The 115343-nt window shown below is 43.8% G+C and carries 100 protein-coding genes, 1 rRNA gene and 1 other annotated feature (1 of these 102 running past the window's edge); of the genes, 63 read left to right on the forward strand and 38 right to left on the reverse strand.

Annotated elements, in window-relative coordinates; genetic code table 11:
• Positions 1-162 precede the first annotated feature (162 nt).
• The 9 genes from rrf (at position 163) to C6Y39_RS00045 (ending at position 8061) form a co-directional block, all read left to right on the forward strand.
• Positions 163-278 (forward strand): 5S ribosomal RNA (rrf, locus tag C6Y39_RS00010).
• Positions 279-540: 262 nt separating this feature from the next.
• A complete protein-coding gene (locus tag C6Y39_RS00015; RefSeq protein WP_240618768.1) occupies positions 541-1278 on the forward strand; it encodes a type 2 periplasmic-binding domain-containing protein in 738 nt (245 codons plus the stop codon).
• A 212-nt stretch (positions 1279-1490) separates the two neighbouring features.
• Entirely contained in the window at positions 1491-1859 is a 369-nt protein-coding gene (locus tag C6Y39_RS00020; RefSeq protein WP_105929284.1) for an HvfA family oxazolone/thioamide-modified RiPP metallophore, read from the forward strand.
• Positions 1860-2014: 155 nt separating this feature from the next.
• Complete coding sequence (locus tag C6Y39_RS00025) at positions 2015-2866, forward strand: HvfB family MNIO-type RiPP peptide maturase (RefSeq protein ID WP_105929285.1); 852 nt, start codon at positions 2015-2017, stop codon at positions 2864-2866.
• Positions 2863-3627 carry an HvfC family RiPP maturation protein gene (locus tag C6Y39_RS00030; RefSeq protein WP_105929286.1) on the forward strand — a complete coding sequence of 255 codons (765 nt, stop codon included), beginning with the start codon at positions 2863-2865 and terminating at the stop codon, positions 3625-3627. The genes C6Y39_RS00025 and C6Y39_RS00030 overlap by 4 nt, the downstream gene beginning before the upstream one ends.
• A gap of 232 nt (positions 3628-3859) precedes the next feature.
• Positions 3860-3982, forward strand: a complete 123-nt coding sequence (locus C6Y39_RS18925; RefSeq protein WP_256253717.1) for a hypothetical protein — start codon at positions 3860-3862, stop codon at positions 3980-3982.
• Between the two features lie 22 nt (positions 3983-4004).
• Positions 4005-4541 carry an adenine phosphoribosyltransferase gene (gene apt, locus C6Y39_RS00035; protein ID WP_105929287.1) on the forward strand — a complete coding sequence of 179 codons (537 nt, stop codon included), beginning with the start codon at positions 4005-4007 and terminating at the stop codon, positions 4539-4541.
• A gap of 41 nt (positions 4542-4582) precedes the next feature.
• Positions 4583-7696, forward strand: a complete 3114-nt coding sequence (gene dnaX / locus C6Y39_RS00040; protein WP_105929288.1) for a DNA polymerase III subunit gamma/tau — start codon at positions 4583-4585, stop codon at positions 7694-7696.
• A gap of 38 nt (positions 7697-7734) precedes the next feature.
• On the forward strand, positions 7735-8061 hold the full coding sequence (locus C6Y39_RS00045) for a YbaB/EbfC family nucleoid-associated protein (RefSeq protein ID WP_014950049.1): 327 nt from the start codon (positions 7735-7737) through the stop codon (positions 8059-8061).
• A gap of 152 nt (positions 8062-8213) precedes the next feature.
• Here C6Y39_RS00045 and C6Y39_RS00050 read toward each other — a convergent pair whose 3' ends face one another.
• Positions 8214-9002 (reverse strand): ferredoxin--NADP reductase, encoded by a 789-nt coding sequence (locus C6Y39_RS00050; protein ID WP_105929289.1) that lies wholly within the window; start codon positions 9000-9002, stop codon positions 8214-8216.
• A 250-nt stretch (positions 9003-9252) separates the two neighbouring features.
• Between C6Y39_RS00050 and C6Y39_RS00055 the strand changes: the two genes are divergently transcribed.
• The 8 genes from C6Y39_RS00055 to C6Y39_RS00090 all read left to right on the forward strand — a co-directional run bounded on the left by C6Y39_RS00055 (position 9253) and on the right by C6Y39_RS00090 (position 20847).
• Positions 9253-9963: a hypothetical protein gene (locus C6Y39_RS00055; protein WP_240618769.1), complete on the forward strand. Its 711-nt coding sequence runs from the start codon at positions 9253-9255 to the stop codon at positions 9961-9963.
• A gap of 272 nt (positions 9964-10235) precedes the next feature.
• A complete protein-coding gene (locus C6Y39_RS00060) occupies positions 10236-12797 on the forward strand; it encodes an HWE histidine kinase domain-containing protein (RefSeq protein ID WP_105929291.1) in 2562 nt (853 codons plus the stop codon).
• Positions 12798-12801: 4 nt separating this feature from the next.
• Positions 12802-15195 (forward strand): GGDEF/EAL domain-containing response regulator, encoded by a 2394-nt coding sequence (locus C6Y39_RS00065; RefSeq protein WP_146128580.1) that lies wholly within the window; start codon positions 12802-12804, stop codon positions 15193-15195.
• A gap of 362 nt (positions 15196-15557) precedes the next feature.
• Positions 15558-16544, forward strand: coding sequence for a hypothetical protein (locus C6Y39_RS00070; protein ID WP_105929293.1), 987 nt, complete (start codon positions 15558-15560; stop codon positions 16542-16544).
• Positions 16545-16549: 5 nt separating this feature from the next.
• Entirely contained in the window at positions 16550-17149 is a 600-nt protein-coding gene (recR, locus tag C6Y39_RS00075; RefSeq protein WP_105929294.1) for a recombination mediator RecR, read from the forward strand.
• Between the two features lie 235 nt (positions 17150-17384).
• Positions 17385-19307, forward strand: coding sequence for a molecular chaperone HtpG (htpG, locus tag C6Y39_RS00080; RefSeq protein WP_105929295.1), 1923 nt, complete (start codon positions 17385-17387; stop codon positions 19305-19307).
• A gap of 350 nt (positions 19308-19657) precedes the next feature.
• Positions 19658-20302, forward strand: a complete 645-nt coding sequence (gene adk, locus C6Y39_RS00085) for an adenylate kinase (RefSeq protein WP_012519076.1) — start codon at positions 19658-19660, stop codon at positions 20300-20302.
• Between the two features lie 149 nt (positions 20303-20451).
• On the forward strand, positions 20452-20847 hold the full coding sequence (locus C6Y39_RS00090) for an MAPEG family protein (RefSeq protein ID WP_105929296.1): 396 nt from the start codon (positions 20452-20454) through the stop codon (positions 20845-20847).
• A 112-nt stretch (positions 20848-20959) separates the two neighbouring features.
• Here the strand turns inward: C6Y39_RS00090 and C6Y39_RS00095 are convergent, their stop codons facing one another.
• Both C6Y39_RS00095 and lepB read right to left on the reverse strand, forming a co-directional pair.
• A complete protein-coding gene (locus tag C6Y39_RS00095) occupies positions 20960-23554 on the reverse strand; it encodes a TonB-dependent receptor (RefSeq protein ID WP_105929297.1) in 2595 nt (864 codons plus the stop codon).
• Between the two features lie 462 nt (positions 23555-24016).
• The gene (gene lepB / locus C6Y39_RS00105; protein ID WP_105929299.1) at positions 24017-24655 is read right to left on the reverse strand and encodes a signal peptidase I; all 639 of its coding nucleotides are present in this window, start codon (positions 24653-24655) and stop codon (positions 24017-24019) included.
• A 364-nt stretch (positions 24656-25019) separates the two neighbouring features.
• Between lepB and C6Y39_RS00110 the strand changes: the two genes are divergently transcribed.
• Positions 25020-27899, forward strand: a complete 2880-nt coding sequence (locus C6Y39_RS00110; protein ID WP_105929300.1) for a M16 family metallopeptidase — start codon at positions 25020-25022, stop codon at positions 27897-27899.
• A gap of 119 nt (positions 27900-28018) precedes the next feature.
• Here C6Y39_RS00110 and C6Y39_RS00115 read toward each other — a convergent pair whose 3' ends face one another.
• On the reverse strand, positions 28019-30154 hold the full coding sequence (locus C6Y39_RS00115; RefSeq protein ID WP_105929301.1) for a methyl-accepting chemotaxis protein: 2136 nt from the start codon (positions 30152-30154) through the stop codon (positions 28019-28021).
• A gap of 308 nt (positions 30155-30462) precedes the next feature.
• On the opposite strand from C6Y39_RS00115, the gene C6Y39_RS00120 reads away from it, so the two are divergent.
• On the forward strand, positions 30463-31308 hold the full coding sequence (locus C6Y39_RS00120) for a formate/nitrite transporter family protein (protein WP_105929302.1): 846 nt from the start codon (positions 30463-30465) through the stop codon (positions 31306-31308).
• 105 nt (positions 31309-31413) lie between these two features.
• Here the strand turns inward: C6Y39_RS00120 and hisIE are convergent, their stop codons facing one another.
• From hisIE to hisG, 8 genes are read right to left on the reverse strand one after another with little or no spacing between them, the layout of a single operon-like run.
• A complete protein-coding gene (gene hisIE / locus C6Y39_RS00125; protein ID WP_105929303.1) occupies positions 31414-32031 on the reverse strand; it encodes a bifunctional phosphoribosyl-AMP cyclohydrolase/phosphoribosyl-ATP diphosphatase HisIE in 618 nt (205 codons plus the stop codon).
• Positions 32028-32840 (reverse strand): imidazole glycerol phosphate synthase subunit HisF, encoded by an 813-nt coding sequence (gene hisF / locus C6Y39_RS00130; protein ID WP_105929304.1) that lies wholly within the window; start codon positions 32838-32840, stop codon positions 32028-32030. Before hisF ends, hisIE begins: the two co-directional genes overlap by 4 nt.
• A complete protein-coding gene (hisA, locus tag C6Y39_RS00135) occupies positions 32822-33559 on the reverse strand; it encodes a 1-(5-phosphoribosyl)-5-[(5-phosphoribosylamino)methylideneamino]imidazole-4-carboxamide isomerase (protein WP_105929305.1) in 738 nt (245 codons plus the stop codon). The genes hisF and hisA overlap by 19 nt, the downstream gene beginning before the upstream one ends.
• A complete protein-coding gene (gene hisH, locus C6Y39_RS00140; RefSeq protein ID WP_105929306.1) occupies positions 33559-34188 on the reverse strand; it encodes an imidazole glycerol phosphate synthase subunit HisH in 630 nt (209 codons plus the stop codon). The genes hisA and hisH overlap by 1 nt, the downstream gene beginning before the upstream one ends.
• Complete coding sequence (gene hisB / locus C6Y39_RS00145) at positions 34188-35258, reverse strand: bifunctional histidinol-phosphatase/imidazoleglycerol-phosphate dehydratase HisB (protein ID WP_014979739.1); 1071 nt, start codon at positions 35256-35258, stop codon at positions 34188-34190. The genes hisH and hisB overlap by 1 nt, the downstream gene beginning before the upstream one ends.
• Positions 35255-36334 carry a histidinol-phosphate transaminase gene (gene hisC / locus C6Y39_RS00150; protein WP_105929307.1) on the reverse strand — a complete coding sequence of 360 codons (1080 nt, stop codon included), beginning with the start codon at positions 36332-36334 and terminating at the stop codon, positions 35255-35257. The genes hisB and hisC overlap by 4 nt, the downstream gene beginning before the upstream one ends.
• Complete coding sequence (gene hisD / locus C6Y39_RS00155) at positions 36334-37638, reverse strand: histidinol dehydrogenase (RefSeq protein WP_105929308.1); 1305 nt, start codon at positions 37636-37638, stop codon at positions 36334-36336. Before hisD ends, hisC begins: the two co-directional genes overlap by 1 nt.
• A gap of 13 nt (positions 37639-37651) precedes the next feature.
• Positions 37652-38554: an ATP phosphoribosyltransferase gene (gene hisG, locus C6Y39_RS00160; RefSeq protein WP_105929309.1), complete on the reverse strand. Its 903-nt coding sequence runs from the start codon at positions 38552-38554 to the stop codon at positions 37652-37654.
• Positions 38555-38604: 50 nt separating this feature from the next.
• Positions 38605-38722, reverse strand: a sequence feature (His leader region).
• A 230-nt stretch (positions 38723-38952) separates the two neighbouring features.
• On the opposite strand from hisG, the gene C6Y39_RS00165 reads away from it, so the two are divergent.
• Positions 38953-39192, forward strand: a complete 240-nt coding sequence (locus tag C6Y39_RS00165) for a hypothetical protein (protein WP_105929310.1) — start codon at positions 38953-38955, stop codon at positions 39190-39192.
• A gap of 15 nt (positions 39193-39207) precedes the next feature.
• On the opposite strand, the gene C6Y39_RS00170 is transcribed toward C6Y39_RS00165, so the two are convergent.
• A complete protein-coding gene (locus C6Y39_RS00170) occupies positions 39208-39981 on the reverse strand; it encodes a ParA family protein (RefSeq protein WP_105929311.1) in 774 nt (257 codons plus the stop codon).
• A 208-nt stretch (positions 39982-40189) separates the two neighbouring features.
• Between C6Y39_RS00170 and C6Y39_RS00175 the strand changes: the two genes are divergently transcribed.
• Positions 40190-42100, forward strand: a complete 1911-nt coding sequence (locus C6Y39_RS00175) for a TonB-dependent receptor domain-containing protein (protein ID WP_167390594.1) — start codon at positions 40190-40192, stop codon at positions 42098-42100.
• Positions 42073-43122: an MBL fold metallo-hydrolase gene (locus tag C6Y39_RS00180; RefSeq protein WP_205664111.1), complete on the forward strand. Its 1050-nt coding sequence runs from the start codon at positions 42073-42075 to the stop codon at positions 43120-43122. Before C6Y39_RS00175 ends, C6Y39_RS00180 begins: the two co-directional genes overlap by 28 nt.
• Positions 43123-43193: 71 nt before the next feature.
• On the opposite strand, the gene C6Y39_RS00185 is transcribed toward C6Y39_RS00180, so the two are convergent.
• From C6Y39_RS00185 to C6Y39_RS00200, 4 genes are all read right to left on the reverse strand, one after another.
• Positions 43194-44183, reverse strand: a complete 990-nt coding sequence (locus C6Y39_RS00185) for a hypothetical protein (RefSeq protein ID WP_240618770.1) — start codon at positions 44181-44183, stop codon at positions 43194-43196.
• 309 nt (positions 44184-44492) lie between these two features.
• Positions 44493-45065, reverse strand: coding sequence for a lipid-binding SYLF domain-containing protein (locus C6Y39_RS00190; RefSeq protein ID WP_105929313.1), 573 nt, complete (start codon positions 45063-45065; stop codon positions 44493-44495).
• 161 nt (positions 45066-45226) lie between these two features.
• Positions 45227-45472, reverse strand: a complete 246-nt coding sequence (locus C6Y39_RS00195) for a DUF6482 family protein (protein WP_105929314.1) — start codon at positions 45470-45472, stop codon at positions 45227-45229.
• A gap of 144 nt (positions 45473-45616) precedes the next feature.
• Positions 45617-46099 carry a DUF2244 domain-containing protein gene (locus C6Y39_RS00200; RefSeq protein WP_105929315.1) on the reverse strand — a complete coding sequence of 161 codons (483 nt, stop codon included), beginning with the start codon at positions 46097-46099 and terminating at the stop codon, positions 45617-45619.
• A 149-nt stretch (positions 46100-46248) separates the two neighbouring features.
• Here C6Y39_RS00200 and C6Y39_RS00205 point away from each other — a divergent pair, with 149 nt between their 5' ends.
• The 3 genes from C6Y39_RS00205 (at position 46249) to C6Y39_RS00215 (ending at position 48989) form a co-directional block, all read left to right on the forward strand.
• Entirely contained in the window at positions 46249-47160 is a 912-nt protein-coding gene (locus C6Y39_RS00205; RefSeq protein ID WP_105929316.1) for a sulfite exporter TauE/SafE family protein, read from the forward strand.
• A gap of 102 nt (positions 47161-47262) precedes the next feature.
• The gene (locus tag C6Y39_RS00210; RefSeq protein ID WP_105929317.1) at positions 47263-48567 is read left to right on the forward strand and encodes an alpha-amylase family glycosyl hydrolase; all 1305 of its coding nucleotides are present in this window, start codon (positions 47263-47265) and stop codon (positions 48565-48567) included.
• A gap of 200 nt (positions 48568-48767) precedes the next feature.
• Positions 48768-48989, forward strand: a complete 222-nt coding sequence (locus C6Y39_RS00215) for a hypothetical protein (RefSeq protein ID WP_105929318.1) — start codon at positions 48768-48770, stop codon at positions 48987-48989.
• Positions 48990-49062: 73 nt separating this feature from the next.
• Here the strand turns inward: C6Y39_RS00215 and C6Y39_RS00220 are convergent, their stop codons facing one another.
• The 4 genes from C6Y39_RS00220 to C6Y39_RS00235 all read right to left on the reverse strand — a co-directional run bounded on the left by C6Y39_RS00220 (position 49063) and on the right by C6Y39_RS00235 (position 52417).
• Positions 49063-49539 carry a GFA family protein gene (locus C6Y39_RS00220; protein WP_452039164.1) on the reverse strand — a complete coding sequence of 159 codons (477 nt, stop codon included), beginning with the start codon at positions 49537-49539 and terminating at the stop codon, positions 49063-49065.
• Positions 49540-49712: 173 nt separating this feature from the next.
• On the reverse strand, positions 49713-50324 hold the full coding sequence (locus tag C6Y39_RS00225) for a phosphatase PAP2 family protein (protein ID WP_105929319.1): 612 nt from the start codon (positions 50322-50324) through the stop codon (positions 49713-49715).
• Positions 50325-50472: 148 nt separating this feature from the next.
• Entirely contained in the window at positions 50473-51117 is a 645-nt protein-coding gene (locus C6Y39_RS00230; RefSeq protein ID WP_105929320.1) for an EF-hand domain-containing protein, read from the reverse strand.
• Between the two features lie 241 nt (positions 51118-51358).
• A complete protein-coding gene (locus C6Y39_RS00235; protein ID WP_105929321.1) occupies positions 51359-52417 on the reverse strand; it encodes an aromatic ring-hydroxylating oxygenase subunit alpha in 1059 nt (352 codons plus the stop codon).
• A gap of 162 nt (positions 52418-52579) precedes the next feature.
• On the opposite strand from C6Y39_RS00235, the gene C6Y39_RS00240 reads away from it, so the two are divergent.
• Complete coding sequence (locus tag C6Y39_RS00240; RefSeq protein ID WP_105929322.1) at positions 52580-53500, forward strand: cation diffusion facilitator family transporter; 921 nt, start codon at positions 52580-52582, stop codon at positions 53498-53500.
• A 204-nt stretch (positions 53501-53704) separates the two neighbouring features.
• On the forward strand, positions 53705-54037 hold the full coding sequence (locus C6Y39_RS00245; protein WP_105929323.1) for a hypothetical protein: 333 nt from the start codon (positions 53705-53707) through the stop codon (positions 54035-54037).
• Positions 54038-54125: 88 nt separating this feature from the next.
• Here C6Y39_RS00245 and C6Y39_RS00250 read toward each other — a convergent pair whose 3' ends face one another.
• On the reverse strand, positions 54126-54350 hold the full coding sequence (locus C6Y39_RS00250) for a hypothetical protein (protein WP_105929324.1): 225 nt from the start codon (positions 54348-54350) through the stop codon (positions 54126-54128).
• A gap of 212 nt (positions 54351-54562) precedes the next feature.
• Here C6Y39_RS00250 and C6Y39_RS00255 point away from each other — a divergent pair, with 212 nt between their 5' ends.
• The 12 genes from C6Y39_RS00255 (at position 54563) to C6Y39_RS00310 (ending at position 66728) form a co-directional block, all read left to right on the forward strand.
• Positions 54563-56482: a DNA repair helicase YoaA gene (locus C6Y39_RS00255; protein ID WP_105929325.1), complete on the forward strand. Its 1920-nt coding sequence runs from the start codon at positions 54563-54565 to the stop codon at positions 56480-56482.
• A gap of 77 nt (positions 56483-56559) precedes the next feature.
• The gene (tsaB, locus tag C6Y39_RS00260; RefSeq protein WP_105929326.1) at positions 56560-57273 is read left to right on the forward strand and encodes a tRNA (adenosine(37)-N6)-threonylcarbamoyltransferase complex dimerization subunit type 1 TsaB; all 714 of its coding nucleotides are present in this window, start codon (positions 56560-56562) and stop codon (positions 57271-57273) included.
• A gap of 80 nt (positions 57274-57353) precedes the next feature.
• Positions 57354-57647, forward strand: coding sequence for a hypothetical protein (locus C6Y39_RS00265; protein WP_105929327.1), 294 nt, complete (start codon positions 57354-57356; stop codon positions 57645-57647).
• A 431-nt stretch (positions 57648-58078) separates the two neighbouring features.
• Positions 58079-58771 (forward strand): Slp family lipoprotein, encoded by a 693-nt coding sequence (locus C6Y39_RS00270; protein WP_105929328.1) that lies wholly within the window; start codon positions 58079-58081, stop codon positions 58769-58771.
• 94 nt (positions 58772-58865) lie between these two features.
• A complete protein-coding gene (locus C6Y39_RS00275) occupies positions 58866-59705 on the forward strand; it encodes an alpha/beta fold hydrolase (RefSeq protein ID WP_105929329.1) in 840 nt (279 codons plus the stop codon).
• 121 nt (positions 59706-59826) lie between these two features.
• Positions 59827-61479: a long-chain-fatty-acid--CoA ligase FadD gene (gene fadD, locus C6Y39_RS00280; protein ID WP_105929330.1), complete on the forward strand. Its 1653-nt coding sequence runs from the start codon at positions 59827-59829 to the stop codon at positions 61477-61479.
• A 62-nt stretch (positions 61480-61541) separates the two neighbouring features.
• Positions 61542-62699, forward strand: a complete 1158-nt coding sequence (gene rnd, locus C6Y39_RS00285; protein ID WP_105929331.1) for a ribonuclease D — start codon at positions 61542-61544, stop codon at positions 62697-62699.
• 57 nt (positions 62700-62756) lie between these two features.
• Positions 62757-63053, forward strand: coding sequence for a YcgL domain-containing protein (locus C6Y39_RS00290; RefSeq protein WP_105929332.1), 297 nt, complete (start codon positions 62757-62759; stop codon positions 63051-63053).
• Between the two features lie 48 nt (positions 63054-63101).
• Complete coding sequence (locus C6Y39_RS00295; protein ID WP_105929422.1) at positions 63102-64142, forward strand: lytic murein transglycosylase; 1041 nt, start codon at positions 63102-63104, stop codon at positions 64140-64142.
• Positions 64142-64810 carry a fumarylacetoacetate hydrolase family protein gene (locus C6Y39_RS00300; protein WP_105929333.1) on the forward strand — a complete coding sequence of 223 codons (669 nt, stop codon included), beginning with the start codon at positions 64142-64144 and terminating at the stop codon, positions 64808-64810. The genes C6Y39_RS00295 and C6Y39_RS00300 overlap by 1 nt, the downstream gene beginning before the upstream one ends.
• Positions 64807-65301, forward strand: a complete 495-nt coding sequence (locus C6Y39_RS00305; protein WP_105929334.1) for a YcgN family cysteine cluster protein — start codon at positions 64807-64809, stop codon at positions 65299-65301. Before C6Y39_RS00300 ends, C6Y39_RS00305 begins: the two co-directional genes overlap by 4 nt.
• Positions 65302-65444: 143 nt before the next feature.
• A complete protein-coding gene (locus C6Y39_RS00310; protein WP_105929335.1) occupies positions 65445-66728 on the forward strand; it encodes an alginate export family protein in 1284 nt (427 codons plus the stop codon).
• A gap of 123 nt (positions 66729-66851) precedes the next feature.
• Here the strand turns inward: C6Y39_RS00310 and C6Y39_RS00315 are convergent, their stop codons facing one another.
• The 3 genes from C6Y39_RS00315 to nhaB are packed head-to-tail and all read right to left on the reverse strand — an operon-like array spanning position 66852 to position 69502.
• Positions 66852-67400, reverse strand: a complete 549-nt coding sequence (locus C6Y39_RS00315; RefSeq protein ID WP_105929336.1) for a GNAT family N-acetyltransferase — start codon at positions 67398-67400, stop codon at positions 66852-66854.
• The gene (gene dsbB, locus C6Y39_RS00320; RefSeq protein ID WP_105929337.1) at positions 67397-67924 is read right to left on the reverse strand and encodes a disulfide bond formation protein DsbB; all 528 of its coding nucleotides are present in this window, start codon (positions 67922-67924) and stop codon (positions 67397-67399) included. The genes C6Y39_RS00315 and dsbB overlap by 4 nt, the downstream gene beginning before the upstream one ends.
• A gap of 3 nt (positions 67925-67927) precedes the next feature.
• Positions 67928-69502 (reverse strand): sodium/proton antiporter NhaB, encoded by a 1575-nt coding sequence (nhaB, locus tag C6Y39_RS00325; RefSeq protein ID WP_105929338.1) that lies wholly within the window; start codon positions 69500-69502, stop codon positions 67928-67930.
• A 431-nt stretch (positions 69503-69933) separates the two neighbouring features.
• On the opposite strand from nhaB, the gene fadR reads away from it, so the two are divergent.
• From fadR to C6Y39_RS00345, 4 genes are all read left to right on the forward strand, one after another.
• The gene (gene fadR, locus C6Y39_RS00330) at positions 69934-70644 is read left to right on the forward strand and encodes a fatty acid metabolism transcriptional regulator FadR (protein ID WP_105929339.1); all 711 of its coding nucleotides are present in this window, start codon (positions 69934-69936) and stop codon (positions 70642-70644) included.
• Positions 70645-71111: 467 nt separating this feature from the next.
• Positions 71112-73289, forward strand: a complete 2178-nt coding sequence (locus C6Y39_RS00335; protein WP_105929340.1) for a S9 family peptidase — start codon at positions 71112-71114, stop codon at positions 73287-73289.
• Between the two features lie 170 nt (positions 73290-73459).
• Positions 73460-73819, forward strand: coding sequence for a phasin-related domain-containing protein (locus C6Y39_RS00340; RefSeq protein ID WP_105929341.1), 360 nt, complete (start codon positions 73460-73462; stop codon positions 73817-73819).
• A 215-nt stretch (positions 73820-74034) separates the two neighbouring features.
• A complete protein-coding gene (locus C6Y39_RS00345) occupies positions 74035-74796 on the forward strand; it encodes a hypothetical protein (RefSeq protein WP_105929342.1) in 762 nt (253 codons plus the stop codon).
• A 76-nt stretch (positions 74797-74872) separates the two neighbouring features.
• Here the strand turns inward: C6Y39_RS00345 and C6Y39_RS00350 are convergent, their stop codons facing one another.
• Both C6Y39_RS00350 and C6Y39_RS00355 read right to left on the reverse strand, forming a co-directional pair.
• Positions 74873-76309: a hypothetical protein gene (locus tag C6Y39_RS00350; RefSeq protein WP_105929343.1), complete on the reverse strand. Its 1437-nt coding sequence runs from the start codon at positions 76307-76309 to the stop codon at positions 74873-74875.
• Positions 76310-76387: 78 nt separating this feature from the next.
• Positions 76388-77848, reverse strand: a complete 1461-nt coding sequence (locus tag C6Y39_RS00355; RefSeq protein ID WP_105929344.1) for a DUF3336 domain-containing protein — start codon at positions 77846-77848, stop codon at positions 76388-76390.
• A 422-nt stretch (positions 77849-78270) separates the two neighbouring features.
• Between C6Y39_RS00355 and C6Y39_RS00360 the strand changes: the two genes are divergently transcribed.
• The 3 genes from C6Y39_RS00360 to C6Y39_RS00370 all read left to right on the forward strand — a co-directional run bounded on the left by C6Y39_RS00360 (position 78271) and on the right by C6Y39_RS00370 (position 81668).
• Positions 78271-79479 (forward strand): DUF445 domain-containing protein, encoded by a 1209-nt coding sequence (locus tag C6Y39_RS00360; RefSeq protein WP_105929345.1) that lies wholly within the window; start codon positions 78271-78273, stop codon positions 79477-79479.
• Positions 79480-79552: 73 nt separating this feature from the next.
• The gene (locus C6Y39_RS00365; RefSeq protein WP_105929346.1) at positions 79553-80218 is read left to right on the forward strand and encodes a TetR/AcrR family transcriptional regulator; all 666 of its coding nucleotides are present in this window, start codon (positions 79553-79555) and stop codon (positions 80216-80218) included.
• 10 nt (positions 80219-80228) lie between these two features.
• Positions 80229-81668 carry a wax ester/triacylglycerol synthase domain-containing protein gene (locus tag C6Y39_RS00370; RefSeq protein ID WP_105929347.1) on the forward strand — a complete coding sequence of 480 codons (1440 nt, stop codon included), beginning with the start codon at positions 80229-80231 and terminating at the stop codon, positions 81666-81668.
• A 24-nt stretch (positions 81669-81692) separates the two neighbouring features.
• Here the strand turns inward: C6Y39_RS00370 and C6Y39_RS00375 are convergent, their stop codons facing one another.
• Entirely contained in the window at positions 81693-82418 is a 726-nt protein-coding gene (locus C6Y39_RS00375) for a DUF1439 domain-containing protein (protein ID WP_105929348.1), read from the reverse strand.
• Between the two features lie 214 nt (positions 82419-82632).
• Between C6Y39_RS00375 and C6Y39_RS00380 the strand changes: the two genes are divergently transcribed.
• Positions 82633-84285: a GMC family oxidoreductase gene (locus C6Y39_RS00380; protein ID WP_105929349.1), complete on the forward strand. Its 1653-nt coding sequence runs from the start codon at positions 82633-82635 to the stop codon at positions 84283-84285.
• Between the two features lie 203 nt (positions 84286-84488).
• Here C6Y39_RS00380 and C6Y39_RS00385 read toward each other — a convergent pair whose 3' ends face one another.
• Positions 84489-85094 carry a TetR/AcrR family transcriptional regulator gene (locus tag C6Y39_RS00385; protein WP_105929350.1) on the reverse strand — a complete coding sequence of 202 codons (606 nt, stop codon included), beginning with the start codon at positions 85092-85094 and terminating at the stop codon, positions 84489-84491.
• Positions 85095-85232: 138 nt separating this feature from the next.
• On the opposite strand from C6Y39_RS00385, the gene C6Y39_RS00390 reads away from it, so the two are divergent.
• The 3 genes from C6Y39_RS00390 (at position 85233) to C6Y39_RS00400 (ending at position 88805) form a co-directional block, all read left to right on the forward strand.
• Entirely contained in the window at positions 85233-86072 is an 840-nt protein-coding gene (locus C6Y39_RS00390) for a crotonase/enoyl-CoA hydratase family protein (RefSeq protein WP_105929351.1), read from the forward strand.
• 117 nt (positions 86073-86189) lie between these two features.
• Positions 86190-88232, forward strand: coding sequence for an NADPH-dependent 2,4-dienoyl-CoA reductase (locus tag C6Y39_RS00395; protein ID WP_105929352.1), 2043 nt, complete (start codon positions 86190-86192; stop codon positions 88230-88232).
• 210 nt (positions 88233-88442) lie between these two features.
• Positions 88443-88805: a HopJ type III effector protein gene (locus tag C6Y39_RS00400; RefSeq protein ID WP_105929353.1), complete on the forward strand. Its 363-nt coding sequence runs from the start codon at positions 88443-88445 to the stop codon at positions 88803-88805.
• 71 nt (positions 88806-88876) lie between these two features.
• On the opposite strand, the gene C6Y39_RS00405 is transcribed toward C6Y39_RS00400, so the two are convergent.
• From C6Y39_RS00405 to C6Y39_RS00420, 4 genes are all read right to left on the reverse strand, one after another.
• Positions 88877-91042 (reverse strand): ammonia-forming cytochrome c nitrite reductase subunit c552, encoded by a 2166-nt coding sequence (locus C6Y39_RS00405; protein ID WP_167390595.1) that lies wholly within the window; start codon positions 91040-91042, stop codon positions 88877-88879.
• Positions 91043-91204: 162 nt separating this feature from the next.
• Entirely contained in the window at positions 91205-92425 is a 1221-nt protein-coding gene (locus tag C6Y39_RS00410; RefSeq protein WP_105929355.1) for a retropepsin-like aspartic protease family protein, read from the reverse strand.
• Positions 92422-92871, reverse strand: a complete 450-nt coding sequence (locus tag C6Y39_RS00415) for an acyl-CoA thioesterase (protein WP_105929356.1) — start codon at positions 92869-92871, stop codon at positions 92422-92424. Before C6Y39_RS00415 ends, C6Y39_RS00410 begins: the two co-directional genes overlap by 4 nt.
• A 47-nt stretch (positions 92872-92918) precedes the next feature.
• The gene (locus C6Y39_RS00420; RefSeq protein WP_105929357.1) at positions 92919-93629 is read right to left on the reverse strand and encodes an FFLEELY motif protein; all 711 of its coding nucleotides are present in this window, start codon (positions 93627-93629) and stop codon (positions 92919-92921) included.
• A 152-nt stretch (positions 93630-93781) separates the two neighbouring features.
• Here C6Y39_RS00420 and C6Y39_RS00430 point away from each other — a divergent pair, with 152 nt between their 5' ends.
• The 3 genes from C6Y39_RS00430 to C6Y39_RS00440 all read left to right on the forward strand — a co-directional run bounded on the left by C6Y39_RS00430 (position 93782) and on the right by C6Y39_RS00440 (position 95953).
• Entirely contained in the window at positions 93782-94390 is a 609-nt protein-coding gene (locus tag C6Y39_RS00430) for an elongation factor P hydroxylase (protein WP_105929358.1), read from the forward strand.
• The gene (locus C6Y39_RS00435) at positions 94387-95535 is read left to right on the forward strand and encodes an ATP-NAD kinase family protein (protein ID WP_105929359.1); all 1149 of its coding nucleotides are present in this window, start codon (positions 94387-94389) and stop codon (positions 95533-95535) included. Before C6Y39_RS00430 ends, C6Y39_RS00435 begins: the two co-directional genes overlap by 4 nt.
• Before the next feature lie 124 nt (positions 95536-95659).
• Positions 95660-95953 (forward strand): YfcL family protein, encoded by a 294-nt coding sequence (locus C6Y39_RS00440; RefSeq protein WP_105929360.1) that lies wholly within the window; start codon positions 95660-95662, stop codon positions 95951-95953.
• Between the two features lie 214 nt (positions 95954-96167).
• On the opposite strand, the gene C6Y39_RS00445 is transcribed toward C6Y39_RS00440, so the two are convergent.
• The gene (locus C6Y39_RS00445) at positions 96168-96509 is read right to left on the reverse strand and encodes a carboxymuconolactone decarboxylase family protein (RefSeq protein WP_105929361.1); all 342 of its coding nucleotides are present in this window, start codon (positions 96507-96509) and stop codon (positions 96168-96170) included.
• A gap of 204 nt (positions 96510-96713) precedes the next feature.
• Here C6Y39_RS00445 and C6Y39_RS00450 point away from each other — a divergent pair, with 204 nt between their 5' ends.
• The 3 genes from C6Y39_RS00450 to C6Y39_RS00460 all read left to right on the forward strand — a co-directional run bounded on the left by C6Y39_RS00450 (position 96714) and on the right by C6Y39_RS00460 (position 102991).
• Complete coding sequence (locus C6Y39_RS00450; RefSeq protein WP_240618771.1) at positions 96714-100946, forward strand: hybrid sensor histidine kinase/response regulator; 4233 nt, start codon at positions 96714-96716, stop codon at positions 100944-100946.
• Between the two features lie 71 nt (positions 100947-101017).
• Positions 101018-102325 (forward strand): short-chain fatty acid transporter, encoded by a 1308-nt coding sequence (locus C6Y39_RS00455; RefSeq protein ID WP_105929362.1) that lies wholly within the window; start codon positions 101018-101020, stop codon positions 102323-102325.
• A 108-nt stretch (positions 102326-102433) separates the two neighbouring features.
• Positions 102434-102991, forward strand: a complete 558-nt coding sequence (locus C6Y39_RS00460; protein ID WP_105929363.1) for an isochorismatase family protein — start codon at positions 102434-102436, stop codon at positions 102989-102991.
• An 81-nt stretch (positions 102992-103072) separates the two neighbouring features.
• Here C6Y39_RS00460 and C6Y39_RS00465 read toward each other — a convergent pair whose 3' ends face one another.
• The gene (locus C6Y39_RS00465) at positions 103073-104599 is read right to left on the reverse strand and encodes an ATP-binding cassette domain-containing protein (RefSeq protein WP_105929364.1); all 1527 of its coding nucleotides are present in this window, start codon (positions 104597-104599) and stop codon (positions 103073-103075) included.
• A gap of 329 nt (positions 104600-104928) precedes the next feature.
• Between C6Y39_RS00465 and C6Y39_RS00470 the strand changes: the two genes are divergently transcribed.
• The 3 genes from C6Y39_RS00470 (at position 104929) to C6Y39_RS00480 (ending at position 108739) form a co-directional block, all read left to right on the forward strand.
• Complete coding sequence (locus tag C6Y39_RS00470) at positions 104929-106317, forward strand: L,D-transpeptidase family protein (RefSeq protein WP_105929365.1); 1389 nt, start codon at positions 104929-104931, stop codon at positions 106315-106317.
• Between the two features lie 17 nt (positions 106318-106334).
• Complete coding sequence (locus tag C6Y39_RS00475) at positions 106335-107429, forward strand: YcbK family protein (RefSeq protein ID WP_240618773.1); 1095 nt, start codon at positions 106335-106337, stop codon at positions 107427-107429.
• A gap of 131 nt (positions 107430-107560) precedes the next feature.
• Positions 107561-108739: an alcohol dehydrogenase family protein gene (locus C6Y39_RS00480; RefSeq protein ID WP_105929366.1), complete on the forward strand. Its 1179-nt coding sequence runs from the start codon at positions 107561-107563 to the stop codon at positions 108737-108739.
• Positions 108740-108825: 86 nt separating this feature from the next.
• On the opposite strand, the gene C6Y39_RS00485 is transcribed toward C6Y39_RS00480, so the two are convergent.
• Positions 108826-109437 carry a chalcone isomerase family protein gene (locus C6Y39_RS00485; RefSeq protein WP_105929367.1) on the reverse strand — a complete coding sequence of 204 codons (612 nt, stop codon included), beginning with the start codon at positions 109435-109437 and terminating at the stop codon, positions 108826-108828.
• 136 nt (positions 109438-109573) lie between these two features.
• Here C6Y39_RS00485 and C6Y39_RS00490 point away from each other — a divergent pair, with 136 nt between their 5' ends.
• The 4 genes from C6Y39_RS00490 to C6Y39_RS00505 all read left to right on the forward strand — a co-directional run bounded on the left by C6Y39_RS00490 (position 109574) and on the right by C6Y39_RS00505 (position 113018).
• A complete protein-coding gene (locus tag C6Y39_RS00490) occupies positions 109574-110302 on the forward strand; it encodes a hypothetical protein (protein WP_240618774.1) in 729 nt (242 codons plus the stop codon).
• Between the two features lie 555 nt (positions 110303-110857).
• Positions 110858-111514, forward strand: coding sequence for a FlgO family outer membrane protein (locus C6Y39_RS00495; protein WP_167390597.1), 657 nt, complete (start codon positions 110858-110860; stop codon positions 111512-111514).
• Between the two features lie 4 nt (positions 111515-111518).
• Positions 111519-112283: a FlgO family outer membrane protein gene (locus C6Y39_RS00500; RefSeq protein ID WP_105929370.1), complete on the forward strand. Its 765-nt coding sequence runs from the start codon at positions 111519-111521 to the stop codon at positions 112281-112283.
• A 9-nt stretch (positions 112284-112292) separates the two neighbouring features.
• A complete protein-coding gene (locus tag C6Y39_RS00505) occupies positions 112293-113018 on the forward strand; it encodes a FlgO family outer membrane protein (protein WP_105929371.1) in 726 nt (241 codons plus the stop codon).
• Between the two features lie 126 nt (positions 113019-113144).
• Here the strand turns inward: C6Y39_RS00505 and mnmC are convergent, their stop codons facing one another.
• Positions 113145-115205, reverse strand: coding sequence for a bifunctional tRNA (5-methylaminomethyl-2-thiouridine)(34)-methyltransferase MnmC2/FAD-dependent 5-carboxymethylaminomethyl-2-thiouridine(34) oxidoreductase MnmC1 (mnmC, locus tag C6Y39_RS00510; RefSeq protein WP_105929372.1), 2061 nt, complete (start codon positions 115203-115205; stop codon positions 113145-113147).
• Positions 115206-115208: 3 nt separating this feature from the next.
• Positions 115209-115343: the 3' portion of a Kelch repeat-containing protein gene (locus tag C6Y39_RS00515; protein WP_105929373.1), read on the reverse strand. 1155 nt of this gene lie beyond the right edge of the window; 135 of the gene's 1290 nt are visible here — the last part of the coding sequence; its start codon lies beyond the right edge, outside the window; its stop codon occupies positions 115209-115211.

The following is a 115343-nucleotide window of genomic DNA, read 5'->3' on the forward strand; positions in this document are numbered from 1 at the left end:
CTAACCTGTACTAATTGCCCGAGAGGCTTAACCATACAACGCCCAAGAAGCTTTAGGCTTTTGGAAGTGTTGTAGACAAGCTAAGTAAGCAAGTAAGAGTAAAAAGTAGTTACTCACTGATTGTATTAATATCAAACTTTCCCAAATTGTTATCAGTTTTTTCCTGGCAGCCATAGCGATACGGTACCACCTGACTCCATTCCGAACTCAGAAGTGAAACGTATTAGCGCCGATGGTAGTGTGGGGTCTCCCCATGTGAGAGTAGGACACTGCCAGGTCCCATTAAAAGAAACCCGCCTAACGGCGGGTTTTTTGCTTTCTGCAGCAGAAAAAAATGGGGTCAGAGTATATTAATTCTCCGGCCATTCTCCAATAACACATCCCAGCATTCAGTCGCTCCAATGGGCAAGTGTAAACTAATTCATACTCATTATTTTGAAATGTAATTTGATCAAAAAATTTTATTCCACTAGATTCGAAAGGCGCGAGTAAATTTGTTTAATAAGATGTTTACCACATCTACAAAGAGGAGAGCTGCATTTGAGATTCTTTGTTATTGTAATCTTAACGCTACTCTATACACCATTGTATGCCCAGCCATCAGAACTGCCTAGAGAGAAGAAAAAGGTGGTTCTTGGCGTTGTTGAGTTTCCTCCTCTTGTTATAAAAAATATTGATAGCCCTGGCTGCCACGGCGATGCAGTCACTATTTCAAGAACTATACTTGAGTTGGTTGGATACAAAGTAGAAGTTGAATGTCCACCACCTGCTCGATTATTTGAGAGAATAAGGAAAGGGCAGGTTGATATTACGATGAACGTTAAAGGAACAAAAGCTTTAGCAAATACCGTAACTTTTATCGAAAAACCATTCAGCTACTTATCTATTGTATTAATGACTAATTCAAAGGTCGAAAACAACAAGACTGTTGCGGCTATCAGAGGTTACGACTACGTAGGCCTTAGGCAAGAACTCGAAAATAAAGGCTATACATTTTTTGATATGGCCAACAGCTCTGATGCTATTCAGCTTTTTCAGTTTGGACGAACGTCTCATCTAGCGACCTACGAAGCACCTTATCTCTACCATATAAAACGTAACTCAAACAATATTGATGACCTTATCGTCTCTATGAGGAAAGATATCCCGACTTTTCTAGCAATTTCCAACGCCAGTGCGAAAAAAGAGGAGCTTGAAAGTAAGCTTTCAAGGTTATTGGCGCTGTCTGATAGTCAAACAGTTATAGAACAAGTGCAGACACAAAATAATGAGAACTAATGAATTGTAATTACTCTATTCAACATTCTGTAGACGTATTCGCTTCCATTAGCGTTAAATTATTATTTTATAAATATTCTAAAATTCAAATGCTTACTATTTAGGTTTAAAAAAAGTTAATTTTTTTGAAATATCCTTTGACCGCACAGGGTCTTTTTCATTACACGTACACACTGTGCGTCAAACATGTCTATTTTATTGAGGATACACCAATGAAACAAATCAAAAAATCATCAGTAGCAACAGCCTTAGGAGCAGTTGTAATTGGCTCTTTGGCGTCAACAGTAGCGGTTGCAGACGTAAATCCATTTGGTATGCAAGCGCTAGAGTCTGGCTACAGCCAGTTTGCAGCTGAAGGTAAGTGCGGCGAAGGCAAATGTGGCGGTGATAAGAAAGCTGAAAAAGAAGGCAAGTGCGGCGAAGGCAAATGCGGCGGCGATAAAAAGGCTGAAAAAGAAGGTAAGTGCGGCGGCGATAAAAAGGCTGAAAAAGAAGGCAAGTGTGGCGAAGGCAAATGCGGCGGCGATAAGAAAGCTGAAAAAGAGGGAAAATGCGGTGAAGGTAAGTGCGGGAGCATGTAACACGCACGAAAAAGATGATGTAGCGTTCCCTAGTGAAATATTAGGAGAAATGTACGCAGTCAATATTTATCGAGAGATGGTCGTCAGCTGATGGCCATTTTTGTTTAAAAATTTACGTCCTGAATGAAATCCCATGTGGTTAAAAGAGGGAATATATGAAGAATATTAAAGGTGCCGGTCTCGGTTTTCGTCGTGAAATGCTGAAAGATCTGTTGCCTGTGTTACCTTCTGAAGTTGATTTTTGGGAAGTCGCACCAGAAAACTGGATCCCACTTGGTGGAAAGTACGAAGCGCAATTTCAGCAGGCTTCTAAACAAGCACCTTTTACCACTCACGGCTTGTCTCTCTCTATTGGAAGTAGCGATAAATTGGATGTCGAGTTTGTTAAAACCGTAAAACGATTTTTGGATGTAAACGACATATCGCTATATAGCGAACATCTAAGTTTCTGTTCTGGTAATGGTCACATGTACGACCTTATGCCAATTCCTTTTACCGAGGGCGCAATAAATCATGTAGTTTCGCGTATAACCCAAGTGCAAGATATTATTGAAAGACCATTGGTTCTAGAGAATGTATCTTATTATATCGCGCCCGGACAGGAGATGGACGAGCTAGAATTTACCTCGCGTATCTTGAAGGAATCGGGCTGCCTTATGCTTCTCGATGTAAATAATGTTTACGTGAACAGCATCAATCATAAATATGACGCTGAGGCCTTCATCAACGGCTTGCCGTCAGACAAGATTGTTTACGGGCATATTGCTGGTCATTATGATGAAGCTGCTGACTTAAAAATAGACACTCACGGGGCTGATGTCATTGAACCGGTTTGGAATCTTCTTGAGCACGCCTATCGCACACATGGAATTTTTCCGACTCTTCTTGAACGGGATTTTAATATTCCGCCGTTAAATGAACTGCTTGCAGAAGTACAGAAGATTAAACAGATTCAAGCTCGATGTGAAAAGACACATCGGTTAGATGCTGAAGGAAGCGTGGCGTGACACAATCATTTAAAACAACGCAAAATGCGCTCGTAAACGCAATAAAAGACCCGCGAACATTCAGCGATATAAACGAAGATAGCGCTCGCCGAATAAAAGTCTATCAGTCATTATTTTTCAATAATATTGATAATTTTATAAGTACAGGATTTCCAGTATTAAAATCAATAGTACTTACACAATTTGGTGAAAGTGCATGGAAGAGTATTGTTCGTCAGTTCTTTATTGAGCATGAATGTCGTTCACCCTATTTTGCAGAGATCAGTAAAGAGTTTGTAGAGTATCTTTCAACTGAGACTGCCTTCGACATTTCACTACCTGCTTTTGCAGCTGAACTAGCGCATTATGAATGGCTTGAACTCGATGTAAGTATAAGAAAAAATGAAGAAGGCCTAGAGTTTTTTACCGAAGGCCAAATCATCAACGCTGTGCGCGTGTCTCCCTATGCCTCTCTGGCGGCATACCAGTATGAAGTGCATTTAATAGGTAAAGACTATATTCCAGTGCAGCCTGCGCAAGAGCAGCAATTCTACGTGGTGTACAGAGACCGTAATTTTGATGTGCAGTTTGTTCATGTAAATCCGGTCACTGCAATATTAGTGAATACATTAGAGCAAAGTGAGAATGGGTTGAGTACAGACCAACTTGCTCAGTCTTTAATTCACCAAATTCCTCAAATACCCGCTGATGTACTGATCAATGGTATGAATCAAACCCTTTCAGATATGCTAACGAAAGGAATTTTAGTTCCTCTTAGTTAAGTACTACCTTAATTAGATGGGTTAGCTTGTTGCCCACGTAGACTGGTTAAAACCTTTCGTTAAAGCAAGCCGCCAATAACGTTTCAGTATTATTTCTTCTGCTTATATTAAACTTTCGCTAGGATCTGTATTGAAAGTGAGCGATCAGTCACATTAGCGCTGTCAATCACGCGTGCTTTCGATTAACATTTAGCACCATTTTTTTGTTCACAAAATTGTTTAGGTAGTGCAAATGGCTGACAATTCAGATTTCAAAGAAGTCTATAACAAGTGGTACTTTCTAGCATCGCTAGTAACTCTAATCGCGTTCCCGTTGATGCATATCATCGCCGGCTGGTTCACCTTCTGGTTATAACGCAGACATTCAAGGCATAATTGTGACTGCAGAATATATTAAATCAGTTGTGAAAACCGTACCTGACTATCCAAAGCCAGGTATATTATTTAGAGATGTGACCAGCGTTTTAGAAGATCACAAAGCTTTCAGTAGCTGTATCTCGTTACTTGTAGAAAAGTATCAGGGTATGGGATTTACCAAGATTGCAGGTACTGAGGCGCGTGGGTTCCTTTTTGGTGCGCCATTGGCCATCGAAATGGGCATTGGTTTTGTTCCAGTGAGAAAACCCAACAAACTTCCTCGTGAAGTTGTAAGTGAAAGCTACGAGCTTGAATACGGCATGGATACTTTGGAAATCCATAAAGATGCCATTGAACCAGGCGATAAAGTACTTCTTATCGATGATTTACTTGCAACTGGCGGAACCATTGCCGCTTCGGCTAAGCTAATCCGTTCGCTGGGTGGTGAAATTAACCATGCAGGTTTCGTGATTAATTTGCCTGATTTAGGTGGTGAGAAAAAATTGAGTACGCTTGATATCGAAAGCTATTCTATTTGTGAGTTTGAAGGCGAATAATCGTCTTAAAGCGTAACTAGCAAAAGGCGAAATACGTAATAATGAGTTATCAGGTACTAGCAAGGAAGTGGCGACCAGGCAAGTTCAGTGAACTTGTAGGTCAAGAACATGTCGTCTCTGCCATTTCAAATGCTTTGGATAACGATCGCCTACACCACGCATACCTTTTTACAGGTACGCGAGGCGTAGGTAAAACCACCATTGCGCGTATTTTTTCTAAAAGCCTTAACTGCGAAGAGGGGCAAGGCGCTAACCCTTGCGGAGTATGTAATACCTGTAAAGAAATAGAGCAGGGCAATTACGTCGACTTGTTAGAGATTGATGCTGCATCAAGAACGAAAGTCGAGGACACTCGTGAGCTTCTTGACAATGTTCAGTACAGACCCACTCGCGGCCGCTACAAAGTGTACCTTATCGATGAGGTACACATGCTCTCTAAGCACAGTTTCAATGCGCTGCTAAAAACGCTTGAAGAGCCACCTCCTCATGTAAAGTTTTTGCTCGCGACGACAGATCCTCAGAAGCTCCCTATAACGATTTTATCACGATGTTTGCAGTTCAATTTGAAGGCAATGTCGCGGGAACAAATTGTTGGGCAGCTACAGCATATACTTCAACAAGAGCAACTGCCGTTTGAGCAACCTGCCTTAGCGCTGCTTGCTCGTGCGGCGCAAGGAAGCATGCGCGACGCGCTTAGCCTGACTGACCAAGCTATTGCGCAAGGTGGAAATCAGGTTCTGGCATCTGTCGTAACTGACATGCTCGGGCTGATGGATAAAAATCAGCTGCTTAAGGTGGTTCATGCTGTCGTTAGTAAAAGTCCTGCAGATGTACTTCAGCTAGTCAATGATATTGCAGAACAGGCGCCTGATTATGATAACGTGCATGGTGAACTTGCCAGTTTGTTACATCAAATTGCGTTGACGCAATGGGTGCCCGAAGCATGTAAGCTGGAAACTACATCCGCGAAAGCAATATTTCAGTTAGCCAAAACTATTCCCGCTGAACAAGTACAATTACTCTATCAGATTGCATTGCAGGGAAGAAGAGACCTACCGTTCGCTGCTGATGGTAAGAGCGCCTTTGAAATGACGCTGATGCGCATGATGTCATTCGCGCCGAACGTACCTATTGCTGATACTTCTAGCGAAATTGAAAACGGGAGGAGCGAGCATAGTTTACCCGTAGATCATGCTTCTTCCAGTGGTGGCCCGGGAAACGTCGGTAAGCAGGAGGAAGCGCCAAATAGCGAAACTCCTGCAGCAGTAGCGCAGGATTATACGACCTCTGAAACAGCAACAGAAAGCGCACTGGCAGAGCAAGCTGAAAGTTTGCAATCAGACAGTAAATCTGACGACACAAAAGCTATTAGCCAAGACGCGGCTGAACTTCATAGTGATGGTGACGGTTCCTCTATAATTGCTATTGAACATGCCCCTCATCAACCTGTTGTCTCTGAAAATACTCTTTCGCAAAGCACAATAGCCGATAGCAAAGAGCAAAGCTTCCCTGACGTTGTATCAAAACAACCAATCGCACATGAAGAAGGCGTCAGTGCAACTAATTCTTACAGTGCTCCTGTTTCAAAACCAGAACATGCCTTTGATGATATTAACGCACAAACTGAAAACAAAAGTACTCTCGATGAGCCGCCTCTAGATGCCTACATGGATGAGATGCCACCGCAGTCGGAAGACGACGGTTTTTATGGCGCTAGCGATAGCTTTCTTGACAATGAGTCCTTTGAAAACCAGTCGGCTAGCATGGGGACTACTGGTGAATTTGAGTCGGGAGCGCAAAACACAGGTGGTGAGCTAAGGGATAATGAAACACAACCGTCTTTATCTGCCGAAGAGCAGCTTACGTCGACGGCTGATATGCTTGCCCTGCGTCAAAAACTTAAGCAAAAAAAGGCGCAGGACGCTGACGCTCAGAACAACAAATCTGCTAATGATAAAAGCGAGAGTGCAAGTGATATTCAAGCTCGTTTTGCAAGGAGCAAAGCCGAGGCATCAAGTAATCAGTTTTCAGATAGTGCTATTAGCAATACCCCAAACGCTCACTCGTTGTCAGGCGCTACGGAAACGAATAATATCTCAACGCAATTGCACAGCCTAGAAAGTGAAAACAGCCCTGAGCATGAGAACAGCGTTGAGCGAGGGAGCAGCCCGGAGCAAAATAGCGTTCCTGAGCAAGAGAATAATCCTACGCTAAATAACAGCCACGAGCCAAAGAAGTCCCCTGAGTCAAGAGGCAATCAAGAGCAAAATTTCAATACTCAAGATGCGATTCACAATCGGGCACAGAATGAGAGCGGTGAATTTCAAGCGAGCGCTATAATTGAAGAGCGCGGTAACAATGAATACATTGAGCGCTCCGGGGAGCGCACCGGGCACACACATAATGACCTATCCCCACCTGTAGATGGTGAACGTCAAAGTGCTACTACCGAAACAGACGACTTTTCACTTGATGATTTCGAAGAAGACATGCCTTTTTCGAAAGATGAAGTCAGTGCACAACCGAACATTGAGCATCAGCTTCAAGACGCACCGCCGTGGGCAACTGATTTTGATAACGCACCGTCACAGCATTTCGACGATGCAGCAGCCTTGGTAGATAACAATACGAGCCCAAATAGACCGCTTCCCGAGCAACGGGAAGACGTAGGTGATCGTTCTTTTGTGCGTGATGCACTGGATTTTGATACGCCCCTCAGCAGCACTTACAGTGGCAAATTAAATGCTTACTTAAACGATGGAAGTAAGTTGATTCACGCGAGTCAAATAGATGAGTGGAGTAGTCTTGTTGAGCAAATGCCAGTTGCTGGATTACTAAAGCAATTAGTTCTGCACGCATCATTTTCTCGAGATGGTAATCAAGTATCCCTTGAAATTGACCATAGTCAGACGCACTTACTTAATGACAGTACGAAAAAACAGTTAGTTGACGCAATACATCATGGACTAGGTGAAAACGTAGAGGTGAATATCACCTTAGGTGAACCATCCTCGACGCCTTTTGCGTTACAACAAGAGATTCATGCCATGCGCCACGCGCATGCGCATACGGTTATTAAAACCGATGAAACAATTCAAGCATTGCTATCGACTTTCGATGCGTCAGTGCTAACCGATTCGGTTAAAGCGCGATAGCAGAATTATTAACACCAAAACGAAGCGAGACAAAAATTATGTTTAAAGGTGGAATGGGCAATATCATGAAGCAGGCGCAGCAGATGCAAGAGCGCATGCAAAAAGCACAAGATGACCTAGCTAAAATCGAAGTAACCGGTGAAGCTGGTGCAGGCATGGTTAAAGTAACCATGACATGTAACCACAACGTTCGTCGCGTGGACATCGACGAGTCATTGATGGACGATGACAAAGACATGGTTGAAGATCTGGTTGCTGCAGCATTTAACGATGCAGTTCGCCGCGTTCAAGAAACAAGTAAAGAGAAAATGGGTGATGTGACTGGCGGAATGCCACTACCTCCTGGCTTCAAAATGCCGTTTTAAGTAAAAATCCCCGTATTCATTGGTCTCTGGCTTTTTAAAAAGTTAGGGGGACAAATAGGGGAAAAGGTTTTAAAAGCTCTGGATCACCCAGAGCTTTTTTGTTTTTGTGGAAAATAAAACTTGGCACTTCAGCTTTTCAAGCTATGCAATAGTCATTTTTCAATAAACGCCTGCTCAATTACATAGTGCCCCATTCGTCGAGAATTAGCCTTTGAGAAACCTCTTTCGTTTAGCATGGTCATGAGGTCCTGCAACATATTGTCATTTCCACAAAGCATGAAGCGATCGTGATCTGGATTTAAGGAAGGCATTGATGTATCAGCAAGGAGTTTGCCGTTTTCTATAAGGTCTGTGATGCGTCCTTCATGGCGCACACCTTTATACTCATAGTCTTCTCGTGTTACAGAGGGGTAATAAATCAATTTTTCACGTACCTGTTCACCAAAATAAGGATTATTCGGCAGCACATTTTCAATCTCGCTTTGATAGGCTAACTCCGAGCGCCATCTCGTGCCGTGAACTAAAACTATTTTTTCAAATTTTTCATAAATAAAAGGGTCGCGAATTATACTCATAAAGGGCGCTAACCCTGTGCCTGTGCTAAGCAGGTAGAGATGCTTCCCAGGCAATAAGAAACCGGGTACTAGCGTACCCGCTGGTCTAACGGAAAGCATTATCTCATCGCCAATTGCAATATTTTGCAATCGTGATGTGAGAGCGCCATCGGGCACTTTGATACTAAAAAACTCCAGCTCCTCTTCGTAATTCGGGCTAGCGATGCTGTATGCGCGCATCAGTGGTTTTCCGTCAACTTCCAACCCAATCATCACAAACTGACCACTTTCGAAACGAAATGATGACTCCCGGGTAGTTTTAAAGCTGAACAACGTCTCGTTCCAATGGTGAACATCAGTAACCGTCGCACTGATCAGATTTCGCATCCGCTCTCCTTATCAACTCATAATATTGTGAAGTGTTAAACCAACTTACATGAGGGTATTTCTCAATAATATTGAAAGTACTATTTTGGGTACGAACGAACCATTTTTTACGTTTATCACCAAGTAGAAATTAAACTTTAAAAGTGGCGTAAGCTACATTAAGAAGTGTTTAGAATAGTTTGCAATACTTGCACAATACCCCAGCTAGCGAGTACAAAAGACGAAGATATGAGTTGAAAAGGCTTCTATTTTGCTCGCTAAAATATTCAAACATTTTAAAGCCCGTGATGCGGAGATAGCACCTTCCAACACGCATACTGGTGATGCGGTTTCTATTTGGCGCGATACGGGGCAGGTGTATTACCTAGAAAACACGTTAAAACTCACTTATCAGTCTAACTCAGGTGCGATTACGATTGAAAAAGTATCTCTTGAATCTCTTCCACGCGTCCTTAAAGAACTTCAAAATTTAGACGTTAATTCACCGCTCGCTCGTCAAGAGGTCGCTAATCAAACAGATGCATTTTACGTTAGCGTTTGTGGTGTAACATGGCAGCGCTCTTCTGATGGAAATTATCTTCGTATTAAAGCGCTTCCCGAAGCTGCTGTGTTGAGAAGCCCAACAGCATGTTTTACAAAATCGCAGGCGGTGTTTAAACATGCGTTTATGTTGGAGCATGACGATTTATTGTCACCGACGTCGTCTTCAAGCAAACCTGGCATTTACACATATAATCGAATTTCAATCGCAGATTTTACTACACAGTTAAAGCGTTCAAATGCACAGATAGCGCCCTCTCATAAAGCAAAAGTAGGCATTCAATATGAGAACTTCAAAAGTGCATTTACTGAGCATGAGCAGGCGATTATTGACCAGTGCCTTGAAACGGAGTTTTTCGAAAATGTCGATGACGACGATGGGGAAATGAACCTGCTATCAAACGACGATAAGGGGAAATAGCGAAGTCGCAGTGTTCTTGCCTGAATTCATAACGCTCAGGTAAAACTTGGTTTATGCGTGTAATAGCAAAGCCTCTCAGCTATATTAATATATTCGCATAAAAGTATCTTTATCTCGGAGAGTGGGCTATACCTTTATCAGCATCAGGTTAAAAACAATTCCAAAATCCTTTTTTACACAGACTTATCAGTAAACAGAAAACTAATGATGTGATGCTCCCTCAAACTAGAGATGTATAGCAAGCAAACGAGTAAACAACTAAATGGCGTTTTATGAGCAGCGACACTAAAGAACTATCTTCACTAATTACGCAGTGTGACAAAGAGCCTATACACCTGTTAGGAAAAATTCAGAATCATGGATTTATGGTTATTCTTGATAGGTCCGGAACGATTAAATTTTTATCAGAGAATGCCTCTGCATTTATAAATAAGAGTACAGATGAGTTAATCGGTGCTTCTTTTTGGAATCTCTTAGACCGAAGTTTAGTTCATTCAATCAAAGGCGCACAAAGCCAAGCGATTATTCTTGGTAAAGCGTCCTATCTCTACTCGGTTTCTGTTCCTTTCTCCAACAATACGTTTGATTTATGTGTTCATCAAAGCGATGGATATCTTGTTCTTGAGTTTGAATATAGTGAGTCCTCGCGAAAATTTGAAAGTGTCATTGAGGCGTTGATGATTCAGATGACAATGTTTTCGGAACTCGATGAGCTTTATTCTGGTCTTGCTCAAAGCGTTCGTATTGCAACGGGCTTTGATAGAGTGATGGTGTATCAGTTTCTTGCCGATGGCTCTGGTGAAGTAATCGCTGAGTCAACATCAGGCGAAATGACCCCATTTCTAGGGTTAAGGTACCCCGCATCAGATATTCCTCGTCAGGCTCGGCAGCTGTACAAGAAAAACCTCATAAGAACTATATCTGACGTTCACGGTGAAACACATGAACTTTTAGGGAGAGATGAGAACAAAGCTCGGCATGTTGATCTATCGCTGTCTCGTCTGAGAGCTGTGTCTGAAGTGCATATACAATATCTGAAAAACATGGGTGTTGGGGCATCCATGTCTATATCGCTTATTGTTGAGGGTGAGCTCTGGGGGTTAATTGCATGCCACCACAATAGCCCAAAAGTAGTGCCCAGTAGGCTCGTATCGCAATTAGAGTTATTCGCTGAAATGTTCTCGCTTGAGCTTTCTCGACGGCTAGTTACAGAACGGATCAGAGTGAGTGAACAAGCAAACTCAACCTTTGCGCGAGTTTTAAGTAATTTTTCCCACGGAGGTTCAATTACTAACGCGATTGTTGAGCAGTTGGCCCTATTAAAAACCCTTATTGATATAGATGGTGTAGGCTGTATTTTTAGCGGCGAATATACCAGAGCAGGCTCTGCTCTCGATGAGGAGAGTATTCTGCGCCTTACCGCTATCTTAAAGCGGCTTCCGGAAGAAGAAATACACCAATTTGATAGTTTGGCTGACTGTGGCGGTGATTTTTCTGGTGGAAAGGTTGCCGGTGTACTCGCGCTTAAGATATCAAGCCAACCTATGGATTACATATTCCTTTTCAGAAACTCAGTTGTAGAGCAGGTTACATGGGCAGGTAATCCAGAAAAGCGAGTTGAACAAAAAGGGGAAGAGAAAATCCTTACCCCAAGAGCAAGTTTTGACAAGTGGATTGAATATAATGAATTTAAGTCGATTCCGTGGACGACGTTAGATATAGAACGGGCTAAATCCATTCGCCTTGGGGTTATGGAGCTGACAATCCGCCATCTCCATGAGAAAGAAGCGTTACAGCGAGAGGCTAAAAAAAGGCTGGAACTGCTAATAGGGGAGCTTAACCATCGCGTTAGAAATATCTTAAACTTAGTTAGCGCTATTATCGGACAAACGTCTCAGCATAAAAAAGATATCAATGAATTTGTAAGCTCTCTGTCGTCCCGTATTTCAGCATTAGCTTTGGGTCATGATCAACTTACTCACGCTTCATACAACAGTATTCATTTTAGGCAATTGCTCAATAACGAGTTGAAAGCGTACATGGTCAACGAATCATCGTTCCATATTGAAGGCCCTGAAATCAAGCTAAAGCCATATGCAGTAACGCCTATTGTCCTTGTTTTCCATGAAATGATCACGAATGCTGCAAAGTACGGTGCGTTAAGCGCAACAAGCAATGACGGCAGGGTGTCAATCACTTGGGAGCTTAATAATAAGGGCTGCAAGATATTCTGGGAAGAACTTGGCGGCCCTCCTTTACATAGTCTAGGGGAAGATAGTTTTGGAATGACGGTTATCAAATCTGTTATTCCACATGAGCTAAAAGGCCGAGCTGAAATTAAGCCAACGATAACGGGCCTCACCGCAGAATTTTTTATACCCAGCAAGTATATAGAGCTCGAGGACGTTTACCTAATTGATGAACAGAATGAAGGTAACAACAGAACTATTAAAGCTAATAACATTGAAGCTCCTAAGCCACTTTCTAGCGCCTTTATTGTTGAAGATAACTTGCTCATTTCTCTAGATTTGAAGAAGCACCTTAAAAAAATGGGGCTCGAGCAAATTGAAATTTTTGGCGATATTGCCAGTGTCCGAGCTGCTTTGGCGAAAAGTCGACCTTCAATGATGTTTTTAGACGTACATTTGGGGCATGAAAATACCTTCCAGTTGGGAGGGGAGATAGCGAAGCTATCTATCCCATTTATATTTATAACCGGTTACGGCGCAGCCATTGTGTTACCCGATGAGCTTAAAGATGTGACTGTGTTAACGAAACCTGTTGATACAGATCTTTTAAAACAATCAATAGAAGCCTTCGGCTTTGAGGTGTGACGTAGTGACAAAAAGAATGACTCCGTCAGTAGTCATAGTCGAAGACAGTCTCGTCGAGATTATGAATATCCAAAACATACTCGTGGAATCTGAAATACGGGTCTTAGGCACTGCGATAAATGCCGAACAACTTTTTGCGTTAATAGAAAAAGAAAGCCCTGATTTGATCCTCATGGATATAAACCTAGGTGCAGGTGAATCGGGTATCGATATTGCAAAGTTAGTTGCTGAACAGTTCGCTATTCCTATTGTTTTTACTACTTCATATTGTGACGACACCACCATCTCTAATGCCTTAAAAGTGTCGCCCTATGGTTATCTCGTTAAACCCTATGGCGCATTGTCATTAACAACGACAATATTGGTCGCCCTCGAGAGAAAAAGAATTGAGCATGAACTCGCCTCGTCGAACCGCCGTTTTGCCATGGCGTCAGAGATAGCGAAACTAGGCGTGCTAGAAATTGATAGCGCCTCTCGCTCTATAGTTATTGAGAGTGTAGATAACCTTTTTGATTTTCCTAGAAAGCTGACCGTAGAGAATTTCCTTTCTTTGTTTACTGACGAGCAGCGCTTGGAAGTGGCAGAAGCAATAAGGCTCAAGACCAATTATTTAACAACGCTGCAGTTAAAAATTGCTGGAAGAGAAACTCGTTGGTACCAGGTTGTCCTATCCGATGTAGTGTGGAAAAAGGAATATGTGCAAATTGGTGCTATTCAGGATATTTCAATTCTGCAACATGCTCAGTCTAACCTGACCATAGCAGATCGGGTTGTTAGTGAAATTAAAGAAGGGGTGCTGGTTTGTGATGCGAACGGGTCAATAGTCAAGGCTAACAAAGCGTTGTGCGAAATGCTTGGCTGCGAGCCGAGCGAGCTTATCTCACAAGATATAAATAAAATTTTCCCCAAAGAGCGCAAACACGACCCCCGTCCAAATTACCTAATTGATGGGTTAAGAACAGATCTCACCATCGTAAATGAAGGGCGTAGGTATCATTTGGTTATGTCAGTCACGTCTTTCGATAACGGTAGTGGAGAAACTCACTTTGTTGCTATCTTGACGGATGTCTCAGACCTCAAGTCATCAGAAGACCAATTAAAGCTTTTAGCGTTTACCGACGCACTCACTGGGGCTGGTAACAGAAACCATTTAAATAATGTAGTTGAAAGGTTCAGTGAGTCCTGCGAACCATTTTCAATTATTTTTATTGATATTGATGAGTTTAAACTCATTAACGACACCCATGGTCATGAGGTAGGAGATGAAATCCTCAGAACTTGTGCCAGCCGTTTTAAAGCAGCAATTCGCCAAGATGACTCTGTCTTCAGGTTCGGTGGTGATGAGTTTGTCGTTGTTACTGGTACTACATGTGAAAAGCATCTAAGTAACGTGACTTTCAGGCTGTCTAAGTGTTTTAGCAAATCTTTCAAAACATCATCCGGCAGCTTTAATATCTCGGCAAGTATAGGTGTGGCGACCTCGACAGGTAACATCCCTGCTGTTGATTTATTAAAAAATGCTGACATAGCTATGTTCTCAGCTAAACAAAACGGAAAAAATAGCACAGTCGTATTCAGTGAAGACTTATCTAAAAACATAGAGTACCGACTGTTTATCCAGCAAGGGCTAAAAAGCGCAATTCAGGATAAACAAATCACCGCCTACTATCAGCCTATTATCGGGGCTAAAGGAGAAATAATAGCCATTGAAGCGCTTGCCAGATGGTATATTCCTAGCCACGGCCCGGTTAGCCCAGATAAGTTTATTCCCATTGCAGAGCGCTCAAATCATATCCATGACATCGGTCTATTAATGTTGGATGAGGTTTGCTTTGCAATTAAAACCATCGATCGCTGGGGTTTCTCAAACGTAAGATTTAATTTAAATATGTCAGCTGTACAGCTTCAAAATTCAGGGGTAATTGATCTGTTTGCGGAACGCTTCGCTTTTCACAATATTTCTGCAAAACGAATTGTTATAGAAATCACTGAATCAACCTTACAAAGTGAGAAAGCACGGGAGGTGCTAACAGCTATAAAGCAGCTAGGTGTTACCATTTCAATCGATGATTTTGGCACTGGCTTCTCATGTATCTCAGAACTTGCAGACGAGGCCTATGATTCGATTAAAATAGACCGTTCATTGCTGCCAGATTTTCCTCTTGAGACAAGAGGAGGGCTTCGAAGATCGCTCATTATCGAAAATGTAGTCTCAATGTGCGAAAAACTTGGAATGCCTTGCACTCTAGAGGGATTAGAAACTGCTGAACAGGTCAACTTTGCGAAGAAAATTGGAGCTCGTGCTATGCAAGGATTTTACTTCAGCAAACCCCTTAACTTGGAAGGCCTAATGGAGTTTCTGCAGGCCGAATTTGCAACGAAAACCGTAAATGTCTAGCGCGACTAGTCTTTAGAAATAAACCAAGCTAGTAATGCCCGGTATTTAAGGAGTGCGAGAAGTCAACGTTGGTACTTCGATATTCTTCCTTTGAGTTTTACATGAATACCAATCTCATATACGTTTTTGAGTATGTAGATAATTCCACTATACTGCTCAGCAAATTCAGACGGTTTCAATCAGTACAACATTCCGCAGACATTGCGGATTGGTATTAGATGTGAGATTGGTCTTATTTCTTATATTATTCGTTATATTACTGTCGCCATCATTCCCAAACTGCGTAATGCTGTTTCTTACGAACCAAATTCAGGAAAATGATGTGTCGGCACACTTTTACCTAAGATAGAGGGTTTTTAGTAGTGCTAAGGAAAGGCTTAGTTATCACCACGGTTATTCTTCTTCCTATTGCCGCCGTGGCATTTTTTATGAGTGTGCATGAACTGTTTAAAATGAAAACAGTGACAGTCGATCCAAAACTTAAAGAAATATCAGGCATTGAATTCGATAAGTACAAAAGACTTTGGGCTATCAATGACAGTGGTGACGGACCCATTCTCTACATGCTCAATAAAGATGGTACGATAGAAAGAGAAGTTACGGTTACCAATGCAAAAAATGTCGATTGGGAAGATATGACTCAAAATAGTTTTGGTCATTTCTTTTTAGGCGACTTTGGGAATAATGACAACAAGCGCCGTTGGCTTACGATCTATAAAATCGAAAACCCCATTGATATAAAAACAGATACTACCGAAGCTGAAATTATAAAATTTACTTATCCTGAAATGGGAAAAGGCAAAGTTAAACCCCAGGATAAGAATTACGACTTAGAAGCCTTTGTTGAATATAAACGAAATCTTTATTTATTTACCAAAAATAGAACCCAGCCTTTTGATGGTATAACGAAGCTTTACAAGGTAGGTGATCATGCCGCCAACTTTGATGCACAGCTTATTGGTGAGTTTAAAACCTGTACCACGCTTGAAAAATTATGCTGGATAACCTCTGCTGCAATTAGTCCAGACAGAACAAAACTCGTATTACTAGACTCTACCAGTTTATGGCTGTTTGAAAATTTCGAAGGTGATAACTTCTTCAATGGAGACGTGTCTCGCATAGACCTAGGCGTAGTCACACAAAAAGAGGCAGTTACTTTCTACGATAACAATACGCTGGTTTTTACAGATGAAGAGTATAAAGGGTTATTTGGTGGCAACGTGTATGAAGTTAAACTCGACCAAGCCAAGCGTAACGTGATTAAATACCGCGATAGACTAAAACAAGATAGCGAAGGCGCAGAACAAAAGCGCGAATCCTCTCAACTAGAAAAAGCACCGAAGCAATAGATACTATGAAGTTCAGTCCCTTACTTTCAGAATTAATACAGGCCCTAACTTGCTTACCCGGTGTTGGTAATAAAAGCGCGCAACGAATGGCATTCCACCTTCTAGAACGAAATCGCACGGGGGCTATCGATTTAAGCAATGTGCTTCATAATGCCATGGAGCATATTCATCACTGCAAGCGCTGCAGAACCTTCACAGAAGACGAATTATGTGACATATGCCGTCATCCCGAGCGAGAAGCAAGCGGCCTTCTGTGCATTGTAGAGAGCCCTCAAGATGTTTTAGCAATTGAGCAAACGTTAAGTTACAAAGGCCAATACTTTGTGCTTATGGGGCACTTATCACCTATTGACGGCGTTGGGCCCGAAGAAATAGGGTTAACAGAATTAGAAGCACGCCTTGGTGCGGGTGGAATTAATGAGGTGATCCTTGCTACCAATCCGACGGTGGAAGGGGAGGCGACGGCGCATTACATAGCACAACTTTGTGCAAGCCACAGTGTTGATGCTTCTCGTATTGCCCATGGGGTGCCAGTTGGAGGAGAGCTCGAGTATATTGACGGCAATACGCTAACCCATGCGTTTTCAGGCCGCCGTAAGCTCTAGTTTTAAAGCAGCGCGTTTTTCTTTGAGTAAAGCAAAACGCGATTTTCTTCCTATTCGGCCATTGCTTTTTGGGCGACTCCCTCTTAATCGTTTGTAAAACAGCCTACGCCACTCGTTCTTATTAAAAAATCTCCCAATTGAAGATAAATTTTCGTTCTAAACGTTGAAAAGTACGTTGAGCGACCTTACCTGTTTAACATCAAACGTGATCCATTCAACGAGGAGATATTGGATTATGGCTGAAGCAGCCCAAAAAGAAACCCACGGTTTTCAAACAGAAGTAAAACAGCTTCTTCAACTGATGATTCACTCTTTGTATTCAAACAAAGAAATTTTTCTACGCGAGCTGGTCTCAAACGCGGCAGATGCTGCAGATAAACTGCGCTTTCGTGCGCTAGAAAATGATAGCCTGTATGAAAACGATGGTGAATTAAACGTAAAGCTGAGCGTCGATAAAGAGGCGAACACGGTAACGATTACCGATAACGGTATTGGGATGACTCGCGATGAAGTCATCGCGAATTTAGGCACCATCGCTAAATCTGGCACTAAAGACTTCTTTAGCAAGCTTTCTGGCGATAGCGCGAAAGACTCGCAGCTTATTGGTCAGTTCGGTGTAGGCTTCTACTCAGCGTTTATCGTTGCAGATAAAGTGACGGTTCGTACTCGTGCAGCTGGCGCTGATGCCTCTACCGGTGTTGAATGGGTTTCAGACGGTGAAGGTGAATTCACCATCGCTGAAATCAACAAGCCTACTCGCGGTACAGAAATTACGCTTCATTTACGTGAAGACGAAAAAGAATTTGCCGACACATGGCGCCTTCGCTCTATCGTAAGCAAATATTCTGACCACATTAGCATTCCTGTGCAAATGTGGAAGGACGAAGTGCCAGAGAGGGAAGGTCCGGACGGCGAGAAAATCGAAGCTCAGCCTGGTGAGTGGGAAGTGGTTAACAAAGCCACCGCGCTTTGGACTCGTGAAAAGTCTGATATTACTGACGAAGAATACAACGAGTTCTACAAGCATATTTCTCATGACTTCGCTGATCCGCTAGCATGGGCACACAACAAAGTAGAAGGTAAAACAGAGTACACTAGCCTGCTTTACATACCTTCTAAAGCGCCGTTCGACATGTGGAACCGCGACCAAAACCATGGTCTTAAGCTTTACGTTCAACGCGTTTTCATCATGGATGACGCAGAGCAGTTTATGCCGACCTATCTGCGCTTTGTGAAAGGTTTGCTAGATAGTAACGATCTACCGCTAAACGTGTCTCGTGAAATTCTTCAAGACAACAAGATTACTCAAGCACTGCGCCAAGGCTGTACAAAGCGCGTTTTACAAATGCTTGAGAAAATGGCGAAGAACGACAGCGACAAGTACCAGTCGTTCTGGAACGAATTTGGTAACGTGTTGAAAGAAGGGCCTGCAGAAGACTTTAGTAATCGCGAGAAGATTGCCGGCCTATTGCGCTTTGCGTCTACCCATGGTGAATCAGACGCACAAACAGTTTCATTAGCTGATTATATTGAGCGCATGAAAGAAGGTCAGGACAAGATTTACTACGTGACTGCAGATAGCTTGCAAGCAGCGAAGTCTAGCCCACACCTTGAGATCTTCCGTAAGAAGGGAATCGAAGTACTGCTAATGGGCGAACGCATTGACGAATGGTTAATGTCTCACCTAACTGAGTTTAATGAGAAGCAGTTTGTTTCTATCGCGAAAGGAAACTTAGATTTAGGTGACTTAGAAGACGAAGAATCTAAGAAAGCTCAGGAAGAAGCAGAAAAAGAAGTTGAAGGTGTACTTGAAAGAGCAAAAGCTGCGCTTGGTGATAAGGTAGTAGACGTTAAGTTTACACATCGTCTTACTGACTCACCAGCAGTGATCGTTGCTGACGATAACGGTATGACTACGCAAATGATGAAGCTGATGCAGGCGGCTGGCCAGACAGTGCCAGACGTGAAGTATCACTTCGAACTAAACCCTGAGCATAGCTTGGTTAAACTGCTTGCTGACACGCAAGATGAAGAGCTATTTAATCAGTGGGTAGGTGTGTTGTTCGACCAAGCTGCGTTATCAGAACAGGGCAGCTTGAAAGACCCTTCTAGTTTTGTTCAGAACTTAAACACTTTATTAATGAAGTTGGCCAAATAGGCAAGTGAGTTAGAATATTTACGTAAAAAACGGGCGCCATGCCCGTTTTTTTATTGTAACGTCCTATAAAATTAAGTTTGACCGTTTTACTGTGCTATATTTTGGCAGTTAAAAATGTCAAGTTAATCGCTATGCGCGTTAAGTAATTCAGCTTCAGCAGGGGATGAGTTGTTTGGTAATTTCCTCATCAACATAAGTGTAAACCTATAAAAGCGCCAATAAGCTGAACATATATTCGCCATTAGTCTTAAGATTAACATTACGGTACTCCTTACACTTGTCACCCCTGTGTTGAATGTGTAAAGTGCCCGAAGTAAAAAGTTTAAAAATCATAAGCGGAGAACGCACTCATGCGAATCATTCTTCTCGGCGCTCCTGGCGCGGGTAAGGGCACACAAGCTCAGTTCTTGATGGGCAAATATGGCATTCCACAAATTTCAACGGGCGATATGCTTCGTGCTGCTATTAAAGCGGGTACTGAGCTTGGTCTTGAAGCGAAGCGTGTAATGGATGAAGGTAAGCTTGTTTCTGATGAAATAATCATTGGTCTAGTTAAAGAGCGTATCGCTCAAGACGACTGTAAAGATGGGTTCTTGCTAGATGGTTTCCCTCGCACTATTCCACAAGCTGATGCAATGAAAGAAGCTGGTGTTTCTGTTGACCATTGCATTGAGTTTGACGTTCCAGACGATGTAATTGTAGAGCGCATGGGCGGCCGTCGTGTTCACCCTGCATCGGGCCGCGTATACCACGTGGTATATAACCCACCGAAGGTGGAAGGTAAGGATAACGAGACCGGTGATGACCTCATTGTTCGTGATGACGATAAGGAAGAAACGGTACGCAAGCGCCTTGCAATTTACCATGAGCAAACCAAGCCGCTTGTAAATTACTACAGCGCAGAAGCCGAAGCTGGAAACTGTGAGTACCATAAGCTAGACGGTACTCGCCCAGTTGAAGAAGTAAGTGCTGAACTTGCTGAGCGTTTAGGCTAATCGTCGACAACGTTTACAAAAGGTCGCTTATGCGGCCTTTTTTGTTGCTTGTAACTTACTAGCAGATAACGTTTAATGACGTTCATGATAATGAGAACGTAATTGCCGACCATTTCATCGCGATATAACTATAACATGTGGAGTTAACCATGGTTTTGCCAATCACGGCGTTTTACGCCAGCTTATTAGGTATTTGTTACCTGTACTTGTCCTTTCTAGTTATTGGTGCCAGACGTCGACATCAGGTTGGTATTGGCGATGGTGGTCATGAAGATCTTATTCGACTTTCTAGAGCCCATGGCAACTTTAGCGAGTATGTTCCCATTACGCTTATAATGATTGCGTGCTTCGAAGCTAATACGGGTCAAGTGTGGGCGGTTCACGCGCTAGGAAGTGCACTATTATTTGGTCGTGTGCTGCATGCCTATGGCCTAGGACGCCACTCTGGCGTTAGCTGGCAGCGCTTCGCCGGTATGATCCTAACCTTCCTCGCTATGCTTTGTGCTGCGGTGGGTAACTTAGTACTTATTCATTTCGGTATGTAGGTTAAATATATAACTCAAGTTCCTTCAAACTGAATAGCTCGCTCGTTTGGTGGAATAAAAAAGCGCTCGGTGCAGATAAAATGCATCGAGCGCTTTGTCTTTTTAGATCCTTTTAGAAGCGGTAAGTTACTTTAGAGTAAACAAAGCGGCCACGAGGGTTGTGTACACCGCCTACGTAACCATAAAGATCACCATCACCATCACCAATTGCAAACGGCGGCTCTTCATCTAGCAGGTTGTTTGAACCAATGACTAAGCGAAGGTTATCGCTGTAATTGTAACCAAATTGCAAGTCTACCAGCATTTGAGAATCAACGGTTCTAGACGTATTTTCCTCGAAATCTAATACACCGTCGAAATCAATATCTGGGGTGTCTTCAAACTCACCAATAAAGCTAATGTTTAGGTTGGCATCAAACGCGCCTTTTGACCAAGTAGTGCCGAACAACCAGCGGTGTTCTGGATAACCGTATTCGCCCGTATATTCTAAACCGTCTTTTTCAAACTTATTCATGTAAGACCAATCTAGGTTGAAGCGCAGGTTACCGTATTCTTGCAATTCCATGCTGTAATTAGTACTGAAATCAACACCTGATGCTTCTTGTGATGATACGTTCTGATAGGTGTTGAAAATTTTCTGAATAACACCTAGTGACTCACCTTGCTGAGGGTCTAAACGAACACAGATTGTACTGTCTTGATTATTACATTCTGCATCGTAAACAAGACCGAACTGCTGCTCGTCGATTTTGTTATCTTGGGTAATACTCCATACATCAATGCTCAAACCGAGTTCTTGAATAGGTGCGTAGATCACACCAACGTTCCATGACTCTGACTCTTCTGCATCAAGATTAGGGTTACCCGCAAACTCGATATTGTAGTCTAGCGATTCACAGTCTTGGCCCGTTGCCTCACAGCGATATTGGTCTACGAAGAATACGCTTTTCTGCGATGGACCAAGGCCAACTTGTGCGAGAGAGGGCGCTCTAAACCCTTGTGCCCATGAGCCGCGAACTGTGACTTCATCACTTGGTGCCCAACGTAATGCGATTTTAGGATTGGTTGTGCTGCCAAAATCACTGTAATGATCGTAACGGCCAGCGAGTTGAAGCTCTAGTTGATCAGCCAATGGTATTGATAGCTCTAGATATGCTGCGTACTGGTCCCGTTCTGCTGAAGCTGAAACCGATTCAGTACCAAAAATAAGTCCTCGTTGGAACTGCACATCAGGTACATCAGATACTTGCTCTTCGCGATACTCGACACCTGCAGCCATCATCACAACGTCGTCACCAAAGCTAAACGCTTCACCAGTGATATGTGCATCAACACTTGTCATACGAGACTCACCGCGGCGCACAAGGCTTGTAGTTATTTCGTCAATCACACTTTGTGGGTTAGTTACGCCGCCGAAAGGGTTATAGTTACCAAGATCGATTTGTTCTTGTAGCCAGTCAACACGCACCCAACCTTGTGATTGATCACCGCTTTGCTCCGAACGGCTTCGCCCTTTTTGTACTGATGCTTCCCAGTCGTAATCGTTGAATGTACCGCGTAAGCCCGCAACTAAACGAAGGGTATCGGACTCAATATCCCAACGGCGCGCGCCTGCATCAACAGGGCGGTAGCGACCAATTTCAATGTCTTGACCAAATGGGTTGTTGGGGTGAGTCCCCGGAACGGTTAAGCCCGCATCTTCATCCAAGGGCGTTGCTGCACCGCCTGCTTCCGATGTGTTGTGCTGCATAGCAACTTCCATAAACGCTGTGGTCTCATCGCCAATTTTGTAATCGAATTGGCCAATAAAGCCCACGCGCTCAGAGGCTGGAATTGTTAATCCAAACGGGCCGTAATCGAATAAGCAACTGCCAGAAGCCGTAGCGCTATCTGCAGGGCAGTCTGGATCGATTGTTTTAACGCCATCTACATAGAAGTAGCCTGGATAACCCCGTGATGAACGAAAATCCATACCGCCATACGGTGACTGGTTGGCGGTACCAAAACGGCCCATTTCATCAGCACCCAGCGTGCTGTTATTGAAATAGTCAATAATAACGGTTGCGCTGCTTTTTTCGCTTTGAGAGCCCCATAGAATACTTGCAGTGGTCTCGTCATAGCTAGGGCCAGTCGTGCCGCCATAGCCAGCGTTAATTTCAAGACCTTCATAGTCTTTCTTAAGTACAACGTTAACTACACCTGCTACCGCATCGGAACCATAAATCGCAGATGCGCCGTCTTTTAGAATATCAATGCGCTCGATGGCAGATACGGGTATCGAGTTAATATCTACAAATGAGTTGGTGATACTTTCGGCAAAGGCGCTGATGGCGACGCGGCGGCCGTTAATGAGAACTAGTGTTGCATCTGGTCCCATTCCTCTGAGTGATACTGCTGCTGCGCCATTAGCGGTAGAGTCTTGGCTGTTGTTGCGAGTTGAAAAAGTACCGGCACCCGTGGCTGGCATTCTTTCTAAAAGCTGCTGTAAGTTTTCATAGCCCATGCCTTCAATCATTGTTGCGTCAATAGACTGAATAGGAGAGGGGCCTTCCATATCTGTGCGTTTAATGCGTGAACCGGTGACTGCAATTCGCTCAAGGTTCGCTGCTTCTTCATCAGCTTGCTGCGCATGTACAGGACTTAGTGAGGTAATTCCTGCAAGTGCCAATCCCACTGCTATAGCACTTATTTTACGACCTTGTTTCATTGTTATTTCCTTATTATCCATTTACTTGTTGTGTGTTGCTGCAACATAAGTATGTTACGAACTCATGAATAGCATTTCTAATACTAAAGTTGCAATAGTTGTAATGGCGAAATTTGTGACACTTGGTTACAAGGTGTGTAAAGCAGGTATTCCTTTTTTACTTGATAAAGGCGGTGTTATGAAATTTTATGGAGAGGAAAAAGCCACGTTCCCATTGAGATGGAAAGCAAATTTAACATTGAGAAATAGATGAGAGTGTACGGTGAAATAGGTTAATGCGTTTAATATTTGTACATAAATTAGGGGGTTTCAGCTCTCAGAAATATTTGGAGGTGCTCGCATCACCTCTAATACGCTCTGCAATTTGCTTCCCTTTCAAGCGAAAAATAATTAGACGCTGGTAAAGGTCGCTTAAGAATACCTCTTCACGTTATCTGATGAAGAGGAGTCTCGATGGTAGTTCTATTCTAACGCGGTGAAAAATCTTTCCTTTCTAGGCAGATACGTATCTTCAGTATCGAGTGAAAACGCAACATAATTTGCTTTTCCCTGTATTTCTTCAACAGGAATAAAACCGTAATAGCGAGAGTCTACGCTATTATTTCTGTTGTCACCTAGTGCGAGCACATGACCTTTAGGCACGGTGACAGAATTAAAGCTTTTCGCTGGGCTAGGTAGCGGATTAAGCGCAATTGTACGGGTATGCCCTAATATGTTTTCTAGGAAAAGAGAGCTACCCTTTGCTTCAACTGATGCTTTCTCACCATTAATGGATAGCCGATTTTCCTCGAGTCGTACCGTATCACCTTCTACTGCAACAACTCGCTTTATAAGTCTGGTATCAGCCGCGTGGCTATTGATAATAACAATGTCTCCGCGATTGACAGCGCCGGTTTTCGCAAGGACAACGTCTGTAAATGGAATTTCTAGCGTGTATGCAGATTTATCAACAATAACTCTGTCTCCAACATAAATAGTGGGTTCCATCGAACCAGTTGGTACATAGTACCAATCTGCTACACTGCTTCGAAAAGAGAAAAGTAACACCACAAATAAAATAAACGGTAAGTTGCTTCTAACACTTTGCTTAATGTTAATCACTATGGAGTCCTTTAATTAACTTTGCTCTTTTAATCTAATCACATTGGTGAGCCTTCACTTCATTAGTTCGCTCGTAGGTGTAGATTATTCCCTCGTTAAATTGTTCCGTTTTGGCCGTGTGAAAATGTAACCAACTGTGTCAGAAGCTTAGTGATAGCGCGGTGAATTGACACAAATGAAATTTGAACGGTAAAGGCTTATATTTAATTTTTATTCTACATATCAGTTGTTTAGGTTTGCTTTTGTTATGGGTTTTGAACGTCCTCAGTATTGATAGCGCATTTTTCCAGCAAAAGGAATATCATGGCGCTAACAGTGGGCCTGTGTTAATTATTATGGTTTTGATAGTCGAAGAAGTTACAGCATGCTCAATTCCTTTAAACGAACCAGGCTATATACAGCGGTCGCGGTTGTTGCATTAAGCACATTATCAATCGGATGCACGAACAATAATCCCCCGGCCAGTAGCCAAACTGCTGTCGAAAATGCCAACTCATTCAATGTAAATTATGAACGCTTCACGCTTGATAACGGGTTAACTGTTATTTTGCACGTAGATAGATCTGACCCTGTAGCGGCGGTCGCGTTAACTGCGCATGTGGGGTCTGCAAGAGAAAAAGAGGGGAGAACGGGATTTGCTCATCTCTTTGAGCATTTATTGTTTCTAGAGTCTGAAAACCTCGGTAAAGGTGGCTTAGATAAGCTAAGCGCCAGAATTGGGGGCTCAGGGGCGAACGGATCTACTAGTCGAGACAGCACCAACTATTATCAAACGGTGCCTATTGATGCGCTTGAAAAAATGATTTGGGCAGAGGCTGATAAATTAGGTTATTTCATTAACACAGTAACAGACCCTGTGCTCGCTAAAGAAAAGCAGGTGGTAAAAAATGAAAAGCGTCAAAGTGTTGATAATCGCCCTTACGGTCATAACCAATATGTAATTGATAAAAACCTATACCCAGAGGGCCATCCCTACAGTTGGCAAGTCATTGGTTCGCTGGAAGATTTGCAAAATGCCACGCTGGCGGATGTTAAAGAGTTTTTTAATAAATGGTATGTACCCAATAATGTGGTACTAACCATTGCAGGTGATATTGACGTTGCCCAAACGAAAGCATGGGTTAGAAAATATTTCGATGAAATTCCGTCTGGCGAACCTATAGAAAAACTTACGCCTCAACCCGCAAAATTAGAGAACACGGTGAAACGCTATCACATAGATAATTTTGCACAAGCGCCACTGTTAACTATGGTGTGGCCTACTGTGCCTGAATATCACCGCGATTACTACGCGCTTCAAGTACTTTCCCAATATTTAAGCCAAGGGAAGAATGCACCGCTTAATCAAGTTCTCATCGACGAGAAAAAATTCACCAGTAATGTTTATTTATACGGTTACGACGCGGAAATTGCGGGACAGCTTCAGCTACAGATAATGGCGTTTAATGGTGTCGATTTAAATCAAGTTTTAGACGGTGTTAATGAAGCATTTGCCCGTTTTGAGAAAGACGGAATTTCATCAGAGGATTTAGCGCGTATTAAAGCAGGACAGGAAACGGAGTTCTATAAAGGTCTGTCGAGTGTTCTAGGGAAAGGCTTCCAGCTTGCGCAATACGAAATTTTTGCTGGCGGCGCCGGGTTTACTAGCCAGGACGTGGAAAAAATACTAGGCGTTAGCCAACAAGACGTTATGCGGGTGTACAACGCCTACATCAAAGATAAGCCATATGTCGCTACCAGCTTTGTACCTAAGGGCGAGCAAAGCTTAGTGCTTAAGGGGTCGACAGCGGCGCAGGTGGTCGAAGAGCAGATAGTTGCTGGTGCTGAAGAAAGTTTTGATGCGTCGGTCGTTGCCGATTATAAGCGCACGCCGTCCTCGTTCGATCGAACGAGAGAGCCTAGCTATGGCGACAGCGTAACCATTACGCCTCCAGAAGTTTGGCAAACTGACTTGTCTTCAGGGCTTCGCATTGCTGGTATTTCTAATGATGAAGTACCGCTAGTAATGTTTGAACTGAAACTTGATGGCGGAATGCTTTTCGACCAAGAGGATAAGAGAGGTACCGCAAACTTGCTGGCGGCAACGTTGCTTAAAGGAACCGCGAACAAATCGCCACAGGAGCTAGAGCTGGAACTAGAGCTACTTGGCGCATCTATTGAAGCCAATGCATCTGAAACGGATATCACAATAAGCGGAACGGTACTCTCTAAGCATTTCGATGCACTTATGCAGTTGGTGTCGGAAATTGTGCTTTCTCCTCGATTCGATGAAAAAGAATTTGAGTTGGCTAAAAACGATACTATCAATCAAATTGAACAAATTAGAGCCAATCCAAATGCAATTGCAGCTGTGGAATTCAAAGCACTGCTTTACGGGCAAGATCATCCATTTGCAAACACGGCATTAGGGGATATGCAAAGCGTATCTTCTATTACCATTGAGGACGTTAAAGCTTATTACGAGAAAAATTTCTCACCTTCTCTGACGAAGTTACATGTTGCTGGCGATATTGAGCAAAAGGCTGTTACTAAGGCCATATCAAACCTTAATACGCGGTGGGCCCAAAAAGACGTGACGTTACCAGCGGTATCAGAGCCAAAATTACCTGACGATGCCCAGTTATTTTTCTATGACGTGCCAAACGCAAAGCAGTCGGTCTTGTATTTTGGTCACGCGGCACCAAAAGTTACCCATCCAGACGCATACAAGGCGAGCGTAATGAACTATCGGTTGGGCGGCGGCGGTTTTGCGTCACAGCTCATGCAGGAGCTGCGAGAAAATAAGGGCTATACCTATGGTATTCGCTCTTCGTTTTCTAGCGACCAATATACGGGTGAATTTACAATAAGAAGTGCTGTACGTACTAACGTCACACTAGAAGCCACCCAAGCCATCAAAGATATTTTGTCTTCGTTCCAGTCTGATTTTTCAAGTGAAGACTTAGCGGTTACCAAAGGTTTTACCCTTAAATCGGGGGCGCGCGCTTTCGAAACGCTGGGGGCTAAACTGAATATGGTAACTGAAATAAGTGACTTTGGGCTTGCCGACGACTACGTTCTGCAACAACAGACTGAAGTTGAAAACCTGACCGTGAATGACGTCAAACAATTGTACGCCAACTACATTCACCCAGATAAAATGATTTACCTAATTGTAGGCGATAAAGCCTCTCAATTTGAACGTTTGGAGGCACTGGGCCTTGGCACGCCTGTCTTGCTCAATCCCTCTGATCAGCAGGACTAGTTGTTCGTTTTTAAGCAAAAAGTAACGCAAGTGTTCAACACCAACATACAGGGTAAATAACATTAAAAGGCTCGAATGAATTACATTCTTACGAGCCTTTTTTCCATTCGTTGAACGGCTTAATGAGTTTTTAGTTTGGCCAACAACTCCCTAAGCGTGCTTACAGCACTGAAGATAGCTTTAGAGCTTTCTGCTGATGCATTAGAGTTAGTGGAAACATCAGACGTTGCATTACCAATAACCACCATATTTCTATTCAGTTCTTCACTCACTTGGCTTTGTTCTTCTGCTGCAGCTGCCATTTGCGTCATACGTTCACTGATCTCTCCAATTTGCATTACTGTGGTCTGCATTTTTCCTAACGCGGATTGCGAGAGTTGAGCCGCATCTTCAGCTTTTCGACTGCCCGAGTGAATAGTGTTTACTGTATGATCAACTTCACTTTGTAATGCTGTAATAACTTTGCCAATTTCACCCACTGACTCTGCGGTCTTAGAGGCGAGAGAGCGAACTTCATCAGCAACAACACTAAATCCTCTGCCATTTTCACCCGCGCGTGCAGCCTCAATGGCAGCGTTTAGGGCCAATAGATTAGTTTGGTCGGCTATCGCACCAATAACATCAAGGATCTTTTTGATGTCAGCACTTCGCTGAGACACCGCTTGAACCGCGTCCGATGCGTTTTGCATCTCTTTAGATAGCTCTGTCACTGAATGTGTCGATTCTGAAATCTCGCTTTCCGTTTGTTTCACTGAGTTGGTAGCGTTATCTGCATTATCGGCTGCATCGGCAGCCGTTCTCGCCACCTCTTGCGCGGTTTGAGACATTTCAGTGATAGCGGTAACGACACTGTCTATTTCAGCCTGCTGTACTTGGATAAGTGAGTTTGTACTTTCGGTGTGGCGCTGCGTTTCGCCACTTTGCTCAATGACCTGAGCACACGACTGTTTGGCTTGATCAAGAAGCTCCCGCACGCGCTCCTTAAAGAGATTGAACGCTTCACTTAGCTGAATGAGTTCCGCGTGCGAATGCACGTGAATATTTTGCGTTAAATCTCCGCCCTGTCCAGCGAGTTCTTCCATTCGCTCAGCGACTTGACGTACGGGTTGGATAATACTTTTTGTAAATACAAAAACGAGGGCAAGTGCAACAGCTGTGCATATTATCGCTACGATAAGTTGTGTCGATAGCAGTGACGTCACTGCTGAAGAAATCATCGATTCGAGCGAAGTAACCGGCGCCATCGCATGTGTTTTACTCACACCAACAATCATTTTCCATTTCACATCTGCAAGGGGGAGTGATATGTCTTGAGTGACATACAACATGCCATCGTTTTCAATAAGTCCAGACTGTTGTTTTGCACTTAACAGCATGTTTGATTTGGCTTTATCACTAAAAACCTCAGTAAATGGTCTAGCCAGTTTGTCCTTTGCATCGGTTGCAGCAACAACTAAACCGTTTTGACTGACAACATAAACCTCAGCATTGCCGTTATAGAGCGAAGCTTTGAGACCTTCAGCTCGCTTTTGAATAATAGGAAGGTTTAGATCGGTTCCAACTACGCCGCGGAATTGGTTATTTGCGATAACAGGAACAGTTAGGCTAGTCATTAACTCAGTATAGCCTTCGCGAATTTCGTATTGGTAAGGGTTAGAAACGCAGGGCTTGCGTGTTTCTTCATTACACAGATACCATTCAGCTGCTCTAAACCCGAATTCATCAAGCGTTGTATCATGCTTTAACTCAGGATCAGTAATTGCTATCTGCTCAGCAGCGCCGTTTGCTCCCCGAATAAAATAAACCTCGAAGCTACCTGTTCCTGGCGTTGAATGAGACTTACCACTTATGTTTTCAGAAGCTTTACCGTCAAACCTGTTTGTTTCAAACTGCGCATAAACGCTTGAGGTTAAATTCGTATCCAACATACTTTCAACTAAGCGCTCGGTCTGTTCGCGGCTCAATGACAGCGAATCATTCGCCTCTATGCTTTTAGTAAGTTGAGCCGCTAACGCGTTCGGCAAAATATGTGCACTGTTAATAAGTGCTTCCGTTTGCGCTGCATATTGAGATGCCTTGGCAGATACAGTCTTTTGTATCTGGTCTACAATTTCTTGATTAACATGCTGGTCTATTTCTTTTTCTGTCCGGTCAAGTAAGAGATAACTTACGCAAATAAACACTGCGGCGAGAAGTATAAAAAGCATGCCAACAACAGACATAAGCTTGGAAGAAAGAGAATGACTTTTTTTCATTTATAAAAACAACTTTGGTTAAAAAGAGACCAGTACTGAACATAGTACATTTTTGCGATTTTTAGCGGGACAATCCGAATAATTTTGTAGGTATTACGCGATTAAAGTATCAGTTCGCATTGTACATAATTCGTTCTAAAACATCAGTTGTCTATTCATCTTTGTTGATTTGGTTTTTATACCTTTGTATTGGCCCTTATACGTTAATGCATGAAGAGGTGTTTTGACCAAAAACAAGCGTGCCTTACGTATTATCTCTATCTGCGTATACAAATGACGTAAACAAATGAGAAAAACTGGAGAGGTTGATGGCTAAAGATGCTAAGGATTCGGGCGACAGACAGCAAGATGTGGCGTTGAGCCATACCGAAGAAAAGGATGTAAGAGATAACCAAAGCTTAAATTCTGTTTCTTTGTACGCCATCGTACATAGGGAAGGGCTTGAGGAACTTCAGCGCCCTATGATGTCGTTATGGTGGTCAGGGGTTGCAGCAGGTATTGGTATATCGATTTCAATCCTAGCCGAAGGAATTCTGCATCATCTCTTTTCCGGTTCTCCTAATCAGTTTGTGATAGAGAATTTAGGTTACACCGTGGGGTTCGTGTTGGTTATCGTTGGTCGACTGCAGCTTTTCACCGAAAATACGCTTTCGGTCATTCTTCCGTTGTTGAGCAAGCCATCGTTAAATATGGGCTTTTGTATTGCGCGTCTGTGGTCTATTGTCTTCGCCGCTAATATGTTCGGCACCTTTCTAGCTGCATTATTTAGCTATACCCTGCAAGCTGTGCCTCCGGAGCTGGTAGAAGGAATGACTGCTATATCTGAGCATTATGCCAAGTTATCACCATCAGACGCTTTTTCTTACGGTATTACGTCTGGATTTATTATCGCCGCTATCGTGTGGATGAAGCCTTCGGTCAAGCATTCCCAAATATTGATGATTGTGATTTTTACCTATTTGATTGCTGTAGGTAATTTTACGCACGTGATAGCCGGTTCAACAGAGCTCTTCTTGTTGGCACTGCAAGATAAGATAAGTATTATCGAAACCGTTTCTCTTATCGGCGCTACATTGCTTGGGAATATCGTTGGCGGAACAGGGTTGTTCGCACTGCTGGCTTATGGGCAAGTGGTAAGGGAAATAGAGAAATAGAGAAATAGGGAAACAGAGAAGTAGAGAAATAATTAGCGTATAAAAATGCCCTTCGCGTAGAAAACGAGAAGGGCATTTTGGATAAGATCTTTAATTGCTAGTAGATTACTTATGACGCTCACGCAACACGTTAAGTGCATCATTAAGCGACATGTCGCTAGCTTGAAGTAACACTGTTAGGTGATACAGCAAATCAGCGGCTTCGTTTTTAAGCTCTTCTTTGTCGTGGACAGTAGCTGCTAGCGCGGTTTCTACACCTTCTTCACCCACCTTCTGTGCTATGCGCTTAATACCTTTGTTGTATAGGCTTGCAGTATAGCTGCTTTTTGGGTCAGCATCTTTACGCGCTGCCAAGACACGTTCTAAGTCTGCAAGAAAGGTAAATGCGGGTGTGTTGCCGTCAAACCAACAGCTCTCAACGCCGGTGTGGCATGTTGGGCCGTTAGGGTTGGCAAGTACCAACAGTGAATCTTGGTCGCAGTCGCAGGCAACGCTCACTAAATCTAGCGTGTTACCAGATGTTTCACCCTTGGTCCAAAGACGTTGCTTTGAGCGGCTGAAAAAGGTTACTTTACCAGTATCAAGGGTTTTCGCTAGGGCATCTTGGTCCATGTAACCCTGCATTAATACCTTGCCTGATAATGCGTCTTGCACAATGGCAGGCAGCAAGTTGTCCATTTTGTCCCAAGCCAGTTTATTGCTATTTTCATTGGTAATGATCACGGGTTTACTCCTTCTGCTTGCGCCGTTAATCCGTGACGCTTACGCATGGCAATGCCATTGCTGGTTAATTCTGCTTTAAGCTCGTCAATGTTGATGATGCCTTTGTGAAATACCGAGGCTGCAAGTGCGCCATCTACATCAGCTTGCTGGAACACATCAGTAAAGTGAGCAATTTCGCCTGCACCACCTGATGCAATTAGCGGCACTTCACATACATCGCGCACGGCTTTAAGCTGCTTCACATCATAGCCTTTACGCACGCCGTCTTGGTTCATACAGTTAAGTACAATTTCACCTGCACCACGTGCCTGTACTTCTTTGATCCAGTCGATGGTTTGCCACTGACTTTTCTGCGTGCGGCTTTCATCACCGGTGAATTTATACACTTCATATTGGTCGGTTGCTTCGTTATAGAAACTGTCGATACCAATTACGACGCACTGTTGTCCATAAACGTCGTGAAGCTGATTGATAAGGTCTGGGTTGTTAAGGGCAGGGGAGTTAATTGAAATCTTATCTGCACCCATTTCCAAAATGCGCCCAGCGTCCTCAATGCTTTTAATGCCGCCAGCTACGCAAAATGGGATATCAATAACCTGTGCAATTCGGCTTACCCAGCTTTTGTCTACCACGCGGGCGTCAGAGCTCGCAGTAATATCGTAAAACACCAACTCGTCGGCGCCAGCTTTTGCGTATTGCTCGGCAAGTGGCACGATGTCACCAATAATTTCGTGGTTTCTAAACTGAACGCCCTTAACAACTTTGCCGTCGCGTACATCCAAACAGGGAATTATGCGCTTTGCCAGCATGCGATAGCCTCCTTAACCGTAAACTTACCTTCAAGTAGTGCGCGACCTAGAATAACGCCCCCAACGTTTGTGGGTTTTAGCGCTTCAATATCAGCAATACTGCCAATACCGCCTGACGCTTGCCAGCTAACATGTGGGAAACGGGCTGCCATTTCTTGATAGAGTTCGGTGTTAGCGCCTTGCAGTGTACCGTCGCGGCTAATGTCGGTGCATAGCACGTGCTTAGCGCCTACCGTAGCGAAATCTTCTAACAAGCCTTCAAGGGCTACGCCAGAGTTTTCTTGCCAGCCGTGGGTGGCAATAAGCTTTTCACCGCTGTCGCTAATATTGATATCAAGGGCCAGTACAATGTGCTCTGGGCCGTATTTTTCTACCCAAGACTTTACCAGCTCGGGTTGTTTTACAGCCAAAGAACCAATTACTACGCGGCTTACGCCAGTTTCAAGTAACTGCGCTACTTCTTCTTCGCTACGAATGCCGCCGCCCGCTTGAAACTTCATTCGCTTAGTGTCGACCATAGACTTGATAAGCGAAAGCTGACGCTTGCTGGTGTCTTTGGCGCCGGTAAGGTCAACTATATGTAGCCAAGTTGCGCCTTGGTCGGCATAGTCGTGAACCACGTCTACTGGGTCCAGTTCGTATTGGGTTTTCTGCTCGTAGTCGCCCTGATATAAGCGCACTACGTGTCCGTCAATAAGATCAATCGCTGGAATAATCATTATAGGTTCACAAAGTTGGTCAGTAATTGTGCTCCGGCCTCGCCAGAACGCTCTGGGTGAAATTGCACCCCGTAAAAATTGTCTTTATTAATGGCGGCTGAAAATGCATTGCCATAAGTACAGCTGGCAAGCGTATGCTCGTATTCAGGCACGGCAAAACTGTGCACAAAGTAAAAGTAGGTATCTTGTGGAATGCCTTTAAACAGACTTTCGTTGTTGTGTGAGACAGTGTTCCAGCCCATATGAGGTAAGCGCACGCCCTTTGACTCCATGCGCGCCACGTGACCTGGCATAAGGTTCAAGCAGTCGATGTTGCCTGTGCCTTTAAAACCACCTTCAGCACTGGTTTCAACCATAAGCTGCATGCCTAAACATACGCCAAGCACAGGTTGTGTAAGCGACTGAAGGGTTTCCACTAGCGTTTTTTGCTTAATGCTTGCCATAGCCGCTGCTGCTGTACCTACACCGGGTAAAAAGACTTTGTCAGCGCTTTTAATCACGTTTACGTTGTCAGATACGTCTACTTCAACGCCCAAGCGCTCAAGGGCAAAACGTACCGATGAAATGTTCGCGCAGCCGGTATTTACTATGACTATTTTTTGTCGCTGGCTGGGGTTTACCACTGACATTACAGTGCTCCTTTACTGCTTGGTAGTGCATCGCCTTGACGAGTAATAGCTTGACGTAGCGCACGGCCAAATACTTTAAACAAGCTCTCTACTTGGTGGTGGGCATTACCTTCGCTGGTGGAAAGGTGTAATGATAACCCCATGCTTTGCGCAAGCGAGTAGAAGAAGTGTGGCACCATTTCAGTGGCCATTTCACCTACTTGGTCGCGGCTAAATTCAGCCTCAAACTTAAGGTGAGGGCGGTTAGAAATATCCATGATACATTCCGCACGACACTCATCCATTGGCAACGCAAAACCAAAACGGCCAATGCCGCGTTTGTCGCCCAGCGCTTTTTTAAGGGCTTCGCCAAGGGCTAGGGCGGTATCTTCTACACTGTGGTGATCGTCAATGTGCAAATCACCATTAGTAGTTAGGTTTAATTCGAAGCCACCGTGGGTCGCAATTTGGTCAAGCATGTGATCAAAAAAGCCCATGCCGGTTTGAATTGTCGACTTAGCTTGCGAGTCTAAATCTACGCGAACGCGAATGTCGGTTTCAGAGGTTGTGCGTACCACTTCTGCTATACGTGAAGATGCAAGCAAGCTTTTCTGAATATCATTCCAGTTTAAGCTCTCGCGGTTGTACTGAAAGCTGCGAATACCCATGTTTTCGGCAAGCTGCACATCGGTAATTCTGTCACCAATCACAAACGAGCGGGTGAAATCCACTTTGCCTTGCTGCAGGTATTCTTGAACTAAACCGAGCTTTGGCTTGCGGCATGTGCAGTTATCAGCATCGAAGTGCGGGCAAATAAGCACGTCATCGAATACCACGCCTTGGCTTTCGAAAATGGCCATCATGGCATTGTGTGGCTTGTCGAAATCTTCTTGAGGAAAGCTGTCTGTGCCTAAACCATCTTGGTTACTTACCATTACGAGTTTATAACCAGCTGCTTTTAGTTTAAGTAGCACAGGAATAACGTTTGGCTCGAAAACCAGCTTCTCTAGACTATCTAATTGCTTATCTACTGGCGGCTCTTCAACAAGTGTACCGTCGCGGTCGATAAATAAAATGGCTTGCTGACTCATGCCGCGTCCTCATTATTTTTAAATTCGTTAATTAGCTGCATTAAACGCTGATTTTGCTCTTCAGTGCCGATGCTTACCCGTAAACAGTTTTGTAAGTTAAGCTGTTTTGATTGATCGCGAATTAGCATGCCTTGGCTTACCAAGTACTGCATTAGGGCTTGCGCTTTTGCGTAGCGGAATAAGATAAAGTTTGCCCGTCTATCACCCACTAACTCAAAGCCTTCAACTGCTTCTAACGCTTCGGCTAAGGCCTCTTTTTCGCGATTGATGGTTGCCACTTGAAGCTCAAGTAGCGTTAGCGATTCTGCCGACAATGCTTGTGCGGCAATCTGCGCCACTGGCTCTGGAATAGGATAAGGCGCTATTACTTTAAGCAGAGCTTGGATCACCGGTGCTTGGGCAAGTGTAAAACCACAGCGAAGACCGGCAAGTGCAAACGCTTTAGACAGCGTACGAAGTACCACTAAATTCGGGTAGTTGTTAATCTCATTCGCCCATGTATTATCGGCATCAAACTCAATGTACGCTTCATCTACCACTACCAATGCCTTATCAGCAAAGTGATTGAGCACGGTTTTAATGTCTTCGCGGGCAACCGGCGTACCGGTTGGATTATTTGGCGCACAAATGAAGATCACGTTAACGTCATCTTCAGCGCATACAGCATTCACGTTAAGGCTAAAGTCGTCGTTAAGCGGCACTTTCTTAATGCCCACATCACAGGTTTCAGCACTGATGGCATACATACCGTAGGTAGGCGGGCAAATCAGAATGCTGTCTTTACCCGGCGTACAGAACGTACGAATAAGCAGTTCAATGCCCTCATCTGCACCGCGAGTAACGATAAGCTGCGATTTGTCGAGCCCTGCGTAGTTTGCGTAACCACTCACTACCGCTTCAGGCTGACACGATGGATAGCGGTTAAAGTTACCGCTATCTACACTGTATTCGTTGGCATAAGGTGACTCGTTAGCGTTAAGCCAGTCTTGACCACCTGAAAACAAGCGACGCGCCGATTCATAAGGCTTTAGCGGCACTAAGTTTTCATTAATTAAATTATCGATAAGCGTCGACATTAGGCGTCTCCCTGCTTAAGTGCCTGCATACGAAGTGCAACGGCTTGCTCGTGCGCATCTAACCCTTCTGCTGCCGCTAGTGCCATAATCGCAGGGCCTAAATTACGCATGCCATCTTCACTTAGTTCTTGAATTGTGTAGCGACGCATAAAGTCTAAAAGACCAAGACTAGAGTAGTTCTTTGCATAGCCGTATGTGGGAAGCACGTGGTTCGTACCTGACGCATAATCACCAGCTGATTCTGGTGACCACGGACCTAAGAAAATAGAGCCGGCGTATTTAATTTTTGGCAAATAATCACGGGCATTCTCTATTTGTACAATTAAGTGCTCAGCCGCGTAGGCGTTACTTGCTTCAATGGCTTGCTCAATGGAATCAGCCAAAATATAACGCGCATTTTCCATAGCAGGGCGTGCAATCTCAGCACGAGATAGCGTAGCTAATTGACGCTCAACCGCGGCTTTTGCTTCTTCAATAAGCGAAGCGCTGTTAGATACCAAAATAGCTTGGGAATCTGGGCCGTGCTCGGCTTGAGAAAGTAGATCTGCAGCTACAAACTCAGGGTTTGCGAATTCATCGGCTAGCACCAATACCTCTGACGGACCCGCCGGCATATCAATAGCAGCACCATCAGCACGTTGGCTAACTTGCTGTTTAGCTTCGGTAACAAAGCTATTGCCAGGGCCGAAGATTTTATCGACCTGAGGAATCGTTTCAGTACCCAATGCCATGGCTGCAACCGCTTGAGCGCCACCACACAAGAAGATTTTATCAATGCCGCATTTTCTTGCCGCATAGGCAATTTCGGGCGCAATAAGTTGTTCTTTGTTTGGCGGTGTGCAAAGCAGTTTATTTTCACAGCCTGCCACCAATGCAGGCACGCCCAGCATTAACACAGTTGATGGAAGCGGTGCGCTGCCGCCTGGAATATAAAGGCCTACTGCGTCAAGCGCGGTAAAGCGAAGCTCGCACTGAACTCCTGGCGTGGTGGTAATAGCGATATCACTTGGCACTTGTGCTTCGTGAAAGGTCTTTATATTGTTAAACGCTGTGTCGATAGCATTTGCGACTTCAGGTGTTACCTTAGCTGCTAGGGCATCGATATTCTCTTGCGAAAGCACAAGGCTTTTTAGGTCTGGGCAGTCAAACTTACGTGTGTAATCAAGTACTGCCCCATCACCTTCTGCTTCAACGCGGGCGATAATCTCGCCCACGGTTTGCTTTAACTGTTGGCTATTGGCCATAGCCGGGCGAGCTAGCGCCTGTTTTTTCTCATTTTCTGAAAGAGATGACCAAGTAATCATAATTGCCTGCCTTTTAGCCCATCATTTTTTCGATTGGCATTACAAGAATAGAGCTACAACCAAGGACTTTGAGCTTTTCCATGGTTTCCCAGAATAAGGTTTCTGTAGAAACAACGTGGATAGCTACTTGCTCTTCGTTTCCAGCAAGTGGAAGTACCGTTGGATTTTCAGCACCTGGAAGTAGGCTTTTAACTTGCTCTAAATAAGCTTTTGGCGCGTGTAGCATGATGTACTTACTTTCTTTTGCCAGTAATACACCATCAACACGTGGCATTAGACGGTTAACCAGTGTTTCTTTCTCGTCGCTAAGTTCGCCGTCTGCGCGCTTAATAAGTACTGCTTTGCTGCGGAAGATAACGTCTTTTTCCACAAGGCCATTCGCTTCAAGTGTTGCGCCTGTAGAAACCAAGTCACAAATAGCGTCAGCGACACCCGCGCGCGGTGCAACTTCCACGGAACCTTGAAGCATTACGGCTTTTGCGTTGATGCCTTGGTCCTTGAAATAACGCTCAAGAAGGTAAGGGTAGGTGGTCGCTACCTTCTTGCCCTCTAGAGACTGAATGCCGTCATATTTCATTTCGTTAGGTACGGCAATGGACAAGCGGCAGCCGCCATAGTCTAGACGACGTAACACTTCATATTCAAACGGCTTACCCGCAGCTTTTCGCTCAAGCATTTTTTCTTCAAGCTCGTTTTCGCCGATAAAGCCAAGGTCACATACGCCATCCATAACAAGGCCTGGAATATCGTCGTCACGTACGCGAAGCAAATCAATAGGCTGGTTCGTTGAATGCGCAATCAGCAGGCGATCACGAATGTTCAGTTTTATGCCGATTGCTTTTAGAAGTGCGATGCTGTCATCACTTAAGCGACCTGATTTCTGTACGGCAATTCGAAGTCTGTTGCTGTTACTCATTGAAACGTTCCTTACACGTTGTGTTTTAACTTTTGATTGCGCCTAAAACGAAAAACCCCCGGAAGTTTCCTTCCGAGGGTCGAGAATTTTTCTATCTGCGCCGTTGGAAGGAAATATAGACCTTCCAGCACGAACCTGAAAGGTTATGCTTTGTGGTGATGGTGGTGTTTCGCCGCGCAGTTAATCATTTTGGTTAATCTAATTCCTAATTTCGAACGGCTGAAACATTAGCGGTTTGAGCCTCGATTTGCAAGGCAAAAGTGAACTCTTTTCCTACATTAACTCTAAATTAATATACATATAATAAAACTATTCGTTATGAATGAGTTGTGAACCATAATTTTGAGCACCATTCGGCCGATAAATTCTATAAACCCATACACATTTTAGGAGGGCGTATGAGCAACGATCTACTGTTTCCCATTTTGCCTCGTAATACCAAAGTGCCGATTGAACCCGATGAGCGGGTGAAAAAAGTGCAGAAAACAAAGAAGTCTGAGTACATTAGTGAAGAAGACCGCGACAATTTCCAAGACATAAAGCGTACCGAGGTAATTGATGCATCAGCTGAGAACTCGAAAGACAAAGAACGAGACAATAAGAGCGGCGGGCTTAAGCACATTGATATTGATGTTTAATATATCTTGTTAGCATTAGGTTTTATCTGCGTTTAGCTCTGCAAATAAGGCGGCGATCTGTCCCGTCGCTTTATGTTTAGGCAAATAGAAGGGAAGTGGAATACGCTTGGAATGGGACTCTTTCACCTTTACCGTGGCGCTGATATAGCTATCTAATACTGGTAAACCCTCCGACTTGAGTGAGTTCACCAATTCTCCAGGAAGCTTCGCCTGACTATTAAATTGATTAACTACAATACCCAATAAACGCAGCTCAGGATTGTGATCCTCTTTAAGCTCCATAGCATTGTCGAGCAACCGCAAAATAGCCTGTGCGGAAAAATCATCGCAATCAAAAGGAACGCAAAACCCATCTGCAGCAATAAGTGCCGCTTTAGAGTAAAAGTTGAAATTAGGTGGTGTGTCGATAAAAATGTTATCGAATTCGCCCTTTAATTCTTTTAGTGCGTCTTTAAGTTTAAAAATTTTGTATCGAGATTCGAGTTCTCGCTCTACGTCAGCCAAGGCTGGTGAGGAAGGCATAACAAAGAGGTTTTCAAAAGGGGTTGGATGAATAAACTCAATAGGCTTTTTAGCCGTTCTGAATATACCTACCACTTGTTTAAACATATCAGCAACAGAATTGCTTTTTTCGTTGGCGTCAAACCCCGCGTAGTGAGTACTGTTTCCCTGGGCATCTAAGTCTACTAATAGCGTTTTATGGCCCACCTTCGCGCTTTGTGCGGCTAAATTGGTACTAATCGTTGATTTACCCACCCCACCTTTTTGATTAAATACCACGACAATCATACGCAATCCCTATGTTGAAACAGTTATTGAACACATCAATTGACTAAAATATGCCCAAATACCATTGTGGATGCAAAGTATTGTTTTTATTTTGAACGATAGCTCTCTGTAAAAAACTTTAACGGGACGATAAAAACGAAATTCAACTTTACATCTTAATGATAATGATTATCATCAGCTTATTCTTTTTTATGTTAATCGATTAAGTATGCGTTTTACTCCCACTTTACTGGCAATTTCACTGTATTCATTGTTCTCTCAGAATGTTCTTGCTCAATCTAACGAACAAGATGATATGGAGAGCATCACTGTTACAGCTTCTGGCTTCGAACAACTTTTGTCACAAGCTCCCGCGTCAGTAAGCGTTATCGATAGAAAGCAACTTGTACAGCGCGCATACAAAGATATTACCGACGCCCTTCGCGATGTACCCGGTGTCACGGTTACGGGTGGCGGATACCGCCAAGATATAAGTGTTCGGGGCCTACCTGCACAATACACATCTATACTTGTTGATGGAAAAAAACAAACAGGTAGAGAGTCTCAGCCAAATGGCAGCGGCGGGTATGAACAAGATTGGTTGCCGCCATTGGACAGTATCGAACGAATTGAAATTGTGCGCGGGCCCATGTCTACCTTGTATGGTTCCGATGCAATGGGTGGCGTGATCAATATCATTACGCGAAAGAACTTTAGAAAGTGGAGCGGCAACCTTCGCGCAGAAACTAAAATTCAAGAAAACTCTGACAGTGGAACAGATAGTCAAGTCCAGCTCGCGTTTTCTGGGCCGTTAATCGAAAATTTGTTGAGCATTACAGCCAGCGGCCTTTATCAAAAGCGAGAAGAAGACAATATTGAGCGTGGTTATGCAGAAAAAGACCTCAGTAATATTCGTACAGCGTTTCACTTAACACCTAACACGACAGATGTACTAACGTTTGAATTCATTTCTCAAGATCAGACCCGCACCGCTACACCCGGTAAGTCTTTGCCAGAAAGAAACTCTTTATCAGAATTAGAGAGCGATAGGCAATCATATGCGCTGACTCACGAGGGGAAATATGGCGATGTGACTGCTCGCAGTTATATTCAGCAAGAGTCGGTAGAGAATGTGGGGAGAGACATCACCATTGATAATTTAGTGATAAATTCTCAATGGTCTTGGGTTGTTAGCGACAGTCATATGCTGACGTTAGGTGCAGAATTCCTTGAAGAGTCACTTGATGATTTTGATACAAATGGCGGTGATGCGACCAATATTGAAAATAGCCAGTGGTCTTTCTATGGCGAAGATGAATGGCGCATAACTGATAATTTAGCTTTTACGCTAGGCATTCGTCTTGATGACAATGAACAGTTTAGTTCCCAAGTTAGTCCTCGCGCCTACGCGGTATACAATATCAACGACAATTGGGTGTTGAAAGGTGGTGTCTCTACTGGCTATCGCACACCTGAGCTTCGCGAAATGGCTGATGGTTGGATTCAAGAAAGCCGTGGGGGCAACGTTTACGGCAATCCAGACCTGTCACCAGAAACTACGTTGAACAAAGAGCTTGCTCTGTACTATTCCGGTGATGCTGGCCTAGAGTACAGTATTACTGTCTTTCACAATGACTTCGATGACAAAATTGCCATTGCCTCTTGCGAGTTATCTGTTTGCCTAGATGAAACGGATCGCTACAACATCAACGTAGATGAAGCTGAGTCTTACGGCGCTGAATTTGCAGCAAAATATAATGTTGGGAATTGGTCATTTAACGGGGCCTACAGCTTTACTCGCTCAGAGCAAAAAACCGGTGAAAATCAAGGTTTGCCTTTAGTTCAGCAGCCTAAACATTTGTTCACATTGAACACCACATATCGTATTTCTCGAGAAAGCGAAATTTGGTCAAGATGGACCGTGAGGGGAGAAGAAACGGCGTTAACGTCAGTATCGTCGCGCTCAATTTTGTCTCCCGGCGTTGGTTTGTTTGATATAGGTTACAACACTAAACTAACGCGCAATGTTAAGTTGCAAACTGGGCTCTACAATGCATTTGATAAAACTATGCGCTACGAAGAGTTTGGGTATGTTGAAGATGGAAGAAGATTGTGGCTGGGGGTAAATTGGACGTTTTAAAAATAGTAGCTGTTGCATGGGCTGTTGGCTTTTGCGCCAATTGCATGGCTAGCTCAACGCTAACTGCTGATGATTATGCTCGTAAGGGGCTAGAGAGCACTACGCATTTTCCTGGCTTAGCAAGCTTGTGCGATATCAGTGCTCCGCCCAGAGATATGTTTAAACTCGGTGAAAAGCGACAGGAAAGACCTAAGCGTGCCGAGAGTGGAAGCAAGCCCGAACGCAAAGGCAAGGGGCGGCGCCAAATACCACCCCAGAAGGTCTTTGATAACCTCTATTACGTGGGGGCAGGCAACGTTGCAAGTTGGGCAATCGACACAGGCAAGAGCATTGTTCTGGTGGATGCCTTGAATAATAACGAGCAAGCTCAACAGTATATAGTTGATGGCCTTTCTGCACTCGGGTTAGGCAACAAGCCCATATCTCACCTGATTATTTCTCACGGTCACGGCGATCACTATGGTGGGTTTGAACTTATCAAGTCAACATACAATCCTCGCATCGTGATGAGTAATGTAGAGTGGGATTTCCTCGAAAACGATAAATTTGCCAGTTATCGGTGGGGTAAAAAGCCAAGCCGAGACGTGGGCGTAACCGATGGTGAAACGTTGAAAGTTAACGATACTGAACTCACGCTTTATGTTACGCCAGGTCATACTCCAGGTACGTTAACGGTCATTTTTCCCGTAACTGACGGTAACGAACAACATCGGGCTGTGTTATGGGGCGGTACTGGGCTCAACTATGGCCCTGATGTCTCGCGCATTCAGTCTTATACCGACTCTGCCATGACGATGAAACGATTAGTAAAAGAACAAAATATTGATGTTTTTTTATCGAACCATCCTAGTCGTGCCGGAACAAGAGAAAAGCTTGAAGCCTTAAGTAACCGGGAAAGTAATGAAAAACATGCCTTTGTTCAAGGTCAAGATGTCGTTGTTGAAGCATTTGAACTGCTTGAAAACTGCACACGCGCTCAGTGGATGAGGATTGAGGAAAAACAGCACGACCAACGTAATTAGGTCGCTTGTATCAAGGCAAGAAGAGGGGGCTTGATGGTTGCCTCATCCTCTTGCCAGTTCGTTACCCTATGCTATTTGCAAAGAGTGCGGTGATTGTTAAACCTTCTCACGCTCAGTAAACCCACTGCGAAAATAAAAATCGCAAACGTAGAGGGGGCACTAACTTCAGTTGAAGATGAGGTGGTAGCAAACGAACTCGCTAGTATGATTTCTCCGTTAACAATGGGATTATTGGTTAGATTAAACACCGGCCCGTTTAACGGCCCACCAGCGGGGAAAAGTGCATCGTAAAACGCGTTCAGAGAAAAATTATCAAAAGATACTCTTACTGCATTTCGAGACTCAGAGCATGAAGTGTTTGAGCACGACTTTTCAACTTCATTAACGAATATCCCCAAGCCAAAGTCGGCAATATTCAAACCAGCAAAAAGAGACTGATTTTCAAGTGCAGTAGCCGTAACGCTATTTCCCCACAGGCTCACCTCCACATCTACGATATCTGACGAACCTACTGTAGACAGGTTCACCATCGGTCCAGATGATGTATACCCATCAATTTGTGACACAGTGGAGAGTACATCAGCACTAAGCGTTAAAAAGCCGCTTATTCCAAGTAAGTCCGAGAATAAGTCGAGGTTAAGGTCGTTAATGGTTCCGCGGCCTGACGTAAAAAAGCTTGCTTGAACAAAACTCGTTAAAGACGATTGAGATTCACCTTCAATAATGGCCGTAGATGCAATGCTATCAAACTCTGTAACGTCAATCGGGCCGCCCAACATACCTGATACGTCTGCGCTTGCGCCGATTATTGTGTCACTCTGTGAATAATTTTCAGGTGCACTACCGCTGGTGTGAGCTAAGTTGATAGTTGAGTTAGCAACAGCGGTGACAATATTACCTACATTGCTAGTAATGGACAGGTCGACATGGACGGCATTCCCATAACTGCTGCCTATGATAGATGCGTTTGACGAAAAACTGACTGCTGCCGAAGCGCAAAATGCGCTCGTTAATATCGTTCTTGCTACTGCTCTTATCACTTTGTTGTTGTGTGGTTGCATGATGAACCCCTCGTTAACGGCTTAGCGTGCTGCTAAGCGAGCCTTTTACAAATAAAGCGTAGCCACGAGTATTCAATTCAGTTATGAGGGTTTCCCCCTAAATTTAGACTTTCATATAAAGGAGCGGTGGAGAGAGAATCTATGTTGGTAACACAACACTGCTTATTTATTTGTTCCAAATTGCCTATATATTTTGAGTGGAAGAAAGCATATTGTGCAGAAAAAAATAAAAAGGCCTCTTGCATTTAAGAGGCCTTCGGTGAGTTGGAGAACTAATCACTAATTTGATTAGGAATAGTTAGGGCTGAATTAGTTTAGTTCTTTATCCACCCAAAATTTGGTGCCTTTTACCGTAGCCTGTAACGTTAGACCGCTTTCAGTCATGGTGTAAACCGTTACGTTACCAAGGTAACCTTCTCCTTCTGCTGAAGCGCCCTTGTTACCCGCTTTTGCTGCTACGTCAGCATTTCCGCCTAATGTCCATCCGTTATCAATGAAGTAGTTCATTGCTTTTTGCGTGTGGAATACCATTACAATTCGATAATCTTTTGCGCCCAACCCCAGTCCAACGCCGCCTTCTGCCATATTCATATACGTTTTCGCGCCAGTGACGTTATTGTTCACAACACCATAGCCTGTGCCTGCGGCAACAAATAAAACATTGATATTGGCGTTGGTAAACACTGCGTAACCCGCAGCATCTCTGATTTGAGAGCGTGTATCCGGTTTCTCGATGTATAAACGAGTAAGCGCGTTTTCCTGCATGTCTAGAATGGCCTGTTGTTTTTCGGCGACAGTGCCACTACCCATTGAGGCGCACGCGGTAAGCGTCATAATGGCGGTAAATAGTAGTGATTTGACAGTTAACTTACTAATATTCATGCAGTTCTCCTTAGCATGTAGGTACTTCACAGCGATTAGAAAAAACGGTTTCCATAGAGTCAAACTCAAAAACAAACACGCTTTTCCTACGTTAGTTATGCAGTACGCAAAAAACGTGCTAATCAGTGCAAAATGCTGTCAAATTGTTCGTTATTTATTGTTTACCACTCAATTTCAAGCTCCAATGCCCCTGGATGATCGGTTTGTCCTACCATCTCTTCGTAGGGCGTACTCTGTCGAAGCCATACTTTATCGAAAGTTTCCGAGTGGAAGTGTTCTCTTATTTCATTCAAACAATGAAATGTCTTTGGTTCAGACTTATTATCACGAACTAGAGTACGAGCGCTTCCCATGCCTGTTGACGCTAAATAATTACCGCCTTCCAATGACTCTATATATAAATTCATAAAAGTATCCCCTTAATGTCGCCGTTAATAATTACAACTGCTTTATATTAATTAGTTGAAACCCCGTACTATGATCATTAATTTTGTGTCATAGTCTCAGCGCAAAGACGTCAAGCATTTTTGTTTCTATAGTTCTAGAACTAATCACCACCACTTGTTCGTACATATCATTATTCCCGTTGTCTTCAAGCTATCGTGTACGCGCTGCTTATCATCCGCGTTTAAAAAAGCACCAAGCTCAAACTGTTGAAGGTGGGTTTGCAGTACCAATCGGGGAAGGCGCTTTTTTTCAGTATCTTTGAAAAAATAAAGGGATGTGTCGTGGCGAGGAAAACGCAAATGAGCGCCATTTGAACATTGAACAAAAATAGTTTGAGGGGAAATTAGCACCGTTTGCCATTGGTAGGTGGCTTTTGAAACCAAATACATAATGAGTGTCAGTAACCCTACTTCTATTCCAGCAAATGGTAAAATGACCCATGCGCCCGCAAATGCCCACGCGATGGCAATTGAGCTTATAAACAGCCCGAAGCTTGCCATAAGAAATTTCGTTTGTTGCCATGTTGCCGAGCGATTTGGCGAAAGGTGCAGTTGCACCTGCTGCTCAAATGTAGATACTTCAACCATGTTTTTACAAAATGCTGTATACGATAATTGTGTAAGTAAAAGCTTATACGCGATGTAATAACAATAGTTTGAAATTTGTACAAATGCGATTTGCTATTTAGTGCATTTAGCTTGTAACCGAATATTGTCGTATTTTTTTAAGGACCATTGTGACTTCTTTTATCAAGCGAAACCCTGGCAAGAAATTACTGCTTGGCACGTTGTTATGTGCTTGGATAATCTTATTACTCGCCCAGCCTTCTACTTTAGAACTCATTAAAGATTATGGCCTGTTCGGTGGGCTTGGAGTGGTTGGCGCTATTTTTGCGAATGCTACTGGTGCTGGTGGTGGCGTTGTCTTCGTGCCGTTTTTTAATTACTTACTGTTTTCGCCACAAAGCGTGGTGGCGACGAGTTTTGCCATTCAGTGCTGCGGCATGACGGCAGGGGCGCTGACGTGGGCCACCTATTTTAGACAGCAACACCGCCATGACGATTATTGGAAAGCGCTACCAAGCGCATTAATGCTGTCGGTTCCTGCGTCGATTTGTGGAATAGGATTCGCTCAATATTCTTCACAAAGTACGCGATTACTTGAGCAATTTTGGGGTGGGGCTAACAACCTGCATATCGCTTTTGGAAGCTTTTCCATCTTACTAGCAATAGCGATTTTCGCTTCTATTCCGCTGATGAAGCGTACACATTTCGAAAAAGATCTCTCCACAAAAGATTTAGTGTTGCTGCCATTCATCGGCTTTGTTGGAGGAATTATTACGGCGTGGCTATCTGTAGGCGTGGGGGAACTTGTTGCAGTATACCTAATTATTCGTGGCTTTAACGTAACTATGTCCATCGCTATCGCCGTCATTTTATCTGCCTTTACTGTGTGGTCATCCTTGCCTTATCACGTATTTATTAGCGACGCTATTGTGTGGCATGTGGTCTTGTTTGCCGGTGCGGGAGCCATCGTGGGTGGAATGATAGCCAAATACGTGGTTTTGGCATTCTCTGTACAGCGATTAAAACTTTTTTTCGGCATGTGGGTACTAATTTTAGGTATGACGAGTTTACCTATATTTTAAGCCGCTCAATTAATGGTATTTAAGTGACTGACAGGTTACGAGCTAACAATTACCCCAGGCGCAAACTCAGTTTTCAATTTCGCATGAACAAGGAAAGATAATATGGATATCAATCCTGAACCTCAGAAACGCTACAACGTTTTGCAGCCACAATGGTCTTCGCATGCTGTCATCTATCAGGTGAACACGCGGCAGTTTTCGAAAAAAGGAAATTTTGACGGGGTAAGAGAAGGGCTAGCTCACATAAAGTCTCTTGGAGCAGATATTGTCTGGTTAATGCCTATACATCCTATTGGGGAAAAAAATCGCAAAGGTGAGTTGGGAAGCCCTTATGCGGTTAAAGACTATTTAGCAGTAAATCCAGAATTCGGAACTGAAAAGGATTTTAAAGCACTGGTAGATGAGGCACATCGATTATCGTTAAAGATAATTATCGACTGGGTGCCAAATCACAGCGCGTGGGATAATCCTTTAGTAGACCAATACCCAGAATGGTACGCCAAAGATTATAAAGGAGACTTTCGTCCTTCTCCCTGGTGGGATTGGAGTGACATTATTGAGTTTGATTATGAGCAAGTCGGTTTAAGAAAATACATGATTGAGGCCCTATGCTACTGGGTCGAGACCTTTGATATTGACGGCTTTCGTTGTGATGTAGCGGGCTATGTACCCAATGATTTTTGGCAACAAGCGGTAAGAAAACTAAACACCATTAAACCTGTGTTTATGTTGGCGGAATGGGAAAATCGCGATTTACATGAAAATGCCTTCAATATGACGTATGCATGGAGCTGGAACGAAACGCTTCATGAGCTGGCGCATGGTCGATGCTCACTTGATAGGCTGCGTAAATACTATTCGTGGAACGAGAGAAGCTGGCCGCATTCCGCTTACAGAATGACGTTTGTTAGCAATCACGATAAAAACGCGTGGGACGGCACGCACCGTGAGCAGTTCGGTGATGCGCTTGAGGCATGTATTGCCCTTTCTGTAGTGGGTGAGGGCATGCCACTAATACACAACGGGCAGGAAGCTGGTGAAACGAAACGGCTAGCTTTTTTTGAGCGAGATCCTATCGATTGGCAAGAGCATGAGATTGGTACGTTGTACCGCAAACTGATAGCGCTTAAAAAATCTAAAGCGGTATTGGGGAACGGAGAATTTGGAAAAAGAATGATTCAAGTTCCAAACTCCAATATGGATAAAGTGTTTAGCTTTGTACGCCATAACGAAGACGAAAAAGTGTTTGTGATCATCAATTTTTCTCGCGAAAAAGTAGACGTTATGTTCGCAGAACCTTTGTTTGAAAGTGAGTATGCACATTGGGATTCTGGTGAACATATCACTTTTAATGCTGACTCATCTACCAAGCTTGGGCCATGGGAATTTCAAATTTGGGTGGCCTAATAGGGCTGGCTACTATCGGCTACGGTTTAGATGGTAGAAGATAAACGTGGTGCGGGTGATGTCTTTTAGTGTTTTGAATCCTTCAGATTAAGACAGCATTTATCGAAATATACTGATCGATATGAGTCTTGCTCAACTACAAAACCTAAATGAAAGTTCATCATGCTAGTTTACGCTCGAACACATATTAAGGACACCGTATGACGTCTAAAGAATCAAACGAGAAAACAACCGATCGTTCCCTAGGGAATTTTGCTGCCGTTAAAACCTCGATCGCAAATGGTGATGCTGAGGAAGTAAAGGCGCGATTAGAGGGAAATGCGCTTGATAAGCTTGAAAAAGATTACCTGATTGATCTTGCGAGATTAAGCGGGAATGCTGAAATGGTGGGCATTATAGAGGCCGTTCCGGTTAGCGATTAAATTTGAGAACCAGAAGGCGGGGAGCAATTGTAACTTAGTATTCTAGGCAAAAATTTATTTTCGAAATGCTTCGCTACTCAGGCAAACCTTCAAGTTTTCTTATGTTTACTACATTACTTTCCCAAGAGGCTTTGCTGGACATAAAGATATGAGCAGTAGGTATTACTGCTACATCAGTGTCCAGACATCCCGCCGGTACAACTAGTATTCCTGAGGAGTGGTTGTTTGGCAACGCCGTCCCGCAATCCTTACAGAAGCTTTTTTGGTGTTGGCTTCCGGCAAGTGTAAACGACGAGATGTTGTCTTCACCTGAACACCAAATTAGCTTGCCCGTCTGAGAAAAAAGGTTAGCAGCAAAGGCGGAACCTGTGTCTTTTTGACAATGCTTACAGTGACACAAATAGAAACTCTCGAATTCAGCTTCAATCTCAAAAGTTACTGCACCACATAGGCAAGAACCAACATAATTAGTCATAACGTTTCCTGTATCAGACGGAAATAAGGGCAAGTCTCGCATGCCAAACTCTGCGCTAGCTAAGTATTTACGCATGAACTCGCATCTTTCAAGTACTATTTTTCAACGTACTTGATGCCCCGTGGGCGCCAGGAAAATGGATCGAATTGGACTTTCTTACTGCCGGGGGTAGGGCGCAGGTTTAAACGAATAGAAGGAGCTAACGACATGTTAGCCCTGAATATTGAACGATTGCCCTGTGTAACATTTTAAGTGTGGGGGCGCTTTTTAACTAACTGCTTAGTTTCAGCAATTACGGGGTTTTCTAACTTAGAAACCGCATAGGCAACACCAAACCCCAAACAGCTACCTACTAGCACATCGGATAGGTGGTGGGCATCTCGCATAGTTCTAGACTTTCCAATTACTGCGGTTGCTGCAAGCCCAGCAGCAGATGCTAAAAGCAATGGGCCTGAAGAACGGGGTATAGAGCCTGCCACAGCCGCTATTGCACTGGCGTGGCCTGATGGCATGGCGTTGTATTTGTCTTTCAACGCTGGCCCCTTAAATGCCGGCCCTGATTCTGCCCGGGGGCGTTTCCGGCCAATTAGTCGTTTAAGTCCCGCATTCAATAAGCCTGCAACCGACGCTGAGATCGTGGATTTTAAAAGAAACCGCTGTAGTTTCGGCGTATTTGAAAATGTTGAAAGCGTGTAAGCCGCGCCGGTAATTGCTGCGACGGAAGGGGGAGTGGTCGCTTTGCTCAGTGTATCTGAAGTTATTAAGCTTCCTGTACCAGAAGTTGATTTATCCCGTCTCCTGTTTATCTTGGTTAGGGTTTTAAATGCCAGTAAGCTTTTTATGCTTGTAGAAAGTAACATGATTGATTCCTTAAAAATTCACGGTGAAGCGAAGCAATCCGCTTGCTGCCAATGCGGTAAGATTCACTCACAGGTTCGAATACTCACTTCAAGTAACGAATCTTGTAAGTGAAAAAAGCCGCAGATGCGGCTTTTTTACCTATTTGAATTACTCTTCAGAATCATTCTTCATGCTTTGATACTGGGTATATTCTATACGCGTGATGAGTTCATCGTTGTTAGAATCAATGTCATCAAAATCACGGGTTACGCCGCTTCGCGATGCTTCAGCTTTAGTAAGTTCACCGTCGTTATTGGAATCCATCATTTCAAATTTGCTCTCGGCAACCACTGTCTTTTCTGCTTTTACATCAATTTCCTTTTCAATGACTTTCTCATTTACTTCTGGCTCGGTGGTAGCCTGCAGTTCATGGGTCATTTTCTTGTCCTGCACCGAGCTCACTTGTTCGTCAATTTCACTATCAACCGCTACATACGTTTCCATTGTTCCTTCTTCATGGATACTTTCTTGTGCCGCTCGTGCTGAAGAAACAACATCACCGTCGAAATGTTGAGGATATCTCTCAATATGGGCGTCAAATTCCTTCATTGAAAGTTGCGTATCTGCGTTCTTATCGATTCGCGTAAAGTGCGCAAAAATATCACTGTCTTTAGCTTCTGCTCGCGAAATATATCCATTGCCGTCTTTATCTAAATTCGCGAATGATGAGTCTATTTTTTCCATATCATCACCAGCAAATGCCATAGTAGAAAGTGCTGTGCTGATAAGTGTTGCGATTGTTAACTTTTTCATATCTTGCTCCTTGGTTTACGGCCTCCATACTGCTCTAAAACGGAGGAGAGAATTCTATATGAGTGATTCACAGTACATGCCATTCTCTAAAAATATATATATTTCATTTAGATAGGACTATTGGCGTCGTCACGGCGCTGGCGATAATTGTGATAAATATAGGAATTTCTGAAAAAGTTACTCGGTATCGTTAATAAAAAGTGAACAGCCTTGTTCAGCTCGTCGTCAATCACACTAGCTACTATTCAGTGCCGGCCAACCAGTTGTAGAAGTGGGCTACTCCAGCTTCTAGAAAAGGTTCAATAGGGCCGTGTTCTTCTTCACCTGTTGAAAACAACGCTCGCCGTCCCTTTTCTAACAACAGGCAGGCTTCTTCGTCTTCTAAAGCCGTTTCCATGTAAGCGCGCTTTTCAGCAGTAAAGTAGTGTGGCATGGCTTCATGCAGTGATTTTGAATAGTAAAATTCTACGTGGTTTGTGCATGCATCTGCGCCCTTGGGGTAGATGGTGCTGACTACAATAATGTCTGGGTACCATTCAATCATGATGTTAGGGTATAAAAAGCACCAAATTGCGCCATATTTTGGAAGCGTATTACCATAGTGGCTCAAAAGTGCATCTTGGAATTCGCGATAATTGTCGGTAGTACGTTTCGTAAGCTCGCGACCCAGCCCTACTTTTTGTATTGAGAAGTCCTCACCAAACGACCACTCTAAGTCATCTGCTTTCACGAATTGGCGTAGCCCAGGGTGCATTGAATAAACATGATAATTTTCAAGATATATTTCTACAAAGGTCTTCCAATTGAATTTGTATTCAGCTGTTTCAGAGCCTGCATAGAAATAGCCAGTAAAGTCTAGGTACTCGTCTAGTCCAAGTGAAGTCAGATCTAGTTGAGGAGCACGGCCGCGAAACAACAGGCCGTTCCATGTTGTTAGTGATTCTTTTTTTAACTGTCCATTAGGGGCATCAGTAAAGTGAGGCGTGCCTTTTAACAGCCCTGTGTTGTCATAACCCCAACAGTGCAATTTGCATACGATATTTCGGGTTCGACCACTTCCTTCAAGTAGCTTGGCCTGTCGGTGTAAACAAACGTTAGATATAAGTTCATAGCTCTCGCCCTGATTAAAAAGTGCATAACGGTCGTTAAAATGGGGCAATACTTGATAGCTAAACTTCTCGGGCACCATTAACGAATGGCCTGCATATGCAACTCCGCGAGAGAAAGCTTGCTGGACTTCCTTATGGCTTTCGTCAGCATCAAAATAACTTTTAATGGAAGGGTGAGTAATGATTTTCATAGTTTAAAAGGTGGCCTAAAAATGCATCGCATTTCGTCGATTTTATGTAGGCGCTATTTATCACTGAATTGGTTAAAAAAATAGCAATATTTTTCATTGAGCCACTATTTTTTTTAAAATATCAGAGTAGAATCCGCGCACCCTAATTTTGTAGTGACTTTCATGGACATTGGTTTCCATCACTCTGAAGAAAAGCGGTTGCTTACGCTTTCCTTTTACATCGCCGGCGTTTTTGTCTTTGTTGCGCTCGGTTTCGCTATTGCAACTCACTCAGGCGCAATTTTATTCGATGCGGCGTACTCCTTAATTGCATTTGTTATGTCAACGTTAACGCTTAAAGTGGCGAGTCTAGTTCAGCGCCCAGACGATGACCGCTTTCATTTTGGCTACACCGCAATTGAACCTACTTTGAACATGTTCAAGTCGCTGATAATTATAGTTACTTGCATATATGCCGTAGCGAGCTCTATTCAAAGTGTTATCGCAGGTGGCAACCCTTCCAACTATGACATTGGTATGTTTTACGGTGTGGTAGCAACCGCAGGCTGCTTTGGCATTTCGTTTTACATGCGTATTAAAGGGAAACACTTACTGTCAGACTTAGTCAGGGTAGATTCGCATACTTGGATGATCGATGGAGTGTTAAGCGCATCCATACTCCTCGCTTTCATTTTGGCGTACGTTCTTGAGGGGACGCAATATAGTATGCTTGCGCCCTACGTCGACCCGGTACTCCTCATCGTTCTTGGCTCTGCGATGTTGCCCGTGCCATTTAAAATTTTGCGGGAAAGCCTTAATGAGGTAATAAATAAAGCGCCGCCCGAAGCTATCTCGGCTGTAATTGAGAAAAAGTTTAAAAAGACGTTGGCTGACGTCCCTTACGAGCATGTTGAAGTTCGCATAAGTAAGCGCGGAAGAGATATGTATTTGTTAGTTCATATCATTGTAGATGATGCATTTTCTATCGCGACTATAAGTGATTTAGACGAAATCAGGCTTAAATGCGAAGCCGAGATGCGAGAGTGGGATCCGTCCATCATCATGGATATTTTATTTATTAAAGATCCCGAATTAGCGGAGTAAATTTTTGTTAGGGCTAGGCATACTTACTTTGTGAGCGATTTAATTTACCGCGCCAAATGCTGAACGTCTTAACAGAATGAAGCTAACTTATGTTGTCGAGTTTAAAGTAGGGGATGTAAGTAATTTCGCAACCACTGCAAGGCTTTACTGGCTAATTACGAGAACATTTCCGATAATCAAGTTTTTAAGTCATGCGAATGTGTAATGGAAACTCGACTGCCCCTTTATAAAAAATTGCTGGTTATGTATCGAATTGAGCCGGGGTGTCTAGGGCCGCAAGGCGCTGATTACGTCGAGGAATTTTGCGTTTTTGCTAAACAAAAGCTTAAAGACAGGCATAGTCATTGTTTACGATGGGCAATTAAACCTCGCTATGACAAATCTTTGCCCGAGTTAGAGTTTCAGATAAAAAACGGAACTTTGTCTCGCGACAATGCAGCTAAGTATATGACACGTTTCGATATAGACATAGATGGGTTTGAAGAAACGCTGGATGAAGAGCTTGCTGATTTGGTTGACGCGTTTTTCGAGCGATGAAGTAGGGAACAAACGGCGAAAGCAAAAACAAAAAGGCCTCGATATCTATATCAAGGCCACTAAAATAACAGAGTGAAGTTTGGCAAGATTAATCTAAAGACGATACTTTAGCATAGCCTTCGGCTTCTAATTCATCATTAACGCACTCTAGAACAAATTCGTCCTCTGGCTTGCCTTTTGTTCCTTCTTCTTCCGCCACTTCCTGACAGAATTGCGTCAGTTCTTCAACAAGCTCCGCAGGTGCGGTTTCTGATGCCATTGCTGTTAAAGAGAACGCCATTGCAGTTAAACCTATTAAGACTAAACCCTTCATAATTACCTCGTTAAATAGTTGTGTGTAAACACTTACGAGCTGGATATTGCGCTCACTTTTCAGGTTAAAAAAGCTAAATTTTTTGCTCCAGAAGACAAAATCTTTTCATCAAATATTCACTACCCAAATGTGCAAAGCTTTAATGGGCATTCAATAGGCTTTTTGGCATAATGCGCGGCCGAGATTAGAAAAGTAATGACAGCGCCTAAACCATGCCAACAATAAACAATGTATTTTCTTCAGATGGTCTTCTTGCTAGCACCATCAAAGGTTTTGTGCCTCGTGATGCGCAAACAGAAATGGCTAAGGCGGTTAAGCGCGCAATAGATACCACAGGCAGTTTGATTGTAGAAGCGGGTACAGGTACGGGTAAAACCTTTGCTTACCTTGCGCCTGCGTTATTAAGCGATGGAAAAGCTATTGTTTCTACCGGAACGAAAAATCTACAAGAGCAGTTATTTCACCGCGATTTACCACTCGTGAAGAAAGCCCTTGGTAGTAAGCGCAAAACAGCGCTATTGAAAGGCCGGTCAAACTACCTCTGTCTTCACCGTCTTGCTCAACACGGCGGCAATTCCACCCTAGTCGAAAAAGAGGTGTTAGGGCAGCTTTCAGAAGTTAAGCGGTGGTCTAGTACAACGAAAACGGGTGACATGGGCGAGCTGAAGACGCTTCCAGAAGATGCGCGCGTGTTGCCGTTAGTAACCTCTACAGTAGATAATTGCTTGGGGCGCGACTGTCCAGATTATGAAGATTGCTATCTAGTTAAAGCGCGTAGAAAGGCTTTGGACGCCGATATTATCGTGGTCAATCACCACCTGTTTTTCGCCGATATGGCGCTTAAAGATACTGGGTTTGGCGAACTTATTCCTGAAGCCGATGCAATTATCTTTGATGAGGCTCATCAAATTCCCGATATTGCCAGTGATTATTTCGGCGACTCGCTTTCAACGCGACAGATTCACGACATAGCTAAAGATATAACTCTACTATTTAGAACAGTGTTGAAAGATGCGGGGCAGCTAGATAAAGCGGCCGACAAATGCAGAATGATCGCATCTGATTTGCGCCTTCTTTTTCCTGATACTGCAGAGCGAGGGAACTGGGCGGAGGCGTTAGATCGTGACGACGTTCGCATGCAGGTGGGTAAGCTTGCCGAAGCTCTCGGCGTGTTGCACGAGGTGTGTAAACTGCATATTGGTCGGGACAAAGACTTAGATAATATGTATGAGCGTGTGGTGGCGGCAAGAGAGCAACTTGATGCACTCAGCGACAATAAGCAGGAAAACGTGAGTTTGTGGTATGAAACAACCCAACGCCATTTGATTATGCATCTGACTCCGTTATCTATTGCTGCGAAATTCAGGCGATTCGTGTCTTCTCCGCCTCGCGGATGGATTTTTACTTCAGCGACGTTAATGGTTAATGGCGGTTTCGAACATTTTCAGCGACGAATGGGTTTGGAAGATGCGGAAACACTAGGCTTAGATAGCCCATTTAATTATCCTGAACAGGCTATGCTGTGCGTGCCACGCTATTTGCCAGAGCCTAATAGCTATGCAATGCGTGAAACCTTACTGGAAACGGCGAAGCGTTTAATCAAAGCAAGCCGAGGGCGTTGCTTTTTATTATTCACTAGTCACGCCATGCTAAGAGAAATAGCCCAAAAGCTAGAAGATGAGATAGACAATCCACTACTCGTGCAAGGGACAACAACGAAACAGGCATTGCTCGATGCGTATTTAGCCGATGAAAAAGCGGTGCTTATGGGGACGGGAGCATTTTGGGAAGGCGTCGATGTGAGAGGAAACGACCTTGTCTGCGTTATGATTGATAAGCTGCCTTTCGCTTCGCCCGATGATCCGCTACTGCAGGCACGTATGGAAGATGTGAAAAAACGTGGGGCTAACCCTTTTGGTGTAATTCAGATCCCACAGGCTGTAATTACCCTTAAGCAAGGTGCAGGACGATTAATTCGAGACCCTACAGATAAAGGCGTATTGGTTATTTGTGATAATCGCTTAGTCACGAAACCTTACGCTAAAACCTTTGTCGGAAGCTTGCCAGATATGAAGCGAACGAGAAGCTTAGATGAAGTAGAAAAATTTTTAGCCGGCATTGATGAAGCCTAAGTTAAAGCCCTAAATATCGGCTTCTTGGAAATTATAAGCAGAGGTCGATTTTAGGTTATACAACACAAGAGACATACATGAATATTTTAGCGATAGATACGGCAACCGAAGCATGTTCGGTAGCATTACAGCACAACGGAACACGTATTACCCGTTTTGAAATATGCCCACAGCAGCACAGTCAGCGTTTGCTTCCCATGGTTGACGAGGTATTAAAAGAAGCGAATATCACGTTAAATGACCTAGACTTACTCGCGTTCGGTCGGGGCCCTGGCAGTTTTACCGGGGTTCGTATAGCTACTGGCATGATACAAGGTTTAGCGCTTGGTACGGGGCTGAAGGTTGCCGGAATAAGCACACTTGAAGCTATGGCGGTCGAGACTGCAGCCAAAATCAACGATGAAAGCGCACTTATTGCAGTAGCTTCGGATGCCCGCATGGATGAAGTTTACTTTGCCGTGTATTCTCAAACTCCTGATAGCGTCAATCGAATCATCGATGAGCAGGTTTGTCCGCCCGAAATGGCGTTGGAACAGCTTGATTCAATGGACCAGAAAGTGAGCAAAAAAATTGTTACCGCAGGCACCGGTTGGACTGCATATGAAAAGCTCAGCGAGTGGCGCGCAAATACATATGGTGAAAGCCATGAAGACGTTTCCCTACCAAACGCAGAATATATGCTTAGCTTGGCATCAAAAGCGCAAGAGACTGGTAACGTGTTTGATGCAGTTAATGTAGAACCTGTTTATCTTCGAGACAAAGTTACGTGGAAAAAACTGCCGGGAAGATAATCCATTTAAAAGTGGTTTGTAGCGTTTATGTGCTGCAAACCTACTATAATTTGGTACAAATTTTGCCTTAAAAACTTTGTATGATTATTAACAATAATTTTGCTTTACCGTCTTCAGAGCCTTCGCAGGGGCGGGTAGCTAAAATCAACAAAGACCCTGAGCAGCAAAGCAAAGGGCAAAGTGAATCGTCTGCCAGGGCGATCGTTGTTGCGCCTGATAAACAAGGCACAGATAACGCAAAAGCATATCAGCAATTTATTCGCGAAGACGGCAATAATTATTCTCAAAACGCTATCGCCTCTTACACCAGTTTCGAAAAACAAGCGCAGCGAGAGTCAATTCAAGCAATGTTTGGCGTTGATATTTACGCCTGAAAAACGCAGATTTTTTAATTGCCTTGTAATGAACCTCACGGGCTTTTGTTGATGTATTCGCTTTACCTCCACTTTTTTCCATGTAGTAGCGCACTGTAGTTAATCAAAACACTTACGCAAAGCTTACATTTTTGTTTAATTGTCTATGCGGACTGGTATTAACTGAACGAATGAATGGAAGGCAACTCTAAGATCTAGTTAATCTTGTATTAGCATAATTGTAATTGAACGGCAGTGGTTGTCGCTTCGTATTAATGCTAATGTTTAGATTGATAGCGTGTGCTTTTTCTTTTCAAGTTAAAGAGATACGAAAAACAACTTGTAGACCTGCTAAAGAAAATACATCGCTTTTTATCGTGAAATTCAGGGTTTGCTTTGATTAAGTGCATTATTAACACGGCACTTTTTCCGGGGTTCAAAGGAGCGCTTTAATGTCTCGTTATTTAGTTTTACTCACAGTCTTCTTGTTTACCGGCTGTTCCATCGTACCTGATAGCATTGAGGTGCCAGAAGGCACACAACTGATCAGCTACTCAAAGGCGGTAACTTCAGGTGCCAATGCGCAAGGTCAGAAAGCGCGTTGGGGTGGTTTAATTGTCGGGGTAGAAAATAAACCTGACAAAACTTTTATTGAGCTTGCTCATTTTCCGTTAAACCATTACGGCAAGCCCGGCACGAGTGGGGAAACCTCGGGGCGCTTTAAAGTTCAGATTGACGGATTTGTCGACCCCATTGTATTTGAAGAAGGTCGTTCGGCAACCTTTCTAGGTACTATTACCGCTCCTACGATGGGTATGGTGGGTGAGCAACCCTATATTTATCCCACAATTATCGCCGATGATTACCACATGTGGCGCGACCGTGATGTTTATCACATGGATACTTTCGGATTTAATAGTTTTACAGGTTGGTATTCCCCATTTTGGGGCGGGGTAGGGCCATTTTATCACCCGTTTGGATGGCGCAATATGGGGTGGGGGCATCCCGGATTTAGCCACACACGTATCATTCGGTATAGCAATGCGCCGAGCCGCTCTGCTTTGCCTAATACAAAAAAGGTGAGTGCTAAGTCCCAAAGCAGGGGAACACGTTCGAACAATCAGACGAATCAGCAGCAAAAGTAGTACATGTAACAAAGGCGGCATAATATTGCCGCTTTTTTTTATTTTTTCTGGCTAACATGGATTTGGGCGGCAATTGTCTGCCGGGAAGGGCACTATGATTGAAACAGAATTTAATATTGGAAACCTCACTTTAGCGGCATTGGACAATCAAGGGGGCGGTAACGTCGTCATCGGATTGCACGGTTTTTTGGACAACGCAGAAAGTTTAAGGTTATTGGCACCTTATCTTCAAACTCACCGTTTCGTCGCGATTGACCTTGCTGGTCATGGTCGCTCGGGTCATCGAGCGGCAGGTACCCACTATAACCAAGCTGACTATCTTCAGGATTTGTATGCATTAATAGAAACCCAAGGATGGGAAGACGTGATTTTGCTAGGTCACTCTTTGGGGGGGATTTTGGCAAGTATGTTTGCTGCGTTGTTTCCTGAGAAAGTATCAGCGGTGATAAGTATTGATGCCTGCGGCCCCCTTACTGAATCTGAAGACACGACACCGTCACAAATGCGTGAAGCTATTATTAGTCGCCACGCCAAGTCGCGCAATAAACTTCGTTTAGTCGATTTAGAGGACGCAGTAAAAGCAAGATGCAAGATATCGGATATACCCGAAGAACACGCGCGCTCAATTTTATCCAGAAACTTAACGCAGGATGCAGGCGGGCACTGTTTTTGGTCCAGCGATCCTAAACTTCGAACCAAATCTACTCTTAGGCTTACAGAAAAACAGGCAGAATCGGTGATGCGTGCTATTGTATGCCCTGTACTTTTCATCGGTGCGTCTTATAGTTTTAAGAAACTAGAGAGTGTGTTTTCGAAAAGAAAAGACTGGCTTTTAAATGCACAGTTCGAACAATTTGTAGGCGGCCACCATATTCACATGGAAAATACTGACGATATAGGGGTACTAATACGTCAATTTGTTGAGCAATTGTAAATTGTACCGTTTATTTTTTTTTACACTTCCTATACTATTCGCAAGTTATCAGACCAGTTACGTGAACGTGGCTCCCCATGCGTTCATCAAATAGTATAAGAATAAAGTAGAGGAGGTTTTGGTGGAAAAAACCTGGCTTAAGCATTACGACCCTCGCGTTTCCGCAGAAATTGATGCCGATCGCTATGCATCTGTAGTAGACATTTTCGAGCAGTCAGTAAAAAAGTTTAAAAATAAAGAAGCCTTCATTAACATGGGGCATTCAATTACGTTTGAAGAGTTAGATACCTTGTCTGCTCAATTTGCCGCTTATTTGCAGGCAAGCGGATTGAAGCGTGGTGACGCAGTGGCAATCATGATGCCAAACCTTCTTCAATATCCTATCGCCATGTTCGGTATTTTGCGCGCGGGTATGGTCGTGGTTAACGTTAACCCTCTTTACACCGCTCGTGAATTGAAGCATCAGCTTAATGATGCCAATGCTAAAGCCATCGTAATCGTGGAGAACTTCGCGTGTACCCTTGAAGAGGTTATTGCAGAGACTAATCTTCAAGAAGTTTTCCTAACTGCCTTGGGTGATATGCTGCCCGCACCAAAGCGTTGGATAGTCAACGCAGTAGTCAAATACGTTAAGAAAATGGTGCCCTCGTTCAATCTTCCTGAAACTACGTCTTTTATGTCAGCGGTTAAAAAGGGCCAGTCTCTCGAATATAAGCGTCCTGAAATTGATAGTGGCGATTTAGCGTTTCTCCAGTATACCGGTGGAACTACAGGGGTATCTAAAGGAGCAATGCTCACACACCGTAACATGGTGGCTAACCTTGAGCAGGTCTCAGGTATTCTAGAGACGGTGATTGAAGAAGGTGAAGATTTCGTAGTAACAGCACTTCCGCTTTACCATATCTTTGCGCTATTGGCGAACTGCCTTATGTTCGTTAAGTATGGTTGCCGCAACTTACTTATTACTAATCCTCGGGACATGCCTGCTTTCGTCAACGAATTAAGCAAGTACCCCTTCACTATCTTACCTGGCGTAAACACGCTCTTTAACGGCCTGCTAAATACCCCAGGGTTCGACGAATTAGACTTTAGCAAGTTCAAGTTTGGTCTAGGTGGCGGTATGGCTGTTCAGCGTCCTGTTGCTGAAAAGTGGGAAAAAGTAACTGGCACGGTACTACTGGAAGGTTACGGCCTTACAGAATGTTCACCTGTAGTTGCAGTAAACCCACCGCAAATTGAAGCTTATAAAGGCGCCATCGGTATGCCTGTTCCATCCACAGACATTAAACTACTTGATGATGACGGTAATCCCGTTGAAAAGGGAGAGCCGGGTGAATTGTGGGTGAAAGGTCCTCAGGTCATGAAAGGGTATTTGAACCGCCCAGAAGCAACAGACGACATTCTTAAAGATGGATGGCTTGCAACAGGTGATATTGCAACGGTAGATGATGAAGGTTACTTCTATATTGTTGACCGTAAAAAGGATATGATCCTGGTATCAGGCTTTAACGTGTTTCCTAACGAAATCGAAGAAGTTGCCGCAATGCATGAAAATATTGTTGAAGCGGCAGCGGTGGGGGTTCCCCATGAAGTCAGTGGCGAAGTTGTTAAACTGTTTGTAGTTAAGAACAACGATGCTTTGACTGAAAAAGACGTTATCGCGCACTGTCGTAACCACTTAACAGGTTATAAGGTGCCTAAGCAAGTTGTTTTTAAAGACGACTTACCAAAAACCAATGTGGGTAAAATTCTGCGTCGGGAGCTTCGAGACTAATTCGAATGAAATAGTTTTGTGAAAGCCGGCGTTAGCCGGCTTTTTTATTACTGTGCAAAAATATGCAATATCAATTAATTACGACATTTGAACAATTAGACAAGGTGTGTACTGCTGCGCAACGTCAAGAAGCTGTAGCCTTAGATACCGAATTTGTAAGAACAAGAACGCTTACGCCACATTTAGGCTTAATCCAGCTGTATGACGGGCACCAGCTTGTGCTTATCGATCCGCTCGCTATTGACAACATGCAGCCGTTTATCGCGCTCATGGAAAATACAGAAGTGGTAAAGGTGCTTCACTCATGTTCAGAAGACATGGAAGCTTTTCTTACCGCTTTTGGTACTGTCCCTACGCCCGTATTTGATACACAGTTGGCGGGAAGTATGCTGGATATGGGACCGTCATTAGGCTATGCGAAGTTAGTGGAACTGCTTTGCGATATTAGCTTAGACAAGGGAGAGTCACGCACTGACTGGCTAGCCAGACCCCTTCGAGAGGCTCAGCTAAGCTATGCTGCTAATGATGTTCTTTATCTTCTGCCGTGCTATCAACAGCTAGCCAGCAAAGTACAGGCAGCAGGTAAAGTGCACTGGATTTATCAAGAGATAGATCTGTTGATTGAGAAAAAGCGCGCACAAATGCCAGAAGACTTTGCCTATTTGAGTATTAAAAATAACTGGCGTTTGAACAGCGAACAGCTCACTGTGCTTCAAGCTTTAGCTGCATGGCGATTAAATACGGCGAGAAAGAAAGACTTGGCGCTCAATTTTGTTTTTAAGGAAGGACACTTATTCGAGGCAGCGCAGCGTCTAATAGACAACAAATCTGCATTGTCACGGATTAATGGCGTTAATCATCAGTCGGTGAGGCGCTACGGTGACATCATTATTATATTGATTGAAGAGGCCAGGGCGAAGTATGCGCAAACGCCCGAAAAGCTAAGACTTCCCATTGTATTGCGACTTATTGATGTTGCGAAATATAAAAAGACGCTCGCAGAGTTAAAAGAGGTTAGTGAGCAAATTGCCAAAGATAACGGGGTTAATGCTGACGTAATAGCGTCTAAAAAACAGTTGAATCAACTGCTTAAATGGTACTGGTTTTCGGTTGACGAAACACGGGTTCAGGGGTTGAAGCCTGATGTTCTTTCCACGTGGCGAGAACCCTTGTTTCGCCCCCACGTAACACGCCTTCTAGGCGATGCGCCGTCGCAGTAGTGCCAATTCATAAGACTGGTAAACGCAATTAGCCCAACATGAAGAGAAAACAACCTTATGTTATGTGCAGTTTATAAAACGCGAAAAAAAGAAGGTATGTATTTGTACGTGCCCAAGAAAGACAATTTTGAAGATGTGCCTGAACCGTTGATGCAGATGTTCGGTCGTCCAGAGCTTGTGACTATTCTCGCATTAGATAAACACGAGCGCCTCGGTATGGTCGACAAACAGAAATTAATTGATGAGCTTAGCGATAAAGGGTTCTACCTTCAGGTGCCGCCTAAAGAAGAAAACCTCCTTGAGACACATCGAGAGTCTCTCGGTCTTTCAAAAACACCGGATAAAAAGTTTTAAATTACCATGTTATTCAATGCAGTAAATTTTTCGCTGGGCAAACTAGCGATGGGAAACATCCGCGAGGCCCTCACAACGTCATTTAAAAAGCGCAACCTTCCAGTGCTTTTATCTGTTTTCGTACTTGCGTTGACATGTTTACTTCACAACATCGCACAAGCGGCCGCAAGCGATGCGCTAACCAAAGAGGGTTTTGCTACCTATGTTGCTTCCTTAAAAACAGAGGCGGTGAATAAGGGGATGGACCTTGATAAGCTGGAGGAAGCGTTCGCCACCATCACGTTTAGACCCACCGTTGTAAAGTCTGACAAAAACCAGCCTGAGAAAAAGATAACCCTTGATGATTATTTAGCTACGCGGGTGCCAGATTGGAAAGTTAAGCAAGCGGTGGCAAAGTACGATGAACATAGCACGTTGCTCGAGAAAATAGCCAAAGAATACGGCGTCCAAGCTAGATTCATCGTTGCCCTGTGGGGAAATGAGTCAAATTTTGGGAAAATTCAGGGCAATTACAGCGTGCTTTCTGCGTTGGCTTCGTTAGCGTACGAAGGACGACGAGAAAAACTATTCAAAGACAACTTTTTTGCTGCACTGCAAATTTTAAATGAAGGACATACCAGCGTAGATGCCCTTCAAGGTTCGTGGGCGGGTGCAATGGGACAGACGCAGTTTATGCCTATCTCTTTCTTAAATTACGCTGTGGATTATGACGGCGACGGCAAGAAAGATATCTGGGGCACGGAGGCTGACGTTTTTGCCTCTATCGCAAACTATCTATCCTCTGAAGGATGGAATAGCAAGGGCACATGGGGAAGGCAAGTTAAGCTCTCCGGTGCTGTGCCATTTTCGGGGCTAGCCAAAGCTAACATGAAGCCGTTGTCATTCTGGAAACAAAATGGAGTAACGCGTTTTGATGGGAGTGCCCTTCCCAATGTCGATATTAATGCGTCGCTTATTATGCCCGATGGTGAAGATGGGCGTATTTATCTGGTTTACGACAATTTTCACACGCTAATGAAGTGGAACCGCTCGTCATACTTTGGCATTTCGGTAGGCTATCTTTCAGAACGAATAAAGCGAGGATACTAATGCCTTATCATCACGTTGATATGGAAGGTAACGAGATTTTGTTACCGGTAAATAAAGTAATTTGCGTTGGACGCAATTACCTTGATCATATTCAAGAAATGAATTCTACAGTGTCTAAGACACCTTTACTTTTTATGAAACCCAAAGCCGCAATGTGTTGCATGCACGATAAAGTTGCTGTGCCTACCGACAACGGTGAGTGTCATAATGAACTTGAAGTTTCGGTACTGCTCAAGTCATCATTGAAAAACGCCAACGAAGATGAAGTAAAGGCTGCAATTTGGGGCGTCGGTTTAGGGTTAGATCTTACGCTTCGTGATGTCCAAGCCGCGTTGAAAAAGCAAGGTCAACCTTGGGAAAGATCTAAATCATTCGATAACAGCGCACCGCTTTCAGGCTTTGTACCATTAAATGACGTTGAGAATCTTGATGAACTGCGATTTCGTTTAATGATTAACGATGAGATTCGACAAGATGGTCATACAGCATTAATGCTTCACAAAATTGTTCCTCTTATTGCCCACATGTCCTCAGTGTTTACGTTAGATAGTGGGGATGTAATTTTAACCGGAACGCCAAAGGGGGTCGGCAAGCTAACGCCCTCTGATACCGTTGTCGCAACGCTAGAAGGTCATCTAACCGTGCACACAGAGGTAGTCGCAGAATGACAGTCGCATTTTGGGAAACGAAGTCTTTAGAGGAAATGTCTCAAAAAGAATGGGAATCGCTATGTGATGGTTGTGGCAAGTGTTGCCTACAGAAGTTTATCGATGATGATGCTGTTGAAGAATACGAAGTCACCGATCACATCAAAGATAATGAGAAAATACACTACACCAACATAGTGTGTTCGTATTTAAATACAAAAAAGTGTGAGTGCACGCAATACGAGAGGCGAACAGAGCTTGTACCCGATTGCGTTAAACTCACTAAAGAAAACCTTAAAGACATTTTCTTTATGCCGAACAGCTGTTCCTATCGAAGACTCTATGAGGGCAGGGGGCTACCGTCATGGCATCCATTGCTTAACAAAGGTAAGAAGCATGTGATGCACGCAAAAGGGATGTCGGTAAGAAATAAAACGGTGTTTGAAACTGACGTCGACTTGAGCAACTTCGAAGACTATATTGCTATTTGGCCTCTCGAGGACTTAGATTGAGTTCGTACCAAACAGTTTTGAAGCTCTACCGAATATATCGTCCTCGCCACAGACAATCATAGACTAAAGAGCATAAGTGTTACTTATGCGCTTAGTTTATACTTCCGCTTTATTTTTTTATCCTATTTACAAAAGGCTTAAAGATGGAGAAGTCGAGCGCTAGCGCTTCAGGATTATTAGTCGCTATGGCATGTCTAGCAATGCCCTTAAAAGCTGAAAGTCTAGATGTCAATTATAGCGGTTCAGTGAGAATGCGTTACGAAACCCTGAACAATCCTATTTTTCCCACTAATGAAGACACGCGTGAAAAAACGAACGAGCGCCTCTCTACCCGCGTAAGATTAAAAGGCGAAGCCGTTTATCAAAACTGGCAGGCAGTCGCCGAGATTGAAGATTCTCGAGTGTATCTTGATGACAATGATCCTACGCTCAAGTCTGCTCAGGTGAATACCCTTGAACCTGTTCAATTTTACATTACCTACAAGGGTATCAATGAATATCTAGATAGCGTTACCGTGGGCCGCGTAACGCTCGACCACGGTAGTCGCCGTCTTATGGGGCGAACTCGTTTTAGGAATGCTACTAATAGCTTTGAAGGTGCATTAGTCGATGGGCACTGGTCGGGATGGAATGTACGTGGTTTTTACCTATTACCGGTTTCTCGATTTCCATTTGATGCACCTTCACTTGACGATAATAAGCGCGCTTTTGATAAGAGCTTTAGCAATCAAAAATTTTTCGGGATTTACGCTGAATCACAAGATGATGCCTGGAAAATACATAGTTACTGGTTAAAAGAATCAGACTCGGAAGCGCTTGCAACGAAAAATCGCGACCTTTTCACGCTGTCAGTGGATTATTCGAAAACTTTTTTCGAGGACTGGAAATACAATATCGAAGCGATAGGTCAAACAGGTCAGGCTAGACAGTCTGCATCGGCCTCTGATCTAGACGATAAAGACGTCACTGCATGGATGGTGCACAGTCATATTGGCAAACAGATAAGTGCAAGCACGTTTTTAAGAGCCGAGATCGATGCAGCAAGTGGCGACAATAATGCTGACGATGCAACCATACGCGGGTTCGACTCGCTTTACGGTCTTAGACGATTTGATTTCGGCCCTACTGACGTTTATCAAGCGTTCCCGCGCAGCAATATTTTGGCGCCTGGGCTGAGAGGAGTGACGAAACTAAGCGGTGCACACACCATTATGGTTGGCTACAAGGGACTTTGGCTTCATAAGGTATCTGAAGGAGAAGATGACTTCTTGGGTCATCAGGTTGAGTTTCGTTGGCGTTATCAAGTACATAAACCGCTACGTGTTGAAGTAGGGGGCGCATATCTTGCGAAAGGCAGCGCGTTAGAAGCTGGCGCTTACCCCGATGACTCTATGTATGCTTACACTGGGCTTATGTATTCGTTTTAATTACTCATCCAGAGCAGAGCAAGGATTTACTCTCTTATCTTGAGCGGTATCTCTTTAGCACCCCATGGGTCTTAAGGGATTTGAGTTGAGAGTAGTGAGTAATAGCTTACGATAGAAGGCAAATCATGAAGTAAGCGCGTAAAGTAGTGCATCTCTTCCGAATACACGTTTGCGGCATAATCCTTCTTTAATGCCGCCGATACGCTCAGCCACACGAATGCTTGCCTTGTTGTTTGGCTCTACAAAGCATTCTAAACGATGTAAATTCATCTGCGAAAAAGCGAGCTTTTTTAACGCTTCACAGATTGCAGTTGCTAACCCTTTACCGCAAGCGTCAGGTCTTAACCAGTACCCAAGGTTTGCCGTAAGGTGAGTGTGGTGGATATGGTTGATTATCCCCATTCCTAAGCATTTATCCTCGTGAATAAGCAAATAGGTAAGTCCATAACCAGCTTCCCGAGCACTCTCCATATTAGTAATACACTGTTTAGCAAGTGCAGGGGTGACAGGGCATACCGCAGAACCAAACCACGGCTTTACATGATGAATGGATTGCTGGCCAGCCTCACAAAGCGCATGGCAATGTTTTTCTGCTATGCGCTGAATTGAGACTGGGCCTTGCTCTGTGTGAATAGAAGGCAGGCGAGAAGGTAGAATGGATAAGTCGATCAAAAGGGTTTTTTATCCAACAACCGACATGCGAAAACGAGTGCGAATACAACAAAATAGGCAGCAAAAATGATTTGCATCCATTCAGCCATACCCATCGACAAAAACTGCCATGAGTCTTCTAAGCAATCCCCCTCTGCTGCAAATACTGCTGGTAGCCACTCATGCAACTGCAGCCAAGACGGAAAGTTAGGTACTATTTCACAGCTAGCAAAAAAAGGATTAGCCGCGTTAAGAATGCCCACGTGTTCTTTGGCAATCAAGAAGCCCCACCCAGCGGACACTGCCCAACCGGCAAAGCCTAACATGCGTGTGAAGCCGTTGTTTTTTATAAGAACGATTAACGCAGAAAGCACTATGCCATACATTGCCGTTCGCTGGTAAATACACATAATGCAGGGCTTTAAGCCCATACCATACTGGAAATACAAGGCTGCAACTTCGAGAGCTAATGATGTAGCGAAAAGCACAAGCCACGATGACTTGTGCTCTGCCCACTGGCTTATGCCGTGAATCATACTACGCATAAATTAGTGACCTGATGCTGGCGCGCCAGCACCAGTTGCCGAGTGATGCTCAATCAGGTGCATGTCATATAAAACCTGCGTAGCGTCAGCCAATCCCAAATAGGTCGCCAACAAGCCCACCATCGTAAGTACAACAGTATAAGGCAACGCCATCATAACCATTCGCCCATATGACAAACGAAGTAGTGGAGCGATGGCTGACGTTAGCAAGAATAGAAAGGCTGCCTGACCATTCGGCGTAGCAACACTTGGTAAGTTAGTTCCCGTGTTAATTGCTACAGCTAGCATATCGTACTGATCACGTGTTATTTGACCTGCTTCAAGAGCTGCCGTTACTTCAGTTATATAAACTGAACCCACAAACACGTTATCGCTCACCATTGAAAGTACACCGTTGGCTAGATAGAACATTACCATTTGTGTCTCACCTTCGAATGATAATACCCAGTGAATAACAGGTTGGAATAGGCCCTGGTCGATAATAACCGCAACCACGCCAAAGAAAACACAAAGCAGTGCAGTAAAAGGTAGTGCCTCTTCGAAGGCTTTACCTAATGCGTGTTCTTCAATAACACCGCTCATTGAAGTCGCTAAAACGATAACAGATAGTCCAATTAAGCCAACTGACGCCATATGCGTTGCAAGACCGACTATTAACCAAATACCAATAAGTGCTTGAACTACCAACTTTGCAGTTTCACGCTTACTGCGGCCTTTGTCCATGTGGTCGTTGTAGTCGACTAAGATTTGTCTTACAGCGGTGGGTAACTTCGCGCCGTAGGAAAACATGCCGGTTTTTTCTAATACAACGGTAGTTAGTAGACCAAATACAAAAACAGGCAAAGTAACGGGCGCCATTCTGATAAAGAATTCTACAAAGTCCCAGCCGGCTTTATCTGCGATGATTAAGTTTTGAGGTTCACCAACCATGGTCATAACGCCACCTAGCGCAGTGCCTACCGCAGAGTGCATCATAAGGTTTCGTAAGAATGCTCTGAAATCCTCTAGGTCATGGCTTCCTAGTTCATCATCGCTGGTGTGATCGTGTTCAGAGTGAAACTCTTTACCTGAGGCAACCTTGTGATAGATAGAGTAAAAACCTAAGCCGACACTAATGATTACCGCGACTACCGTTAATGCATCTAAGAAAGCTGACAGAAATGCAGAGGCGAAAATAAATGCTAATGAAAGAATAAGTTTGTTTTTCACTTTAATGACAAGCTTAGTGAAAAGGAACATCAAGAGATCTTTCATGAAGTAAATACCGGCCACCATAAATACAAGCAGTAGCAGTACTTCTAAATTCACTTCAATCTCATGCATCATATGCCCGGGCGAGGTCATGCCTATAAACATGGCTTCTATAAGGAGAAGGCCGCCTGGCTGCAGCGGGTAACACTTAAGTGCCATTGCCAGCGTAAAAATAAACTGAATAACGAGTGTCCAGCCAGCAATATAGGGATCCACCATAAAAATGAAGGGGTTTACAATGAGAAAGGCAATGATGGTTTTTTTATACCAGTCGGGCGCATGTCCCAGGAAGTTCTTATAGATCGCCGCGATCATTGAGGTTTGCATGAGTTCCTGTTCCTTTTACAACAAAGCACGCATTTTTGCGTATCTTTTCACTGTGTAGTTCCGGTTATTGCATACATAAACTGCTGGTGTAGCGGGATGAATTTCGCTCAACCATGGTTTTGCTGCTGTCATTATAGTCGGAAATTAAGCGTACATGATATTAACGTCTTGAGAAAGCAAATCACAGACCCCACCATGTGAAAGTTACTGAATATTTATCACATTTTTCACGATTTTTATTGTGACAGCTAAAAAAGCCTTAAATCTTGGGCAATATGTGTACAGTTGGGTGTTAGAAGATCTTTTAAATAACACTTTATTTTTAAAGACTTGTTAAAAGCTTTAGTAGACTAGGCATAATTCATTGTGATAATAAAAGGGCATCTGGTACAATCAGTTACAAAATAACAAGAACGTGCAGGCGATTAGTTATGATTTATAAGGCACAGAGTCCAGCCGGATTCGCCGAAGAATATATTGTTGAATCTATATGGAGTGGAAGGTTTCCACCTGGCACCATTTTGCCTGCAGAAAGAGAACTTTCTGAGTTGATTGGTGTAACGCGAACCACACTGCGTGAAGTGCTTCAGCGTTTGGCGCGAGATGGATGGTTAACCATTCAGCATGGCAAGCCAACAAAAGTGAATAACTTTTGGGAAACTTGCGGATTAAACATATTAGAAACGCTTGCTCGTTTAGACCAAGAAGGTATCCCTGAACTTGTCGACAACTTGTTGGCAGCGCGTACAAACTTGAGTGCGGTATTTATCCGGGGCGCTATCCGAAACAATCCTCAAGAGTCTGCTGCAATTATTGCTCGATATAAAGACGTTGAGCAAGAAGGGCTGGCATTTGCTCAATTTGATTATCAAATGACTCATGACTTGGCGTTAGCATCGAACAACAACGTATTCGTACTAATGATGAATGGTTTCCGCGGTTTATACTCGCGTATTGGTGGTTACTTTTTCTCTCATCAGCAAGCGAGAGATGTTGCCAACAAGTACTACGCGGATCTTCTCAATGTTGCAGAGAATGGCTCGTACGAAAAAGTACCTGTAGTAGTAAGAAACTATGGTATTGAAAGCGGAAAGGTGTGGTCTGCCATCCGAGATGAAATGCCAAAAGACTTGGTCGACTAAGGTTTTTTTCCATTAGTTCGCATGTGGACACAAACAACCAGATAAATAATATCGCTAACATTGATTCGTTTAATCACGTGTGAGCAGTTGAAGTGCTGTAACAGCATAGATACAGGAATACGCCGCATCGCCTTTCAAAGCATGCGGCGTTTTTTATTCTTTAGTTTTTAAATCTATGTTGTGTCACTCGCACAAACACGATGTAGACGTAAACACGCACCTCAGTCTTAAATCACCTAGAGCAAGAAGTTTCAACATATTTTGTTACATATTCCCGCCTTACAGAGAAAGCGCAGGCATTGAGTATTGGTAGCGCGAATGTCCTAGGTATGTATACTCGATAGTCGAGTGTGCACTGTTTCGTTATCTTCAATGTGCACTGATGCTTTACTCGACTGTGCATTTTATCACGTTAGCATGTTACGAGCGTGTCGTTGAAAAAGAGAAGCGAACATTTAGGAAAACAAATGAAATATTTATGGATAGCCATTGCTGCGGGCAGTTTACTATCAGGCTGTAGCTTGGAAAACAAACCTGAAAACTTTGAAAAAATGCCAAAAAATACAATCACAAAAACCGTGCTTAATACCGAAACGCCTGCGCCTGTGGCGAAAAAAGTGCCTCATAAAATGGAAGCTCATGGTGTTACGCGTACTGATGACTATTATTGGATGCGAGACGACTCTCGCACCGACGATGCAATTTTGGCTCATCTAGCGTTAGAAAACAATTACGTGGAGACCGTGCTCGCGCCACTAAAAGATACCCGCGAAGCGCTTTTTGAAGAGCTCGTGTCTCGTATTGAAAAAGATGATTCTACCGTACCTGTACTTGATAATGGGTACTGGTACTACACAAGTTATTCGGGAGAGAACGAATATCCTGTATACCTAAGAAAGCCGACACTAGATGCCAATCCCCAGGTTTTGTTAGACGCGAACATCATGTCTAAAGGACATGATTATTTCAGCATTGGTTCTTATGCGGTAAGCGAAAACAACGCCTTAATGGCATATTCAGAAGATACACTCAGCCGTCGTATTTACACTATTTATGTGAAAAATTTAAAAAGCGATGAAAAGCTTGACGACGTTTTAGAGGGGACATCAGGAAACGTAGTATGGGCGAACGATAACACGCATCTTTTTTACGTCAAAAAAGACCCTCAAACCCTTTTGGGCTATCAGGTTTATCGCCATGAGTTAGGTACACCACAAAGTGACGATGTGCTGGTTTATGAAGAAAGTGACCCTACGTTTTATACTTACATCAGTAAAAGTAAAGACGATAGTGTTATTTACATACACCACCAAAATACGGACAAAACGGGGGTTTCAATTGTTGATGCAAACAACCCCACATCGCCTGCAAAGATATTTTTGCCGTTAAAAAATGGGCAAGAGTATAGCGTTGCTAAAGCTGAAGACGGCTACTACGTTCTGACGAATATTGACGCAAAGAATTTTAGAGTTATGAAAGCGCCGCTTGATGCCACTGGCGATGTGTCAAAATGGGAAGATGTCATTGCTCACCGTCCAAATGTGTTCCTACAAAATATCGAAGTAATGAAAAATCATTTGGTGGTAAAAGAGAAAGAAAACGGCATGCTTCGCATGGTGGTTCATAACCTTACGACAAATGAAGAAAAAGTTATTCCAACACAAGATCCCATTTATGGCGCGTATTTTTATGCGAACCCTGAAATGGACACGAGCACACTTAGAATTCATTACAGCTCTCTCACAACTCCTGCGTCTATTGTTGATATCAATTTAGATACGCTCGACAGTGAAGTCATGAAGCAAACCCGCGTTTCTGAAACGTTTGATTCGTCCATCTATAAATCGGAACGGGTTTCAATTGAAGCGCGTGATGGAACTGAGATCCCCGTATCACTGGTGTACAGAAAGGACAAATTTAAGAAAGATGGAACGAACCCGCTTTATCAATATGCCTATGGTTCTTATGGTGCGACGATTGACCCCACCTTCAGAAGCAGCTGGTTGTCTTTAGTTGATAGAGGTTTTGTGGTTGCGATTGCACACATACGCGGTGGCCAAATGCTAGGCCGTCAATGGTATGAAGAGGGTAAAATGCACCGTAAGATAAATACTTTTACGGACTTCATTGACGTGACTAAAGGGCTCATTGCTTCGCAATATGCCGATAAAAACAGAGTATTTGCAATGGGAGGTAGTGCAGGTGGGCTGTTAATGGGGGCAGTAGTGAACATGGCGCCTGAGCTTTATCGTGGGGTTAGTGCACACGTGCCTTTTGTTGATGTGGTGACCACTATGAGCGATGCTTCGATACCTCTGACAACGGGGGAATATTCAGAGTGGGGTAATCCAGCCAATAAAGATGAATTCGAGTATATGCTATCGTACTCACCCTATGACCAAGTCGAAAAGAAAGACTACCCGAACATGCTGGTAACAACCGGGCTCCACGATTCTCAAGTGCAATATTTTGAGCCTATGAAGTGGGTTGCAAAACTTAGAGAATATAAAACGGATGACAATTTGCTATTGTTTAAAACCGATATGGAAGCAGGGCACGGTGGTGCATCGGGGCGCTTTAAGCGTTTTGAGTCAACTGCCCTAGAATATGCCTTTGTTTTGCATCTTGCAGGTGTACCGCTTTAATTCGATGCTAATTTTTTGAAACTAGCGTTTGTATTTAAGCCCGAATAAGTCACCACTTTTCGGGCTTTCTTTATTTTTTGTGTTTTTAGTATGCGGATTCTAATTGTTAAGCGTAAAGTTTAGACATGGTGTTAAAACACACTTTTATTTAGCATTGATAGGAGCTCAATATGACGACTACAAACACAATCAAAGGCAAAATTAACGATGCCGAAGAAATGGCGCGTAAAATTTGGTTAGCAGGCCTTGGCGCTTACGGTAAAAGTGTTGAAGAAGCACAGGGGCGTTACGAAAAGTTAAGCGAAGAAGCAAGCAAAATGTTTGACGAGCTTGTAACCAAAGGCGAGTCATTAGAAGAAGATGCGAAAAGCAAAGTAAAGTCTACGACTAATGATGTTGAAAACCGCGTAGCTGATGTACGTAAGAAGCTAGGTCTTGATTCTGAGCCAGCAGATCAACGTATCGAAGAGCTTTCAGCTAAAATAGACGCGTTAACTGAAGCAGTAGCGAAATTAGCAGCGAATAAGTAATTCTTTGCTCTGTTGGGCACCGAAGGGTGCCCATTACGCATAGAGGCTTTTAGCGCACGTAATCGTGCTAGCGGCTTAGCGCAATTGAGTGACAGCGCCGCTTTTTATAATTTTTTATAAACGGTAGGGCAGAGCGTTTAAACCAGAAATTTATTGGTCTTATACGCACTATACCACTGCTGTCATGCTTACTGAATCTCCACCACGGAGGCATTATGAGCAACAAAACTATCCCTAATTCAACGTTACCATCTAGCCTAGACAAAGAATCAACTGCGGCTAACGGCACGGCAGTATCTCCTTTTAAATCATCACCACTATTTGGCTGGTTGTACGCGGGTACTGACCTGATAGCTGCGAGGCTCGACCAAGCAGCGGGCATGGTAAGCCAAAAAATTGATGACACTCAAGAAACCATAAACGCCATGCAGGCGAAAGGGCTCGAAGTTGAGAGTGAGCTGAGGCAAACCTTAAATCCGTTTGCATTGGTTGACGTTGCACAGAAGTTCGTAGCTTCCACCCCGCTCTTTTCTGTATTTTCTGGTGGACAAAGACGTCAGCAAAAAGAACATCAGCTAGAAGCGTTAAATGCGAAGGTTGATTTACTGGTGGAGCAGGTTGCCTTGTTGGCAGCAAAGGAAGCTGCAAAACAGGTGAAAGCTAACGAAGCAGTGAAAACATCAGCTACAGTGAAAAGTACGCCATCAAAAGCGAGCGCAGCAGCAAAGCCGACTCGCGCACGCAAAACAACTGCTTCTACAACGAAATCTGCATCTGCAGGCGTTACTGCCTCGAGTAAGAAAAGCGCAAGTTCGACAGCCAATAAAAGCGCTGCGGCTAAATCGCCGACAAGAAAAACCGCGGCTGCGGCTAAAAAAGAGGCGTCTAACGTTACGTCGAGTGGTGCTAGCAGCACAACTAAACCGTCAGCAACAAAAGACAGCAGTACGTCTTCTGAAACCAAGAAAAACGATTAGTCGTGCAATTTGTCGGAAGAAATAACGTATCAATAGGGTAAGCTTTTTGGCTTATCCTATTTACTTCTCTTGTTCCTTATTTATTTAATTTGGCCCACAAATTTTGATGCTTTTTAAATCCAAAGTAGTCATACGGTTCCCAGAAGCTGGGTACTAGATTATCGATTTCATCAGGTGTGAAATTGTTAGAAAGTTGACTCATGATTTGATTAAGCTTTTCCTTGCCCACACGCATCAGCTTTTTTCTATTGGCAGGAAAATAGAGGTTTTGGCTTTTTGAAATAACCTCATGGGCGCCACTCGTTATAAATTTCTGGTTTCTTGTGACTATTTTACACAGCGGCTCGGCTGGATTAGCAGGGTTTAGACCGATAACAATAGCATATTCATACTGGTCCTTTTCCTGACCATTATCATTTACCGGTATGAAAGTGATGCCAAAGCCTTGAGGAAAGTACCCTACTAAATCAATGAAATCCTGTGCCAATTGCTTGTTAAGCCCGTTCTTTTTGGCTAACTGCTCAATCAATAAATACCCTTTGGGTAAGCTGAGGCGCGAATAATCTGACTTCGTAGACAGTATAATTGAGACATATATTTGCGGAATTTTAACAATTTCGCCTAGTCCAGTCTTTGAAACAAAAGCGTCTTTGACAAGATTAAGCATGAAGTCTTGTGCTTCTTTATGCACCAATATAAATCTGTCTCGCTCTTCTTTGATATCACCAATATAGTTCGGGATACCCAAGCCGTCGCTCAGGTATTTAAGGGTAAAGTGATAGTTAAGCTTAAGAAGATCTTTTCTCTGAGATTCTTCGAGTAAACGAAACTCATCTAAGTCGCCGTTTTCTCCTTTGAGAATGGTTAGCGATGCAGGGCTCTGTAAACCTATGTCTTGCAGAAGTGCAGCTGTGATAAGCGGTCGCCCAAGTTCAACTTTCCATTTTTCCTGCCAGTAGCGATTTCCGCGAAAGCGCGATGAAGCTTCTCGGTATTTGGAGAGGTATCTGTGCGCGATAGTATCGTGTTCCAGCAAACGGTCAACAAGTCGCAAGGTTAATACCGCTTTATACAAGGGCTTCAAACGCATGTGAAGCCGAGCAAAATTTCCCTCTGCTCCTGGCGTAAGTAGCATAAGCGTGCCGAGTAACTTGGCGCTTTGTTGTTGAGTCTCTTGCCAGTTATCACCTTCGCTTAACTCGATTATTTTGTTACAAACAGCATCAAGACGTTCTAGCCTGGTAAGGCGCTCTTCCTCTAATTTTTCTGTACTATTTTTTATCTGCTTAGCAAGCTGTTCAGCCAGAATTTCTTTTTTCTTATTACCTTCAATTTTTTTTAGTTCGACTTTTAAATCGGTAATGTGATTTTCAAGCGAAGGCGTAAGGGAAAAGTAATGACGAGCATCCTCAAACACTGAACCGTAGCCAGCTTCTTGAGGGTATATCATATTGATGAGTTGTTTTACTTGCTGTGTGTAAATGCTGTCTGGGTTTTGGCTTTGTGCGCTCACCGTTATCCTTTAATTTGATGCTGCAAATAGCTGCTTGTTGTCTTACGCTAATCCAGGCTATGCAGTTTAGCTCATGCGTTACCTTACGACATGGCCTAACTCTACTGCTTCACGTTTCTTCAATTGACTTAAATGATACCGCAACTTCTCACTAATTTTGGTATTTCTTTTAATAACATGGAGTTGTGGCCATGACGCCCGTTCACCGCTATCTATCAACTGTGCGATACTTTCGCGGGTTGGATTAGACAATACATGCGACAAGTTTCTTATTTGTCGTTTGGGTAATATATTGATATTGCCCACGTATTGCTGATCAATGATAGAACGTACTTTGTGAATAGCCAGCTTTGCGTTTTTATTTCCGGTCAAACGCTCAATAATATCGATGGCGAAAATACTGTTTGTTTTGGCAAGCTGACCAATATGGCGCGCCGACATATCCCAAACAGAATTAGGATCGATACGGTTTGGCGAGATAAAAGGTACCGCCAAAGGATTAGTCTGACTAACAATACTGTGGTTCACGCCGTACAGCCTTGCTAGTCGCTCAAAGGGGAGGTCTGCCATTAACGAGCCGTCCGCAAAGCGTCGATTTGGAATGTAAGGCACAATATCTCCCGCCGGCGTTTTTGCACGTAGCTGAACGGGACTAAAAATAACCGGTACAGCGCAAGATGCCCTAACTGCTTGGGTAATGATGGCATTGGGCGAGGTTTTGGCATTTAACAACCGTGAGTGCTGGTGAAGATCAGCCGGAGAAACGGTTACCGTGATATGTCTCCCGGTTTTCTTAAACGCTTCTTCAAAGGTGGTAAGGTCAAAAAGCTCAATTAAGGCGTTTTCTAATACCGAACTGTCGAATAGCCCTTTTTTTCCAAGCCCTGCAAAGCTGCGCCAATGCTTGAACGTTTCGTAGATAAACTCGGCGCTCAGTGATTCACGCAGTTCATCATGGTTGCGGGTACCCAACATGGCCGCAATGATTGACCCAGCACTTGAGCCTGAAACCACCGTGGGCAATAGGTTTTTTTCGTTGAGTGATTTTACCACGCCAGCATGGAAGAAGCCTAAACCTGCGCCGCCTGATAGCATCAAACAGCTTCGACCAAAGGCATGCGCGGTTTCTTCAAAGAAAGAAAGCTTTTCGTAAAAGTCTACATGCTGCTCATCGGCGTGAAAAATTTGCTCTAGCGCCAGCGTCACTTCATCTATGAATTGTTCGACAAGATATTTAGTGCCGATTTTGCAGTGGGTAAGCAGTATCGGGTTGGCGATATTTCCCAAATTACCGTGAAGGCCTTCGTGAAGTATTGACATCAAAGCATGCAGGTCGCCTTTTCCTCTGGCTAGCTGCAGGCGTTGAACACGTTTGCGAATTAGCTTGTAATCGTAGTTTTCACTTTCGTCTTTTGCTTTCCACTCGTCAGCGCCCGACAGCGCATCATGAGCTAAGCAAGCGCCTTCATATTCATCATAATTTCTCGCATGCTCGATATCATGTTCTAATTTTTTTAATCGCAAATCGAATACTGCCATGACAAATACCTACAATGTTGAACTAGCAAAGTTATGCTTTGTTAACTGCTGTAATTTAAAAATAACAGCAATATAGTGCCCTTAGGTTTTGTAAATCGAACTCTCATCTAATGCTGAAGCTTATTCGCTAATAAGCTAGCTTTTACACCACACTATCCTTGAACAAACGGTACAAACGTGAATCAACGACGCACAACACCCTATACTTGCAGTTTATGAGCTTTATTTAGAATTCACTACCTAATAGCTAGATAACCAGAATTAATCTGCTATGAGAACGCATTAATAGATCTAGTTATTACTGTTTCACTTACTTGTTTTCAATCAACAATTCGAAGTAATTTTACTTTTTACGTTGACCATTTCATAAGCACTCAGTAGCCTGATGATGAGAATAATAAATTGGAACCCTTACTTGCAGTATGGAATGGAACCTTGAAACCCTGAGTTTGCTATCAATTCCTTTAATTAGCGCTATCGTTGGCTGGCTTACCAACTATCTTGCGGTAAAGATGATGTTTTATCCCATCGAATTTGTGGGCGTAAAACCTATTTTCGGATGGCAAGGTCTTATCCCTGCAAAGCGCCGTCAAATGGCGGAGATTGAAGTTGAGTTAGTTCTTGGAAAGCTTCTTAGTGTTGAAGAGCTAGCTCAGCGGCTCGATGCAGACGAACTCACCAAGGCTATTGAAAGGCGTTTAAGCCAAGTTATTCGCAAAGTCGTAAACGATGTAATGTCCGAATCAGCGCCACAGCTGTGGGCAGCGCTTCCCGTACAAGGTAAAAACCTGGTCTATCAGCGAATAGAAAACGATATTCCCAACGTGGTTCACAAAATGGTGGATGACTTCCAGCATAATGTCTCTGAAATTTTGGATATTAAGGAACTGGTTGTAGAGCAACTCGTTAATGCGCCGGAATTAGTCAACGAAATATTCCTGACGGCGGGCAGCAAAGAGTTTCCCTTTATCGTGCGTTCAGGCTTCTATTTCGGTTTCCTATTCGGCCTACCGACCATGTTGCTTTGGTATTTTTATCAGGCTTGGTGGATATTGCCATTAGGCGGTCTCTTGGTCGGTTATGCGACAAATTGGATTGCCATTAAAATTATCTTTGAACCTAAACGACCGGTAAAATTAGGGCCCATTACTGTTCAGGGCATGTTTTTAAAGCGCCAAAAGGAAGTGTCTGAAGTTTACTCTACCATCATAGAGCAAAAGCTTATCACGCCTAAAAATATCACCCACATTATCCTTCACGGTTCAGGTTCAGCGCAGTTACTAGAACTCATTGAGCTTCACGTTAATGATGCCATCGAGCGCTATGTCGCCATAGCGCAACCCTATTTTGCACTGGGCGTCGGTTCGGAAAATTATCACAAGATGAAAGCGCTAGCGGTGCGTCAAATATTCGATAATTCTGATAAATACTTGTTGTATGCGTTTGACTACGCCAACAATGCGTTGCAGGTTGGCCATGATCTCAGTGAGCGAATGCAGGCATTAAGCGTTGAAGAGTTTGAAGGGGTGTTGCGGCCAGCTTATCAACAAGACGAGTGGAAACTCATCGTGACCGGCGCTATTTTAGGTATGGTGGCTGGGATCGCCCAGCTTTATCTTGTTTTCATGTAGTAAAGATCATGCAGAGTGTTTTATACCGCAACGTTGCTATTTCATAGCTTATGTAAAAGGATTGGACTCAATTATGAAGACAGCGCAAAAAATATTACTTACTGCGCTTACGTTGTTTAACGAGCACGGTGAAAATACCGTGACCAGTGTAGACATTGCTTTAGAATTGGATATTAGTCCAGGAAACCTCTATTACCACTTTAAAGGTAAAGACAGTATTGTGAGTGCATTAATGAAAATGCACGAGCAACAAATGCATAAAGTATTGAATAGGGATAAGCTAGATACTCTTCACCCTGAAGAAATCATGTACTATCTTTTTTTACTTGTTGATAGCATTCACGTTTTTCGCTTTTTTTATCGTAGTCCGGCAGATTTAGCTGAAAAATACCCAGCTATTGTTCGTCCTCGCCAGCACATACTGACAAACTTGAACAAACAGTTGGCGTTTCTTTTTGACGCGTTAGCTCAGCAAGAAACACTCATCGCGACGAATTCAGATAGATCGTTACTAGTAGATTTAATCTCGTTGATTATAACTCAGTCGTGCCAATTCGATGAGTTAAACAGTCATATGGACAGTGCTATGCAGCGCTATCATGCGTTGTCGCTAATGATGGTGAGTGTATTACCAAGGCTGTCGCTTTCAGATGAACAGAAGCATCAACTTTCGCAGCTGCTCAACTCTCACGATTTCATGAGAGATGCTTCAACGCAATCCCCATTCGACTTCGCTTAGAGGAATAACCATGGCAAAAACGCTCAGTTTCTTAGATAAGTCATTTTGGATAACAGAATCAGATGAAAATCCGAAACATGTCGCTTGTTTGCAGCTACTTGCCATTCCTAAGGGAGCAAAAAGTACAGACTATGTTCCTCAATTGTTCCAAGAGATACGAAGTTTTGCTCGTGCAACCTCTCCATTTAATTGTGCAGTAAAAACCGTATTAGGTTATCCGGTGGGGTTTGCGCCCGTTAAAAAACTCAATATGGATTATCACGTTCAGATTCATCGCGTTGCTGATGTGAAAAACAGAGAAGCGCTAGATGGTTTCGTAGCGAGACTACATGCGTCACGTTTGGACCCCGATAAACCTTTGTGGCAATACCATTTCATATTTGACGATAATAGCGATACGTTTGCCATATATGCGCGGGTTCATCACATGTATGGAGACGGAGCGACACTGGTACGCTGGTTTCAAGCTGGCTACGTATCACACTCGCATGAGACGAAGTTTACGCCGGTCTGGGCGGTAAAGCGGCTTAGGCACAGGCGGCATGAGCCCATCAGTTTTTATAAACGCCTTGTTGGCGTCGGTTACGCACTCAAAACAGCTTTTGATTTATTAGTTATTTTTCTTCGTATCTTTATGAAGATTTTGCGGGTTAATCCCCACTATATGCCAGTTCCATTCACAGGAACAAAAACCGTACTTACCGGGCAGGTTAAAGCAGGGAGAGCGGTAGCGACCATGGATTTAGACTTTAAGCGAGTGAAGGCGCTTGCAAGACGTACTCGGTCGACTGCCAATGAAGTACTGTTATGTGCCTTTGATATCGGCGTTCATAAACTACTGCAAGATCACGGTCAGGTATTTAAAAAAGCCTTGTTCACCAATATGCCGATTAATTTGCGCAAACCCGGTGAGAAAACTACGGGCAATAAAATTGCCATTGTACCGGTTCAGCTCGCTCACGGCGAGACAGACCCCTACCTTCGACTGCGCCAAATTGTAGTCAATCATCGTATTGTAAAACACGCCGCTCAGCATGCCCGACCTGCAGCTTTTAGCGGCTACACCATTGTAATTCAATCGCTGGCATTAGTATTTGAATGGCTGAATCTATCAAGCGTAGTTAAGCCAATTGCCAACATTTTAATATCGAACGTACCAGGACCCAAAGATATCCGCTACTTGAAAGACGCTGAACTTCTAGCTTGCTATCCCATTTCAACGATGACACCGGGCGGCGGTGTAAACATTACGCTAATGACTTACGCGGGCACAGCGAACGTCGGCTTAGTATGCTGTAATAAAAATATAGAATCGTTGCAGCCGTTAGCAAGATACGTGGAAGAAGCGTTTGATATGTTAGAAGCGAGCGTGGACGACCCAAGGCTCAATATTGAAGACATCGGCGAACAGGTAGATATGGTGCCGGTCTCCATTGTTTCAGATCACTAGTATGAGTAACTTTTAGACTGAGTGTTATTCAATGAGATAGAAGCGCAGTACGTCGTCTTCTACACGTACGTTTTGACCTAGTTTCGAGAAGAGTACCTCGCGCCAATGGTCACCACGCATAGTGTGGCTTAAGTCTTCTTGGTTAATTTGATTTTTTATCGCTCTATTAATGTGGGGAATGTGGTATTCCAACACTGCTTGTTTTGAGCCCGTTAAATAGACCTGTAAATAGTCTACAGCAATACCAGACGTTCCGGCGCTAAAAATCGATAGTGCCGACTTTAAAGAGCCACCAAGCAAAGAGTTAACGCTTTTAGGGAAAAATCGCGACATCAGAAATTGCGTGTCTTTAATCAACGCGTAATCATCGTTAACTAGAGTGACACTGTCAGTGAAAAGGTCGGTTAAATAAAGCGTGCTCATGTTTTTGTCGTAGTAGGGCGATGCCGATACAGTGAACACCACGTGAGCGCGGTAAATAGTTGTAGAAGCTACCACTATATTAAGCGCGGCAAGACACTGAAGACCAATACGGTTGTTTGCGTTATCTAGCGTAATGTTGCCTTCAAGCACGGTAACCGTACCGGTTCCCATTGGGATGTCGAAAGTGAATGAGTAGGGGAAACTGACTTTTACAAGGTCGTGAAGCTCTGACTTCGTGAAATCTTCGTGCGTCAGCTTGCCCCATTTCACAAGCCATTGTGCCAGGTACACTTTGCATTTGTCTTTGAAGGATAAGTTATTGGTCAAGGTGTATTCTTAGCCTAATTTTTCTAGGCAGTGGCTTGTAGCTAGATAGTCTAATGTAATGCATATACCGATATAGCAGTTAAGTTATCAGGATTGTTAGATTTTTTAAATCTAACAATTTAATTCTTTTATTGATGAAGTATTGTTTGCTAATCTGGTCGTACCACAACTTTTTATTAACATTTATAAAACTTGCCCTCAAGGAGTTGGCGAAATGAGCGAAGTACTCAGCAAATACGATTACATCATTGTAGGCGGGGGCTCTGCGGGTGCAGTGCTTGCCACTCGGTTATCGGAAAATCCTGCGTTAGATATTTTGCTATTGGAAGCTGGCTCAAAGGATACCAACCCACTTATTCATATTCCTTTTGGTTTGTCTCTGCTTAGCAGGTTTGAAGGTATTGGTTGGGGTTATCATACGGCCCCTCAAAAAGAAATGTATGACAGAGAGCTGTTCTGGCCTCGCGGTAAAACCTTGGGCGGCAGCAGTTCAGTCAACGCCATGTGCTATATTCGAGGGCAAAAAGAAGACTACGACCGCTGGGCTAATGAAGAAGGGGCCGAAGGCTGGTCGTTCGACGATGTGTTGCCGTATTTTAAACGCTCTGAGAACTTCGAAGAAGGCGCAGACGAATACCACGGTACAGGCGGGCCGCTAAACGTGAGCAAACTGCGTCATACAAGCGTGCTTTCAGACGCATTTGTAAATGCAGCGTCATTCGCCGGTTACAAACAGCTCGACGATTTTAATCGCGACGAGCGGGAAGGGCTTGGCTTTTATCACGTTACTCAAATAAACGGGCAACGCTGTTCTACCGCTAAAGGTTACCTTTCTCAAGCTAAGCACCGAAATAATTTGACGGTGCTCACGAAAGTTGCGGCAGAGAAAGTGCTGCTTAAAGAGGGCCGAGCTATCGGCGTTCAAGTGCGTGAAAAAGGCGCGGTAAATCGTTACTTTGCCAAAAGCGAAGTCATCTTATGTGGTGGCGCTATTAACTCGCCACAACTGCTTATGTTATCTGGTATTGGACCACGCGCTGAGCTGGAAGAAAAAGGTATATTCGTCCAGCAAGACTTGCCGGGTGTTGGACAAAACTTGCAAGACCACCTGGATGCAATAGTACAGTATACCTGTAAAGCACGGGAAGGATACGCGGTAGCCTTCGGTGCGCTACCTTCTTACATGAAAGCTAGCGTTGACTACGCGTTCAAACGAAATGGCATCCTTTCATCAAATGTTGCAGAGGCGGGCGGGTTTGTGAGCTCTAGTTTAGCCACACAAGGCCCAGACATTCAGTTCCATTTCTTACCTGCAATTTTGAACGACCATGGAAGACAGTTAGCTTTTGGTTACGGTTACGGCCTTCACGTATGTTGCCTATATCCTAAAAGCCGCGGCACTATCTCGCTTCAAAGCAACCATCCTGCTGACCAGGCACTTATCGATCCGAATTATTTGTCTGCAAAAGAAGATCAGCAAGTCATGATTGAAGGCGTGCGTATTGCCCGAAAGCTACTATCTGCACCAGACTTCGACAAGTTCCAAGGCAGTGAGCTATACCCAGGGGAAGATGCGCAAACCGATGAAGAAATATTAGAATTTTTACGTGAGCGAGCTGAAACCATCTATCACCCAATAGGTACGTGCAAAATGGGCAGTGACGACGATGAGATGGCAGTGGTTGATACTCAGTTACGGGTAAGAGGTATAGCAGGTCTTAGAGTCGTAGATGCTTCGGTGATGCCTAGCTTGATTGGCGGCAATACGAATGCACCCACCGTCATGATTGCTGAACGTGCTGCTGAGTTTATTAAAGCGACCCACGAAGGTCAGCCTGTTTCTCTAGCTAAAGTGGAATCTGCTTAAACAGGTGTGAAAGTTAGGAGCGAGGCGCTGTCTCGCTATGGCGCTTGCTAGACCTTCCCGAAGGGGGAGTTTAAAATGTCCGTAACCTTTGTTATGTCACCTTGATGTTGAACCACTATACCTGCGGTAACACGCCGCGATTACGAACATTTTAACGCTCGCTGAGTGGGTAATTATCTCTGCGGACTGGTATTAAAGCCTGATTACGCCTGCTTCTGCATAAATAAGTCCGCTGCACAATCACACATTTCTTTAATATGGCTACTGTCAGCATAGATACCGTCAATCAGTAACCTTGCAATGCCATGTAACGTACCCCACGTAACCTGAGCTAAACGAAGGGCATCTTGATTATTCGGCAGCAACCCTTTTTCTTGCCAATAGCGGGTCATGGTCACCTGAAACTGAAAGCAGGGGAATGCCACGTTTTTCAGGTCATTAGTGGCCGCTTGATTCTGCCAGATAGTACGACCAAACATTAATTCATACATCTCGGGGTTGTCGGCAGCGTAGCCAATGTATTCATGCACAAATTCGCGAAACCGAACCTGTGGCGTTTTGTCTTCTTGTTCGAAGATTCGTTTAGCTGCGGTATGCCAGTCACTAAAGCCTTTGGCCGCAATAGCGCTCAGCAGCGCACTCTTATCTTTAAAGTGATGATAGGGCGCAGTACGAGAGACGCCGGCATCCTCAGCCAGCTTTCTCAGCGAAAGACTATCAACGCCATGCTCAGATAATCGCGCAGTAGCAGCCTCTATGAGGGCACTGCGTAAATCACCATGATGATAGCTTTGTACTGCATTGGCCATATATCAAATTTTTCCATTGTTGCAATTGGGACGAATAGATAACGTTTTATCTTGACAGTGTCAACATAGCCTTTTATCTTGACGCTGTCTAGTTTGCAAATTTGTTAACAGGAACAGCCCAAGGAGACAGCGCAAACCATGAAGTACTCTACATTAGAAGTAAAACAACAGGGCCATATTGCCCACGTAGTACTTAATCGCCCTGAAGCAATGAACAGTATGATCCCTGAATTCTGGACAGAGCTGCCGGCGGCCATTCGTGAAATTGATGACGAGGGTCAAGCTCGTGTCATAGTTCTTTCATCTACAGGTAAGCATTTCTCTGCTGGTATGGATTTATCGGTCTTCTTGAATATGAAAGAAGATTTTAAGGGCGACCCATCGCGAAGAGCAGAACGCATGCGCCGAATGGTAATGCTGCTACAAGATAGCTTTACCGCCATTGAGCAGACACGTATGCCGGTTATTGGCGCTGTTCAGGGCGGTGCAATTGGTGGTGCAGTAGATTTACTTAGTGCATGTGACATGCGCTATTGCACCCAAGACGCTTTTTTTACCATCAAAGAAACACAGTTAGGCATGACGGCGGATGTGGGCACGCTTCAGCGCCTGCCAAAGCTTATTCCCATTGGCATAGTGAAAGAGTTGGCGTATACCGGTCGCAATTTTGGTGCCGCAGAAGCGCAGCAACTTGGTTTTGTAAATCAGGTATTTGACGACCAGGAATCAATGCTAGATGCGGTGATGAAAATAGCGCAGCAGATAGCAATGAATTCGCCGTTAGCAGTTTCAGGTACAAAGACTATGATTAACTACGCCGCGGAGCACACCGTGGCAGAAAGCTTAACCTATATGGCCACATGGCAGGCGGGCATGTTCCAAATGGAAGATGTGTTTAAAGCTATGGAAGCGCAGAAGACCAAAACGCTGCCGGACTATCCGCCTCTACACCCAGCGATTAAGAAAATGAATTCGTAAGTGTATGTAATTAATTGAATTTTAGAGCGTCTTCACAGAAAAGGCGTATTAGACAAGAATATTTAAACAGGCTTTTAACGGCTTTTACCGAGCCAAAACCACTTTCAGGAATGTATCATGAATCAGACCGTTACCGATCATCCCGTTTACCCTCATTTATTTCGTCCGCTTGATTTAGGTTTTACCACCCTTAAAAATCGCGTGCTTATGGGCTCTATGCACACGGGTTTAGAAGAATTACCCGACGGCCACAAACGCATGGCGGCATTTTATGGCGAGCGTGCCAGAGGTGGTGTAGGTCTTATCGTTACAGGCGGAATTGGGCCGAATGAAGAGGGCGCTACACACCCGTCAACGTTTCGTTTAAATACAGACGAAGCAGTGAAAAACCATAAAGAAGTGACTGACGCTGTGCATATTGCGGGCGGCAAAATTTGTATGCAGATTCTGCACACGGGCCGTTATGCATATAGCCCTAAGCTTGTGGCACCGTCTGCGGTTCAAGCGCCAATTAACCCGTTTAAGCCAAAAGCACTTGAAGCTGACGAGATTGAAAAGCAAATTAAAGATTTCATCACTGCCGCAACTCAAGCCCAGCGTGCGGGTTATGATGGCGTTGAAATCATGGGGTCTGAAGGCTACTTCCTAAACCAGTTTATTGCAAAACGCACTAACCACCGCGACGATGAGTGGGGCGGCGAATACGAAAACCGAATCCGTCTGCCGATTGAAGTAGTGCGCCGCGTGCGTGAGGCGGTAGGTAAGAACTTTATCATTATCTATCGTTTGTCGATGCTCGACCTTGTTGAAGGTGGCTCTACTTATGAAGAAGTCGTACAGCTTGGCAAAGAAATCGAAAAAGCGGGTGCCACTATCATTAACACCGGTATTGGCTGGCACGAGGCGCGTATCCCAACTATAGCAACTAAAGTACCCCGTGCGGCATTTACGTGGGTAACGGCTAAATTCCGCGAAGCACTTTCGATTCCGGTAATCACATCGAACCGTATCAACACCCCTGAAGTCGCTGAAGAAGTGTTGTCTCGCGGTGATGCTGACATGGTGTCTATGGCGCGTCCGTTCTTGGCCGACCCTGACTTTGTGCGCAAGGCGCAGCAAAATAAAGCCGATGAAATCAATACCTGTATCGGCTGTAACCAAGCCTGTCTAGATCACGTATTCAACGGCAAAATGACCAGCTGTTTGGTAAACCCTCGTGCGTGCCACGAGCTTGAAATTAACGTAAAACCAGCAGAAACCAAAAAGCGTATTGCAGTTGTAGGTGCAGGCCCGGCGGGATTAGCTGCGGCAGTCACCTCTGCCCAGCGTGGTCACGATGTTGTCATTTACGATGCCTCTAGCGAAATTGGTGGTCAATTTAATATCGCCAAACAAATTCCTGGCAAAGAAGAGTTCTACGAGACGCTGCGTTATTTCAAACGCCAGATTGAGCTTCACAAAAACATTACCCTTAAACTGAATACCTATGTTGACGCCGCCACGTTAAATGATGAAGGGTTTGACGAAGTAATGGTAGCAACGGGTATCAAACCACGCACGCCAGCGATTGAAGGTATTGAGCACGAAAAAGTGCTGACCTATATTGAAGTATTGAAGGAAAAGAAACCCGTTGGCAATAAAGTGGCCATTATCGGTGCCGGTGGTATTGGTTTTGATACCGCTGAATACTTGTCGCATGGCAAAGAAACGCCAAGCCAAGACATTCCTGCATTTATGAAAGAGTGGGGCATTGATATGACCTTCTCGGCTCGTGCGGGTATTGAAGGCGTTAAGCCGCAGCCAGAGCCATCGCCAAGAGAGATCTTCCTACTACAGCGCAAGACCACAAAAGTTGGCGCGGGTTTAGGCAAAACAACGGGATGGGCGCACAGAGTAGGCTTGCTGGCCAAAGGCGTTACCATGATCCCTGGCGTAAGCTACGATAAAATTGATGACGAAGGGCTACACATTACGGTAGAAGGCAATAGCCAAGTATTGCCAGTTGATAACATCATCATCTGTGCAGGCCAAGAGCCGATGCGAGATATCGTTGAAGGCTTAAACATGCCTTATCACTTAATTGGCGGTGCTGATGAAGCGTTAGAGCTAGACGCAAAACGCGCAATCGACCAAGGCACGCGAGTGTGCGCTGCGGTTTAAATAACCAGTAAACTAAACCTGGTCAGAATGATGATCGCCTTATTAAGAGGTGCTTCAGATTGATAATAAACCCCTCTTTTTTCGGAGGGGTTTATTTTTTCTAGCCGCCGAAAGCTGTGATTTTATGAAAATACACAAACCACACCTGTTTTAGCCTGTTGAAGTTATCTAGATCTGCTATTATCGTTCCCTTTTTTCAATGAGATAAATATGACGTTCAGCAACACTCAAGACTTAGTTCAAGCCGTTAACAATTCACCAGAGACTATCGAGTTTAACGATGTTATCGCGCTCGTTGATAGCGCGTTTGCCTTTACGCCAACCGCTTTCACCAATGGTGATGTAACAAACGAAGCTAACCAGAACAATGGCTCATGCAAGCTGCTTGCACTGGGTCAGCATTTAAAGCTAAATCAAGCACAAACACTGGCTTTATTTGGGCGCTTTTATCGTGAAGACGTGCTCAATAACCCTGAGGGTAACGACCACGCCAATATCCGCAACTTTATGAAAATAGGGCATGAAGGCGTGGCGTTTGAGACGTTTCCTTTAGTTGTAGTAAATGCTGATTAGTGATTTTTGGTAGGTAGTACGCTTGCCCACTTAGACATACAAAGCATTATCCATGCAATGCAGCAAGTTGTTTATCGTCTAGATTTCGACTGAAATAAGCGATATGACGCTTCATCGCCTATTTTTTGTGAAAGTGACACCCCTAAGCTGATAAGCGAATTATCAGGCTGCCTCTTTATGGCTCGTTTTAGCACGTTGAGCGCGCTTTCCGTTTGTCCAACACTATCTAGAGCAAGGGCGTAAATATACCAATTTTGTGGGTTGTCAGGGCCAAGTTCTGTTGCTTGTTTAAATAGTGCAACTGCAGTTGGTTTATCCTGTTTACGTACATGCAGCATGCCTAACGAATAATGGATGAGCGCGCTATTAGGTAAATTGCTCATTCCATCAAGTAGGGTTTGTTCTTCTAACAAAAGTTTATTTTGAGCGCGATACAATTCGGCCAAGTTGATGTAGTTCGCCTCAAAGTAAGGGTCTACTGTTAGACCTTGTTTTAGCAGCTTTTCTGTTTGATGAATATTGCCGAGCTGATATTCAACCAGACTTTGATTGAGGTTACCTTCGCCCCGCCATTGATTTACGGTATTCGACAACCTAAGCTCTTCTAGCGTTTTTTTGAAGTTCGGTGTGTTAAAGCCCAGACCTAGCAAAATATTAGCTGCCGTTACTCGTATAGCTTTATATTTATCATCAAGTAGATTTACGTACGTTTTCGTTCGTTCATTAGGAAGAAGAGCACGACCGGCTTGCGCCGCCCCAAGTCTTAGCAAAGGCTCTTCATGCAGAATAAATTTCCGTAAATCTTTATCAGTAAGTGACTGGTTTGACGATGCCAACAAGCTCAGCGCAGTAGCCCGTTTTATAACTGGAAGAGAAGACGAATGGGCGATACGCAGCACAGCTTGTTTGCTATGAATATTACCCTGCATAAGAGAGATATAGTTTTCTTCTTGTTTGTTTAGTGTAGAGTCTTTGCCATACCAGTTGATTAACTTTTCTGATACCCAATCATTATCTTGGTCGTGACAGTTTAAACATGCGTTGGGTGCACCAGTGGTCGAAGAAACGTTGGGAGTTGGAATACTAAAGCTATGATCCCGCCGTGCATCTACACCCATATATGTGCGCGTGGGCATGTGGCAATTTACGCACTGATTTGCATCTTCACTACCCACATGCTTTGTATGCTTTTCACCTTCATAGGCCGATGCCGAGTGACACTGAAGGCACAAACCATTTCCCTCCATTTTGAGTTTCATAGAGTGGGGATTGTGGCAGTCTAAACAGTTAACACCAGCTTCATACATTCGACTTTGTAAAAAAGAGCCATAAACATAAACCTCTTCACGTATTTGCCCATCAGCAAAATATAACGGTGAAATAAGAAGCGAGGGTGAGAACTGGTCGAGGAAAGATTTTTTAGGGTCGATTCCATCAGAAAGTGCGGAGCGCAGAGAGTGACACGCAAAGCATGTTTCCATAAACCGATTGTCTCTTTTTGCAGGAATAAGCTCGCCATTTTTTTGTTCGTGCCAAGCGGCGATATTGCTTCCATCTTTTAACAGCCACTTTCCAATTGCTTGTTGTTCATTAAAAGACAAATCGTGGGAAGTGAGCGAAGGCCGATGGTGTTTGGCTTCTTCAGCATGGGTAACGTTACCCTTTTTATTTGATCTGATGTCATTAACGCTTTTTGCATTTGCAGCATAATGCGATGCCATATCACCGTGGCAGGATGCGCACGACACATTGATTTCATCAAACTGGCTGTCGAATGTAAGCGTCTTAGTATCAAAATTACGCTTTAAACCGCTTGAGTGACAGTCTGCACACATACCATTCCAGTTTTGCATCGGTTGTTTCCAATGCAATCTGTCTTTAGGAGTAATATCTTCAGATGAATAATTGGGGTACCAACGTTGGCCGCCTTCTGATTTGTCTCGAGCATCCCAAGCAAAGGGAAAAACTTGAAGCTTACCTGCTTGCGTTTCAATAAGGTATTGCTGCAAAGGGAAATGGCCAAAGACATAAGCTATCGGATAGGTCTGTGTACTTCCTGCTTCTGTCAACTCGGCAAAAAATTTATTGTCGTTTTTGAAAAAGCGTGCGCTTTGCGTAAAGTGGGTTATCGAAACATTATCGAAATTGGCAATTATGTTTTTATCAGTAGCATTCGCCATTGCTTTTGCGTGGTCTGATTGTTGCCACAGCGTCACTTGTTCCTGATGGCAGCTCACACACTTGGCATATTCTTGTGCGTGTAAATTTTTAACTAAACTTGTTAGAAAAACTATGCTGAAAAGAAAAACTAAACGTGGCATTACAGCTGCTGTCTGAATATTTATGAGATCGCTGCACTCTACCACAGAGACACGAGCAGCGTTAAAAAAGTGTGCGAGCTAATTATCTCGCTCTGTCAAAATCAGCTCGCTAGACTGGGGCATTATCGCAAAGTCAAATTGACCTAAGATATTCATTCCCAGTAACCCGTCGGCATCGGGTAGTGCGTCCTCGGGAAGAACAATGGCAGAGACATCATTGAACTCGTAGCCAGCAAAGTAAAAGCGAGGTATTTGTACCAGTGGCGCTTCAATAGTTCCTGATGCAGTTCTAACGTTGAAGTTGCCAATAAACGTGAGGTTTCGCATACGGCCCAAGCGAGCAAATAATCGTGACGATATTGCTGTTGTACTGGCACCCGTATCTAAAATCATGGTGGCTTTTTGATTAAGCGCCTTTGCCTCAAGACGATACTGATCGCCAATGCGTTCTAAAGCTACACGTGTTTGATATCGAGCCGCGTCCGAGCTTGTGGGTTCGATTTCGATGTTGCTTGGTGTGGTGTTTGCGCTGGCCATATCGCGCATTTCATAGGCTTTATCGCGAATGATATTGGCGTCTCTGTCGTTTAACGGCAGAGCGGCGAGTACATCTTCCATCAGCGTAAGCTTTTGCTGGTAAGCGTACGCTTCAGCCAAATTGAGGGTGTAGTGTTTAGCGTCGGGTATTCGCTGATACAAGGGCTCATTTAACCTGGCAACTAGTTCCCATTGTTCGTCTTGACTTAACTGCGTTTGCGCCTGCTGATATAAAGTGGCAATTTTAGTGTCGATAAACGAGAGCGTTTCAAGTGAAAGAGGCAATTCAGCTAAATCGTAATAGTGTACCAGAGCCGTTGGAAGCGGCTTCGTCATCTCAATCAGTTCACCTTCCAGTAACAGTAGCGATTCGTTGAGCGGGTCATTTTTTAAATAGTTGGTTAGTTCAGTGGCGAGTAACGCATATTGTCCGTCATCGAGCAGAGTAGTTAGCGCTGCTATATCATTTTGGGTAATCTGTCGCGAAGTTGAGCGCAGATCTTCACGATCATTTGGCGGGACGTGAGCACCGTCAGCGTTTGAAGAGGTGATGGTGGAGCGTTTTTTGTTGAATGACTCTGCATTGCCCGTTAACTGAGTCTTGCTTTCTTGCGCTGCCTCATGTTGTAAACGATGCTCATAGCTTGCCTCCGGCTTATAAGCACTGTCATTGTGCTGCTTTAAGCTAATCCATAGGTAAACATTGATGCCTAACGACACACATAGAAACAGTGTAAGCAGAACTGCGAGCCATCTTCTCATTGTTGTAAACACGCCTGACCATAAACGTCTACAAACTGCTTAGGCATCCGTTTTGGCGCGCCTGTATCAAGGCTAACGCACACAAATGTGGTTATGGCATCGAATACGGCTTTGTTTCGCTTTGGGCAGATAAACTGAAATTGACGCTTTAAAGTCAGTTTGTTGTCACAATGCACTATCCACGTTGCACATTCTAACGTATCACCAAGATGAGTTGGCTGGTGATAGTTAAGTTCGTGACGCTTAATAACCATGCCGCGGTTTAGCGCCTGATAATCGGCAAACTGTAGGCCGAGGGCGTTTGAATGAGCCCATGCCAAGCTTTCGACCTGAGACAGGTATGCCACATTGTTCACGTGTTGATAGTGGTCTATGTGCGTTTCATCAACATGCCATTGCTGTACATAGGGGTTGTCTAACATCCAATTAAGCGTTGGGTTGCTCAAATTTTTTCCTTTCTTCCAATCTGTTTTATATCTAACACTACTTCGCTTCAAACAACAGGTAACGGGTTATCTTCAGGTAACGTCAACTCGTCACTCAATAACGTCTGCATTATCGCCTTTTCACGTACCAACACCGGCTGAATAAAGCTTTGTACATCACCTAAGGCTTTGAACGCATCGAACCCTCGTTCCAAAAATTCGTGTAGGGCAAGCAAGCCTGCAAGCTTTGCAGGTCTCCGCGATAGAGAAATTAGCATACCTATACCACGAATTTTTATGACATCAGCAAGTTGATCGCCCAAGTGTGAAATTATATCGATTTGATGTGTGCGATCGTCGATTCTGCCAACGTGTCGATAGGCGAGCGCATAGTTATCGCGATTGATGGGTTCGTTAGGAAAGTGAGCTTGCAGGTACTGAGCCATCGCCATATCTAAATCAAACGACAATGCATTTAACGATAGCGCATCGTCCATGGCGTTCATGGCTTTATCGGGTAGTACTTTTGCGAGTTTTGGAATAACGCGAACTAAGTCAGCGTCCCGTTGGCTAAAGTCTTTTGGGCCATACAACTCATCCACAAAAAACGCCATGGCTTTTTGATAACGCTTTTGCTGGGCTAAATCGTCGTGAGTAACCAGCAAACGCTCACATTGCCAATGCTGCAGCTGATGAATGATAGGCATTACGCCCAGTTGGTTAGCCAAATCACGAAGGGCATTTACCCGATGGATATGTTTAATAATCTCTTGCGCCAAATGACAAACTCCCTATAACGTTGGCATAACTCAATTTTTGTAAACCTAGATTGACCTAAGCAAGCGTGGCTTTCAAGTGAGAAAGTGTTGTTTTACTGGTATACTCTGCCGCCATTAGTTTAGCTCGCTTATTTAGATTTTTAATTAACGTAATGAACAGTCAAAGTAGTCAGTCAGTATTGAACAATACCCTTGAAAATGAGCCCGCTTATGCACACAAGCTAGGTTCTGAAAGAGACAAAGACGTTCCCACGTTAATATCACTATTTAATAGCACGTTTGAAGATTTCAATACACGCTTGGTTTTAGGCGATGATGAGCCCATTTACATTCCTGCTGGTAAGGATAAAAGCTACCATCAAATTGTCTTTGCCCACGGTTTCTTCTCAAGTGCGCTACATGAAATTGCCCATTGGTGCATTGCGGGTAAAAAGCGCAGGCTTTTAGAAGATTACGGGTACTGGTATTGCCCAGATGGACGTAATGAAACTCAGCAGGCAGATTTTGAAAAAGTAGAAATCAAGCCACAAGCCATCGAATGGGCGTTCACCGAAGCCGCCGGCAGAAGGTTTCAGGTGAGTACCGACAATTTGAACGGCGCAGAGCCCGACAGAGAAGGTTTTACTAAAAATGTTGCAGCACAGCTAGCACGTTATAAAGCCGATGGCTTTCCGCCTAGAGCTGAACGCTTTATCAACGCCTTAGAAAATACGTTTTGCAAAAAGAAGCATGATGACGCCCCTGGAGCAGATGCAGCATGATAAACAACGATTCTGACCGCCCAGCCATTTTTAAGCTTGGTGTTCTGGTAAACCCTTTTGCTGGAATAGGTGGGGCTCTTGCACTTAAAGGCAGTGACGGCGCTGAAATTCGTGAAAAAGCACTGGCCATGGGGGCAGAGCAAAAAGCCAACGAAAAGATGGCTAAAGCACTTAGTATTCTTGAAGCATTATCTGGGCAATTTACCGTAGTAACAGCGTCAGGCGAAATGGGCGAAACAGTTTGTGAGTCTCTAGGGATTCCTTATGAGGTAATCTACACACCTAATACCGAGCAAACCGAAGGTGAAGATTCAGAACGCGCTGCAAAAGCCATGGTAGAAGCTAACGTTGACCTGCTTCTGTTCGCAGGTGGCGACGGCACTGCGCGAAATATCTGCAGCGTAGTTGGTACGCAGGTACCTGTGTTAGGCGTGCCTGCGGGCTGCAAAATTCATTCAGGCGTTTACTGCGTATCACCGTCAGCGGCAGGGCAGGTAGTAAGCCAAATGATCGCTGGTGAGCTGGTGAGCGAGATGGACGCCGAAGTCCGTGATATTGACGAAAATGCGTTTCGCGAAGGGAAAGTCATTGCTAAGCATTACGGTGAAATGCGGGTACCGGCCGAGTTAACTTACGTTCAAGCCGTAAAAATGGGCGGCAAAGAAGACGAGGCGCTAGTGTTAGACGACATTGCCGCTTATGTGAGTGAAATTATGAGCGATGAGCCTGATACCTATTTTGTTATGGGCTCTGGCTCGACCGTAGGCGCGATTATGGAATTCCTTGGCCTAGACAATACCTTGTTAGGTGTTGACGTAGTCAAGCAGGGTGAAATAGTGGCAAGTGACGTGACTGCTAGCGAATTGATAACGCTAACCCAAGATAAACCGACAAAAGTCATTTTAACGGTTATTGGCGGTCAAGGGCATATCTTGGGCCGTGGTAATCAACAGTTAAGCCCAGCGTTTATTCGTCAAATTGGCAAACAAAACATGCTTGTTGTCGCCACTAAGCAAAAACTACAGGCATTAAATGGCAAGCCGCTTCGATTAGATTCAAGCGATGCTGCCCTCGATACTGAATTAGCGGGCGCGTTTACGGTTATTACAGGCTACAAAGATAAAGTACTTTGCCAGGCTGTTTAAAAGCAAAAGTAAGACAACCGAGGACGCGATGCGTTTATTGTCAGCCCGTTTCCATTTTAAATTTAAGAAAATAGAAAGCTGAAGATTAAGAGCTGATATCTAAATATCGAAAAAGGAGTATGAAGTGTTACCACCTGCTGCAGCACCAGAACATGTCGTTAAAGCGATTGCAGAGATAGAGGCAAGCCTTGACGACGTAGTTAATCACGGTAGCGACGACGAATTGTTTATTGCAAGCTATCTGCAAGGGCATTTCGCTGTAGAATCCCGTCAACTGGAAATGCGAGAAGATGCCTCCATAGCCATGCTCAATGATAAAATGGTGAAAAGCTTAAATGAAGCGTTCGCCAATAATGAACTAGAAAGCGAAGACGCCAAACAAGTAAAGGCGCTTTGGGATAGGTTAGTCGCGATTTAAATGCGGCTTTCCTTTGCTTCTCTCAACTGGTTGCTTTTGTTCCGCTTCTTCTCAATCCTTTGTCCTTTACAATCCATTACATCTTTATTTTTCGCTGTCCTTTTTAATCTATCAAACCTTAGTGTTCAAAGCATGAACTCGCTGTAATACGTACGCTTGTTAAAAGAGTAAATACAGGGTCGAAGATGTTTTCGACCCTGTACGTTATAGCGAATTAAACGCTAAATTCATCAAACGCACGAAGTGCATCTGCCGCGTACATAAAAGATGGTCCACCGCCCATGTAAACTGACATCCCGCATACTTCTTCGATTTCTTCACGAGTCGCCCCTAAATTGACTAACGCTTTCGCGTGAAAACCTATACAACCGTCACACCGTGTGGCAATACCAATGGCAAGAGCAATAAGCTCTTTCGTTTTTTTATCTAACGCGCCGTCAGCGGTTGCGGCTTTAGCCATGTCGGAAAAGCCTTTCATTACCTCTGGGACACCTTTCTTAACTTCGCCTAAGTAAGGGTTTAGGCTTTCTGTAATCTCTTTATATGATTTGGTCATTCTAAATGCTCCTGCTGTTTGTCGTTCATTTGAAAACAAGTAATAAACCTTTAAAGCGTTATGTTAAAGCGTGGTTTTTGGTTCACTATGATACAAGTCAAAGCTTTGTTCTTTTTATTGTGAAATACGTCTTTGGTAGAATAGATAAGGGTAAAAAGATACTCTAAGGTTTATCAAGCTTTATCTAGTAACCGTTTTATTATTTTGAAAATTATCACAAGTCGTGGAATGGCGAGTTACCTGTCTTCATTAGTCTGCTTTTTTACAGCGGCCATTTACGCCCTTACCAGCTTTGCAAGCGCCTCGCCGTCTGGCTCTGACACGCTCATGAATGAATATTCTGTAGAGCTGTTGACCGCCGAAGACGGCTTTGTATCATCTGAAATTTATTCCATTATTCAAGACCACCAAGGGTTTCTGTGGTTTGGAACTGCAGAGAACGGAGTAATGCGTTATGACGGAAGAAAAATAACGCTATTTGAGGCGGATAATAATCACAGTCAAAGCTTATCCCACAATGACGCCGGAAATTTAATGCTAGATGCTAATGGTGATATATGGATTGGCACGTGGGGCGGGGGGCTTAATAAATATGTGCCAACCACAGGTGAGTTTTTTCGTTATTTAAACGATAACACTGACTCTACTTCTTTGTCTTCAAACCGAATTCAGTCACTGTTTAACGACCTAACAGGGCAACTTTGGTTTGGTTCTTATGATCAAGGCTTAAATAGATATTTAGGCGACGGAGAATTTGAGCGGGTTAAACATATTCCTACAGACGAAACGAGTCTTTCTCACAATCGTATTTGGGACATGATCGATAATGATGAACATACTATGTGGGTTGCAACAAGTTTTGGTTTGAATTTGCTAGATAAACGTTCCTTAACTGCCCAGCATTTTTTTCCAGATCCCCAAAACCATACCGCAACAGGGGCAAACGAAATTCGAAGCTTGCTTAAAACGTCGTCTGACCAATTCTACGTTGCAACCCAAGAAGGCCCCTTTTTGTTTATTGCGGAATCAGGTGCTTTTATTCCTCAGAAAAACCTCGACGGCAAGAGCCTAGGTCAGGTGAACTCCATGATTGAAGACCATAACGGTACGGTATGGTTTGTAACGACTCAAGGCCTTTTTCGACATACTGGCAAAGGCAATATCGTTGAACAAGTTAACTTTGGTTATAACAACGGTCTTCGCATTATTTTTGAAGATCATACCAAAACTAAATGGATAACCAGTGAAGTCCACGGCATCTTTAAATTGGCTCCAAGGCGAAACATCAAGCAAATTAATAGCGACTCGCTGGCCTCGCCAAACGGTATTCAACGTGATGAAAATGGTGATATTTTGATTGTTACGGCTAACGCCGATATCTACAAATGGGATGTGGATACTAAGACGTTAGAACAAGAGTATACCTCGGTATTCGAGGGGCTTGAGGGCTACGAAAAACAGGGGGTTATAGAGCGCCCGATTATAGTGAGCGACGGAAATGGGGTTTTGTGGGTTGCACAAGATAATTATATCGCCCGGGTTGACCGAAAAAGTGACGAGATAAAACACATCACTTTCCCACAAACGGATAGAAACTATCGCCAATTTACAGAATTCAGATCTCTCGCTTTGGATGACAGAGGTAGGGTTTGGATTGGAACCTACAAGCACGGTGTATTTGTTTACGACGAAAAAGCCGATGCGTTTCGTCATCTTACGGTTGAAGACGGACTTTCACACCCAGAAACGCACATTATATACAAAGACCGCGAAGGCAATATGTGGGTGGGAACAGGGGGCGGTATCAACCTATGGTCTTCTGAAAAAGAACAGTTTATCCCCTTCAAAAGCGCAACAAATCAGCAAAATGGTCTGCTAGGCAATATAGTGGAAGATATACATGAGACGAAAAATGGGCAAATATGGGTAGCCACCCAAATGGGTCTTAATCGCTATGTGCCTAAAACTAAAGCATTTGAATGGTTTGATGAGAGTAAGGGGCTTCCATCAAATTTAATCAGGGCAATCGCTGACGGTGACGACAATCAATTATGGCTTACCACCAATAAAGGTATTTTTCTATTCAACCCCGATACTCAACAGGCGTTAAGTTACAATAGTGAGACGGCTCTCGCAGGTAAAAATTTTTATTCGAATAGCCTCATCAAAGCATCCCATAACACCTTCTTTACCAGCAGCCAACGTGGAGTCGAGTACTTCAGTTATTCAAACGTGCAAAACGAATTCGTAGACTCCAACATTGTTCTTACTGGCTTTAACAAAATGGGGGAGGCGGTAAGTTTCAGCAAGCCCATGTCTTACGTCCAGGATATTTACCTTTCTTATGAAGACGACTTTTTTTCTCTGGAATTTGCTCACTTAGACTTTTCTGCTCCCAAGCGCTCTCATTTCGCCTATAAGTTGGAAGGTTACGATGAACAGTGGATTGATATCGGCAATCTCAATAATGTCTCTTTTACTAACTTAAATGGTGGCACTTATACCTTTTTGGTTAAGGCAATGAGGCCTAATGGTGATTGGGGCAAAGAAGTGCTATCGGTAAATTTACACGTAGCTGCCGCCCCTTGGAAAACATGGTGGGCTTATAGCTTTTACGCGGCTTTTCTTCTTAGCATCCTAGTTTTATTCGTATACCTAAGAACGCGACTGCAGCAAAGTGAAATTACAAAACAAAAGCAATTTGTTCAGGCACTCGAACAACAGGTCTCAGAGAAAACCGCCTCTTTAGAGACGCAAGCAGAAGATTTGAAACTGGCCTTACAACGAGCTGAGGAAGCTACAAAGTTGAAGTCAGAATTTCTAGCCAACATGAGTCATGAAATTCGGACGCCCATGAATGGAGTAATTGGCATGTTGGGCTTGCTCAAAAGAAGTAACCTGACATCTGAACAAACTCAACGTCTCAACATTGCCAGTACAAGCGCTCATTCGTTACTGGTACTTATCAACGATATTTTAGATTTTTCAAAAATTGAAGCTGATAAGCTCGAAATAGAAACTGTCGAATTTGATGTGCGTGAAGTGATAGAAAATATTGCGCGTTCTCTGGCGTACAATGCGCAAGAGAAAGGGTTAGCTTTGGTCGTTGATCTTTCAAAAGTGAACGTTGCGACGATTAAATCCGATCCAAACCGAATTCAGCAGATAATTACGAATCTACTCAGCAATGCAGTTAAATTTACTGATAATGGCGAGATACGTATTAAGGCAGAATTGATCCCCCACGATAAAGGTGAAACCGCAGCATTATGCATGACCGTTGAAGATACGGGGATAGGTATACCAGATGCAAAAGTCCCGCACTTGTTTGATCTTTTCACTCAGGTCGATGCTTCCACTACAAGACGCTACGGCGGTACGGGATTAGGGCTTAGCATTACCAAAAAACTCTGCCAGCTATTGGGTGGGGATATCAGTGTTAAGACCGAAGTAGGCAAGGGAAGCTGTTTTAGCGTTGTGTGCGAAGTTGGTTATGACAAAAACAGCGAATTAAATAGGCCCACGCTAGCTAAAAGCCATATGTGCTGCTTAATCGTTGATAGTAACGCCTCTACTAGAAAAGCAATGCAAGCCCAGCTTGAGCGTTGGGATGTTAGTGTCTTATGTGTCTCGTCGATAGACGAAGCTGTCACGGAACTTTCTCTGATTGATGATGATCATCAAGAGCATTCAGCGCCATTGATTGACGTTGTATTCTTAGATAAATCTACCGAATCAACTGCCGTACATGGATTTTTTCAAAGCCTTCGAAACGCTGAACGTACGAAGCACTCAAGAATCGTTTTAATGACGCTAATGGCCGATATTGATGCTGCTAGTGACATTAGCAAATTCGAAATTGAAGCGAGTTATCCTAAGCCACTTGCAACATCAGATCTGCTCTCTGTACTACAGAAAACGAATTTTAATAGGGAAGTAAGTAGCCATCCTGATACCGGCCCTGTTCAAATTACTGCCGATGATTTTGAGCCTAAAGCATCGCTTATTGATCAAAATAGAGCTGAGTCCGACCTATCCATGAAAGATGTGGCCAATATATTATTAGTAGAAGATAATGAAATTAATCAAGTAGTTGCTACTGCTATAATTGAAAGTGAAGGGTATTGTGTAGATGTAGCTAAAAATGGGGTTGAAGCCATAGCGATGCTTACTCAATCGAAGCGCGGCAGCGAAGCCTACAAAATTATTTTTATGGATTGTCAAATGCCTGAAATGGACGGATTTGAAGCCACACGGCTTATTCGTGAAGGGGAAGCTGGTGAGCGTTACAAAACTATTCCCATCATTGCTATGACGGCAAATGCCATGCAAAGTGACAAAGAAAAGTGCATGAAAACTGGCATGGATGATTTTTTGGCGAAACCCATTAAGCATGAGGAAGTTATATTTACGTTGAAAAATTGGCTTTCAAAATAGGATTTGATACTCGCTTACAGTCAAAAATACGGTAGTATGCAACAAGTTTTTAACATGTAGTGAGGGCGTTAATGTTAAGCCGTGTATCAAAACCTTTTGTAAAACTTGTCGAACGTTATCTTCCAGACCCTTACATATTTGTACTTTTACTGACGCTTGTTACCTTCGCATTTGCCTCATCTATTCAAAATCAATCAATATTAACGACTGTTCAGCAATGGGGCGATGGATTTTGGGGCCTGCTTACGTTTTCAATGCAAATGCTATTGGTGTTGGTAACCGGCTTCATGCTGGCCTGTACGCCTCTTGTAAAAACAATGCTTGAGCGGCTTGCGAGCGTAGCCAAAAGCCCTGGAAGCGCCATCGTATTAGTTACTTTAGTATCGCTTATTGCAAGTTGGATAAACTGGGGCTTTGGGCTGGTAGTAGGGGCGCTTTTTGCCAAGGCCCTGGCTAGAAATGTTTCAGTAGATTATCGGTTGTTAGTGGCAAGTGCTTACTCGGGTTTTATCGTTTGGCATGGCGGTTTAGCGGGCTCTGTGCCGTTAACCATTGCAACGCCAGGCCACTTTTCCGAAGCACAAATTGGCGTAATTAGTACCAGTGAGACTATTTTTAGCAGCTTCAACTTACTGTTATTGGCAATCATGTTTGTGATTATTCCCCTAGTTAATCGGTTAATGTTACCGCCTGAGTCTGAAAGCATTATTGTCGATAGCGCAAAACTACAAGACGATGCTCTACCTCCAGCAACAAACGAGCGGCCCGCGGACAAACTTGAAAACAGCAAAGTGCTTGGATTATTCGTAGGCTTTGCTGGGCTAGCTTACCTTGTGAATTATTTCATCGAAGGCGGTGGGCTGAATCTCAATATTGTAAATACGCTATTTCTTTTCCTCTCCATTGTCCTTCACGGTTCACCACGCAATGTACTGCACAGCTTGCAACAAGCTGTGCAGGGGGGCAGTGGCATTGTTATACAGTTCCCATTTTATGCCGGGATCATGGCGGTTATGGTGCAATCAGGATTAGCGCAAACAATGTCGCAGTGGCTAATTAGCTTTGCATCTGCCGAGTCGTTACCTGTGTGGAGTTTTATCAGCGCAGGCGTTGTTAATATCTTTGTGCCTTCGGGTGGGGGCCAGTGGGCAGTGCAAGCTCCAGTAATTTTGCCTGCTGCCGCTGAACTGGGGGCCGAAATAAATAGAGTGGCCATGGCGGTGGCGTGGGGCGATGCGTGGACCAACCTGATTCAGCCGTTTTGGGCGCTTCCCGTACTTGCCATAGCGGGCCTGAAGGCCAAGGATATTATGGGCTTTTGTTTAGTTCAGCTTATCGTAACTGGCGTTATAATTTCGCTGGTTTTGCGGTTCGTTTGAGAACATCTACTCTAGATACTGAATGAAATAAAAAGTGATTCGGCGCCGTCAAATACAGTGAATTAGTTTGAATATTACGGCACAACCAACAGTTAACTAGTGTGAAATATGCATTTAAACGAAGAAAAAGTAGGGTTGTTGATCGTAGATATTCAGGGCACTTTGGCTCGAAGAGTCAGCGATAGCGAAGCAATGATATGCAAAACCGCAAAGCTAATACAATGTTGTAAATTGCTTGATATTCACGTAGTCGTGCTTGAGCAAAATCCTGATGGCTTAGGTGGAACGGTCCATGAAATTGAAACTCATGTTGCAAGCGACCCTCACTTTAAGAAGTTTGCTTTTAATGGTGTGGCGGGCATTGACCAGTTTTCTTCTGAAATATTGGCGTACATTGGCAAAAAAGGATTAAGCCGTTGGCTGGTTGTTGGAATTGAAGCGCACGTATGTGTTTATCAAACGGTAGTGGGCTTGCTAGAAAATGATTTCGCTGTGGAAGTAATACATGACTGCATTTCTTCCAGAGAATCTTCTAACGCTTTGCTAGCCATTGACAATATGCGTGAGCGAGGCGCGCAAATCAGCAGTTTTGAGATGACAGTTTTTGAACTTTTACAATCAAGTCGACACCCCAAGTTCAGGGAAGTATTAGCGCTGATCAAATAAAGACACAACGTGAGTAAGGCACACAGTCGCTGCTACTTGTTAAGCAACCACCTGAAAGACCAAATTTTCTAATATTAAGTATTAAACGTTATAGTCTTTCATATTTAACGTGTTGAGAATGCTTGGTATACGCTCTTCTTGATTGTGATTGACATACAAGAGTGTGCTGGTGCCAGCCTTAGCCAGTATATCGATAAGCTTAAGCACTTTTTGGCGGTTAAAGTCGTCTAAGCCATTGCAAGGTTCATCCAAAATAAGCACAGCGGGGTGCTTAACCATAGAGCGTGCTATTAGCACTAATCGCTGGTCACCGAACGACAGAGATTGAAATGGCGTGTTCTTTTTCTGTTTCAAGCCTAGTACTTCAAGCCACTGTTCTGCCACCGTGCGCTCTGCTAGGGTTGGGCGGGTGTACAGTCCAATACTGTCGTGGAAGCCTGAAATGATCACGTGTTCAACACTTGCATTCACCTTGTACTGCATGTGCAACGAATTCGACATAATGCCAATGTGCTTTTTAATGTCCCATATGCTTTCTCCCGTCCCTCGTTTTATGCCAAACATGGTTAGGTCGTTGGTATAGCAATGGGGATTGTCACCGGTGAACATTTGAAGCAAACAGGTTTTGCCTGAACCATTGGGGCCAGTGATCTGCCAATGCTCATTTTTGCTAAGCGTAAAGTTAAGCTTTTCAAAAACGGTACGATCATCGAAACGCACGAAGCCGTCTTTAAGCTGAATTAAGGTGTGAGGAAGTGCATCTAACTCACTGTTCAGCGCATCAGAGCTTTGGTCGTTATGGTTTGGGGCATCGGCGTGTTTGTCTTTAGCGTTAAGCGCTGCAGGAACATCGATATCATCAGACCCTAACGCAAACCACGTGCTCAATTCTGAGCGCAAGTCGTCATAGTTAAGTTCGCCTTCAGATTTCCACGTAATGCCTAACTCATCCATAACAATCAACTGGGCTTGCATGTTTTTAGGAATATCTGCGAGTTTATTGGCGGTAAGCACCAATGAGGCCTGTTGCTGAGAAACAAGAAAACGACTAAATGCGCTAATAGCTTCAACATCTAGCCCTTCAAAGGGTTCATCAAGCAAAATAATAGAGGCATTGCTTAACCATGCCAGCATGATAATAACCTTGCGGGTTTCACCTGTGGAAAGTGAAAGAAACGCATTATTAAGCAAATGCTCAATTCTTAAAGTGGCAGCAAGCTCGTTAAAATAAGGATGATTTTGATAATCCTCATTAGTGCGTTCGAATAGTTCGCGAACCTGCGTTGGCTCAGCTATTACGTCTAAAATATCCGCACTGTCTTTTTGTTTTTCTTCTTCAATTATCGCTTGTTGTTTAAAAACCGATACTTCTGCAACAACCGAACTGCATTCACGACTACCGCTTACTACTTTTCCGTTACCAGCAAGGGCGGAAATTAAGAGTGACTTCCCGCTGCTGTTTCTACCTGCAATAAGGTAGTGCGATGGTGGTTTTTCATCATTTATTGCTAGCGAAAATGCAGGGGTAATGTATTGATTAGGAAGCTTTGTTTGAAATTCGGAAAGATACAACATTAATGATAGTGAATGGATATGATGTAGAGCTATTGTGAAGTTTTCTGATTACGTGTCAATGGTGAATAAGTCTTTCTGAAGTCTGAACCAGCTGGTAAGTTAGTCTTATGTGCTAAGCGCTACTATGGCCAAACCTATTCACCCACACAGGCTTGGTTTGTAAGATTTACGGCTATTTTCTAACCTTTTCCCATAAAAATCTTACTGAAAAGCTGAATTACCTACACATAATATTTCTACTATCTAAATTTTGATTATAACTAATATTTAAATAATTGTTATTTATCAATGGTTTGTTTTTTAAATTCTTTGGCACTTGTTTTGCGACGTTATGCTTGTGTGTATTTTCAAGGAAAAGAAAAATGGAAACCGATCATCGAGCCGCCAAGCATACTGTTCAACTGCGCAAGAAAAATCAACGAAGAATACTTTCTTTCGGTTGCTTTTCAACGACCGAAAAACGTACAAGCGGCATGGCAAAAAGGCTAATCGTTGCAGCTGCGTCTTTTTGGTTACCATTTGTCGGCGTTGCTTCTACCGTTTCCACTTCAACGCCAAAAGCATTGGAAGAGGCTAGTAATACTTCAGCCTTGCAAACACAGTTAAAGCAAATGAAAAGTGCTTATGCGTTTTATTCTTCTATTGCACAGCAAGGTGATTGGAAACCTTTGGATGAAGACTTGCTTCTTAGAGATGGCGCGCTACGACTGGCCGCCGCTGATAGTGAAACCATCAACAGTGACGACAGAGAACAAGCTATAACTGCGCTAGTCTCGCGGTTAGGCAGAGAATACACTTCATTAGACACAAGCTGTACCCACGCACTAAAAGCGGTTTCGTCTACGCCATGTGTTTTCAACGAAAATGTTGAAAGCGTAGTAAGAGAATTTCAACGACGTCATGGCCTTCTAGTAGATGGTGTAGTTGGAAAAAATACCCTCGCGGCACTTAATGTAGCTGCAAAAGAGAAAGCCCAACAGCTAGCACTTAACATTACGCGCTTAGAAATGTTTGAAGAAAAAGACAGCGACGCTTACGTCTTGGTCAACATTCCCGAGTACCGACTTCGCTATATTAGTAAAGGTGAGGTGAAAGCCACTAAAGATGTGGTAGTGGGCAAACCAAGCTGGGCTACGCCTTCATTCAGCGACCATATCGAAAAATTTGTTGTTAACCCAGAATGGCGAATACCGCTTTCAATCGCGACAAAAGAGATCGCACCCAAGGTAGCCGACAACCCTAAATACTTAGAAGAAAACAATATTGTTATTCGCAAAAATAGTTTTGTTGATGAAGAGCTGGTTGACCCTAATACAATTGATTGGGAAAACATGAAGCCCTATCAGTTTGACCATTTTTTAGTAAAGCTTCCCAACGAGAAAAATCCCCTAGGTAAAGTCAAATACCTTTTTCCAAACCGCCATGCTGTTTACGTGCACGATACGCCATACCAGCAGTGGTTCAAGGAAACCAACCGCGCAGCGTCTCACGGTTGTATTAGATTGCAAGACCCTTTCTCACTAGCAAAGTTAATTGCAGAAGAGCAGGGCGTAGAAAGCTTGATGGATAACGTTATATCAGCCCGTGATTTAAGGCAGTCTAAAACTTTTCACCTTAAAGAGCCCCTTCCTATTCATTTGGTGTATTGGACGGCATGGGCCGATGCAGACGGTAAAGTGAACTTTAGAAACGATATTTATCAGCGCGATAGACGCGATGCCAAGGCACTTACACAAGTCGCGTCTTTGTAACATAGGGTAAATAACTGATGATGGTATCAAAATCTATGAAAATGATAATGAAAAGCTTAACGGCTACGATAGCGGCATTCGCATTTCTTTCGACCGCGCACAGTGCACATGGACATACAAACACACAGGGAATAGATGCAAAAAGCGTCGAAATGACTCAGGAAAAAGTTTCTCAAGAAATTACTCAAGCTGCGCCTCATGAGCCTGTTGTAGTTGAGGACACCGCCCATCTAGAAGACGCTGAATTTAGTCTGAAAATTAACAACATAGTAGTACCTTATAACGTCTTTTCTTTATTCGTGTTGCCTAATGAAATCACAGAGCTTGAAATCATTTACCCACAACCGAATAAAACCTATCAGCTGTTTGAAAATGGCGTAATGTTAGAAAAAGCCGAACCGATGACGTGGCAATGGCAGGCGAAAGACTCTCCTGGTGAGCAGCATCTAGAAATAAGAAGCGAAGATGGACAAGTTAATATGTCGTTGAATGTGTTTGTCATGGTTCCTGCGGAGCAAGTCCAAGGGGGGCGCCTAAAGTATTATCATATTGGGCCGTATCCAGATGAAAGTGAAATTAAAAACAAAGATGTTTATGTTGAGCCTGAAGGCTTTATTGAAGTAACCCAAAAGAACCAAGAATTATTGTTGTCTCCCCATTTCAAATTAAAGGAATTCACCAGTAAGCAGCGCTCTGGCTACCCAAAGTTTGTGTATTTACGTCCGTCTCTTCTTTTGAAGCTGGAAATGCTAAGGAGGGAAATGAATATGAACGACATCAATGTGTCAAACATGGTGATTATGAGCGGTTACAGAACACCACAATATAATAAGGCAATCGGCAACGTTAAATTCAGTCGGCATGTATATGGCGATGCCGCCGACGTTTTTGTAGATAATGACGGAAACTACAGAATGGACGATTTAAACAATGATGGAATGGTAAATATCAAAGACGCTGATGTTATGGCAAGCATGGTAACCGAGCTAAATAAGCGCAGTGAATATAAGGGCTTGATTGGCGGATTAGGCGTGTACGGACCGAAACCACATCGAGGTCCATTCATTCATATTGATACCCGTGGGATTAAAGCGCGATGGAGAAAGCCTTAAGTACTGTAAATTTAATGTTCTGCGCAGGTTTTTAAACATATAGCTCATTCGCGCAGCAACTTTGCGTGAGCGTCAGGCATACGTTATTTTGGGCGTATCAATTGTTATTAATCCTAAACATAAGAGAGATCATGAGTATTACTAGCTTGCTTGGTGATAAGCAAAGGTTCGATGTAAAACCTGGTGAAACGACAATGAAGGCTGTGGTGACCATGGCGAACGGTGGTTATGAGCAGTTAAATTACACCGATGTTCCCATGCCGAAACCACTCGCTGGCGAAGTGCTAGTTCAGGTTTTAGCCGCAGGGGTCAATAATACAGAAATTAATACTCGATTAGGTTGGTATTCTTCTAAAGTCACGCAAGGCACTGACGCGTTGGAAGAGAACGACGAAGAGAAATCATGCGCAGCAGAAGAGTTGGATGGTGGGTGGAATGAACAAACTCCTTTTCCATTTATTCAAGGAACTGACTGTTGTGGTCGCATCGTGGCGGTTGGAGAAGGTGTGGACCCTGCACGTATCGGAGAGCGAATTTTAATCCGCTCCTGCATACGTAAAGATTCTTGGAACTCATTAGAAAATATTTGGATGGCTTCAGATTTCGATGGTGCTTTCGCCCAGTACGTAAAAATAATGGCAAGCGAAGCGTTCGCCGTTGAATGTGATTGGTCGGATGCCGAACTCGGAACCATACCCTGCGCCTATGGCACCGCAGAAAATATGGTACATCGAGCTGGCGTTTCTAAAGGAGAGCATGTTTTGGTGACAGGTGCATCAGGTGGTGTGGGCTCTGCTGTGGTGCAGTTAGCTAAACGTCGTGGTGCCGAGGTTACCGCTGTTGTAGGTAAAAATAAGATGGACGTGCTTAAGGACATAGGCGCAGACCGTGTTATCGAGCGTGACAGCGACTTAGTCGAAGTATTAGGAGAAAAGTCGGTTGATGTAGTTATCGATAACGTCGCGGGCGACGGGTTCACTCAAATGTCCGTAGTAATGAAACGTGGTGGTCGCTATGCTTCCTCAGGCGCTATCGCGGGGCCAATAGTAACTCTCGACATGCGCAATTTTTACCTTAAAGATCTTACCTTTATTGGCTGCACCGCATGGGATGAGCCGGTTTTCCCAAATCTGGTTTCGTATATTGAGCGTGGTGAAATAAGACCCATGCTGGCTCAGACCTATCCGCTAAAAGAAATTATAAAGGCGCAGAAAGGCTTCTCTGAGAAAAAGCACGTGGGTAAAATTGTGTTGCTGCCACCTGAGCAGACAGAAGCGCAAAAAACGTATATTGCTAAGTTGAATCGCTAGCTCGGTACTGGAAGAAAACGCGCGTGAATGGCAAATGCATAGCATATGGCGACGCTAACCGCATTTGCCTTGCACCTATAATTCGCCTAGTTTACCAAAATGTTTTGTACTAAATCTTCAGTGTTCACGATAGGGTCTTTGCCAAACCATATGGACCACAAGGCGTCTGCCAACGCTTGGTTTTCAGTTTCGACAACTAAGGTATTGTTGAAAAATACATTAAGCTTCTTTTTAGAAAGTCGTGATAACGTAAGGGTGGAATGCTTTTCTACTTCATCCTGAAAGCCAGAAGATAGTCTTTCGATATCTTGTTTAATCTTACTCAGGTCAGAATCAGCGTTATTTTGTTCAATGCCTTGCATGAGGGCTTCTTCTATTTGCTCTCGTGTCACATCCCTCAAGAACTCTAGTTCGATGCGCTGTTGTGTATTTGCATTCAAGATGAAGGTGATAAGCGAATCTTTATTAGGGAAAACACGTTGAGGCTTTTCCATGAAATGGCTCAGTCTGTAGACGTTAAAGAAAAAGCGTTTTTTAATTGTTGTACCACTCAATGTAAGGGCACCAGGACTGTTTATTACAGTGTTTTCACCCAAATCGTTATGGGTATATGACGAATCAGTCGCCGCAACTACCGACAAAGAAAACCAAGACATAACTAAAAAACTAAAAACGAGGCTAAAAATTACTTGCGACAAAACTGTTCCTCTGAAAAAGCTGTTGAAATAGGTAACAAGGGTAATACTGATATCGTTAATTACAGTTAACGACTACTTACGATCAATTTCGATACTTTCTCAGTACGAAGATAAATAACAAAAAATAGAGATTCTCTTGAAGTTTATACGTTTTCTTCTATTCGTTCCCTTTATTATTACTTTGAGTAAACAAAGTCATGCAGATTACCTGCAAGGCTGTGATGATCCCGAGTACCTAGAGTATATCGAGCAGCGTTTTGCGTACCTTGAATCAAGGAATCGTCGATTGCTTAATGATACACTGCAAGATTATCAACGAAGTTTGTCGAACAACAGCAACCCATACAAGGTGCTGAATAGCTTAAGCCGGCACATAAAATATAGCGCGCAGTTTGAGCCTATAGAGGTAGCAGAATTGAAGATAGAACGCGCATTCGACTATGCAAACAAAATGAGCATTGAACAACAAATTGCGGGCGACGTTTACGATGGCTTTAGCAGTGAAAATCACTACGTAGATATCGCAAGGGCATGGATTGCCTACCGAACAGGCAACGTAGAGAAAACATTCAACGCCCTTCATAATTCAATAAATGATATAGATTCTGCGTTGCTAGGCGCTTTTGGCCCAGACTTCGACTTGGTGCGCCAACTTTATAACGATGGGTATGTTGAACCGGTAGTCACATACATTAAAAAAACTGAATCGTTCTGGACTGGAAAACGACCGGATGCACTTCGTGGGGCGTGGCTCGGTATGATAAACGCTGGCTGCAAAATACAGTTTGACTCTATTGATACGATAAAAGCTGAACAGTTAGGCATTGGCGCTATCAACGTTCAAAAAGCGCTCGGTCTGGATTGACAGCAGTATTCAATAACGAGTCATAAAAGCGCAGCATCTTCATTCACGCCATTACAAGCCCCGCCATTAAAAGCTCAGCGTTATTTGCAACTTAGCTATCGTTTACGAAAAATCTATAAAACAGCATTCGCTCGAAGCTGGAAGGATGTCAATAGAGCCGTTGACCACAAAGTTCAAAGATATCCCCAAGGTGGAAAATGTCAGATAAGAGCGGCATGTCATTCGGCAAAAGCGGCAACAAGTTTCCGTCTTTTTCGTCGGTTAAATCAATCTCTTCTCTAGAAAGATTGCAGACTATCGATTTGTGTAGGACCTAGCTATGCATTCAAGCACGCATAAAAGTTAAAGATATAAGCTTGCCACAGGAAGGTAGTCCGTTATCGAAATTACCTATGTTTAAGTAGCTACATTGCTTGGTGCGATTATTGCAATCCAGCGTTTAAAATGATTAATAAAAATGTCAGTCTTTTAGGCTGCGTAGCGGTTAACATCGGCTTTTGCGTATTTAGGCGATGATAATTTGACGTTTTTTAGCGGACATATCTAATGAATCGTATGATAAATAATGCCTCTCACGCTTTTTTGACAGGAAGTATTAGCGGATTAGTAAAAGTGCTGTCTTGTGCCGCGCTTTACGCGGGCTTGCTTGCGGGTTGCTCTACGCTTGAAGAGCCAAAAAGCCAGTTTTCACAAACCAATACCGACGACATATCAGCGCTTGGCAATGTGGAATATCATACTTACATGTTAGCCAACGAACTTTTTGCTGATGTGGGGCCAGCGCGTCAGTCTCGCTATGCAGTAGTCGGCTTCGTGCCTGTCGATAGCATGAAATACAGTGCCGACCATCAACATCCGTTAATGTTGTTGGGCCATCAGCTTGAGCAGGGAATGATTACTGAAGCTACGAAAAGAGGCTTTTCTACTCAAGAATTTAAGCTTTCGAACGATATAATTGTTAGTGACGAAAGCGACAGAGTGTTAACACGCGATATCGACCAGTTGTCAAATATTGAGCGTGTCGATTTTTACATCACCGGCACCATGGTGTATCAAGAATCTGGTGCGGTGGTTAATGCTCGAATTATTAACGCTAGAAATAAAAACATTGTCGCTGCGGCAACACGTTTTTTCCCGGCCGAGTTGTTTTGGCGGGAAGAACAGGTAACAACCCGAAACGGCAAGTTATACAGAACCGAAGGTACGAGGTAACCCCATGAAAAGACGAAATCAATACGCGGCGCTTTCGCTTTGTGCTTCACTGCTCAGCGTTAGCGGGTGCTCTATGATGATGGGGGAAGAAGAGGTAGCCGAACAAGCGCCTCAGCGCCCGGCTATGAATGTTATTGATATTACTGCCGCCGACCGTGCTCCTGCTAAGCCAGTTGATAACACCAGTGACGCCCAGTCGCAGGGAATGGATGCTTACGGCGCTATCGGTCAACCCCCGTTGTATTCAAGCGTACAGGGCGCGTACAAGGGCCGACCTCTAACCAAGCATATTGGCGACTATGTGAAGAACATGACGCAAGATTTAATTGCCAATATGGAATATGTGAGCAACAAAACACCTATCGGTGTGACCCACTTTGCTTTACTAGATACCGACTTACAAAAAACGGATTTGCTTGGTCGTCAGATGGCGGAATCGTTCGTTCACGAACTGCATAAATTCCGCGTGCCTGTTATCGACTTCAAAGCAACCGAGTATATTCGCATTACTGACGACGGCGACTTTGTATTGAGCCGCGATTATTTAGAATTGAGCAGCAGCCTGCCTATTGAATACGTGTTAACCGGAACAATGACCAAGCATCAAGGTGGCGTGTTAGTTAACGCACGTATTTTAGGTATGGAGTCAAGGGCTGTAGTGGCTACGGCACAAATGTTAGTGCCGTTTTATGTAGTAGATGCACTTATTCCAAGTGACGGAAGCCAGCGAAATGGCATGCGTGATGGCGTTAAACTAAGTCGCGGCTAGGAGCTCACTATGGTGTTTGTGAAGAAGTTAATCCCGAGTGCCTGGCTTGCAGTTGGCGTTATGCTAAGTGGGTCTATAGCTGGGTGCACTAGCACAGAGTCTATAGGCTCGTTTTGGCTAGGTGAAGACGGTGAAATTACACATGACGCCGAACCTGTTCCCGTGCCTAACCGTTCAGGATTAGTTTACACTCCCGACTCGCGAGACAGGCAATACCAGCAGCACGTGGAGGTAGAGCCGGGCTATAAAGACCCGTTACACCACGGCTATGCACCAGCGCAAACTCATAAGCGTTTAAATGATTACGCCTCGCAGCTAGCGATGGAGTTAATGGACAATGCTACCCGTCTTACGCAGCAAGACATGGTGGGTGTGGCGAGCTTTGTTAGGCTTAATCAGTCGTTGAGTGATAGTACTGTGCTTGGCAATCAGCTTTCAGAGTACCTTATTGCCGAGCTGCAAGATTTTGGGTTAGCGGTGGTTGACTTTAAACTTGCAGGCGGCATCACTGTAACGCCCGTTGGCGATTTTGTACTCACTCGCGATGGTACGGCGCTCGCTAAGCAGGTTGAAATGGATCATGTTGTAACCGGCACCATCATTGAAGATGACAGAGGTGTTCGCGTAAACGCGCGCATTGTGTCGCTGGAAAATAAACAAGTGGTGGCAAGCGCTAACGTATACATACCCGCGTTTATCGTGATGGATTTGAATAAAGTGGCTAGCGTAAACTAGCCATTTATTGCCATCTTGCTCTGTTATCGAAATCGAACTCTTTTCATGTTTGCTTAAAAATCTCTAAACATCCGGTCTTTTTTTGTCTGGGCAACAATAGCATTTACAGGAAGACTTCTCCGCTTATTAACTCTGACGTCTAATCGCTTCTCGCGTCATAAAGCGGCTTGTGTTCACTGCATTAAGCAGATCGTTGCTTAAAGGAAGTGGTTCTTTGCACAAACTGCTCACCAAAACTTCTGCCATTAAAGGCGCTGTGGTTAACCCTCGTGAGCCCAAGCAAGTAAGGGTGGAAACTACACTATTTGGCAATACTGGCGCGCTGGTTAACGGCTTGCCTACGCCTAACATAGTGTAGTCTTCTTTCAACGAATCAAAATCATGTAATGCACCTACAACAGGCTGGTGGTCTGGCGAACCCAAACGCGTTGCTGCTCTGGCTTTACCGTCGTGTTGTAATGCCTGAACTATGCTGGTGTTTGCCAGTGCCTGTTCGTGTGTAGCAAGGTTCGTTTCAGTTTCATCGCTTCGCACATCGGTGCTTAAGTCGTTTTTAACGTAAGTTGAACCCAAGGCGTGTCGACCGTCGAGCGCAGGCGTCATATAGCCCTTGTGGCACAACACGGTGTTGAGCTGTTCAATCGGCATTTGGGTGGGGATAGCTTCAACCTGACCGCGAACAGGGCGAAGAGAAAGGCTGTCAAAATCGCCAGCGTTTACCGCACCTGCGCCAAGGGCAAGGATAAGGTGATCGGCAGTAATAACTTCTTCACTCTCAGCGCTACCTAAGTTAAAACGAATCTGCACCCGCTGCTTTGTTGTCTCAATTGCCTCATGAGATACATAGGTATGATTGGGTTTCAGCTCGAGTTTGCCACATTGAAGAGCCTCTTCAATCATGGCAGTAACTAGCTGAGGTGGAGAAAGCCATCCGCCGAGGCCAATGTATAAGCCTGAGTAGGGCAGGGGCAGGTTAGCGATATCGCTCACTTCTTTGCTGTCGACGGGCTTAATCAAAGCTTCAGGCCATACGTCGGCCGCGGCTAGTTTACTTTGACGCTCTGCTACTTTGTCGTTAAAGCTTAATTGAATAACGCCACAAAAATCATGGGCAACGTCGGTAAGATTATTGGCTTTCGTATACTTAATAGTATGGTCGTAAGCTTGCCTAGCATACAAAAAGCTGTGCGCCTGAATACGGCTGGCAATGCTTGCTTCGCTGTGAAGCTGCGGGTAAAAACCGCCTTGAGGGTTGCCAGAAGCGCCGCTTGCAAGGGTGTCACCGTCAAAATATAACGTGGTGCTAATGCCCCGTTTTACTAAAGCAAGACATGCTGAGGCTGCAGCAAGGCCAGAGCCCACCACTGCGACTTTACTTGTTTTATCTATATTGCTGTTAGCGTACCTGTAATAGGGGCCAGTTGGCAGGCGAAGTTTATGCTGCACGTTCTCGTTGTCTTGGCTGAAAACGCCGGTCAGCATGTCGCGCTTACGGCCAAAGCCATTGCGTTTTTTTATGGTAAAGCCCACACCGGCAAGCCCACGCTTTACGATGCCCGCAGCGGTAAACGTGCCAAAGGTTGTGCCAGTTTTTGACAAACGAGCCATTTGGCTAAATAGAGCATCGGTCCACATATCAGGGTTTTTGCTAGGCGCGAAACCATCTAAAAACCAAGCATCGATTAGGCCTTCTACAGGTGAGTGCCACTGAGGTAGAAGCTCGTGAACATCACCAATCCATAAGTCGAGGGTGGTTGAGTGACTATCGAAATGCAAGCGATGGCACCCTTCAAGGCCCATAGGGTAAAGTGTTGATAGGGCATCCGCTTCGGCTTTAAGGGCAGGGAAGGCCTCTAGTGCACGCTGCATATCCTTTTTAGGCAGTGGAAACTTTTCCGTGGTAATAAAATAAAGGTGCCTAAGTGGATGATCTGGATTCGCTGCCTTAAATTTGTTAAAAGCATGCATGGCAACCAAGAAATTCAGCCCAGTCCCGAAACCTGTTTCGGCAATGACAAAAGTTGGGTTGCGCCACTGTTGCCAGCGTTCAATAAGGTCGTTACCCGCAACAAAAACGTGTTGGGTTTCATTAATGCCGCTGTCGTTAGAAAAATAAACGTCGTCAAAATGGTCGGCGACAGGCGTACCGCTCTCATTAAAATGAACCTGTGCATGCTTAGATTTCACTGTTTATTTTGCTCCGTATATGTCGTTTTGGTGTTGGCACTTTGAATTGGAGGCACTTTTCACTACTTCAACAGCTTGCCCATCTGATGCTTGTATTGAAACGTCAGAGCTAGCTTGGCTTTTTGATAAACAACACAC

This window comes from Alteromonas gracilis, from assembly GCF_002993325.1.
GTDB lineage: Bacteria > Pseudomonadota > Gammaproteobacteria > Enterobacterales > Alteromonadaceae > Alteromonas > Alteromonas gracilis.

What these genes read in the sequence shown, in the direction of transcription:
- C6Y39_RS00020 (WP_105929284.1), top strand. Translation starts at nt 1,491, where the DNA reads ATGAAACAAATCAAAAAATCATCAGTAGCAACAGCCTTAGGAGCAGTT.
- C6Y39_RS00025 (WP_105929285.1), top strand. Translation starts at nt 2,015, where the DNA reads ATGAAGAATATTAAAGGTGCCGGTCTCGGTTTTCGTCGTGAAATGCTG.
- C6Y39_RS18925 (WP_256253717.1), top strand. Translation starts at nt 3,860, where the DNA reads ATGGCTGACAATTCAGATTTCAAAGAAGTCTATAACAAGTGGTACTTT.
- dnaX (WP_105929288.1), top strand. Translation starts at nt 4,583, where the DNA reads ATGAGTTATCAGGTACTAGCAAGGAAGTGGCGACCAGGCAAGTTCAGT.
- C6Y39_RS00045 (WP_014950049.1), top strand. Translation starts at nt 7,735, where the DNA reads ATGTTTAAAGGTGGAATGGGCAATATCATGAAGCAGGCGCAGCAGATG.
- C6Y39_RS00050 (WP_105929289.1), bottom strand. Translation starts at nt 9,002, where the DNA reads ATGCGAAATCTGATCAGTGCGACGGTTACTGATGTTCACCATTGGAAC.
- C6Y39_RS00060 (WP_105929291.1), top strand. Translation starts at nt 10,236, where the DNA reads ATGAGCAGCGACACTAAAGAACTATCTTCACTAATTACGCAGTGTGAC.
- recR (WP_105929294.1), top strand. Translation starts at nt 16,550, where the DNA reads ATGAAGTTCAGTCCCTTACTTTCAGAATTAATACAGGCCCTAACTTGC.
- htpG (WP_105929295.1), top strand. Translation starts at nt 17,385, where the DNA reads ATGGCTGAAGCAGCCCAAAAAGAAACCCACGGTTTTCAAACAGAAGTA.
- adk (WP_012519076.1), top strand. Translation starts at nt 19,658, where the DNA reads ATGCGAATCATTCTTCTCGGCGCTCCTGGCGCGGGTAAGGGCACACAA.
- C6Y39_RS00090 (WP_105929296.1), top strand. Translation starts at nt 20,452, where the DNA reads ATGGTTTTGCCAATCACGGCGTTTTACGCCAGCTTATTAGGTATTTGT.
- C6Y39_RS00095 (WP_105929297.1), bottom strand. Translation starts at nt 23,554, where the DNA reads ATGAAACAAGGTCGTAAAATAAGTGCTATAGCAGTGGGATTGGCACTT.
- C6Y39_RS00110 (WP_105929300.1), top strand. Translation starts at nt 25,020, where the DNA reads ATGCTCAATTCCTTTAAACGAACCAGGCTATATACAGCGGTCGCGGTT.
- C6Y39_RS00115 (WP_105929301.1), bottom strand. Translation starts at nt 30,154, where the DNA reads ATGAAAAAAAGTCATTCTCTTTCTTCCAAGCTTATGTCTGTTGTTGGC.
- C6Y39_RS00120 (WP_105929302.1), top strand. Translation starts at nt 30,463, where the DNA reads ATGGCTAAAGATGCTAAGGATTCGGGCGACAGACAGCAAGATGTGGCG.
- hisF (WP_105929304.1), bottom strand. Translation starts at nt 32,840, where the DNA reads ATGCTGGCAAAGCGCATAATTCCCTGTTTGGATGTACGCGACGGCAAA.
- hisA (WP_105929305.1), bottom strand. Translation starts at nt 33,559, where the DNA reads ATGATTATTCCAGCGATTGATCTTATTGACGGACACGTAGTGCGCTTA.
- hisH (WP_105929306.1), bottom strand. Translation starts at nt 34,188, where the DNA reads ATGTCAGTGGTAAACCCCAGCCAGCGACAAAAAATAGTCATAGTAAAT.
- hisB (WP_014979739.1), bottom strand. Translation starts at nt 35,258, where the DNA reads ATGAGTCAGCAAGCCATTTTATTTATCGACCGCGACGGTACACTTGTT.
- hisC (WP_105929307.1), bottom strand. Translation starts at nt 36,334, where the DNA reads ATGTCGACGCTTATCGATAATTTAATTAATGAAAACTTAGTGCCGCTA.
- hisD (WP_105929308.1), bottom strand. Translation starts at nt 37,638, where the DNA reads ATGATTACTTGGTCATCTCTTTCAGAAAATGAGAAAAAACAGGCGCTA.
- hisG (WP_105929309.1), bottom strand. Translation starts at nt 38,554, where the DNA reads ATGAGTAACAGCAACAGACTTCGAATTGCCGTACAGAAATCAGGTCGC.
- C6Y39_RS00165 (WP_105929310.1), top strand. Translation starts at nt 38,953, where the DNA reads ATGAGCAACGATCTACTGTTTCCCATTTTGCCTCGTAATACCAAAGTG.
- C6Y39_RS00170 (WP_105929311.1), bottom strand. Translation starts at nt 39,981, where the DNA reads ATGATTGTCGTGGTATTTAATCAAAAAGGTGGGGTGGGTAAATCAACG.
- C6Y39_RS00175 (WP_167390594.1), top strand. Translation starts at nt 40,190, where the DNA reads ATGCGTTTTACTCCCACTTTACTGGCAATTTCACTGTATTCATTGTTC.
- C6Y39_RS00185 (WP_240618770.1), bottom strand. Translation starts at nt 44,183, where the DNA reads ATGCAACCACACAACAACAAAGTGATAAGAGCAGTAGCAAGAACGATA.
- C6Y39_RS00190 (WP_105929313.1), bottom strand. Translation starts at nt 45,065, where the DNA reads ATGAATATTAGTAAGTTAACTGTCAAATCACTACTATTTACCGCCATT.
- C6Y39_RS00195 (WP_105929314.1), bottom strand. Translation starts at nt 45,472, where the DNA reads ATGAATTTATATATAGAGTCATTGGAAGGCGGTAATTATTTAGCGTCA.
- C6Y39_RS00200 (WP_105929315.1), bottom strand. Translation starts at nt 46,099, where the DNA reads ATGGTTGAAGTATCTACATTTGAGCAGCAGGTGCAACTGCACCTTTCG.
- C6Y39_RS00210 (WP_105929317.1), top strand. Translation starts at nt 47,263, where the DNA reads ATGGATATCAATCCTGAACCTCAGAAACGCTACAACGTTTTGCAGCCA.
- C6Y39_RS00215 (WP_105929318.1), top strand. Translation starts at nt 48,768, where the DNA reads ATGACGTCTAAAGAATCAAACGAGAAAACAACCGATCGTTCCCTAGGG.
- C6Y39_RS00220 (WP_452039164.1), bottom strand. Translation starts at nt 49,539, where the DNA reads ATGCGTAAATACTTAGCTAGCGCAGAGTTTGGCATGCGAGACTTGCCC.
- C6Y39_RS00225 (WP_105929319.1), bottom strand. Translation starts at nt 50,324, where the DNA reads ATGTTACTTTCTACAAGCATAAAAAGCTTACTGGCATTTAAAACCCTA.
- C6Y39_RS00230 (WP_105929320.1), bottom strand. Translation starts at nt 51,117, where the DNA reads ATGAAAAAGTTAACAATCGCAACACTTATCAGCACAGCACTTTCTACT.
- C6Y39_RS00235 (WP_105929321.1), bottom strand. Translation starts at nt 52,417, where the DNA reads ATGAAAATCATTACTCACCCTTCCATTAAAAGTTATTTTGATGCTGAC.
- C6Y39_RS00240 (WP_105929322.1), top strand. Translation starts at nt 52,580, where the DNA reads ATGGACATTGGTTTCCATCACTCTGAAGAAAAGCGGTTGCTTACGCTT.
- C6Y39_RS00245 (WP_105929323.1), top strand. Translation starts at nt 53,705, where the DNA reads ATGGAAACTCGACTGCCCCTTTATAAAAAATTGCTGGTTATGTATCGA.
- C6Y39_RS00250 (WP_105929324.1), bottom strand. Translation starts at nt 54,350, where the DNA reads ATGAAGGGTTTAGTCTTAATAGGTTTAACTGCAATGGCGTTCTCTTTA.
- C6Y39_RS00255 (WP_105929325.1), top strand. Translation starts at nt 54,563, where the DNA reads ATGCCAACAATAAACAATGTATTTTCTTCAGATGGTCTTCTTGCTAGC.
- tsaB (WP_105929326.1), top strand. Translation starts at nt 56,560, where the DNA reads ATGAATATTTTAGCGATAGATACGGCAACCGAAGCATGTTCGGTAGCA.
- C6Y39_RS00265 (WP_105929327.1), top strand. Translation starts at nt 57,354, where the DNA reads ATGATTATTAACAATAATTTTGCTTTACCGTCTTCAGAGCCTTCGCAG.
- C6Y39_RS00270 (WP_105929328.1), top strand. Translation starts at nt 58,079, where the DNA reads ATGTCTCGTTATTTAGTTTTACTCACAGTCTTCTTGTTTACCGGCTGT.
- C6Y39_RS00275 (WP_105929329.1), top strand. Translation starts at nt 58,866, where the DNA reads ATGATTGAAACAGAATTTAATATTGGAAACCTCACTTTAGCGGCATTG.
- rnd (WP_105929331.1), top strand. Translation starts at nt 61,542, where the DNA reads ATGCAATATCAATTAATTACGACATTTGAACAATTAGACAAGGTGTGT.
- C6Y39_RS00290 (WP_105929332.1), top strand. Translation starts at nt 62,757, where the DNA reads ATGTTATGTGCAGTTTATAAAACGCGAAAAAAAGAAGGTATGTATTTG.
- C6Y39_RS00295 (WP_105929422.1), top strand. Translation starts at nt 63,102, where the DNA reads ATGGGAAACATCCGCGAGGCCCTCACAACGTCATTTAAAAAGCGCAAC.
- C6Y39_RS00300 (WP_105929333.1), top strand. Translation starts at nt 64,142, where the DNA reads ATGCCTTATCATCACGTTGATATGGAAGGTAACGAGATTTTGTTACCG.
- C6Y39_RS00305 (WP_105929334.1), top strand. Translation starts at nt 64,807, where the DNA reads ATGACAGTCGCATTTTGGGAAACGAAGTCTTTAGAGGAAATGTCTCAA.
- C6Y39_RS00310 (WP_105929335.1), top strand. Translation starts at nt 65,445, where the DNA reads ATGGAGAAGTCGAGCGCTAGCGCTTCAGGATTATTAGTCGCTATGGCA.
- dsbB (WP_105929337.1), bottom strand. Translation starts at nt 67,924, where the DNA reads ATGCGTAGTATGATTCACGGCATAAGCCAGTGGGCAGAGCACAAGTCA.
- nhaB (WP_105929338.1), bottom strand. Translation starts at nt 69,502, where the DNA reads ATGCAAACCTCAATGATCGCGGCGATCTATAAGAACTTCCTGGGACAT.
- fadR (WP_105929339.1), top strand. Translation starts at nt 69,934, where the DNA reads ATGATTTATAAGGCACAGAGTCCAGCCGGATTCGCCGAAGAATATATT.
- C6Y39_RS00335 (WP_105929340.1), top strand. Translation starts at nt 71,112, where the DNA reads ATGAAATATTTATGGATAGCCATTGCTGCGGGCAGTTTACTATCAGGC.
- C6Y39_RS00340 (WP_105929341.1), top strand. Translation starts at nt 73,460, where the DNA reads ATGACGACTACAAACACAATCAAAGGCAAAATTAACGATGCCGAAGAA.
- C6Y39_RS00345 (WP_105929342.1), top strand. Translation starts at nt 74,035, where the DNA reads ATGAGCAACAAAACTATCCCTAATTCAACGTTACCATCTAGCCTAGAC.
- C6Y39_RS00355 (WP_105929344.1), bottom strand. Translation starts at nt 77,848, where the DNA reads ATGGCAGTATTCGATTTGCGATTAAAAAAATTAGAACATGATATCGAG.
- C6Y39_RS00360 (WP_105929345.1), top strand. Translation starts at nt 78,271, where the DNA reads ATGGAATGGAACCTTGAAACCCTGAGTTTGCTATCAATTCCTTTAATT.
- C6Y39_RS00365 (WP_105929346.1), top strand. Translation starts at nt 79,553, where the DNA reads ATGAAGACAGCGCAAAAAATATTACTTACTGCGCTTACGTTGTTTAAC.
- C6Y39_RS00370 (WP_105929347.1), top strand. Translation starts at nt 80,229, where the DNA reads ATGGCAAAAACGCTCAGTTTCTTAGATAAGTCATTTTGGATAACAGAA.
- C6Y39_RS00380 (WP_105929349.1), top strand. Translation starts at nt 82,633, where the DNA reads ATGAGCGAAGTACTCAGCAAATACGATTACATCATTGTAGGCGGGGGC.
- C6Y39_RS00385 (WP_105929350.1), bottom strand. Translation starts at nt 85,094, where the DNA reads ATGGCCAATGCAGTACAAAGCTATCATCATGGTGATTTACGCAGTGCC.
- C6Y39_RS00390 (WP_105929351.1), top strand. Translation starts at nt 85,233, where the DNA reads ATGAAGTACTCTACATTAGAAGTAAAACAACAGGGCCATATTGCCCAC.
- C6Y39_RS00395 (WP_105929352.1), top strand. Translation starts at nt 86,190, where the DNA reads ATGAATCAGACCGTTACCGATCATCCCGTTTACCCTCATTTATTTCGT.
- C6Y39_RS00400 (WP_105929353.1), top strand. Translation starts at nt 88,443, where the DNA reads ATGACGTTCAGCAACACTCAAGACTTAGTTCAAGCCGTTAACAATTCA.
- C6Y39_RS00410 (WP_105929355.1), bottom strand. Translation starts at nt 92,425, where the DNA reads ATGAGAAGATGGCTCGCAGTTCTGCTTACACTGTTTCTATGTGTGTCG.
- C6Y39_RS00430 (WP_105929358.1), top strand. Translation starts at nt 93,782, where the DNA reads ATGAACAGTCAAAGTAGTCAGTCAGTATTGAACAATACCCTTGAAAAT.
- C6Y39_RS00435 (WP_105929359.1), top strand. Translation starts at nt 94,387, where the DNA reads ATGATAAACAACGATTCTGACCGCCCAGCCATTTTTAAGCTTGGTGTT.
- C6Y39_RS00445 (WP_105929361.1), bottom strand. Translation starts at nt 96,509, where the DNA reads ATGACCAAATCATATAAAGAGATTACAGAAAGCCTAAACCCTTACTTA.
- C6Y39_RS00455 (WP_105929362.1), top strand. Translation starts at nt 101,018, where the DNA reads ATGTTAAGCCGTGTATCAAAACCTTTTGTAAAACTTGTCGAACGTTAT.
- C6Y39_RS00460 (WP_105929363.1), top strand. Translation starts at nt 102,434, where the DNA reads ATGCATTTAAACGAAGAAAAAGTAGGGTTGTTGATCGTAGATATTCAG.
- C6Y39_RS00470 (WP_105929365.1), top strand. Translation starts at nt 104,929, where the DNA reads ATGGAAACCGATCATCGAGCCGCCAAGCATACTGTTCAACTGCGCAAG.
- C6Y39_RS00475 (WP_240618773.1), top strand. Translation starts at nt 106,335, where the DNA reads ATGATGGTATCAAAATCTATGAAAATGATAATGAAAAGCTTAACGGCT.
- C6Y39_RS00480 (WP_105929366.1), top strand. Translation starts at nt 107,561, where the DNA reads ATGAGTATTACTAGCTTGCTTGGTGATAAGCAAAGGTTCGATGTAAAA.
- C6Y39_RS00495 (WP_167390597.1), top strand. Translation starts at nt 110,858, where the DNA reads ATGATAAATAATGCCTCTCACGCTTTTTTGACAGGAAGTATTAGCGGA.
- C6Y39_RS00500 (WP_105929370.1), top strand. Translation starts at nt 111,519, where the DNA reads ATGAAAAGACGAAATCAATACGCGGCGCTTTCGCTTTGTGCTTCACTG.
- C6Y39_RS00505 (WP_105929371.1), top strand. Translation starts at nt 112,293, where the DNA reads ATGGTGTTTGTGAAGAAGTTAATCCCGAGTGCCTGGCTTGCAGTTGGC.